Source organism: Pontibacter ummariensis (assembly GCF_900188175.1).
Taxonomy (GTDB): domain Bacteria; phylum Bacteroidota; class Bacteroidia; order Cytophagales; family Hymenobacteraceae; genus Pontibacter; species Pontibacter ummariensis.
On sequence record NZ_FZOQ01000023.1, the window covers coordinates 1 to 84759 of the forward strand.

Genomic DNA, 84759 nt, shown 5'->3' on the forward strand with positions numbered 1-84759 from the left:
GTGGAAAAAGAAAACCTCCAACGCAAACGCATTGGAGGTCTCAAATTAAAAAGTAACTTCGTCTCAAACCCGTCAACTTATTTCAGGACGAGACAACAAAACAACGAAACTAGAAGGTATAACCGATGGAAGCTTTCACCACATGGTTATAAGTATCGAAACTGCCATTGTCATCAATAGAATTCAGACCGTAGTCGTAGCCAGCGCTCAGGTTAAAGCCGTTCTGGAACCTGTAGCCCAGTCCGCCTGTCACGGCAAAGTCTACCTCGCGGAAACCGCTTTTCATATCCCACTCCTGGTTAAGTGCTTTAAAACCCAGCGCACCCGCCTCGGCCTGCACCTTGTTTGATAACAGGTAGGATACCTGTGGGCCAGCGAAGATATGGAACCCCTCTCCTACATACACCTTCGCCAGCACGGGCAGGTCCAGGTACTCTGCTTTGTTTGTGATGGTGGCAGTGGTGTTCAGGAAATCCACCTGCTCAACCGGAATCTTGCCTTGCAATACCATGCCTTTCTGCGAGTACTGCAGCCCCGGCTCGATTTCGAACCCTGGGGCTACCGGAATGCTCACATAACCACCCACATGGAAGCCCTCCCGCATCTTCTGCGTCACACTGCCATCGGTTAACTCTACCAGGTCCTGTACGCTTTGCATGGTTTCCCCATTCCAGTCAGCTAAGCTGGCCCCTGCCCTGATACCAAAACGCACCGGGCTTTCTGCTTTATAATAAGAAGACTGGCTTCCGTATCCTGGTCTTTGCTGCGCATTCACTTTAGTGGCTAAAAAGCCTAGTGCTACTGCTATAAGTAAAAATATCCTTTTCATGGTTGAAATCTTTTAAGTGTTCTCTCTGTTAAAAGCCGCGCTGCTCGAATAGGCTTAATGGAAAAACCATGCCATAACAACGTTCCTTCCGGTCAGCCTCCTCACACACTTACACAACCACCTGATTACTAATACAATAAAATTTTAAAGCGATTTGTATTAACAGCAAAAAAGTTCCATCAACACGTACTTTATCACTTAGTCCTCCTCCGGGACCTGGTATCCAAGGGTAAACACGCCTGTCATCATCTGGCTCCCGTCTGATTCATAACATATATTATTTACCTTTGCAGCCGAAATATGAAGGACCATAGAGATGAATGAGAAAACGCAAGTACGCCTGAAGCAAATGGCTGTGCACCGGGTGGGAAACAAAGCAAAAGAAGAGGGTGTGGTTGCCTCAAAGGAGCTTGTAGACCTACAGGACGAACAACTGTCTGACCTGCTACTGAACTACTTCCTGGCCCCCTTTAAGCAGGAGGAGTTTTTCCGGTTCACCCATACCTCCGACCTTGCCCTGAACGAAATGTTCGCTTATGCCGCCCTAGTCTTCAGCGATCCCGGCAACTTCCATGAGTACTCAGTGCATATTCTCAATCACCTGTATGAGCAATCGGATCACCCGAAGGTAAAAAGCGGCGAGTTGTATGTGGTGCATTTTAGCGGCTGCCTCTTGCAAGACGAGATGGTGGAAGCCGTGGGTATCTTCAAGTCAGAGAACAAAGATACGTTCCTTACTTTTCAGGACAGCGACGACGATCTGAACGTAAACTACCACTCCGGTGTGAACCTAAAGGCGGTGGACAAGGGCTGTATGATCTTTAATACAGAGGCAGAAGACGGCTTCCGCGTAAAATTGGTCGATGCCAACGGAACCGATGCCGTGTTCTGGAAAGAGAACTTTCTGAACGTGACAGAGCTGAAAGACACCAACTTTAACACGAAGACGGCCCTGAATTTGTGTAAAGACTTTTCGGAGGAAGTGTTCGCCCGTACGGAGAGCAAGAAAGCGCAGGTTGACTTTATCAGCCGCTCGGTAGATTACTTTTCGAAGAGCGAGACCTTTGACCTGGAGGAGTTTACCAGCAGCGTTATTGACGAACCGGAAACGAAGGAGCGCTTTAAGAACTATAGCCAGGCTTTTGCCGAAGAGCGGGATATCGAAGGCTTAACAGACTTTGCCATTAATAAGAACACGGTGCGCAACATGAAGCGGAAGTTCCGTAACTTTATAAAGCTGGATACCCAGATCGAGATCAAGTTCAGCGGCTATAATCCCGAGCAAAGCGAAGAGTTTGTAGAGCGGGGTTTTGATAAAGAGCGCGGCATGCACTTCTACAAAGTGTACTTTTACAACGAAAGCTAAGCCCGCGCTAGGCTCTCTGGCAATGAGATTTCCACAAAACCTGAGGCCATGCAGAAAGAGGAACGATAATTGTTTTAGCAGCCCTTGATGACAAAAATAACAGACATGAAAAGAATAGCCCTTGCCATATTTCTTGCCCTTGGCGGAACAGTTACTTACGCACAGGCTCCCTCCGCTATAAAACAATCTGCCAAGGAAGCGCAGGTAGATGAGAAAGCGCTGGAGCAACGTGCGGATGCGATCACAGCCTCTATGGTTAGCCACCTCCGGCTTTCACCGGAGCAGGCACAGGAGATAAAAGGGATCAACCGCAGCAGCATGAAGTTTATGGAGGAGGCTAAACTGAAGTATAAGGACAATCCCCGCAAAATGGTACAGCAGTTGGATGTTATCAGCGAAACGAGGCTTTCCAAGATAAAAGATGTGCTTACGCCGCAGCAGTTCCAGCAGTACCAGAACCGCCGCGAAGATAAAATGGGTGTGCCGAACGAGGCACAGACAAACCCAGAGGCCAATCAGCAAAGGCAACTGTTCCAGGAGAGCTACTAATAAAACAGAAAAAGGATGGGGTCCCATCCTTTTTCTGTTTTATTAGGCTGCGTCCTCTGCACGTAAAGTGTCCCCTGCCCTTGTCTCTTTTTTCTCTGCCCTCATCTCCTGCACCGGGCTCTGCTGCACTAAGGCTTGCCGCTGGTGCGCCGTAACGATAGCCCCCGGGGGGTTAAACAACAGGCTAACTACTTCCTTTACAGAACTGCTGTGCCGGATATCCCGCCACAGATCCACCCACTCATGAAAAACAAGGTGCACCGGGTTAAAGCCATGCACAGGTTTTGTAAGGCCGTATGTAGGCCTTTCCTCTTCCGGCACAAAGGTACCGAACAGCCTGTCCCAGATAATAAAAGTAGAGCCATAGTTCTTGTCAATATACTTGGGGTTAGAGCCATGGTGTACCCGGTGATGCGAGGGCGTCACAAAGATGTACTCTACAGGGGCCGGTAACTTTTTGATCAGCTCCGTGTGCACCCAGAACTGGTACAGCACCGCTACCTGGTGACACATGAAAAATGTAAAGGGGTCGAAGCCTAGAAAAGGGACCGGCAGGAAAAACACGAACTTCAGGTGCTGCGTCCAGCCTGTCCGGAAAGAGACAGAGAAGTTCATTCTTTCAGAAGAGTGGTGCGTTACGTGCGTGGCCCACCAGAAGCGCTGCTCATGGGAGATGCGGTGCGCCCAATACCGGCATAAGTCAATCAGCACAAAACAAATCACAAAGCCCCACCAGGTACGCGGCACGGCCCAGGGCACCTGATTGTAAATAAGCAACGACACGCCCAACAGCCAGGCTTTTAGCACCGCTCCTATCCCGGCATTTACAGCGCCTATGGTTAAGGCTGAAAAGAACTCTGTTTTATGATAGTTGTTACGTTTCCTGTAAATGCTGACCCACCACTCTACCGCCACCGACAGCACAATTATAGGCGCTGCATAGTGCATAATGGTCAGTTCATCCACTTTACTCAGATCATCTAGCGTCAGGAGTTGTTTTTCCATTTTCGTACCATTACTCTATAGGCATTCAACGCCTAAAGTGGCCGAGGGTTAAGCTAAAGGCACTTTGAAACGGCGGTAAGAGCCGGGAAGTATGGGAAAGGGCTGTTTCCGAAGGTTTAAGACCAGCTTATTACGAGGTAAATTTTTACTGTTCCCTAGCTGCCTGTTTTCGTAAATTGCAACGAAAAGCAAATCAGCATGCGCATCAGAAAGAAAGTTAAAGCAACAGTACCGGCCCGGGGATCCCGCTTCTTAGCCTTGGACACCTTTGTGAAGGCAGCCGAAAAGGAGAACTGGACTGAGCAGGAAATACAGTATGTGATAGATGAGGTAGTGGAGGCGCAGAACGACAAAGAGGGTCTGGAGATCTTACAGGACTATATGATGTAACAAAGGCAGCTACCAGCGCTGTAGCTGCCTTTGCTTTTTATGATTGGTTGCTTTCCTGTGGTTGTAGCTGCAGCTCTTCCTGGTGTTGTTGTAGTACATTAATGATAAAGCTGATGTGTTCTTTCAGGTCCACGCCAAACAGGTCGGCACCAGCCTTTACCTCCTCACGGTCTACCGATGCGGCGAAGCTTTTCTGGCCCAGTTTCTTTAGCACTGATTTTGCCTCCAGGCCTTCCAGCCGGTTAGGTCGGACCTGGGCACAGGCTACTACAAAACCTGTTATTTCGTCGCAGGCAATCAGGGCTTTGTCCAGCAAAGTATTGTACGATACGCCCCACTTGGTGTAGTGCGCCGAGATGGCATGTGCCATTTCCTCCTCGCCCTGCTCCCGTAGCAGGTTCACAATTACGTTCGGGTGTTGCTCCGGGTAGGCCTGGTAATCGGCATCGTGCAGCAAGCCGGTATTCCCCCATTTGTTCTCATCCTCCCCTAGTTTATTCGCATAGGCTCGCATCACCAGCTCTACTGTACGCGCATGGCGCAGCAGGCTTTCGCTGGTGGTCAGGCGCTGCAGTATGGCCCTCGCTTCTTTGTGTGTTATCATTTTTAGGTACGGTAAACGTTTAATGACCGAAAATAGCGATAATACACCAACGGCCAAAGCCTGCTTACCCTTCCGGGGGTTTACTATCCGGGGGAGAAGCAGGCAATTGCTGCTGGTGCAGGACGGCCTGCAACTCGGTTCGGAGCATCCCAATCTCCTGCTGCAGGGCCTTCACCTGTCTGGCCCCGGCTACCTCAGCCTCCTCGCTCCCGGCATCCCGGTCAATAAAAAACGAAGCAACAGTGGCCGTAAAGTAACCGAACACGGCGAAACCGTAGATGGCCAGCAACAGGCACAGAATCCGTCCCTCAGGCGTTACCGGAAAGTAGTCGCTGCCGATGGAGGTCAGCAGCATCACCGTCCACCACAGGGCATCGCCATAGCTTTTAATTCCCTCGTCCCCCTCCAGGGCGTATATGCCTGCGGCCCCCGCAGTCGTCACGACCACTGTCAGGGCCAGCACATAGCCAAAGGCCCGGCGCTTCATGGTCTTGCCGAGGCTGCGCATGCCCCTGTTAATCGAGCCAACGACCTTTACCAGGCGCAGGCCACGGGCGGCGCGCGCAGAGCTTATCAGCCGGAAAGCACGGGTTACCCGGAACAGACGCAGGGCCGGCACAGCCAGCGAAAGAGCCGTCAGCACATTATTGCGCAGGAAGAGCAGTTTATGCGGCGCGAGTATAAACTTGATCCCGAAGTCAAGGATAAACAATATCCAGATGATGTTGCTGATCAGCTCCAGCACCGGGTTCAGCAACCAGATTAGCTCTACCACCAGCAGCACCAGCCAGATAAAGCCCAGCACCACCATCGGCAACTCCAGCGCGTCCTGCAGCCTGTTCAGCAGCTCATAGCGCTCGTGCTCCAGTTGTTCTTTTTCCGTTTCCTTACGCAGTTTTCGCTCCCCCATTGGTCAATAGAAATGCACCCCACGTCAGACGCTGGGTTTCTGCATAGGGTACGGCTACGGCTGCTCTTCGTTTGGCTCTGCCTAATCCAGTTTGGCTATCTGCACATTTTTCCAGAAGCCCATCACCTCGTCGTGCTTGCCCACCAGGATGTCGATGCGCTTACGCATACGTCTGTTCATTACATCGCGTACCACGTACAAGCCATCTAACTGGTCTGAAATGCCGGTTACCCACAAAGAGTCGCCGTAATTGATGTTACCGCCCCAGCGGCTATGAAGGTCGCGCGAAACAGCAATCCAACGGTGCTTGCCGGGGTTTCTTTTGTTGATGCGGGAGCCGTCCGCCGTGATATAAGGCGTGTCATCTGTCTGAGCGGGCTCAGGAAAGTAAACGGAGGCGGAAACGGTGAAAGAAGGTACTTCGCTTTTGGGTTCTGTAATTGGTTGACTAGCTTCTTCTAATTCTAAGGGCGGCCAGCCAAGTGGTGTTTGTTCGATTTTCGGAGCGGGGGATTCTGCCTTTAATAGGGAAAACTCTTTGGCTGCTGCTACTATTACAGTAAACATGGCCACGAATAATTTGATCCTAAACATGAGAAATCCATTTCGTGAAACATCGATTTATTTACAATAACCCGCTTAAACGACTCTAAAATGGAATGGTTATATTTGGTTGCTTTTCTACAAAGAAAAAGCAGTTTTTCCCTTAGTTTTTCTGCACTATTATTTTTATAATAATTTATGTTATGTTACTAAAATAAAACACAATCGTATTAAACTTTGTATCTAGAATATATAAAATAAAAAAGTTAAAAATTTAAAGGTACAGTTTGTTAAATGCGCTAAAACAAAGAGCCAGCTTGTGTAGCTGGCTCTTTGTTTTATGGTAAAGTAAAGTCCTTTTATCTACTTCCTGGTCTGCTGCGTACTCATAATCTCCTGCACAGCACGCTCCAGTTGGGGATCCTTGTTCTCCAGGCGGTCTTTAAAGGTGTTCTCCACGAAAATGTCGGGCATCACTCCTTCTTTCTCAATGTTCTTACCATCCAGCGTGTAGCAGCCCCAGGCAGGGAGTCTATAAAAAGAGCCGTCCACCAACTGCTTACCGGAGGTAAAAATGATCCAGCGGTACGTATCGGTGCCGATGATCTTACCCAGCCCTAGCTCTTTAAAGCCGGTGGCTGTCATCTCTCCGTCGCTCAGGGTCTGCTCGTTCATCAGTAACACCATTTGTCCGGCAGCTGGGGTAAAGTTTGGCTGGCTGGTTAGAGCCCCTCCGCGGTACTTCCACTGCAGGTACGGCTTTTGGGACAGAAACTGTAGCACGTCATCGTGCACGTTACCCCCTGTGTTGTAGCGCAGGTCCAGGATCAGGGCATCCCGCTGGTAGCCCTCCGTGGTCATCTCGATCAGAAACTGCTCCAGGGCCTCTGCCCCCATGTTCTTCATGTGCACATAAGCGATCTTTTTACCAGAGGCCTCGTCCACGTACTGCTGGTTGGCCTCCACCCACTCGTCGTACAGGTTCTCGCGCTGACTGCCATAACTCTGGGGGTGCACCTTTACCGTAAACTCCCTGCCGCTGCGGGCAAAGGTCAGGCTGGCCTCCTCCTGCAAAGACGGCATCACGAAGTAATACTCCCGGTTCTGCCCCTGGTCTACGGCTTGCCCGTTTACCTTCACGAGCAAATCGCCCGGCTGCACGTGTTTGTCTTTCACATCCAAGGCACCCTTGTGCACCACGGCTTTTACCTGGTACGGCTTATCCTCTTCAAACAACAAGCCAGTAGCTAAGGAACGGGTTTTATAATAGGCCTTCTCTTCCTCTCCGCTGGAGCTGAAGCCCATGTGCGAGGAGTTGAGTTCGCCCAGCATATCGTTCAGCAGCACGCGCAGATCAGTGCGGTTATTTATGTAAGGCAGCAGCCTGGCATATGTTTCCTTTTTCTTTTCCCAATCTACGTTGTGGAAATCCTCGTCATAGAAATTCTCTTCCACGCCAGCCCATATCTCGTAAAACATCTGGTTAAACTCCTCCTTCAGATTTTTGCGGAAGCTGTGGTTGATCTCCACCTTCTCTGTTTTATTTCCTTCCAGGTTCAAAGTGTGGATGTTTCCTTTCAGGAGCAGGTAGTGGTCCTTGTCCGCAGAAGACAGGTGAATAGAGCCGGCTTCGGCACCAGCAATCTTCTCTGTTTTTGGCTCCTCAAAAGGGCTCGTGGTGAGTTTCCAGATGTTGTCTTTCCCATCTACGTGAGTCGAGGTAAAGAGCAGGATGGTCTTGTCGTCTTTCTGAAGCAGCACCGGGTTGCTCTGGTTGCCAAAGTTCTCAGCCACGCGTTCCCAGCGGTTCTGCAGGCCTTCCATGTCTAGGGTAACCAGAACCTGCGGCTTGGCCTCCTCTTTCTGGTCTTTTTTGTCCTTCTTCTTTTTATCGTCCTTCTCTTCCGTCTTCGGCTCTTCTTTAAACAGTTCGCTGTACTTATCGGAGCGATACGGCTTCTCGATCTTGCTCAGGGCTATACGGTACAGGTCGGGGTCCTGCATGCCATAGGGATAGCTGGGGCTGGTGCGGTCCGACACAAAGTAAATGTATTTGCCATCCGGCGACCAGGCAGGCTCTGTTTCCGTTACGCCTGTGTTGGTCAGGTTGTAGGTCTTTCCACTGGACAGGTGATGCACAAAGATGTCTTCCTCGAAGTTGCGGTAGGCCGTGAACAACACATACTGCCCATCGGGTGAGAAACTCGGGCTGGAGTTGTACATCGCCCAGATCTCATCCTCTACCAGCGTCTTAGTCTTTAGCGCCTTCAGGTCAATGTGCTTCACCCCTTTGCGGCCACTGTAGTACACCCCCTGGCTACGGTCTTTGTTCAGCACCAGGTTCCGGTTGTTGTGCCGTTCGCTGGTGAGTTGCTTTTCAGGAGAGCTGCCATCGGCCGCCTGCACAAACCAGTTGTAGTAGCCGTTCTCTGTCTGGCTGTAAATCACGCGCTTGTTATCCGCCAGCCACTTCACCTCCCGCACGCTTTCGCCGGGCCGGGTCGCTAACTCCTTTACAAACTTCCCTTTCGTGTCCGACACAAACAGCCTGCCCCGCGACACAAAAGCCATCTTCTTGTTATCGGGTGATACGTCGAAGTTCGTGATGTTTCCTGCCACGTTAAAGCCTTGTTCCTTCTCCAGCGTGTTGTTATGCAGCGTGTTCACCTGCACTTTCTGTGCTTTGCCGGAGGCTACATCGTACACATACAGCTGATAGTCTTTCTCAAACACGATCTTCTCGCCGTTGGCACTCACCGAGGGCCACTTAATGGAGGTGTCAAAGCTTGTCAGCTGTGTTTTCCTGCCGTTCTTAAAAGTGTACAGGTTGTATTCTCCGTTCGCCTCATCCGACACAAAGTACATGTTCCCTTTGCTGTCCAGCGTTACCCAAAAATCCTTGCCGTTGTAGTCGGTGTAGCGCTTGTACTCCTGTGTTTTCTGGTTATAGGACTGCACATCCGGGTTATAGGCCCCCTTATAGCCTTTGCGTTGAATGAACAGCTTGCTCTCCCAACTTTCGTCGAAAAAGACCTCCCCGCTGCTTGGGTGCTCCACCACGTTGTGCACCGTATGGAAATAGTGCGGGAACAAGCGGGCGGGTGTGCCCCCCTCCCGGCTCAGCTTGTAAGAGGAGTAGCGGTTATAGCGGTCCGAAGTAAAGTAAATGGTCTTGGAGTCCCAGCCCCAGGATTCCACCTGGTCGGCTCCCTCGTGATAGGTGAGCTGCTTTATTTCGCCGCCCCCCACGGGCATCACGTACACGTCCTCGTTGCCGTACTGTGAGGATGTAAAGGCAATCCATTTGCCGTCGGGCGAGATGCGGGGCCTGGACTCATTCCCCTCCATGCCGGTAAGGCGCGTGGCAGTGCCGCCATGGCTGCTCACTTGCCAGAGGTCGCCCTCATAACCAAAGACAATGGTTTTTGCATCCGGGGAGATGCTGGGGTTGGTAGCAAAGTAGACTTCCTGCTGCTGTGCAAAAGCAAAAGAACTACCCGCTCCTAGTAGCAAGCTTAGTAATATCTTCTTGTTCATGGGTCGGTTTATTGCGATTCAAATAATTAAATAAGGCAATATACCGATCAAACACAAATTCGCCGCTGCTATAGTTCAGTCTTTCTTCACATACTTATCATACAGCACGTAGCCGATAAACAGCACCAGGCTGATCGCGGAGATCCAGATCAGCCCCGTCTTCAGGCGCTCGTTGCTCTCCCCTAGCCAGGCAAGTAAAACAGTTAGCGGAACTATACCCGCCAGGGTGGCCCCCAAGAACTTAAAGTATCCCATCCGGGCAAGTCCTGCCACAATGCTGATGGCATCGTTTGACAGGAACGGGGAGATACGGGCAATGATCACGGCCCAGGACCCGTAACGGTCAACAAAACCTGCTACTTTTCGCTCTGCCTTCTGGCCAATGAGCTTTGAAACACCTGCCTCCCCTATCCCGTGCCCTATCCAGTACCCAACCGTAGAGGCTACGGCCACGGCGCTGATGGCAATCACAGAACCCCACACCGGGCCATAGGCAATAATAGCCACCAGCATAAGCGCCACCACGTTAATAACCAGCAGGAACATCTGCGCGACCATTGCCGCCATGATAAAGAAGGGGCCCCAGAAGCCGAACTGCCCTACCCACTGCGAGATACGCTGCTTATCGCCGCTCGAAAGCACCTGCCAGGCCTCGTGTACACCGTGCTTAAATCCGGGGAATACAAAATAAGCGGCAACCAGCCCCCCAAACAGTAAAATGGTTGCATACAAGGGCCATTTGCTCTGCTTTACCTGCCCTTTGTCTGCCTGGCGTTCTTTTTCAGTTGTATGTTCTAAGTCTTTTGCCCCTTTCGGATTGTGGCGTGTTAGATCTTTTTGCTTGTCCATGCTCAGGTGCTTCTCTTTCTAAAGAAAGACGCATGAGCCGTAGACTTTGTTTGAACTTGGGTATCTCCGGTATCGGGGTTGTAGGTATAGGAGTAACTCTTTCCCGGCTCCGGCCCCTCTTTCACCGTGTAGCGGATACGCAGGTACTGGTCGTGGCGGCTCATGGTATTGCTCATGTGCCGTTGCACAACGTCGGGCTCCAGGGGCCTTTGTGCTTCTGCCTGTTCCAGGTTTCCCTCTCCGTACCCGATGGCCGCCACTAAACCAGACAGCAGTCCTGCCAGGTGGCCTTCCCAGGACACCCCCTCTTCGTTCGGAAACAGGCCATAGAACAATCCGCTGTACAAAAAGAGCACAGCAAAGGATATGGCCATGGATCCCCTGTTTTGCCGTAAAAAACCATTGAACAGCAGAAAGCCGGCTAGGCCGTACACAACCCCACTCGCCCCAATATGGTAGGCCTGCCGCCCGATGAGCCAGGTAAGCAGGCCGCTCAGCACATACACCAGCACGTGAATGTTAAGTGCCTTTTGGCGGTGCATGAAGAGAATAAAACCCGAAAGCAGGACCAGCGGAAAGGAGTTAGACAGGAGATGAAGCAGATCGTTGTGAATCAGGGGGCCCGTTACTACCCCGATCAAGCCGAAAAAACGGCGGGGATATATCCCCAGCCAGCCGAGGTAAGCATCCGTCAGATAACTAAGCAGGCCAACGAGCCACATAAGCGCAACAAACAAAGCACTCGGTAAAAAGCTGTATCCAAAGTTTACTGCCTGGCTGTGTAGGGTAGATCCGTCTTTTCCGGAGAAAGTAGTTGGCATATTTGCAGAAGCCTGTGTGGCTTGGGATTTTAAAGATAAGGTTTATTGAACAAAAAGTTACTTGTTTGGCTTTACCTGTTACCGCCAATAACGTACTGTTCTCGCTTGCGGTGCAAAGCCGCCGCCGCAACACCCGGTTGGTAAAGGCCGGGTATCGTGCACGAAAGTATGCGTGGTGGCGTTTAACTTACAGCCATGTCCACCTCTTTGTCTTATAGCTTCCGACACTGCCCCTTCAGTTGGCTCCTGCTCCTACTGCCTGTCCTCCTGTTTTCCTGTGAGGGCACCGATGTACAGCAGCAGAGTAACCAGGTGCCGGCGGAAGTCTTCGTACCCGCAGTGCGGCCACCCTACGTACGCCCTGCCTCACTGATCACGGCGCTGGAGGATTCCTCCTCGCATTGGGTGGACTCCGTTTTTAACACCCTCAGCCCCGAAGAGCGCATTGCCCAGCTGATTGTAGTGGAGGCCTTTTCGAACCAGGGCCCCGACTACGAAGCAGACGTGATGCGGCTGATAAAGCAGTACAAGGTCGGGGGCCTTATCTTCTTTCAGGGAGGCCCGGTGCGCCAGGCAAAACTCACCAACGCCTACCAGGCAGCCTCAAAAGTGCCTTTGCTTATTTCCATGGATGCCGAAACCGGGATAGGCATGCGCCTGGACAGTACGGTACAGTACCCCTTTCAGCAGCTGTTAGGAGCCGTGGCAGACAATGGCTTGATCTATCAGATGGGAGCCGAGATTGCTGCCGAGTTTAAGCGGATGGGCATGCATGTGAATTTCGCCCCTGTGGCCGATATCAACAATAACCCGAACAACCCCATTATCAGCTACCGTTCTTTCGGGGAAGACCGGCTGGACGTAACGGCTAAGAGCCTGGCTTTTATGCGGGGCATGCAGGAAAACGGCATTATTGCCGTGGCCAAGCATTTTCCGGGTCACGGAGATACGGAAGTGGATTCACATCACGACCTGCCAGTGATCCCCTTTAACCGTGCCCGCCTCGACTCGCTGGAGCTCTACCCTTTTCAGGAGCTGATCCGCCATGGTGTGGGCGGTGTGATGGTAGCGCACATGCACATCCCGCGGCTGGACTCCACGGAGAACCTTCCGTCCACCCTCTCCAAGCCTATTGTTACTGGCCTGTTAAAACGACAACTGGAGTTCAAGGGTTTGGTGTTCACGGATGCCATGGTAATGAAGGGCGTTACCAAGTATTTCGACACAGGAGAAGCAGAGGCCAAAGCACTCATAGCCGGGAACGATGTGCTGGAACGGCTGGCGAATGTACCAAAAGCGATCAGGGCCATCAAAAAGGCCATCGCGAACGGCGACATCACACAGGAAGAGATAGACCGTCGCTGCAAGCGGGTGCTGACAGCCAAGCAATGGGTGGGCCTGGACAAGTATCAGCCCATCGACCTGGCTAACCTGCAGGAGGACCTGACCCCTGCTACCGCTGACAGTACCAATTGGGCCATTGCCGAAGCCGCCCTTACCCTGCTGAACAATAGGAAGCACATGCTGCCCGTGCGCCAGGGAAAAGGACTTTCGATTGCCACGCTCTCTGTTGGCGCAAAACGACCTACCGTGTTTCAGCGTCAGCTAAAAGAGCAGGCAAAAACCACCGACTACGTTATCTCGCGCAAAGCAGGGGCCAGGGAAACAGCTAGGTTGTGGAAGAAGCTGCGGAAGCATGACGTGGTCCTGGTTGCACTTTATGGACCAAGTATCCGGCCGAGCAATAACCTGGGCTACTCCAAAGCAGCCAGGCAGCTGGTACAAAAGCTGGCTGGCTCCAACAAAGCGGTGATCACCCTTTTTGATAATGCCTATGCCCTGAACCAGTTTCCAGGCATCGAGAAAAGCCAGGCTTTAGTCATAGCCTATCAGCCGCATTACCAGGCACAGGAGGCCGCTGTCAAATTACTTTTCGGGCAGATCCCGGCACGGGGCAAGCTCCCTGTCACCATTAACCAGCACTATGTGTATGGGGATGGCATCAGCAAGGACAAGCCTCTTATCGCAGGTCCCTGAGTATCCAGAAAACACGGCTACCGTATGTAGAGCTGGAGAAATTCTCCGATAAACGTTAGCATTATGGATAAAATTAAATCAACCACACGATACATCGCTTTACTGTTCCTGGGCCTGGTGCTCTGGAACTGCGAAGGTCGGCGGGAGCTGGAAGAAACGAGAGAAATAGTCAGAGACATAGAAGAAGCCGATACGATCAGTGTCGTTAGAACAGGCGATGCTGCAGAGCAGGAGTTGGAGGAGTTCCGGGCCTGGCTAAACCGACAGGCTGACAAAGGCGACACGGCCATACGGCGGGAATGGCCAGAGATCCGGGAAGAACTGCGCCGCAAAAACGCACAGCTCGAGGAGCAGTTCGACAGCCTCTCAGCTGAGTCAAAAGAGGAGTTCCGGGACCTGCAGGCCCGCTACAAGCGTTGGGAAGAGCGGCAGGAAAGGCGCCAGCAGCTGCCGCTTCAGCCTGCTCTGGCTGCCGAGTGGCAGGAGCGCCTTTTAGGGGAGTACGGGAACATTTCCGACATACAACCGGAGAATATACGGGAGGCTTACCTCACTTTTATGGGTACTGTGCGCACCAAGCGCCGTAACTGGACGCAGGAAGACTGGGATTACGTGGACTACGTGTACAGCGAGCTTAACCAACGGCGCCGGGAAATACAAAATCAGGTCAGGACAGCCGACAAGCTAAAAATCCGGACCCTGCAGGCCGAGTACCTCGCTCTGGAGGGGAGCGCCGACACCCAGGACATGCTACGGGAAGTAGAAGAATAGACAAAAAGAAAAAGCTGGTCAGATGCCAGCTTTTTCTTTTTGTCTAAGCAAACACCGGGACGGCCAGTTAGCCCTGCGGCTTGTGCAAGCGTACCCACTGCTGTGCTATGATGGTCTTGGCATCTGGTGTCTGCAGCTCTTTCAGCTCTTCCGGCTTGTAATGCAGCACCTCGATGTGCTCATTCTCGCCGCTGTTGCCGCCTCCTTCCGCGTGTTTATGCGATACTTCGGCATAATACAGGTACACTTTCTCGCTACTACCCCCAGGCGAGGAGTAAAAGGTAGTGATGTACTCCAGCTTATCTACCTCATAGCCAATTTCCTCTTCTATCTCGCGTTTCAGGCTCTCTTGCGGGTCCTCCCCCTCGTCAATGATGCCGGCCACAATTTCTATCAGCTCAGACTCCGAGCCAATCCGGAACTGCTTTGTAAGGATATACTCCTTTTTTTGGGTATCATAAACAAGCGCGGCAACGGCCTCTCCCCGGTCATACTGTTCGCGGGTAAAGGTATTCCCCTTCTGTTCCAAAGTCAGTTTATACATTTTAAAATAGCCGTCATACGCTATTTCACGGTTCTTTATTTTCATGGGTTAAGCTTTCAGGTGTTAGCTGATACTGTTCTTAATACGAAGCGTTTTTGCTCTTACAGCAACTCGTTGTTTTTCTGTGCCGCTTGCTGCGTGCGCTCCGTCAGGCTGGACGCTGATAAGCGAGACTCACTCTCGTATCCCTTCGCCCGGTTCTTGCCAATACCTCCCTCGCCTGGAAGTACTTTGTTAACCAGGGCAAAGATATCGGTCATCAGTTCCGGGGAAAAGCCGTGCAACAGGGCGCCTAGTTTGGCCGGAAGCGTAGTTGTTACCTGTGCATCTCCGTGGCGCAGGGCGTCTAATATCTTCCTGGCCGATTCTTCCGCAGTCATCGAGGTCAAAGGGCTGGAGTCTAAAATCTTAAAAAGGGCGTATTCTTCTTTATGGTGCCCCTTCGCAAACGCATGCCGTGGACTGCCTGTCTGCATTAAACCAGGCGTGGCCGTTGTTACAGTGATGTTGTATTTTTTGAGTTCTTCCCGTAGTCCTTCCGATAGGCCTGTTAAAGCAAACTTACTGGCGCTGTAGGGCACCAGGTGCGGCACACTGATTATTCCGCCAATGGAGGAAATATTCAGGATGCGGCCCTCCCTACGGGCTTTCATCTCGGGCAAAACAGCCAGGGTCATGTAAAGAGGTCCCCAAAAATGCGTATTGATGGCTTCTTCAAACTCTTTAATGGTCATCTCTGTCACAGGGCCGGCATGAATGACCCCGGCATTGTTAATCAGCACATCAACAAGGCCATACTCCTCTTGCACCGCTGCTACAAAGGCCTGTACCTCTTGTTCGTGCGTTATGTCGCACTTGTGCACGAATACTTCTGCCCCTTTTTCAGCGAGTTCCCGCCGTGCGTTTTCCAGTTCTGTTTCGTCTCGGGCGCAAAGCGCCAGCCGTGCTCCTTCTGCTGCCAGTTGGCGGGCCATGACCAGGGCAAGCCCTCGGGCACCTGTTATCAGCACAACTTTCCGGTTAAAATCGTAGGCATTTAGCTTTCGGCTGATGGCTCTTGCCGCCAACAGGGCACCCGCCCCGGCAGCTAACCACCAAAGTTTTTTTTGATCGTCTGCTTTCATCTCTCCGTTTTTGTATAGCGACACGGGCACAGCAAAGCCAACGCTGGCTTTTGCACCCGCTCTTAACTACGGCAGCAGATTTTAGTGGTTTAATGAAAGGCCTTTCTGGGGAATAGCAGCTGTTAGCGTTCGTACTTTCGGGAGAAGATCTTGTTCTTAACAACAGGCGTGTACATCACCTTTATTGCCGCAACCCCATAATGGTCTTTATTACCGGGGTTACCGATGCTTCCCCCAATGTTATCCAAGTAATCTGTGGTGGTGACGTGATAGATAAGCTCCCCAGCCAGACTAACCTCATCGTTTAAACGGAAACGCAGCCCTCCTGCCACAGGTACAACTGCCGCTATAGCCGGATACTTCCGCAGGGGGTCATAGGTTATTTGAGAATCGTTCAGGTCCCCATCACCCGGAAATGAAGTGGGTGTATAGTAAACAAAACCTATCCCTGCCCTGATATAAGGCACCAAAAATCGTTTGCGCGAGGAACGGTAATTTGCTGATCCGGCATAACTGTCCAGCAGGTTTAGCACAGCTGTAGCCGACACCTCTATTACCTCGGACTGAAAAGTGATGTTAAGCGAACGGGAAGGGTCCTTCTCGGTGGCCCCTAGCCGGTTGTAGTCAATGCTGCCGCCCACCCCAACGTAGGGCGTCAGCTTATAAAGGGCGCCGACACTTACGTTCGGCCCAAAATTATTGCAGCCCCAACTGCCACAGATGTCACTCTTTATGGCAGCGATACCTCCACCCGCTACAATCACCAGGCCCCGCTCCGGCACATTGCTGATCCCCTGTTGCCTTGAAAAAAGGGATTGGGCGGAAGCAGACAGCGAAAAACTGATGGCAAATATCGTTATAAGGATGAGGTTAAAACAGCTCCTGCACATTATCAGACAGGTTTAAGATTGATGAAGTGAACGGCTCATTGCCCGGTGAGTACTACCACAGTCCAACACACAAGGATAACTTTGTTTAACAGGCAGTGAATTTCTTCTTCCTGTACGTATTACTCTGCAGATGGATAGGTCTTCCAATATAATTAAAACAGATTATATTTATTGTGCAAGATAAAGTACATGGACTGAAATCAGAAATAAAAAGTGCGGCGAGATGAGTTCTCGCCGCACTTTTTATTTAAACAGAAACACTCAGCAATTACTGCCAGGTTGGCAAACCCGCATCGTCCAGATTCTCATCCGCTAATTCCAAAAAGTCGATAACCAGGGCGGTGGCATCCGGATAAAAAGCCTTGTTCACGTTTTTGAACTCATCGCTTGGCTTATGGTAATGGGGATGGTCTTCCACCCCGAAATAAACATACGGGATTCCCTGCTTATGAAACTGGTAGTGGTCTGATTGGCCGGTCCAATCGTCGTGGCCCTGCTCTGGCCGGTCGTGGCCCAACAGAAGTTTTGCCTGCGGCCGCGGCTTTACCTGCTCCAAAATGTTTTTTAGCTGCGGATAATGGTAACTGCCACTGGCATAAAGCTCCCCTTTATCGTTTATGCTGAGCATATCCATGTTCACGTTCAGCAGGATGTTTTGCTTTGGCACAGGAGGATTCTCAACAAGGGCCTTCGCTCCCTGCAAGCCTAGCTCCTCCCCATCCAAGGCGGCAAAGATGAGCGTGTGCTGCGGCTGATGCTTTTTAAAATAGGAAGCGGCGGCAAGCAAGGCCCCTACCCCAGAAGCGTTGTCATCTGCCCCATTGTAAACTTCGCCTTTACGCACGCCCACATGGTCGTAGTGCGCTGTGATCACAATGGCCTTATCCGTTTTGCCCGGTATATACCCGACCAGATTTATAGCCGAATCCACGACCTTTTGCCTTGCCTCAAAGCTAAACTGCTGCTTGTACTCCCTATTAAAAGGCTTTAGGCCAATTTCCCTGAAGCGTTGCTGTATGTAGTCCTGCGCCTTTCTACTCCCCTCGCTTCCACTTAACCTGCCTTCTAACGAATCGGCGGCCAACACTTTTACATCCTGCAACAGTTGCTGCTTATCCAGCACCTGGCGCTGGGCCATGCTGCCTAAAGGCATAGCCACTAAAAAGGAGAACGCAAGTAGTTTTTTCATAGAGGAGCTAAAACACGAATGTACGATAAGCAACTGAGAACCCAAGCCCCAGGCTTAGCGCTTGGCCCAGTTTATCCAGTTTTGGCTTCGGTAAGGCATACCGCTGGGTAGTGCCTGCCTCGCAGGATAACGGTCTGGCCTGTAAGGGTGGCTCTCTTCAGAGGGAATAGCAGTTGTAGAAGGCACCCAACCATTACGGGCATAAAATCTTATGGCACCCGCTGTTATGTTTAATCCTCTATCTCGTGAAGTATGGTCTTGTAAGTTCTGCATCTAAGTCCTTTGCTAAAAGTTAAGAATCAACAGACACGGTAGTACAAGGAGCGTGCCGGGCCACGGCATTCAAAACGAAAAGTTGCTGAAAGAATAAAAAAAAAGCCCGGAATCATCAGGGCTTTTTTTTTATTCTTTGATGTTGATATATGAAGGGAGCTCAAAAGGCCCCACAGAGGTAAGAATAGTAGGCTTGATCTGCAGCGTCACCTTCGGTCGTTTGGCTTCGTCCTGCTGTAGCAGGGTGGCCAGCCGCAGTAACTTGTTTAAGTCAGGCTTCCCGTTCTCCTCCGCAAACTTTAACGGCGAGCTTACCGTGATCGTGTTCAGGCCGTCTTTCAATTCCACTGGCTCGGCCACTACGCCACTCAGCGTTTGCTGGTCGGCCAGCAGCAGTTGCCACTTCAACTGCGACACGGTCATGGTGCGATCTTCGTTCCCCTCGCCCAGGTCCACCTGTAAATTCAGGGTAGAGGTAGCGCTTAGCTTGTTCTCAGAAAAAGCGCTGAAAAGCAAGGCCGCATCGCTGAAAGAAAAGTCTTGCGGGCTTTTCTTCTTCAACAGGTCCACTCCGTTGATCTCTACCTTATCTATACTTTTAAGGCTGTACTCCGCCTCTTTAAACACGTCAATGTCCTCTTTGGTCTTACATGCAAAGCTAAACACCAGCAGGGCCAGCAGTAAAACGCCATTTCCTAATTTTTTGATCATGTATCTATGTATTCTTTTCCTTTTTAATCACTTTGCCGGAGCCGGAAATACTCTTGTTGATGTCCGGGCTACCCCTGTAATACACGCGCCCGCTCCCACTGATGTCGGCCTCTAGCGTATTCCTGACGTCCACCTGAGCCTCCCCGGAGCCGGATATGTCCACCTCTGCCTCCTGGCTGCTCATATCAAAGGCGTGATGACTGCCAGAACCCGAAATAGATACCCGCTGCTCTCTTGTTGCTCCAGAGGCAGTAATTGTGCCAGAGCCGCTTACCTCAGAATTGAACCTGTTTACCCCGAGCAGCACTTTTACGTTACCCGAGCCTGAAACGCCCGCATTAAATTCGTCTCCTTCAAACACGTCCTTCAGTTCGATGTATCCCGCGCCACCTACTTTTGCTGATTGAAGCTCCGGCACGGTTATGTACACTTCCACGGTCTCATGCTCTTGGAGGCAACGACTAAAAGAGATATCCCACACATCCCCCGACACCGCTGTTTCCAGTTCATTCAGTACGTTGGGCTGCCCTTTTACCTTTACCCGCTGCACATCTCCCCGCTCAACGAAAACCCGGGTACTACCACCCACGCGAACTCCCACAAAGTTTTCCAACTCCAGCGTCCTTGTTTCTACTTCCCCCTCTCCCTTCAGGCACATGCCCTGCTCATCGCAGGCGCTTAGCAAAAGTACGGACAGCAGTAGCATTGGCGGCAGTTTCAAGATTTTCATGTTTGTGTTTTAGATAGATAAACCTGTTTACACAGCAAGTTATTAAAAGCAGTGCAATTTGCTACAAAAACAGGGGCCGCATCCTTTATGATGGATGTGGCCCCTGTTTTATCTTCTATTACCGAAACTCTTAAGTAGACAAATGCCCTACGCGCTGCCCCTCTTCGTTTACCAACACGCCCTCTTCAGAAATAAACACAGGCTTCAGGTACTCACTTTTAAAGTAGTAAGGAAAATCAGGATTATTTGTACGGGCAAGCTTGCCGATAACTTTATACCCATTGGCCGTCACATGCACCAAGTTCAGGTTATTCGTAACAAAAAACTGCTCCTGTGGTGCTTTAGTAAACTTAACACGGGTTAGTACATAGCGGCTATCTACGGCCGATGTCCGTAGCACAGACCCTGTCGTGTTTCGCTGCGAAGGCTTGCTCACAATAGCCCGCTCGTCTGGCTGGGGTGCTTTGGCAATCATCTTAAGCTGATCATCGGCACTATGCCACCCCTTGCTAATAGCGGCTAAACGGTAACTTCTGCCCGGGTGTGTGCGGGAAGTATGGTCCTCCGACAGCAGGTCAATGGCAGCCTGTGCCTCGGCCATGCTGGCTCCCATCTTGCGTAGCACGAAACCAGAGAACTCATCCGCCTCCAACTCATCAGCCGGGTTACTGCCGCTTCTGCTCAGCGTATGGCCATTCAGGTGGTGCCCGATCTCATGCGCCAGTATGCTTACGCCAGCCCAATCGGTATGCACGGCATTGTTGATTTCAGACAGGAAACGCTCGCTGTACAGGATGTAACGCTTACCATTGTAAATAACAGCCACCGCGTTGTCAATATCCGCTGCCCGTAGTTCGAAGCGCGGCTTTAGCCCCACTACGTTAATAATTTCCTGCACGATATCCCGTGCACCATCCGTTGCTGTTTCTTTTTGAGCTGGAGCTGTTTCAGTTGCAGCCTGGGCCACCTGACCCAGCACAGGAGCCAGTAACAGACCCAAGGCAAACAGTATTTTCTTTGCGTGTAGCATAGGTATAAGTTCTTTGAAGTGGAGTGCTGTATATTCAGAACGGAAAAAGGACAGCAACTGGTATAGGAGCAAGTATTTTGCCAGAAACAGAAGAAAGAAGAGAAACAGTAAAAAGGGTAGCTTTTAAGGGATGTCCCACCATAGTTCTTGTTTCCTTCTTTGCATCAACTCCCTTTTGCTTTCGTAAGCTTTCAAGTTGCATCCAAATAGATCGCGCAGTAGTAACAGATCTTGCTGTAAAATACCGTTGCCTTATTCCGTCTTTAAGCTTCGTGAACACAGGGCCTGTAGGCTCAGTTCCAACCTCTGTACTTCTGTTTTCCTCTCAAAGTCTTATCTTAGCCCTTAAAACCTTTCGCTATGCTGATACTCTTTGTGCTGCTTTACCTGCTCCTGAACATCGGGGTGGGCGTTTGGGCATCGAGACGGGTACATAACACAACGGACTTTCTGCTGGCAGGCCGCCAACTACCCTTTTACATTTCCACGGCAGTGGTGTTTGCGACCTGGTTTGGCTCCGAAACCTTGCTGGGCGCCTCGTCGGAGTTTGCCGCCCATGGCCTGCTTGGCGTGATAGAAGATCCCTTCGGGGCTGCGCTGTGCCTGGTACTGGTCGGCCTGTTCTTCTCCAAAAAGCTCTACCGCATGAACCTGCTGACCATGGGCGACTATTACCGCGTCCGCTACAACCGGACAACCGAACAAATAGCAGCCTTCTTTATGATCATCTCCTATTTCGGATGGATAGCCGCTCAGATGGTCGCCCTGGGCATCGTAATGAATCAGGTATTCGGCATTTCCACACCAGCAGGTATCTGCATCGGGAGCTTTATAGTGGTAGGCTATACTTTCCTGGGCGGGATGTGGTCTGTATCGGTTACAGACTTTGTACAGACAGTCATGATCATCGGCGGGCTGATTTTTATCTCCTGGGAGCTGATACAGGAAGCACCCTTGCATCGGGTGACAGCCACATTACCTGCTGATTTCTTTCGGTTTGTACCAGAGCAACGGAACAGCGTGAGCTGGCTGAACTACTTTGCTCTCTGGATCACGATCGGGCTCGGCTCTATCCCCCAGCAGGACGTTTTTCAGCGGGTGATGTCCGCAAAGTCGGAGGGGATAGCAGTGGCTGCATCTATTGGAGCTGGCTTCCTGTACCTGACCGTAGCTTTTATGCCCCTGATGCTGGCCCTGTACGCCAAACTGTTATACCCGGAGCTGATGCAGGAAGACGCCCAGTTGCTGGTGCCGGGCCTTATCCTCCGCTCCTCCTCTCTTGTGGTGCAAGTGCTCTTTTTCGGTGCCCTGATCTCGGCAATTATCAGCACGGCAAGTGGCGGTATACTGGCCCCTGCCTCCATCCTGAGCGAAAACATGCTGCGCCCACTTCTAAAGAACCTGGATGATGACAAGTTACTACTCCTGTCGCGCATCAGCGTTTTAGTAGTAGCCGCAGTCTCTTTAGGAATGGCCCTGACGCAAAGCAACATTTATGAACTGGTGAGCGAATCGTCTGCTCTGAGCCTGGTGAGCCTTTTTGTACCACTCGTAGCCGGTATGTTCTGGCGCAAAACCAACGCAGCCGGGGCCGTAGCATCTATGTTGTTAGGCATGGGCGTGTGGCTGTTGGCACTTTACCAGGAAACGGAGATAAACCCGATGCTCTACGGCCTGGCAGGCAGCATTGCGGGGCTGTTTCTGGGACAGCCCATGGGCAGAAAGGTTGAACAGGGAAAAGAACTGGAGCATCACCATATATCATAGCCTGGCTCATGCACCCGCACAGGTTTGCCTCTGTTCTTTTTATACCATACCTTGCAACAAGTACTTTTTAACAGGTTGTATGCCCTTATCAGGTTTAAGGCAGGACATTATTTATAGCACACCGGAATTACTTGTATGCGTGTATCCTTCGCTGCAACTGTTGGTAATACAGGCCAATGGCTTTGTACCTTCGGCTGTCTACCGGGAAGGACTCACCCGTGCCACCGACACAGCCATAGAACAGAGGCTATTGTACTGGCTGGTGAATAACAAAGCAGGAGGCATTATTACGCCAGCCGATCAGATATGGGCAAACGAAGAGCACGCCCCGTACTTAGGGTCCCACTCCTGCATCAGAAAGATGGCCTTTATCGAACCTGGAGATCTGCACAGCAAGCTGATCCTGGAAGACATGATGGACAAGGCACGGGATATTTACCCCTTCGCGATGCAGTTCTTCGAAGAAGTGCAGGATGCACTAGAATGGTTTACCGATACCTCCAGCATTAGCTTTCACCAGCACTTCTCGACAGGCTTCCATTGATGCGCCTGCACTTTTTAGCTCCTTACCCTGGTGCCCCTACCTTAATATAAGCCGGTACCTCCAGGTCCCCTATGGGCATTTCTACCGTCGGCTTAATCTGGAAGGTTAGGTTCTGGCGCAGGTCTTTCTTCTTGGCAAGCAGCGTCATCAGCTTCGATAAACCTTCGTAGTTGCGCAGCCCCTCCTCCTCTACCATTGTGACGGTTGTCTGCAAGGGCAGCTTGTTAAGCCCCTGGTGCAGTTCCATCGGTTCTTCCACCACACCCTGCAGGGTGGCCTTGCCATCCACCAGTAACTGCCATTTCATTTGGCTAATGGTCATCTGATGTGCTGTTTCTGGCTCTGGCATGTGTACTTGCAAGTACAGTGTGGAGCTGGCTTCAAGCGTATTATTAGAGACAGAGGCGAGCAGGCTGTCCCCCTCACTGGTCGTAAAGTCCTCAGGGCCGCGCTTCTGCATCACATCGATGCCGTTCAACTCCAGGTCATGCACCTCCTGTAGGCTGTACTTCGCCTCGGAAAAGGCTTTCAAGTCACTGACCTGCCTGCACCCCACACCCGTTAGAAATACGGCTAGCAACAAGGCCAGGCCGATCTTGCTACGCTTCATCATGCACCTTCTTCCTTCTGTCATGTTACGCTCTCCATGCAAAATACACACCAGCTGTTGTGGTTAAGCGAACAAAAGTAAAAAGGGGAGCTAGCCCTAGTTCCCCTTTTTATTAAGCTGTAAAATATCGGCGTAACCCCTTAGGGCGTAAACACGACCCGCATGCAGTTATCGGTCTTCTTCTTAAACATCTGGTAACCTTCCGGCCCCTGGTCCAGGGTCCACTTGTGTGTGAGGATATAGGAAGGGTCTACTTTCCCCTGTGCTACTATGTCGAGCAGTTCCGGAATGTAGCGCTGCCCGTGCTGTTGTCCCATCCGGAAGGTGAGTGCCTTGTTCATGGCCGGGCCCATCGGAAACTTGTCCAGCAGCCCCCCATACACGCCCACAATGGATAGCGTGCCTCCTTTGCGGCAAGCCATGATCGCCTGGCGCAGCACAGCTGGCCGGCCTGTCTCGATCCGAAGTGTTTGCTTTACTTTATCATAGTACTCTTCCACACCTGTGGTATGTGCCTCCAGCCCTACAGCGTCTATGCAACGGTCTGGGCCGCGCCCTCCGGTCATCTCTTTCAAGGCTTCCAGAACATCGACCTTTTCATAGTTCAAAACCTCTGCTTTGCCTTGCTCTTTGGCTGTTTGCAGCCTGTCTTCGAAGCGGTCTATCGCGATCACACGGCCGGCACCTAACAGGTAAGCACTGCGGATCGCCATCTGGCCCACACCACCACAACCCCAAACGGCCACCGTGTCGCCGGGCTCTATGCCACACATGTCCGCTGCCATGAACCCTGTTGGGAAGGCATCGCTCACAAATACCAGCGATTCATCCGGCAGGCCCTCTGGCACTTTAAAGGCACCCTGATCGGCAAAAGGTACCCGTATGTACTCGGCATGGCTGCCGGCATAACCGCCAAAGGCATGGGAGTAACCGAAAATACCAGCCGTAGCATAACCGAAAGCCTTATCCAGGTATTCCGGCTTTGTGTTAGAGTTATCGCAGAGCGACCAATCGTTATCGAGGCAGTGCGCACAGCCGCCGCACCCAATAATGGAGCAAACGACGACCCTGTCGCCTTTTTTAAACTTCTTCACGCCAGACCCTGTCTCTACAACCTCACCTATAAACTCATGCCCGATAATATCACCGGCTTTCATGGTAGGCACATAGCCATCCAGCAGGTGTAGGTCCGAGCCGCAGACAGAGGACATGGTTACCCGCACAATGGCGTCTTTCGGGTTCAGGATCGAGGGGTCAGGGACCCGCTCCACGCGCAAGTCATTGACCCCATTCCAGCATAATGCTTTCATAATTTGTTTTCATTTTGTGTAGGAACAAAGAAAAAGACAGCCGGCTTTAACGCCGTCCGGAGGGTTGCCCCTCTATGGTGGGTACCTCCCCGGTTTCCAAAAGTTGTTTGAAGGCGTGTAAGTCCTGCTTTACCATCTGCTCAAAGGCTGGGTTCAGCAGCTTGGCCACGCCACCTCCTACATCTCCTGCAGGCGGACGATACGAAATAGTAGCCTGCACCACGGTACCTCTTTCCCCAATGGCATCCACAAAAGCTACTTCGCCGGCGTTATCAATGTCTGAGCCGGGTAAAGACCGCCAGGCTAGCAGAGTATCTGTTTCCTCCTTCACTAAATCTGCGTCCCATTCCACAACGCCCACCCCCTTCGGCAACTTGGCTACCCAGTGCGAGCGCTTCGGCCCCAATTGCTGTACATCCTTTAGATGGCTCATAAACCTGGGCAGGTTTTCCAACTGGCGCCAGAACGCGTACACTTCCGCCCGAGGGCGGTTAATGGTGAGGCTGCTGGTGATCTCAATCGCCACGTCCTCTTTCCCCGCCGTGTTGCGACCAGTGGCATCGTTAATTGGGCAGTACCCTGTCACCCCTCTAAAGATGAGCGACCCACCGGCCAGCGCCAGGGCAACGCCAACTTTGTCGGACCGGCGCATGCCATAATATACCATCAAGGCACCTCCTATTGTGGAGGCCATGCGTTCTTTTGTCCCTACATTAATCCGGCTGGACCCGGTAGATGGGGGAGAGATGCGCGCTGTGCGCAGAATCTCGGACAGTCTAGAATCGTAAGTATCCATAGTCAAAAATTTATTCTTGGATACGGTGCTTTTAACACATGCCGTTGCTACTGTGCCTATTTATATTGGTAAGCCTACTTAATAATAACGCAAAAAGGCAGCTCCCACTAGTGCAGAAGCCATCCTCGCTTTCTCTTTTGCAGACAACGCTATAGCCGGGGAGGAGAGGTAAACCCCTCAGAACAGTTAATTTACCTGCCGCTGCAGCCGGTATATTTTGCCTCCTCTGCCATAGCGCAAAAGCAACAGCTCGTTGTGCTGGTCCTGCCCGAAGGAAGAGACAGGAAAACCGGTGGTTAGCAGCAAAGTATTGGCTGCTTTTGTACCGTCCTCGTTCAGCGTTAAGGCCCAGACCTTGCCGCTGGCATAGTCGGCATAGATATACTTGCCCTGCAGTTCTGGTATGGCCTTCCCCCGGTACACAAAGCCCCCTGTTACCGAGACACCATCCGCATGGGTGTACTCATGCACGGGTTGAATCAGGCCGGTTTGGTCACAATTAGAGGAAGGGTTATAGCAGTCAGAGCCCTCCATGATGCGCCAACCATAATTTCCCCCCTTCTCAATAATGTCGATTTCCTCCAGCTTGTTTTGCCCTACATCCGCTGCCCACAAGCGGCCTGTTTCCTTATCAAAAGAGATCTTCCAGGGGTTGCGCAGTCCATAAGCATAGATTTCCTCGCGGTACCCCTGTTGGTTATTAGCAAAAGGATTATCAGCGGGGATACCGTACGGCCGAGTACCGAAGGTGGTATTCACGTCGATGCGGAGAATCTTACCGAGCAGGCTCTTCCTGTCCTGAGCGTTGTTCTGCGGATCGCCGCCACTGCCACCATCCCCAACTGCAATATATAAATAGCCATCAGGGCCAAAAGTTATTTTACCTCCGTTGTGATTACGATACGGCTGCCGGTACGTCAGCAGCACCTCTTCGCTGTTCGGATCAACCTTCCCCCTATTGCCAGGTGTTTCCTTGAACTGGGAGATCCTGGTCTGGAGAGGATTGTCAGTCGTGTAGTTGACGTAAAAGTAGCCGTTATTTTCGTAGTCGGGGTGGAAAGCCAGGCCCAGCAATCCCATCTCCCCACCAGCCTCTACTCTGTCCGAAATATCGAGGAACAGGTTGGGCCTGGCGGTTTTATCAGCACTCTCAGAGAGCCAGAAGATTTTCCCCTGCTGATCGAGTACATACAGACGGCCTGTCCCCTCTTTCATCCAAACAGCCTCTACCGGCCGGTCGAACCCGAGGTTTGAATAGGCTTCCTTTAACTCGTATTGGGCATCAGCTGTTCCTGCACATCCCATCAATAATAACATGGCCAGAAGTTGGGGTAAGTAATGTAACCGCATAGAGATAAGAAGTTAATTTTCAGATAGTAAGTACTAGCAACTCATACGATGCGTTACAGACAAAAGCCAAAGGAAGTATCATGAATAGATGTAGCCACCGAAGCACGGAGATTCCGGCTTTAAAGCCTAAGTATTTCAGAACCAAACCCTAGTACCCGTTTCTCTCTGAGAAGCAGGAAGCCTTGCGCTACCTGCCTTAAACTGTTAATTCGAAATCTAACCTAACCTTTAATTTCCCAATAAGCACCCTTTTATGCTCTTACTGTATCCGACTTCAGGCAAGCCCTTGAAGCCTGGTAGCAAGTTAATTTGCCTCCTCTTACTTTTTATCTTCTGCCTTCCGGCATGGGCACAATCGCCCCTTTTAACCCCAGATGTTCCTGACCGGCACCAACCGATCTATGCCGATACAAGCCAGGCGCTATCCGGCTTCCCCTTCAGGACCCTTTCCCCTGAACAACCGGGCTTCGTAAGAACCGCGGCCCTGGCAGCAGCAGGGGCCGGTTTGTGGGCAGCAACGTATGCGTTTCTTGATGAGCCTTTGCAGCAGCTCTCCCAAAGCAGCCGCAGCACTACAACAAATGCCATAGCCCGTACGGTAGAGCCGCTCGGACGCCCCTCTAATGCGGTATCAATAGCTGGTGCACTAGCAGTGGGAGGGCTTTTACTGAAAAAGCAAAAGTTACAACGGGCAGGCCTCATTGGGATGGGAAGTGTGATGGCAAGCGCTGTCGCCACAAACGCCCTGAAAAACACCTTTCACAGGCACCGGCCAAGTGCAACGGCAGAAAATCATGTCTTTGATGGGATGGTGCGGGACAATGACAATACTTCGCTGCCCTCTTCACACACGGCCACCGCTTTTGCATTGGCTACTTCTGTGGCAACAGCTTATAAAGGACATAAATGGGTGCCACCGGTAGCTTATGGTGTGGCATCGCTGGTTGGGCTGTCCCGCATCCACGACAACGCCCATTGGGCAACAGATGTAGTAGCAGGTGCCGCCGTAGGCTATTTTACGGCTAAAGGAGTAACTTACCTGTACGATGTGGTCAACCAAAAACTTAACATCCGAAAGCAGCGGTTATTGCTAGCCCCGCAGGTAGGATTGAAGTCAGGAGGCCTCAACGCTACCCTCGTTTTCTAGCCAGGCCGCAGGGCATAAACAAAAAGGGGCTGCACTTACCGTGCAGCCCCTTTTTGTTTGCCTAATGCTATTTAAACATGCCTTTCAGTTTGGCGAGTTTTGCCTGGAAGTCGTCCACTGGCTCTTCCTCGCGTCCTTTGCGGCCGCCTTTGTTGCGATTACCGCCTCCGGCTGGCTTGGCTGCGGCAGGGTCCCCTTTCATGCTAAGGGAAATGCGCTTGCGGGCCTCATCCACCTCCAGCACCGTTACCTCTACCTTCTGCCCCACCTTCACGATTTCATGCGGATTGCTTACGAAGCGGTCTGAGAGGTGACTCACGTGTACCAACCCGTCCTGGTGTACGCCAATATCCACGAAGGCACCGAAGGCGGTGATGTTGGTCACGATGCCTGGCAGCTTCATGCCGGCACGCAGGTCTTTGATCTCGTTCACGCCTTCTGTAAAGCTGAACGCCTCAAAGGTCTCCCGTGGGTCGCGGCCTGGCTTTGCTAATTCGCTGATAATGTCCTGCAGGGTTGGCAGACCTACTGTGTCGGTCACGTACTTTTTCAGTTCTATCTTTTTGCGCAACTCATCGCTCTTGATCAGGTCCTGCACCGTTACGCCCAGGTCTTTGGCCATCTGCTCCACGATCGGGTAGCTTTCCGGGTGCACAGCAGAGGCATCCAACGGGTTCTTGGCATCCCGAATGCGGAGGAAGCCTGCTGCCTGCTCAAAGGCTTTATCGCCCAGGCGGGATACTTTTTTCAGCTCGGCACGCGTACGGAAAGGACCGTTCTGATTACGGTACTCCACGATGTTCTGCGCCAGCGCAGGGCCTAGACCGGAAACGTAGGTCAGCAACTGCTTGCTGGCCGTGTTTACTTCCACACCTACCGCGTTCACGCAGCTCATTACCACGTCGTCTAACGAGTGCTTCAGGGCCGACTGGTCCACATCGTGCTGGTACTGGCCTACCCCGATGGATTTTGGATCGATCTTCACCAGCTCCGCCAGCGGGTCCATTAAGCGACGGCCAATGGACACGGCACCACGCACGGTTACGTCTTGATCCGGGAACTCCTCACGGGCTACCTCGGAGGCAGAATAAATAGAGGCTCCGCTTTCATTCACCATCACCACCAGCACAGAGGCTGGTAGCTTCAGGCTTTTTACAAAGGCTTCTGTTTCGCGGCTGGCGGTACCATTGCCAATGGCAATGGCCTCCACCTCAAAGCGCGTGACCATGTAGCGCACGGCCTGCGCAGCCTCCTGCTCCTTATGCTGTCCGGTATGCGGGTAAATGGTTTCGTTGTGCAATAGCTTACCCTGCTTATCCAGCACGACAGATTTCACACCTGTTCTGAAACCAGGGTCCAGCGCCAACACAGTTTTCTGACCGAGTGGCGAAGACAGCAACAGCTGGCGCAGGTTGTCTGCAAACACCCGGATGGCTTCCTCGTCAGCACGCTTCTTAGAGTTTAGGCGCACCTCTGTTTCCATGCTCAGCTTCAGCAAGCGCTTATAGCAGTCTTTCACGGCTAGCTTCACTTGTTCCGAGGCCGCGTTGTTGCCCTGCACAAACATGTCCTCCAGCTTGGCCAGCGCCGCTTCCTCCTCTGGCTGTGCCGTCAGCATCAGTACCATTTCGGTTTCGCCGCGGCGCATAGCCAGTACGCGGTGCGAAGGCGCCTTCTCGATTGGCTCCTCCCACTCAAAGTAGTCTTTGAACTTCTGGCCTTCCTCTTCCTTGCCCATCATCACACGGCTTTTGAAAACACCTTGCTTCTCGAACAGCTGGCGCATGGTGGCGCGGGCCTCAGCGTTCTCGTTCATCCACTCGGCCATGATGTCGCGGGCCCCGGCAAGGGCCTCGTTCACGTCCTTCACCTCTTTCTCCTCCGAGACAAAGTTGGCAGCCTCGGCTTCTACGTCGAAGTTTTCCTGCGCGAACAGGCGCTCTGCCAGTGGCTCCAGCCCTTTTTCACGGGCAATGGTGGCGCGGGTACGGCGCTTCGGCTTGTAAGGCAGGTAAATATCCTCCAGCACAGCCATCGTTTCGGCCGCCATGATCTGCGCCTCCAGTTCCGGTGTCAGCTTCTCCTGGTCACGGATAGACTTCAGAATGCTCTCGCGGCGCTTGTCCAGCTCACGCAGCTGCTCCAGCCTGTCGCGGATACCGGCAATCTGTACCTCGTCCAAAGAGCCCGTGGCTTCCTTACGGTAACGTGAGATAAACGGCACCGTAGCCCCCTCATCCAGCAAGTTTGCCGTGGCCTCTACCTGTTTGATGGTGATAGAGAGCTCTGAGGCAATTTTTAAAAGGTGTTCTAAATTTGGTTCCATTATATTGATATAAGACAATAGGCTAATCTGCAGCCGCAATAGGGTGAGTACTACGCATCCCTGTTCTACATTCGCAGCTGTTGACCTCCCTTTGCCTGAACTTCTTGCAAAGGGAGGTCAAATTTAAGGCATAATGCCTAAACGCGAAAAGACTTTAACTTAAAAGCCGCCCGCTTTTATCAGTAACCTGACAAGTAGCTTCTGGAGCAGGCGCTTCCCTCCAAAATTGTTACCTTTGTCTTATTCGCATTGTAAACCAAGTCTCAGGCCCAAACAAATGCAAAACGCCCGCATCATCTCCACTGTTTCTCACTGGATTTTTGACCACCTTGTTGCCATGGGCATGCCCCGGCTAACAGCGACCTACGTGAACATGCTGCTCTTGCTTAGCCTGGTGCTCTTGCTGCTTTACGTATCGCGGTTGGTGACGCGGGCCATCCTGAGAGGGACAGCACACCGCTTTGCGAAGAAGACCGCTACCCAGTTTGATGATTACCTCATCCGGAACAGGTTCTTCAGCATAATTTCTCTGGGAGTACCTTTGGTGATTGTGGTGCAGGCTCTGCCCATTGTTTTTTATGACTTTCAGGAATGGATAAAGCCCCTGCGCACCCTGACTGACATTTACCTCATCCTCCTGGCTATCTGGACCGTGCGCGCCTTACTTCGCACCTTAAAGGACTACCTCAAAACCACCTCACTTTTCAAGGACAAACCCGTGGAAAGCTTTGTACAGGTACTCACCATCTTCCTGTACTTTGTGGGTGGCCTGCTGATCTTCTCGCTGCTCACCGGCAAGTCGGTTTGGGCCTTTATTACGGCTATGGGTGCTGCCTCCGCTATCCTGCTCCTGGTGTTTAAAGACACCATTCTGGGCTTTGTGGCCAGCATACAGGTATCTAGTAACGACATGGTGCGCATCGGCGATTGGATTACCATGGAAAAGTATGGGGCTGATGGCGACGTGATCGAGATCAACCTGACGACTGTGAAGGTGCAGAACTTCGACATGACCATCACGACTATCCCCACCTACTACCTCATCTCTGACTCCTTTAAAAACTGGCGGGGCATGCAGAATGCGGGTGGGCGCCGCATCAAACGTTCTATCCACATCAAGATCTCCAGCATCCGTTACCTGTCACCAGAGGATATACAGAAGCTGAGCAAAATTGGGCTGATCAAGGACTACCTGCTGCAGCGACAGGCAGAAATAAGTGCACATAACGAGCGGAAGGAAGTGGACAGCTCTCTGCTCATCAATGGCCGTAGCCTGACGAACATTGGTGTTTTCCGAAAGTACATTGATGCCTATATTGCCCAGCACGAGTTCACGCATAAGTCCATGACCATGATGGTGCGCCAGTTGGAACCAACCACTACCGGCATGCCGATCGAGCTGTACGTGTTCACAAACGAGGTGCGCTGGGAGAAGTACGAGCTGATCATGGCCGATATTTTCGATCACCTGCTGGCGGCTGTGCGCTACTTTGACCTGCAGGTGTTTGAAGTGCCAGCAGCCGATGATATCCGCAGCCTTGGTCTTCGGGTGCCCGACAGCTCCAGCCTAATCCCACCGGTAGAGACGATGCAGAATTAAGGCAGGATTTTTGAGAAAGTTACTTACACCTTACAGCAGCCTTAGCTTAAACCAGGCTTTCCTGCTTCCGCTATTCTTGTAGATGGATACCAAAGAAGAAAAATCGACGCGTCGCTCTCGCTACCAGTACGTGCTGCTGTTCTTACTGCTGCTCACCGCCTGTGTGGTGCGCCCGTTGGACCGTACCCCTTACCAGGAAACGGAGTATTACGAAGAGACGATCGAGGAACTGGAAGAGCATCCTGCTACGGTCAGCCAGGGCGATACGCTGCAGGTAGGATGGGCAAAGGTAAACGTAACACCGCCTACAGGCACTCCCCTGGCCGGTTACGGCAAGCGCCTTGGCATGGCCTATGAGGAAGTGCATGACTCGGCCTGGGTGCGGACCTTCGCCTTCAGCAATGGCAAAACGGAGGCTTATTATGTGGCCCTGGACCTCCTGATCGTGCCCATGGAGGTGCTGCAGAACTTAGAGGAAGCATACCCTGCACTGGGCCTGAAGCCCGAACAGGTATACCTGAGCGCCACCCATAGCCACACCAGCTTTGGCGGCTGGGGCAAGAAGCTGGGGGTTAAAGTGATGTCGGGTAAGTACGACGAGGAGTTGGTAGAGCGCCTGACGCGGCAGATTGTACAGAGCATGCAGTTGGCCCGCCAGCACATGAAACCTACCAAAGTAGGCTACGGCAGCACCAGTGCTGCCAGCCTGGTCAGAAACCGACTGCTAAAAGACCCGGAGAACCCTTTTCACCAGGACCACCTGACAAACCGCGACACGCAACTGCGGTTCCTGAAATTCGAACGCCCGGACGGCACCCTCGCTGTCCTGTCTTTTTTCGCCGCGCACCCCACCATACTTCCCTCCGCTGCCCCTGAATTGTCCAGAGACTACCCGGGCGTGTTGGTAGATGCACTGGAGGAACGGATTAGCTTTGCTGCTTTTTCGGCGGGTGCCGTAGGCAGCCACAGCCCCGTCTACTTTGATGGCGATACTTACGAAAGCACAGTAGAAGTGGGTGGTCAGTTGGCTGAGTTGCTACGAGAACAGTTGATCAATGTGTCCACAGCGTATGTGCGTACCCTTGGCTACGGCCGTGTACACCTGGAACTGCCCGACCCACACTGGCGCATCAGCCGGGGCATTCGTCTGGCGCCCTTCCTCTTTAACAGCCTGTTTGGTGAGCACCCGGCCTACGCTACCAGCCTGCAGTTAGGTAACATTGTGCTGTTAGGTGCTCCGGCCGATTACTCTGGGGAGTTTGTGCCACACCTTGAGCAACAGGCACAGGACCAGGGACAGCAGGCGATTGTCACCAGTTTTAACGGCGGCTACATCGGCTACATCACTCCGGATAAGTACTATAACCTGGATGGGTACGAGACGCGCAGCATGAACTTCTTTGGTCCCTACAGCGGCAGTTATTTAACAGAAATGCTATGCAGGTTGCTCCAACAGCATCAGGTTAGCTCTTTTAAAAACTAGCCTACGAAAGCACCTTTCGATATCTGTCTAATTCCCTTTCATTCAGCCATACAACTTTCATCCAACGCCCCCGAATAGTAGTTTATCAAAACCGAATAGAATAATACAACCAGCACTTTACAATAAAAAAGACAACACAATGCTTTTCTTTAAATAGTCATAAACACCACACCCCATATAGCAGTTTAATATAATAGAGCAGGCCTTGTACTTGCTTCAAAATGTACAACAAAACAAACTGAAATATGGAGTTAGCAATGATAAACATACCGAATATAATTTTTATGACGACCATCGCACTATACCTGATGCTATTGGCTTTTATCCTGACCTGGGTCTATTTTGATGCAGAGCAGCGGGGCGTGAACGGATGGGTCGTCATGTCACTGGCCTTTTTCTCTGGGACGCTCTTTGGCACCATCGTCTGGTTAGTACTGCGCCCCAAACTGAAGCCACAGCCTATCCCGGTGAGGCGCTAAGTACCCTTTTATTTAGGCCTTAAAGTGCCAACCCGCCGCTAAAGTGTAACAGCTATTCTTTATATTTGAAGATAACAGCACCTTAACGTGTTGCTTCTTATGCTAAAAAATACCCTGCTGTTCCTTTTTCTGCTGGTTGGCACTACTGTTTTCAGCCAGTCCCAAACCCGCTATTATAACCTGGCGCTGGAAGGCGGCGGCATACGCGGCATTGCCTACGGTGGTGCCTTAAAAGAGCTAGAGGAGCATCATATATTGCAGGGCGTTAAGCGTGTGGCCGGCACCTCAGCTGGTGCCATACAGGCGGCCCTCCTGGCAGTAGGCTATAGCCCTGATGAGATTACAGAGATCACCTTCAAAACTCCTATTCAGCAGTTTAACGACGGTCGGTTTATATTTTTTGGTGGCACGAATCGCTTGTTTAAGCAGTACGGCTGGTACCGGGGCGATAAGTTCACTGAGTGGCTGGGAGAACAGCTACAAGCTAAAACAGGAAGGGCCGACATCACCTTTGCGGAGTTGCACCAGCTCAGCGGGCAGGAAAGCTTCCGGGACCTTTACGTCACCGGTACCAACCTCACAGACCAATGCACCGTCGTTTTCTCGCACGAAACCTACCCCGACATGCAGGTAAAGCACGCCGTCCGGATCTCTATGTCAGTGCCCTTGTACTTCCGCGCCGTGTTGCTCGATCAAAAGGGCCGCGTGGTATCCAAAGCACAGAAAGGACAGGAGGTGGATGTGTTGGTAGATGGCGGCATACTGGCTAACTTCCCTTTAGACGTGTTCGACAAGGAAGCATACCTGCAGAAATCCCAGCCGCAGCCGGATAACTATGACGCCGCTGGCCGGTTCCACAACCCGCAAACGCTGGGCCTGCGGCTGGACCGCGATGAGCAAATTGCCTATGACCTAAACCAGGCAGGTCTTGCCCCCTATAGAATAGAGAAGTTCGGGGATTACATGGGAGCTTTTTATACCATCATGAAAGAGAACCTGAACCGGCAGGGGTTAACGTCACAGGATTGGGCTCGCACCATTTCGGTGAGTACAGCCGGCTATAGTCCGCGGGTGCGCAAACTCTCCGAAGAAGACAAAGTAGTTTTGCTGAAAAGTGGTCAGAGAGGCGTACAGGCCTTTCTCAATCGTGATTAAAACACCAATGGCAGCAAGTGCTACGGCTCCCCTCCTCAAAGAGTCACTATATGTACCCGTTACCGCCACAGACACCCTGCATGTGAAGCGCTTTAGCGTACAGCAGCAGGGCCCTCCGGCCTTGCTGCTGCATGGCTCCATCGAGAACGGGCGTATCTTTTACTCCAAGTCCGGCAAGGGCTTTGCCCCCTACCTGGCCAGCCAGGGGTTCGACGTGTTTGTACCCGACCTGCGTGGCCGGGGGAAAAGTATCCCCAGGATATCGGGGAGCTCTTCTTTCGGCCTCACGCATAGCTTAGAGGAAGACATACCGGCCATTATCAGCAAGATCAAGGAGCTGAAGGGAGACGTGCCGCAGTACTGGGGAGCGCACTCCTGGGGCGGTGTGCTGCTGCTGGCCTACCTGGCCCGCCCTGTCGTTGCGGTAAAGGTCCCCTCCTTGGTCTTCTTTGCCAGCAAGCGCCGCATCAGCATCTGGAGCCCTAAGAAGTTCTTTATGATAGACGTGATGTGGTACTGGGTGTCTAAAGCGGTGATAGGCGCAAAAGGATACCTGCCTGCCAAACAGTTGAAAATGGGTTCCGACAGTGAAACATTCCTGACGCATGAGCAAACCAACGAGTGGGTAGTAAAGCGCCAGTGGCGGCACTGGAAAGACGGCTTTGACTATGCCCAGGCCTTACAGCAAATGCAGCTTCCTCCTACGCTTTACCTGTGCGGTGCCAAGGATGAAGTGTTGGGGCACCCCACAGACGTGGAGAAACTCCTGCTGGAAACCGGGGCCAAAAACAGTCAGCTGCAAGTCCTTAGTAAAGCCAACGGCAACCTGCATGATTATGGGCATGTAGACATCCTGACCCACCCTGATGCTGCCCAGGATCATTTTCCGGTGGCAGTGGCGTGGTTAAAAAAATTTACTTTCTTGCAACCAACAAACGGAAACCCGGGTCATGAGGATGATTCCGGACCGTCCAGAAACTAAGACTAAAATTTCGTATAACGATACCTTCTGCATGAAGACAACCATTACATCTCTACTCTTGCTGCTCTTTGGCGCGGCCACGCTTACTTCCTGCGAGGAATGTGGTGAAATGAAAATAAATGAACCGACCGGCGAAGATGTAAAGTGGCTTGTGTATGAAAAGGACGACATAGCCCGCTTTTTAACAGAAGAGAAAGATACCATAACCTACGTACGCTCTGTAGCAACGGTGCAAAACGTGCCTGGCGAAGGCTACTCGGCAAGCGATGAATGCGTAGAGCAGCTAGACACACAGGTGATCAACATCATAGAGGATGTAGAAAAAAAACAGCCTTACCTGGGTACCTCTATATTGAGCAAGACCGACACCTTGTTAGTGAGAGTAGGCGTTGGCAAGTTGGGAGCCTGGGAAATAAATAAAGACAAGCCCACGCATCAGTCCCTAGAAGTGAATGGGAAAACCTATGCAAGCGTTTTTGAGGTAAAGCCAGGCAACAACACGGCCAGCCCGCAGCCTACCGACGTGAAGCGCATCCTGTTTAACAAAGAGCAGGGCTTTCTGAGCATAGAATTTCACAATGGCAAAAAGCTGGAGCGCATAGACCAATAGGTCATTAAAGCCCGGAAAGCAAAATGGCTGCCCGCTACATGCAGGCAGCCATTTCTATTTTGTAGGTTCTCCTATACGTTTTGTGTATTTCTTTCGTGACTGATGGTCTTCAGCACTTCCAGGGCCGTACTTACATGCTCCAGCGGCTTGTTCATGGAATCGAACACGTAGCGCACCGTTCCTGTCTGGTCAATGATGTACGTTACACGACCTGGTAACAACAGCAACTTGCGGGGCACCCCGTACAGGCTTCGTACCCGCCCTCCTTTGTCGCTGAGTAGGGTAAAAGGCAGGTGGTGCACCGCCTCAAACTTTTGGTGCGACTCCAGCGTGTCTGAACTAATGCCTACCACTTCAGCCCCCAGTCGGGCAAAGGCCTCGTACTGGTCCCGAAACTCGCAGGCTTGCTTTGTACAACCCGGCGTGTTATCCTTCGGATAGAAGTACAGTACCACATTCTTTTCCTTCAAAAGCTCATAGAGGCGAAATAGCCCTCCATCCTGACGTTCCAACTCAAAATCCGGAGCTTTATCTCCTTCTTTCACAGCATCCTCTCTCATTTTGCTCTTATCTTTCAACACGGTAATATATAACCAAACATCACGCCAAAGGTTATAGTGCAAAGTTAGCCTGTGTTAAGTCTAAACACCAAAGAAAACAGTCATTTATAGTATACAAAGTAGATTTTGGGCATCTTTGCAGCAGCTATGCCCCGAATAAACGTCATCATCCCCGCTTACAACGAAGCCCGCTCTATTTCGAAGGTCCTTCAGGCCATACCGGCAGGCCTGGCAGCGGAGGTGATCGTGGTGAATAACAACTCCATGGATGATACGGCAGCCATCGCCAGGCAGGCTGGGGCAACTGTACTGGAAGAGCCAAGGCCCGGCTATGGGAATGCCTGCCTGAAAGGCATAGCCTATGCGGCGGCCAAGCCCCTAGCTACTCGCCCGGACATCATTGTTTTCCTGGACGGGGACTTTTCGGATTATCCCGAGGAAATGTCCCTGTTGGTGCAGCCCATTCTGGATGGGAAGGTGGACATGGTAATTGGCTCCAGGGCGTTGGGGAAGCGGCAGGCAGGGGCTATGCTCCCCCAGCAGATATTCGGGAACTGGCTGGCCACCACCTTGCTCCGGCTTTTTTACGGGGCCCACTTTACAGATTTAGGTCCCTTCCGCGCCATCCGCTTCGATACGCTGCAACAGTTGCAGATGAAGGACCGCACTTATGGCTGGACGGTCGAAATGCAGGCTAAGGTTGCCCGGAAAAAGATTAAGTATACCGAGGTGCCTGTAACTTACCGAAAGCGGATCGGTTTCTCTAAGGTGTCGGGCACGGTCAAGGGCACTGTGCTGGCCGGCTACAAGATCATTCTGACTATTTTTAAATACCTATAGCAGCACGCATATGACCTGGGCAGAAGCAGCAGTAATCTTTGTGTACGGCCTTTGTCTTGCCTTTATCTTCTGCTATAGTCTGGTGCAGCTGCACCTTACGCTGCTCTACTGGCTTCGGAGAAAAAGTAGCCGGAAGACATATCGGCATGCAAGCATACCGCAACAGGAATGGCCTAGCGTAACGGTGCAATTACCTGTTTATAATGAGCGCTACGTGGTGGAGCGGCTCATCACAGCGGTCGCTGCTTTTGATTACCCCTCCGACCGCCTGCAGGTACAACTATTGGACGACTCGACGGATGAAACAACGGCCATAATTGAGGAGAAGCTGAAACAGTATCCGCAGCTGCAGATAGCACACATCCGCAGGCCCCGACGCACCGGCTACAAGGCAGGGGCCCTGCAGTACGGGCTCTCCAGTGCTACCGGAGAATTTATTGCTATTTTTGACGCTGACTTTCTTCCCGCCCCCGATTTCCTGAAGCGCACCCTCTCTGCCTTTCACTCTGATCGTGTTGGCGTAGTGCAAACCCGCTGGGGCCACTTAAACCAGGACTACTCTCTTCTAACTCGCCTGCAGGCCTTTGGCTTGAACGCGCACTTTACCGTGGAGCAGGCCGGACGTAACAGTGGCGGGCACTTCATGAACTTCAATGGCACGGCCGGTATCTGGCGCAAAGCCTGTATCGTGGATGCCGGAGGGTGGAAAGCGGACACACTGACGGAAGACCTGGACCTGAGCTACCGCGCGCAGCTGAAAGGCTGGGAATTCAAATACCTGGAGGAGGTAGAGGCCCCCGCCGAGTTACCGGCAGCCATGGGTGCCCTCAAATCGCAGCAGTTCCGCTGGACGAAAGGCGCCGCCGAAACAGCCCGGAAGCATTTGGGAGAGGTTCTGCGGGCGCACGTTCCTCTCAGCACGAAACTGCATGCCACCTTTCACCTGCTTAACAGTGGCGTGTTTATCTGCGTGCTGCTAACGGCCCTCCTCAGCGTACCGGTCTTGTTCATTAAACAAGAACACCCGGAACTGGACGGGCTTTTTAAGCTAGGGGCGGTTTTACTGCTGAGCCTGCTGGCTATCATCGCCTTTTACTGGACTGCCCTGTACCAGCAGAGCTACTCGGCCTGGCGCACGACCAAGCGCTTTGTGCCGGAGTTCTTCCTGTTCCTGTCTATCTCCATGGGGCTCTCACTGCATAACAGTTTAGCCGTGCTGGAAGGCTACCTGGGCCGAAAAACGCCTTTTGTGCGCACGCCCAAGTACAACATTGTACAGGCCAAGGACTCCTGGCGACAACAGGCTTACTTTATGGGAAGTATAAACCCTGTCACTGTACTAGAGGGGCTGCTAACACTCTACTTTGCCTGGGGCCTGGTGCTGGACTTTCAGTTAGCCGATTTTGGGCTACTCCCTTTTCATATAATGCTCGTATTAGGGTTCGGTACTGTTTTCAGTTATTCCCTTTTCCATAGCAGGCGCGCAAAAGCATGAGCACACCTAAAGCACCGGCTTCTATAGCAATAGGCTTTTCAGCTGCCGCGTACCTGGCCCTGGCCTACGCCACACCACGCACCGACTTTTCGCAGTTGTTGTGGCTCTACGCTGCTTTGTTCGGAGCTTACCTCTACCTTATCAATACACGCTTGCCCGTATGGCAGGGCCTGGCCGCAGCAGTTCTGTTCCGGCTTCTGTTTTTGCTGGCCATGCCCGCTTTGTCTGACGACTTTTACCGCTTCGTGTGGGACGGGCGACTGTTAACAGCAGGCCTGAACCCTTTTTTACACCTGCCCCAGTACTTTCTTTTGCCTGACGCACCGCAAGTGGCAGGCATCACTGAGGAGTTGTACAGCCAGTTAAACTCACCGAATTACTACAGTGTTTACCCGCCTGTGGCACAAGCTGTGTTCTGGCTTGGGGCCTGGCTGTTTCCCGGCAACCTGCTGGGAAGCGTTATCGTGATGCGGGTTGTATTGTTGTTAGCGGAGGCGGGGAGCATCCTCCTGCTCCTGCGCCTGCTCCGTAAAATGGGCCTCCCCGACAAGCAGGTACTGTTGTATGCCCTCAACCCACTGGTGATTCTGGAACTGGTCGGGAACCTGCACTTCGAAGCGCTGATGATCTTCTTCCTGTTGCTGGCCCTGTACCAGCTCTCTTACCAGCGGGTAGCCGTATCAGGTGTAGCCTTCGGGCTATCTGTGGCGAGCAAACTCTTACCCCTGATGTTTCTGCCTTTCCTGCTACGTCGGCTGGGGCTATATCAGTTTACCCTGTTTGGCCTGATCGTGCTGCTTACTTTGGTTGCGACCTTCTATCCACTGGTGTCGGCAGAGGTGTTGCTCAACATCTTTCAGAGCATCGACCTGTACTTTCAGAAATTCGAGTTTAATGCCAGCGTGTACTACCTCCTGCGCTGGCTCGGCTACCGGCTGGCAGGCTTTAACCTCATCTGGGTGTTGGGGCCCTTTTTGTCTTTTGTGGCTTTAGTGGCCATCCTGACGATGGCCACTGTGAAAAAGCTAGGCTCTATGAAAAGGCTGGCGGGCTACATGGCGGCCGCCCTTACGGTATACCTCCTCCTTTCTACCACCGTACACCCCTGGTACATTACCACGCTGGTGGCGCTCACAACCATGAGCAGGTTCCGGTACGCCATAGTATGGTCTGGCCTTGCCATCCTTACCTACGCTGCCTACCGCTCCAGCTCCTATCAGGAGAGTCTGGAGTTAGTGGCACTCGAGTACGGAATCGTTTTCCTGTGGCTCACCGCCGAACTCTACCTTTACCGCCAACGGCGCCGACTGGAAAACCTAGCAAACCGGGAAGAAGCGGTTATGCTGTAGCTTGCGTTGTTCCGTCGTACGACAGGTTACAGCACAATCACTGGCGGGGAGATGTTCATAACCAAAAGTTATTTGTAACTTGATTACCAGATGACTCCTGAAAGAAAAGTTGTTGTTTATATCGCCATGAGCCTGGATGGCTATATTGCCGGGCCTAACGATGATTTAACATTTTTGTCTACCGTTGAGAAAGAGGGAGAAGACTATGGTTATTCTGCTTTCTATAAAACAGTAGACACCATCATCTTAGGCAGAAAGACCTATGATTGGGTCATGAAGCAAGTGCCCGTGTTTCCGCACAGTGGGAAAGAAAGCTACATCTTAACTAGCACAGCAAGACCAGCCATCGGGAAAACGCGCTTTTACACAGGCGATGTAAAAGAGCTGATCGCCAAGCTCAAAAGCCAGCCAGGGAAGAACATTTTTATTGATGGGGGTGCCGAAACTGTTACTGCTTTGCTACAGGACAAACTAGTGGACGAGTTTTACATTTCGATCATCCCTATCCTACTAGGTGAAGGCATCCGGCTCTTTAAAGACGGACGGCCAGCGCAACAACTGAAGCTTGTGGAGACAAAGCCATATGACACAGGACTTGTACAGCTACATTACAAGCGCTTTGAAAGTTAAGAGCACCACGGCTTACCACATTCAACAGCCCTTCAGCATGGCCACCCGGCTAAACCTAATCCTCTCCCAGGTCCTGTAGGGGTGCCATCAGGAAGTCATTCAAAGGCTTCAGGGCCTGAAAAGCGTCCAGCACTACGGCCATAAAGTCCTTCCGCAATACCGTCTCGTCCGTTAAGGGCATTATCCCGTTCCAGCCTTTAAAGCGGAGGTACTCAATGGCAGGGTTCTCCTTGTCGTAGCCTTTTGGCGTTGTCTTCAGCTTTTCTCCGGATATGCCTCCAAAGCGCTGGTTAAAGTCCTCTGACTCCACGATTTCCTTGAACGCATCCAGGTTGTAATCGATTTCCTGCCGCACGGCTTTCAGCTGCTCTGCCGGCGGATACCACAGACCTCCTGCCACAAAAGAGCTGTTGTTTCCGGCCAGGTGCAGGTAATAACCGGGATAAACAGATTTACGCCCTCCTTCGGCAATGTAAGCCCCGAAGTGGTCTTTGTAAGGGCGCTTGTCGTTCGAGAAACGCACATCCCGGTAAATCCGAAACACCAGGTCTCTGCCCTGCTGCCCATGCACCACAGGCTCAAAGGTCTGCATCTCCAACAGGAGTTCATTCAGAAAATTAATGTATTCCTTTCGGGCTGTCTCGTAGCGCTTCTTGTTTTCGCTAAACCACTCCCTGGTATTATGTTCAGCCAGTTCGGCCAGAAACGTAAGGGAGCTTTGACTTATCGTTGTAGGCATCTTTTTCGTTCTTAATTCATAGGGTTGGGGGCAGCTTGTTTCCCCCCTCCTGCCAGTAAGCGTAGCGGCTCAGCTGCTTCAGCTTTAGCTTGCGGCCATCCCAGGTCTCCTGCTGTAATAGCTGGTTCGGATACTGTGAGGCAAACCAGTAGGTATTCTGTTTTCCCTCCTCCAGACGCACGATGACCTGCCAGGCCGCTTGCCCCTCCAGATCGGTTTTAACAGTGGAGAGTTTTGCCTGGTAAACAACAGGCGCTAAAGCCTTATTATTTTGCAAGGACTCCACCACATTCGCCTGAAGGCGCAGCCCGTCCTGGAAACGTAGTGCCCGCAAAGTAGAAGGAAGCTGGTCTTCGAACAAAGCATTCTTCGGCAAGTCCCTGTGCCCCTCTCCCTGCCCGTCGAAGTAAGAGTTATAGTACTCCTGGTAACTGTTTCCCTCGTCCGTTATGGCCTTAAAGGTATTGCCGCACCACTCCTGTGAGGAAGTCGTAAGCTTGTGCAATGCCCAAGGCTGCTCCCGGTGCAGGAACAGGGACGTGAGGTAATGATAAGGGTATTTTTCCGTCGGGATGCGGGCAAACTGGTTCACTTTTAAGACCGGAAACAGATCCGAACGCGAATAGTCGTCGGTTTTAACGTTATGCGCTCTGTTGAAGTCTTCCTTAACGGTGATCTGGGTAAACTCAAAGCTTCGCTTTTTGTCATATACCACCCGCTCTGCATCGTAAATGGCGACCTCTGCCAGGCCATCATCCCATAGCTTGTTCATGGCCCAGTCCGGTTGGAAGAACTCCTGCAGTTCGGTATAACTGTTTTTGTCTGCTCCAATTGCGGCGGCACTAATATCCTGGTTAGCGCAAGCTATAAATGTACCAGCCATGCCAATTAGAAGGAGGCAAAGCAAAGGCAGTAATCGTTTCATAAATAGATTATTTGTACGCTTTGCAAAGCAAAAAACGTGCGAGGCTAAGCGAAGGCAAAGGTCTGGAGTATCCGAAGACAACGCAAGTGTTATGAACCTGTAGCCCTATCCCTCTACCATAAACTTTCGTTCCCCTTTTATATCTGGACCTCTGAGAGAAACTGAAGTTATTTCTTGTGCTGAAAGAACTAAGATCCTTCCTCTTATAATAGATAAATCGTACTGTTTAAGTTATTGGCTTTGCTCCTGCCCCAGGTCTTCCACATAGTCTACATCAGACAGGCGGGGTAATAAAGCGTAAGACAGGTTCAGGCGTTGGACGTCCTGGAGGGTGTCGGGAAAAACATGCTCCGTGCTCCATTGCTTATTCCGGAAGAGGTCAGCGTGCAGTCTGTTCATCCCCAGTAGGTAGTAGCCTCCATCTAAAGCAGGGCCAATGACAACCTCGTGGGTCTTTAGCTCCTCAAAAGCCTGCGCCACGATCTCCTGCGTCAATTGCAGGCAGTCACTCCCGATGATCACCACCGAGGCATATTCCTCTTCAAAAGCGGCGGCAAAGGAAGCTTCCATTTTCTCGCCCAGCTCGCCTGCTGGCTGCACCCGCTTCTGGTAGTGCTCATTTGGCCACAAGTCATCCTGCTCTACCTCGTTGGAGTAATACACCAGTTTTTCTACAGGCACCTCCTGCGTTACCTTTCGGGTATGCTCCAAAAGGTGCAGGTATATCTCCAGCGCTTTTTCAGGTCCTACTGCTGCTGCCAGGCGGGTCTTTACCTTGCCTAGTTCCGGGTTGCGCACAAACAGCATGAGTAGCTTCTTATTCGTCATATACTTTCTCTCCTTTCTGTAGCCACATGCCCCAAAGCTCCGAGTAAGCATGCACCTGTTGGGTGACACCCGCCCTGTTGTAAACAGGAAAGCCCCTGTTTACCCACTCAAACAGGCCGCCGTACAGATTCAGCACATTTGTAAAACCGGCTTGCTGCAACTTTTCTCCTACCCGCTCGCTCCGATAGCCAACCGAGCAGTACACAACTACTAGCTTATCTTTTGCCTCTTTGCCCAGCTCTGTCGGCTGAAAAGTGGCCGGGTCTACCTGCCGTGCCCCTTTCATGTGGCTCACGGCGAACTCCTTCGTACTCCGGGTGTCTAACAAAAGCAGTTGGTGCTTTTGCTCCAGTAGCTGGTACAACTTCTCGGGCTTTATCTGCGGCACCGTGTTATCATACAGGCTCTTCAGCAGTAAAGCATAAGCCTTGTTTGTGGGCTGGCTACAGGCTTGTAACAGTGGAAGCCAGCACATGGCCGCAGCCAGGTATAGTTTCTTTCTCAATGGTTTTGTGTTCCTCTTATGCTTTAAAAGAAAGGAATGTAGCCGGCTATTTAACTGTTTCCCCCCCACAGCTGGATCCTGCCCCGGCCGTGCAGCCATAGCAGTGCTGGTTCAGAACGATGCTGCGCTTATCCAGGCTGGCCAGATCAAAATCCCGAATATGCTGCGGTGCACTTTGCGCTACTTTCAGGTCCAGCATCTGGTTAAAATCACAGTCGTAGAGGTAACCGTCCCAGCCCACCGATACCGTGTTGCGGCACATCACGCCCATGGCAGCGACAGGGTTGAAGGCATCCACTAATTTCTGCATATAGCTGTCGTAATTGCCACTTTTGACTAGGTAATCCAGGTAGCGGCTAACCGGCAGGTTGGTAATGCAGAAGAGGCTGTTGAAGTCGATATCATAGCCTTTCTTGAGCCTGCGCTTGAACTCTGCCTCCAGCGAAGCCTGCCCGCTCGGCAGAAAAGCACCGGAAGGGTTATACACCAGGTCCAGCTGCAGGCCTGTCCCCTCTTTGCCGTAGCCCACCTCGTTGAGCAGTTGCAGCGCCTGGATGGACTTCTCGAACACCCCATCGCCCCGCTGTGCATCTGTGCGCGATGCCTGAAAGTAAGGCAAGGAGGAGACAACATGTACCCTATGCTTCTTAAAGAACAGGGGCAGGTCGTGGTACTTTTTGTTGGCCAGAATAATAGTGAGGTTGCAGCGCACCATCACCTGCCGCCCCAGCTGGGAAAGTTCTTCCACGAACCAGCGGAAATCCGGGTTCATCTCGGGCGCGCCCCCCGTCAGGTCTACCGTCTTAATGTCCGGTGCCTGGCGCAGGGCCTCCAGGCAAAGCTCCATGGTTTCGCGCGTCATGATCTCTTTGCGGTCCGGTCCGGCATCTACGTGGCAGTGCTTGCAGGTCTGGTTGCACATCTTGCCCACGTTAATTTGCAGAATCGTGGTGCCCGTCGGCTGGAGGGGGTATAGGTCATGCTCCCGCAGCTTGGCGTCAAAGGCCGGAAAGCGCTCACCCTGCCGTGATGGTCCCTGGAGTACGTTCAGTTGAAAGGATGAATCGGCTAGCGCATGCTGCTGGCCTTTCAATGATTTTGTCGTGGATCCCATAGGCTACATCGTCAACTCTTTGATCTTGTTCATCATCTGCACACCGTGCACCAGGGCAGCTCCCCCTTTTATGGCAGCAGCCACGTGCACGGCCTCCATCATCTGGTTTTCGTCAGCCCCCTTCTGCAGGCAATCGGTACTGTAAGCATCAATGCAGTAAGGGCATTGCACCGCATGTGAAACAGCCAAAGCGATCAAGGCTTTCTCGCGTTCGGTCAGGGCGCCTTCTTTGAATACCTCACCATAGTAGTCAAAAAATTTGCGGCCCATTTCAGGCTGCAGCTCGGAGATGTTACCAAATTTGGCGAGATCGTCGGGGTTGTAATAGGTCTTTTCCATAGGAAGATTATTGTTTTAAGTGATTGTTTTGTATGCTGATAAAGGCAGACGCACTGCTGCCATTCGTGAGGCTGCAGGGACAAAAAACCTGCTTGCTGTACAGTCGTTTTCCATCACCCTGCCTTGCAACAGGCGTTCCTGCTAGTGCTTAGGGCATAGCGACGGAGAAAGAAAAAATAAATTAAAAGGGAGGTGCCCGTAGCAGAACGCTACCTATGGGTAACTCGAAAGGTGCGCCGATAGCCTGATCCTGTGCTGGTTTGAATGCCTCGCTAGCAAGCAAGGCTTGAAGCAGTTTTTTGAGGATATCGCCTTCGAGCAGCCGCTCTAGCTCCCGAATAAGCCCCTGCTCGTCATCAACATCAGACTTCTGTGCAAGCAGGAAGAACTGCTTTTCCGGAGCTTCGCTGTGCTGCCGGGCATAGGCCTGCAGCTCTCCCAGCACTTTAGCTGTCTGCCAGTTCAACTGGCAAAAGGTCTCCTGCTGAAAGCTTTCCTTTTGGATGCCAATCAGGTAGGCCCCACCGTCTGTGGCAGGGCCTATGACCAAACTGTTATGCCGCAGTGCCTCCTGTGCCGCATAAAGGTCTGAAGCCGCCAAGGTGGGGCAATCGCTCCCTACACAAATTACCCGCTGGTATCCTGCTGCAAAGGCTTCTTGAAAGGCATTGGCAAGCCGTTCTCCGAAGGTGTTCCCCTGCTGCTGCTGGGTAAAAAGCGTGATAAGCGGCAGTTTGGTGCTATTAACTACCCGTAAGGTATGATCTAAGAGTACCTGGGCTATCTCTTCGTTGGTAGGTGCACCGTGCCTGGAAGAAAAGAGCTTTGTCTTCACTTCCTGTCCTGCTGCATGTGCAAACAGAAGAATGGCGGTATCAACGTTAGCAGTGGTCAAAAAAGCTGCTTTTCTGGTAAAACCGGTAACAGTACGCTTTGTTACCTGGAAGTAGCAGGAATCCTAGTATACTCTGTGGAAAAACTAATAGTTCTATAAAAGAAGTCCATTCCTATCCTATGGCCTCTCCAATGCTTTGCTCTGCCCTTATGGTAGTCTCGCCAATTAGCGCGTTAACAGTAGCCTAAGACCTTATAGACGATAAAACCAGTCACCTCATGGATAAGCAGGTGCCAGCCACTGAAGGCGGATACACTCGGAATGATCGTTTCGTCTGGGGTAAAGCGCCGCTCAGAGGCATTAAAGTCTGTGCTAAAGGCGCTGGCTTTTACCCCGGCTTTCTGAAAACAAGCAGCTGACCGGCGCATGTGGAAGGCGGATGTTACCAACAAAAGGTTTTTCCATTCCGGGTGCTGCTCCACAAGCTTAGCGGTATTCTTCGCATTTTCGCGGGTGTTACGGCTGTTACCCTCTATCAGGATATCTTCCTTTGGCACATTCGCAAGCAGCAGCACCCGCTCGATCTGCTCTGCTTCAGCCACAGCTCCCGCCAAAACGCGCCCGCTGCCTCCTGCTATCAGGAACTTATCAATCTTTCCCATGCGATAGAGCTGCAAGGGGTGAAGGAAGCGGTCTGCCCCTTTATGCGTGTGGATCCTGTCCGGGATATCCTCCCGAAAGGCTGTGACGCCTGTCAGGATAACTGCTACATCGTAATGCTTCACATCCTCTACCGGCATAGCCTCTACCTCCCACGCCCGCCAAGCTTCATTCGCCAGAAACGGATTGGAGAATAAAAAGAGGATCCCCAGTGCTCCGACCAGGCTGAGACGCCGCCACTTGGCAGACCGAAGCAACGCAGCGAATATCAAAAGTAAGAGCACCCAGATAAAGGGCATCAACAAAAAGTGTAGCGTTTTGGAAAGGATGAAGAACATAACACTGAGCTTATGAAAACAGCCAGAGCAATAGAAAGAGTGGCGCCTTATGCTGAACTAAAACTGCCCTGAAGCAGCCTGATCTTCCTGTAGTTTACCGGTTACATACCCTTGGCAAAGGCAATATAGGAAAGTAAAGGGAAATGGTAAAAGCACTTGCCCTAAAAGAACTTGCGGAACAGCCACATGAGCAGCGAGAAGAGAATGCTGAGCAAGATCATGCTGGTGATAGGGGCGTAAAAACGCATGTTCTTTTTCTCCACGCGTATATCGCCGGGCAAATGGCCAAACCAACTGAACTTATCCCCTGCCAGCCAGATCACCAGTCCCACTACAACCAGTACTATCCCTAAAAGCACAATTGTTTTCCCGATAGGCTGCATTGTTTACCCTTTTGTCGTGAACGCCAAAGATACGCTTTTACTTAAAAACCTGCGCGCACCCCAACGGCAAAGCTGAGAATGTCCCAGGCCGTGAGCGTAGGATCCTTTACGGCCGACGTCACGATCAGGTCGTAGGTGCTTAACTCTCCATAAAGGCTAACTTCCTTCAGGGTCCCGCCATTGAGCTGCCGCGTAAGCTCAGTGCCTATGCCTCCCGTTATCCGCAGGCTGCTCGTCCACCAATAGTAGTTTTTGGGGTAAGAGCTGTCCCAGGAGGTAGAGAACTGGTCCCGGAAATAGTAGCTGAGGCCCAGGTTCATCCGCAGTGGTGTCCATTGCACTTGCCTACTCAGGTCAACCCGCCTGATGGGCCGGTACACTCCTCTGACTGTTAGCAGGTGCAACACTTCCTTGCCATCGAGTTTCGGGACAAAGCCATAGAGTAACTCAGCGCTTAATTTATCCTGCAGAAAGCTGTAACTTGGTCCGGCCGAAAACATACCGGTATTGCCGGCAAACTGTAGCGTAACGCCATCCGGGGCATACCAATTTCTGCTGTCTCTCTCTTTGTCTTGCGCTATACCTTGGAAAGGAAAACTGAGGAGGCAAAGGACACTTACGAGTAATCTTATTTTCATCTTCTGGCTGCTAAATCTTTACACGCTCAAAGCTCACCTCGTTCCCTGCCACGGTAAACACCACATACTCCAGCTTCTCGGTAGCTGCGGTCTCTAAAACAGGTAGTTCCTCCCCAAAAGGGAAGTGGTACTTGTAGTTGTGGTTATGCCCGTGCAACGAAAAGTCTACCTTGTACTGGTTCAACAACTGCCCGTACCGAACCGACTTCTCCTCACCGAACTCGGTATTGGTTGGAGGAATGTGGGACACCACGATCACATTTTCATAAGTTGCAGAGGCCTTAAGTTCCGCCTCAAGCCAATCCAGGTCGGGCACTTGCTTATCGAACTCCAGGTAATTGGTGTTCAGCAGGATAAACTTGGTGTTTCCCACAGCAAAGCTGACGTCATAGTCGCCATACATGGCGCTAAAGACTTCTTTGCCGTTGTTGATGGCGTCATGGTTGCCAACCACGGCCACGTAGGGCACCTTCAGCGTTTTAAAGTCCTCGTGCACCAGCTTAAACTCTTTCACCAGGCCAAAATCCGTCAGGTCTCCCCCAAGCAGTACAAAATCAATATCCTCCAGCTGGTTTATGTGCCGGACCAGTTGCTCATTCTCCTGGTAGAAGCCCTGAGGATCGGCTGTTAACACAAAACGGACGGTATCTGTTGGCGCAATATCCAGCGCTTCGATTGCAGCGATGTTGCGTTTGTTAAGGTCTTTTTCATCCTCATCCAGGCGCACCTCATAAGGGCTGTATTCAAATTCATCGCACGCCTGCATGCTTACGGTCAGTAACAGCATGCCCACAGACAGGAGCACATGGCCACACGTTTTTATAATTGAAAACATAATGGGTTGGTTTCATAAACTTTCTCCTCGATTTTACCACCGCAGGTATTGGAATGTTTCGGATTCGGCTTCAAGAAACAACAATTCCTGAGACTCCTGGCTTAACTTTCATTTTTTCAAGAACAGTATAGCTCCTGTAGGCTTCTACTCTCCTCCCCAATTGTCAGATTTTAACACACCAGGCTATCCCTACCCCTTTATCCTGCGAGGGGCTGTGCTTCATTTTAAGTGCAGATTAAATTCGCAGATCAGCCTTAAAAGCGTTAAATTTGAGGTACGTAGTAACGCATTAAAACCCATAACCGCTTGAAAGTCTGTATTGCTGAGAAACCTAGTGTCGCCCGTGAGATAGCCATGGTCATTGGTGCCAAAAGCAAGAAGGATGGCTATTACGAAGGCAACGGCTACCAGGTCACCTGGACCTTCGGGCACTTTTGCACCTTACGCGAGCCCGACGACTACCGCCCGGAGTGGAAGCGCTGGAGCCTCTACGACCTGCCCATGCTACCCGAAAAGTACGGCATTAAGCTAATGAAGGACAGTGGGGTACAAAAGCAGTTTAAAATCATCAAGCAGCTGCTGGACAAAGCGGAAGAGGTCATTAACTGCGGGGACGCCGGGCAAGAGGGGGAAGTGATCCAGCGCTGGGTACTGACAGAGGCGAAGTACAGAAAGCCTTTTAAACGCCTTTGGATCTCTTCGCTTACAGAGGAGGCCATACGCCAGGGTTTTGCAAAGCTGCGCGATGGTGCTGAGTTCGACTCGCTGTACCAGGCTGGTAAGAGCCGTGCCATTGGTGACTGGCTACTGGGTCTGAACGCGACCCGCCTCTTTACCCTGAAGTACGCCAACGGCAGCCGCCAGACACTGTCAATCGGACGTGTACAAACCCCCACCCTGGCGATGCTGGTAAACCGCCACCACGAGATCGCCAACTTTGTGCCGCAACCATACTGGGAACTGAAGACGGTCTACCGCGACACGACTTTCTCCAGCACCAACGGCCGTTTTCAGAAGGAAGAGGAAGCCCAGAAGATCATGGAGGCGATCAAAGAGGCGGAACTCACCATTACGGACGTAGAGACGAAAAAGGGAACAGAATCGCCGCGCCAGCTTTTCGACCTGACCTCCCTACAGATCGAGTGTAACAACAAGCTGAGCCTGTCTGCTGACGAAACGCTGAAGACAGTGCAGAGCCTGTATGAGAAAAAGGTGGTTTCCTATCCGCGTGTGGATACCACATTCCTGCCGGATGATATTTACCCAAAGATCCCCGGCATCCTGCAGGGCCTGAGCAACTACAGCCAGGAAGTAGCACCACTGCTGCAGAGCAAGATCCGAAAGACCAAGAAAGTCTTTAATAACAACAAAGTTACCGATCACCATGCCATCATCCCGACGGGTGCGGCGGCGGGTAACCTGTACGGACGCGAGGCGGATGTGTATGATATTGTTACCCGCCGTTTTATAGCTGCTTTTTACCCCGACTGTATCGTAAGTAACACCACCGTCATGGCAGAGTCGGCAGGCTATACCTTTAAAGTGCGGGGCAAGCAAATACTCGACCCGGGCTGGCGGGTGATTTACGGCGCCGAGGATGTGAAGTCGGAGCCTACCGGCAAGGACAACAAAGAGGAGGAAGAGGCGGCCGGGGTACTACCGAATTTCGAGAAGGGAGAGCATGGCCCACACGCTCCTTTGCTGGAAAAGAAGATGACCAACCCTCCCAAGGAGTATACAGAGGCTACCCTGCTGCGCGCAATGGAAACGGCGGGCAAGCAAGTGGAGGATGAGGAGCTGAAGGACGCGCTAAAGGAAAACGGCATCGGCCGCCCTTCTACCCGTGCCGCCATTATCGAAACCCTATTCAAGCGCCAGTACATCCGAAAGGAGAAAAAGAAGATCGTCCCAACCCAGATGGGCATTGACCTGATCGGCGTGATCCGGAACGAGACCCTGAAGTCGGCAGAGATGACAGGCCAGTGGGAACGCAAGCTACGTCAGATAGAGGGTGGCGAGTTTAAGGCGGAAGCCTTTTTGCAGGAGCTGCAGGAGTTTGTGATGAACCTGGTGCAGGAAGTGAAGTATGACAAGGCCACCGTTACCATAGAGCCGCAACAGGAAAACAGGTCAACGAGCAAGCCCAAGAAGAAAGCCGAGAAGGCCGAAAGTAAAAAAGCTGAGACCAGAGAGGTTCAAGGCCTTGGCGCCTGCCCCGCCTGCAAACAAGGCCACATTTTGAGGGGGGCCAAGGCCTTCGGCTGTGTTCGCTATAAAGATGGGTGCCGCTTCCTGATTCCTATTGCCCAGCAGGGCAAGGAACTAACCGATAAGCAGGTACAGGCACTCCTTACAAAAGGAAAAACCCCGACGATTAAGGGCTTTAAAGATGAACAAGGCGAGAGCTTTGATGCCGTTTTAAAGCTCGATGCAGCCAAGGGACTTGTCTTAGATAAAGCAGAAACAGCTCAGAAAGTAAATCCTTTCGAGCAATGCCCGCGCTGCAAGCAAGGAAAGCTATTGAAAGGCAGAGCGGCTTATGGCTGCAGCAGGTTCCGGGAAGGGTGCCAGTTCGTGGTTCCCTTCGAGATGGGCGGAAAGCAGCTGACGGAAAAGCAACTCGCTGCTCTTCTACTAAAGGGTAAGACGCCCAAAATAAAAGGCTTTATCTCGAACAAGACAGGAAAGCCTTTTGAAGCGGCCCTCACCCTAAATGAGCAGTGGCAGGTGGTGTTTCAATTCTGACTCTGAAGTAAAAATCCCGGCAAGGGCTACCTACTCTTGCCGGGCTAGTTCAAAAAGCCTTGCCTACTGCACGTTAAACTTCACTTCCTTTAACGACTGGTTCGTGCGCCTGTCTTGGGCACTTATCAGTAAAGTGTATTTGCCTGGCTCAAAGTTCTGTAGTGACACGAGGGTGTCGTATTCTACTACTGTTTTCCCAGGTTTGGTAACAAAATGTATCAATTCATTTTCACCACTACTGCCCGCTACTACAAAGTCCAGGTTGCTCACCTGGTCTTTATCCACCACAGTTACATCAATCGTTAGCCCCTGTCCTATGGAGGCAGTTTGGTTATTGGTAGGGGTGTTTACGGTAAGGCTAGGAACAGAACCGTCTGGCTCCAGGTTTCCACTCTCGAACAAGTCCTCACACGCCGTTAGCGTTAAAATGGCGGCCAAAGCGGCCGGTACTGTTTTTAATTTCATGGTAGTATAACTGAACGTCTTTTCCCGACTTTCAGGCAAAGTTTGTTTTGCACTATTTGCCTCTGGCACTTTAGCCACATGCTAGCATGCAGCCCGCGCAAATATAGAATTCCTCCCACTAACCCCAAAGATCCTCCGCAACTTAATTACAATTTCGCAAAACTTATCACACAGCAAGACGAGCACCCAAGACAGGCAACATAGAACTACTAATCAAATATATACATATGTAGATATTTAATTAAACGCAGACAACCACATAGACACCCAATCAAAATAGTACAAACATAATCAAGTGAAGCCGCTGTAAAAGTGGGCTCTAAGCACCGGGTTTAGTTGCACCATTATATCTCAATTGTTCTGATGCGCGCTTTATGTACAACACCTTGGATAAAGGCTATAGTATAGAGCCATAATATAACTTATGCCACACCCTATGCGTACAGAAATACGTCGCAGCAATGCTGTGTACATTTTTTTGAAGAGAATAACTTGTGAAACTATAAACTTAGAACCTATGAGAAGCTATGAAAACTCGGGTTACAACCCGTACAACAGTAACACCAGATCAGAAACCGGAGGATCAGCCAGAAACTACTACTCCGGCGATTATGACTTAACAGAAGGCCGTAACCGTAGAGGCTATGGCTCCCGCACTTATGATCAGGGCAACAGCACTCTAGGCTCCGGGCGTGATATGTTCTCCTCATCTGGTTACAGAGGATATGGAGCATCAGGAGAGACAGACTACGACCGTAATAACTACGGTTCTTCCAGCTACAGCACGTATGGCGACCGTTTCAATAACGATCGTCGCGGCGCAAACTACGATGCAGACTACCGCTCAGCCTACGGCAACAACTACGATACTGACCGTTATGACCGTGACAGCAGATGGGGTGGCAGCAATATAAACACCTGGGACCGCAACAATGATCGCGATGAGAGCAACATGTGGGAAAGGACCAAAAATCGTGTATCAAACGCTTGGGACCGCGCCACAAGTGACAACGATCGCGACAGGGACTATCGGGCCAGAGACTATGATACTTACGGTTCTACTGGCGGTTATGGCTCAGGGTCTTTATATGGATCGAACGCCTATGGGGCTGGGACTTATGGCACTGGCTACACTACTTCGAACTACGGCACGTCTTATGACCGAGACAATGACCGGGACCGCTTTAATAGAGACAATGACAGAAGCCGTTACAGCTCAAACTACGATCGGGGAAGCAACGAAGATCGTAGCTTCTGGGACCGCACTGGCGACGAGGTAAAGTCTTGGTTTGGCGATGACGACGCAGAGCGACGTAGAAGAATGGACGAAAGCGAAGACCGCAGGAGAAGAATGAGCGAGATGAGCAACCGGGACAGAAATCGTGACAACGATGACGACTATCGGTATGGGAGTTACTCCTCAGGAAACACCTATAGCGGACCTCCCTACTCTTACGGATCATCTTCAAGAAGAGACTATGAGTGGTAGAAGCAACAGAAGGCCGTTTTATAACGAGCCTAGACGATAGCACTACCTAAGAACAGTGGCTGTATCGCCACAAAAGCCCCGCTGCACGAAGCAGCGGGGCTTTTTTCTTTAAGCAGTGCAGCACGAAGCCTGCGCATGACTATAGCTCAGATACCTCTCCGACTGTGCTGTAGATGTGCTCGTAGCGCCTGAACGTAGAAGTGTCTACTTTCAGGTCACGAAGCAGACCTTCTTTTATGTCATAAACCAGCCCGTATAACTTCGGAGGGTTTTCCGTACGCATCGCATTTTGTATGATAGAGGTCTTGGAGAGGTTGTGGACCTGTTCAATCACATTAAGCTCTACCAGGCGGCGCAGGCGCTCCTCTTCATCATAAAGGCTCAAAAACTCACGCTCATGCAGGCGCATCACGTCTTTTATGTTGCGGAGCCAGTTATCGATTAAGCCATATTGCTTGTTGCTTGCCGCCGCAGCCACTCCGCCGCAGCCATAGTGACCGCAAACGATGATCACCTTCACTTTCAACACTTCCACAGCATACTGCAGTACTGACAGCAGGTTCATGTCCGTGTGCACTACCAGGTTGGCTATGTTGCGGTGCACGAACATCTCCCCTGGCCCTGTCCCGCTTATTTCGTTAGCCGGCACACGACTGTCGGAGCACCCTATAAACAGGTAGCGGGGCTCCTGTCCTAAAGACAGCTTATTGAAGTAGTCCTTGTCTTCGCTGAGCTTCTCGGCTACCCACTTTTTATTATTCTCCAGTATTCTTTGCATTGATTTATATGAGGTTGAAACTTATTGACGAAAGGTAAGGAGTGGCCCTTGAAATGGATTTACCTAGGCCAGTTAGTAAAAAGAGGCTCCTCAGGAGCCTCTCTATAACAGTTTATACTTTATTGATGTTGCTGCTTAGTGCATGTCCATCACACTTACCTCGTTCACGTTTAGCACCTCCACATGAATGTTGCGCTCATGCGCTGTCTTCTTAAACTCCATTATAGCCTCCAGCACGTCGTAGTCTATGTAAGCAGAGTTCGCACCGTCGATGATCACATGGCTGTTATGTGGCAACTGATCCAGGGTAAGGATGATGCTTGCTTTGTTCAGGAACGAAACATGCTCGCTCAGTTTGATGTGAATCGTATCCCGGTTCGCGCTTTCCTCTCTGTGGAAGAAGTAAGGGGACTTGTAATTGGCTTTCAGGATATAGAAGACCCCCACGGCCAGACCGATACAGATACCAATCAACAGGTCTGTGAAGAGGATCGCCAGGATCGTCACGATAAACGGTACAAACTGCTCGTGGCCAAGCTTCAGCTGCCCTTTGTACAGGCTTGGTTTCGTTAGCTTAAAGCCAACCATCAGGAGCACGGCAGCCAACGCAGAAAGCGGCACCATATTCAGAAACTCGGCCAGGAAAAACACGGACAAGGCCAGGAACACACCATGTACAAAAGCCGACACCCTTGTCTGGCCCCCAGAGGCTACGTTAGCGGAGCTACGCACGATCACAGCCGTCATTGGCAGGCCGCCCAGCATACCAGCCACCATGTTACCAACACCCTGAGCTTTCAATTCCCGGTTAGTGTCTGTGCGGCGCTTGTGCGGGTCCAGCTTGTCTACCGCTTCTACGCTTAGCAGTGTCTCCAGGCTGGCCACGATGGCTATCGTAAATGCGACAATATAAAGGTCAGGGTTTGTAAGGAAGCTAAAGTCAGGCAACTGCAGCACCCCTGCCAATTCCTCGCTGCTGCCAATGATTGGAATGCTAACCAAGTGTGACTCGGCAATGGCCAGAGACGTGAAAGCGCTCGAGAACAGGAGGTTCAGTACAACAGCCAAAAGTACTACTACCAGGGCACCCGGTACCAGCTTGAAGAACGTATAACGCTTCAGCCTGTCATTGTCCCAAAGCACGAGGATGACCAGCGATACAATTCCTATAATCAGCGAGCCTGGTTGTATAGAAGAGAAGGCATAGCCAATTTCAGAGAAGGTGTTTCGCCCGTCAGGCTGGAAAAACTCCATCTCACCGAAGAAGTCCTCATCTGCACCCAGGAAGTGCGGTATCTGCTTCAGGATCAGGATTAGACCGATTGCTGCCAGCATGCCCCGGATTACCGAAGATGGGAAGTAAAGGCCAATAACCCCTGCTTTCACAAAGCCCAGCACCAGCTGCAATGCTCCAGCCAACACAACTGCCAGCAAAAAGCCTTCAAAAGCTCCCAGGGTCTCGATTCCGTTCAGTACAATTACCGTTAGGCCGGCAGCAGGACCACTCACACTTAACTGAGAACCGCTAAGCCAGGCAACTACCAGACCGCCTACAATACCTGTTATCAGGCCTGAGAACAAAGGTGCACCGGACGCCAGTGCTATACCCAGACAAAGCGGAAGTGCTACCAGGAACACAACTAAGCCAGCCGGGATGTCTTTCCCCAGGTTGGCTACGTAATCGTTTGTTTTTTCTTTCATACTCCAACGTGCAACTGATCCTCCAGCGGTCCTTAACTCTAAAAATGCTGAAGACGTTTAAACCTATTTTAACGCTGCAAAGATGTAGCGATAAGATTAACGTGAAATTAAAAAGACATTAAAAGGAGATTAAAAACAGTATCAGGAGGGAATAAACAAGTAAGCCTGCGGTAACTTAATGGTAACCTCAGTACCTTCATTGATTTTAGAGTCAACGGTAATAGCTCCCCGGTGAAGCTTCAGAATTCGTTCGGCCAGGGGCAGGCCAATGCCGTGCCCTGTAATATTGCGTACATTCTCGGCCCTGAAGAAAGGCACAAACACGTGCTTGAGGTCTTCCTGCGTTATCCCCACGCCCTGGTCCCGCACCTTTAGCAGCACCTCATGGTCCTGCACTACAATCTGACCGGTGGCCCCTTTCCCCGAAGGGGAGAACTTTATCGCATTCTCCAGCACGTTCAGCACGGCGATCAACAGCAAGGCCTCGTTCCCCTTAACGATCAACCGGTCTTCATCATCCGGAAACTGGGCAAAGTCTATGTCGATGCGCGCCTCCGCATGGCGTTTCAGGGCCTGTTCCCGCGCCATCCACACCAACTCGTCGAAGCGCAGGTAGGTCTGCTTTACTTTTGATGCGTCCATGCTGGCCTGTGCTATTTGCAGCAGCCCGTTAGAGAGCTCCGCCAGCAGCCGGGCATCCTCCAGGGTAGACTGTAGCACCCGCTGGTACTCCTCCTCCCCCCTGGGCTTCATCAGGGCCACCTCCAGTTCCCCGATCATGGCGGTGAGAGGGGTGCGCAACTCGTGTGAGGCGTTCGACACGAAAGTGTTCTGCATCTCAAAGGCCAACTCCAGCCTATCGAGTAGTTTGTTAAAGGTCATGGCCAGCACAGATACTTCGTCTTTGCCATCTGCATCACTCAGCCGCCGGTGCAGGTCACTGGCATTGATCTTCTCTACCTCACTGACCACTTTGGTGATAGGGCGCATGGCCTGGCGGGCAAAGCCCCACCCCGCTATCAGCACCACCACCATAGACCCCAGAAAGCCCACGATCAAAATCGTCTTCAGGTGCTGCAACTTACGCAAGCTGTAAGCGTCAATGGAGGAGGAGAGCACCACAAAGTTTCCCTGGTTATCGGGGTAGTACACCCCCACTACCTGCCGCACCCCCTGCTCGTACTGCAGCTCCTTCTTTTGTGCTATTTGCTCCAGCCTTTGTGGGGTTACCCCCAGTTTCCCTTCCCCTTTCGAAAACAGCAGCTCCCCGTTCAGGCGGTATATCCGCACCGCCTCCAACGGCAACTCATGGTAAAAGCTGATCAGGTTTTGCTGCCGCTCCTCTTCGCTCACTTCGTCGCTTTCGAGTAAGTGACTGGCAGCAACATAGGCCCGTTGCAAAATCCGGTTATAAAAGTCGTTTTGACGATACAGGGAGGTAAAGTAGTAGATAACAAGCGAGAACAGGACAAGAATCAGCGCAAAGATGCTGGCAAACTGGAGTGTAAGCTTGGTCCTGATTTTCATAGATTGCCCTGTTCTTTCAGTACATATCCCATCCCCACCAGGGTATGGATGAGCTTCGGTTCGTGGTTCTTGTCTATCTTTTTACGCAGAAAGTTGATGTACACGTCAATCACATTGCTCCCGGTGTCAAAAGAGGTTTCCCACACCTGCTCCGTGATGTCCACCCGCGATACCACCCGCCCCTGGTTACGCAACAGGTAGTGCAGCAATGCAAACTCCCTTGCTGTTAGATTTACAGGTTTACCGCCCCGCGTCACCGTTTTCTTCAGCAGGTCCATCTCCAGGTCTGCAATGCAGAGCTTTTCCCCGGCACTGCTCTCCGCCCCGCGCCGGGACAGGGCGCGAATGCGCGCCAGCAGTTCTTTAAACTCGAAAGGCTTGGTCAGGTAATCGTCTGCTCCGGCATCCAGGCCTGTTATCTTGTCATCGGTGGTACCAAGAGCCGTCAGCATTAAAATAGAGACGGTGGTGTTGTGCTTCCTGATCTCGCGGCACACGTCCAGCCCGTTCATGTTGGGCAGGATGATGTCGAGTATCACCAGATCATACTCATGCTGCAAGGCCATTTTTACCCCAAACAGGCCATCATAGGCCTGGTCTACCTCATAAGCCTGCTCTTCCAGTCCCTTTTTTATAAAGGAGGCCACTTTGGGCTCATCCTCAACCAACAGAATTTTCATGATTCAGCGGAGTACAGTTTGTGTTGACCGGGTGTTTTTCAAAATAAAAGTAACTCTACCCCGTAGGGCAAAGATAGCGTAAAGTACCGGGCCGCCTACTTTTAGAAGGGAGGGCGAGGTATCTATTTGCACTCCCTTTCGTTTTTAAGGCTATGGCACACGCACACCACAACCACGCTGGGCATGGGCACCACCATGGCGCCAGTGATAACATAAAGGTAGCTTTTTTTCTGAATCTGGGTTTTACCTTACTCGAAATCGTGGGGGGGCTCTGGATCAACAGTGTGGCCATTCTCTCAGATGCACTGCACGACCTGGGGGACTCCCTGTCGCTGGGGCTTGCCTGGTACTTTGAGAAGGTCGCGAAGCGCGAGCGCGACGAGTACTACACGTTTGGATACAAGCGCTTTTCATTGCTGGGTGCGGTTATCAATTCGGTTATCCTGCTGGTAGGGTCTTTTTTTGTGCTCTCGGAGGCCATTCCCCGTATTCTGGACCCGCAACCTGTCAACGCCGCCGGCATGGTCGGCTTTGCCATTCTTGGCATACTGGTAAACGGGGCGGCTGCGCTGCGGTTGAAAAGCGGAGAGTCCCTGAACCAGAAGGCGGTTCGCCTGCATTTACTGGAGGATGTGTTGGGCTGGGTAGCCGTTTTGGCGGGGGGTATTGTACTGTACTTCTTCGACTTCCCCGTCATCGACCCACTGTTATCAGTAGCTATTACCCTGTACGTACTGTACAACGTGATACAGAACCTGCGCCAGAGCATGAAGATATTCCTGCAGGCTACGCCCTCAAACGTAAACCTGCAGGACGTGACATTACGCCTCGAGCAAATGCCGGATGTTAAGTCGGTACATGACCTGCATGTGTGGACACTGGACGGTACGTACAATGTTCTGACGCTGCACGCGGTGGTGGAGGACACGCTGCAGCTACCACAGGCTGAGGAATTGAAAAAGAAGATGCGTGCTGCTATGGCCGACATGGACATACAGCATATAACGGTAGAGTTGGAAGCCTCCGGGGAGGAATGCAGCCACCAGGGGCTACTTTAACTTAGTTCTGGTTTAAGAGCACTGCTTCACGCACCAGGTCCCCGAAATAATTCTCATCAATATCCTCTAAAGAGCGGATTTTCACGTGCGGGGTCTGGCCGTTCCGGCTTACCAGGCGACGCCCAGGGTCTGCCAGTTCTTTCCCCCGGAAAAAACCGAAGTGGATGCCGCTGCGCGAGGAGACAAAATAACAAACAGGTCCGTAAAAGAAATAGCAGGCACTGTCCCAGCGCACACACTCCTCCAGGTGAGCTACTGAAGCATTAATGATCCTGCGTATTTCCTGTGCCAGTAGCTGTTTTTCAGGTGCCAGTTTGTCGATGTACTCGTCTACCTGGTTTGTTGTGGTTTTACTTCTCATATAGGTTCAGATATTTAACAAGCGGTTTGCTTTAACCTTAAATATACTAATATGATAATATATACCTGTACCTACACTAATTTGTTTCACGGTGCGTGGCCACGCCCCACGATCTTTTATCCTCCAGCTTCACCAGGTATTCATTTTTAAGGAAATACGAAGAATCGGCAGCCTCAAAAAAATCAGCAATACTGACAACATGTACGAACCAACAGGGGGGTTAAGCATCTTCCAGCACGCGCAGCATCCGCTGCTCCAGCGTATCCAAGGGGCAATAGCCATTGGTCAGCAGTTCCAGCCCCTCCCCGGTTTGCAGGTACACGCTTGGGAAAATGGTGGCCCCAATACTGTCTGCGTATCCAAACTCATTCTCCAGTTGCTGCATTATCTCTTCCGACTCGTAGAGCGCCAGGAACAGGTTTTCCGAGATACCAAACAACCTGACCAAACGCACAAGCACCCCGGTGTCTTTCAGGTCCAACCCATCCGCAAAAAAGGCGGAGTGCATCGCCCGTAACACTTCCAGGGTAAGCACAGGCCGCAGCAAACGGACGCAAAGCAGTGCCCGACAGGCAGGCTCGGTGTTATATACAAAGCCCTTCTGCGTAAAAAAACGGTAATCAAAAGGCATGTAAGCGCGCTCCTGTACCTCATGCCAGCTCACAGCCAGTTGTTCTTTCTCTTTAGGTAAGAGGGGCTGTGTTTGATGCGCGTGCAGATCACCCAATAACACATGCACGTGAAGCCTTCCGTGCCACAGCGCCCGCAAGCGCCGTATGACGGGCGTAAAGCCGTAGCACCAGGCGCACATCGGGTTCGTGACATAAAGCAAAGTAGGGGAAACGGGCACATGTACCATAAAGCATTTTTTGCTCTTATTTTACCCCTGCTACCGGTTTATAGTTTTAAGTACCGAAGCGTATTGGACTGTGTTGAGCTGGATAAGCAACACAGCCATCAGGTATAGATCATCTTCACCGTCATGCCACCGTCTATAGTCAGGCTCTGCCCGGTAATAAAGCCTGCTTTATCAGAGCAAAGGAACAAAGCCGCTTCGGCGATATCCACCGGATTACCTACCCGCCCAACAGGATGCTGCTCTTTGTCCTGCTGGCTATGATGGGGCTCGTACCGCTGGCTCTCTTTTTCCCAGGGGCCTACCTCAATCCACCCCGGGGCAATGGCATTTACCCGGATGCGGGGCGACGTAAGGCTCACCGCCAGTGCGTGCGTGAGTGCCTCCAGCCCCCCTTTAGAGGCTGAGTAGGGAAAGGTATCCGGTTCTGACATAAAGGCGCGGGTACTGGAGATGTTCAAGACAGCAGGATGCCCCGCCTTGTGCAGGAGTGGCAGAGCATACTTGGTACAGAGCAGCGGTCCGCGCAGGTTCACCGCTATTACCCGGTCAAACACTTCCATGGCCATTTCCTGCAATGGCCCCACCTCCGGGTTCGCAATTCCGGCGTTATTGATGAGTACATCCAAATGCCCGTGCTTCTCCCCTATCTCTGCCATCAGGCGCTCTACCTGCTCTTCGTTGGCCACATCGCAGGAAATAAAGTCTACGGCCAGGTTCTGTTCCCGAAACCATGCCATTGCTTCGTCCCCTGCTTCTTTGTCGTTATCCGCTATGATCACATCGGCACCTGCTTTGCCAAAGGCCTGCGCCATCCCGCGGCCTATGCCCTGGGCGCCTCCGGTAATAAGAACCTTTTTGGCGGTATAGTAGTCGCTCATTGCTGTGTTCGAGGTGTTTGGTCTTTTGTTGCCTGTTTGTACGCGTCGGCCAACGGAATAGCTTACAAAAAATTGGTTATTTTAATAGCTATATAGTACTTTGTTAAGCAAACCCTGTTCTATGTTACATCCCGCACGGGAAAAGTATCTTTATGAAAGAAAACGTCTTACTATTTATTGGTGGTATCGGAGTAATAGAGTTGTTCCTTGTACTGCTCTTCCTGGTGATTCCTGTAGGGCTGTGGTTATGGGCCTTGATTGACATGCTGCAGAGTGATTTTACAGACAAGACAAATAAGTTGATCTGGGCAATTGTGATCATATTTGTGCCTGTTTTAGGCGCACTGCTGTACTTACTCATTGGCCGCTCACAAAAAGTAAAGCAACAGAAAAGCTAAGTTCGGCTTGTCGGTCCTGTTGCTTTACCTTGGACTATGGAGTCTCAGGCTAGGCCCGCGCAACGCCTTCTCACTTACATTACCTGCTGCTACTGGGGCTGTCTTACCATTTGGCGGCGATGCAGCCTGCCTGCTCGACCAGAAGCAGTTTGCGTTTGAATCGAACACACAATAGCGTAGCATACCATTAAACAAACAAAATGAATTTTAAAATTACCCTCGCTGCCCTGTTGCTGACGGCCGGCAGCTTTACCACCCAAGCACAATCCGTGAAAAAGCACGGACAGTTACAGGTAGACGGCACACAACTGAAAGACCAGCAAGGAGAAGCCCTTACGCTACGCGGCATGAGTTTTGGCTGGCATAACTACTGGCCCCGCTTTTACACGCCTGGCACCGTTAAATGGCTGCGCAAGGACTGGAAAAGTTCGGTTGTACGTGCGGCCATGGGAGTCGAACCTCGGAACGGTTACCTGGAGAAGCCGGAATGGTCAAAAGAAAAAGTAAAGGCCGTGGTAGATGCCGCTATCCAGGAGGACATGTATGTGATCATCGACTGGCACAGCCACAACATCAACCTGGAGGAAGCCAAGGAGTTCTTCGCCGAAATGGCCCGCACTTACGGCCATAGGCCCAACGTGATTTATGAGATCTTCAATGAGCCAGACGAGGAGTCCTGGGACGAAGTGAAAGCTTATTCGAAAGAAGTAATCTCTACCATCCGCGCCATCGATCCCGATAACATCATCTTGGTAGGCACTCCGCACTGGGACCAGGACATACACCTGGCAGCTGATGCCCCTATTACTGGCTTTGATAACCTGATGTACACGGTGCACTTCTATGCCGCTACCCACAAACAATCGCTCCGCGACCGGTGCGACTACGCCCTCAGCAAAGGGCTGCCTCTCTTTATCTCTGAATCTGCCGGCATGGAAGCCACAGGGGACGGCCCGCTCGATGAGAAAGAATGGCAGAACTGGATCGATTGGGCAGAGAAAAACAAGGTGAGCTGGGTCACCTGGTCTGTGTCCGACAAAGACGAAACCTGCTCTATTCTGTTACCAAACGCCAGCTCGGATGGCCGTTGGAAAAAAAAGGATCTGAAAGCCTCTGGCATAAAGAGTCGGGAATTACTAAGAAGTTACTCCAGGAAGAAGTAAAGCAAGGGCTTTTAAAAAAACAGGGGAAGCGATCCTCTTCTTCCCCTGTTTGATGAAAGGCATAACATGAACATAAGCTGCTACTTTCCTTTTTCCTGTTTTTGCCTTCGCTATATCCTGCTACCCCCTTACCCCATAAAGGGCTTTCAAATTTTACCATTGCCTAGCCGGGCCTCTTCGATCTGCTGGAAGAACATCACGTAATCTGACAGAGGTCGTATACAAAAGCTGTTGAAGCTGCATGAAAAATTTAATCGTGGCGTATGAACCTGAGGTGAATAATAACCTGTAACAACTGCGATATGAAAGGTGCCCCTCAGCCCCAAAGCGAACGTCCCAGCAACAGCCTGCTCAAACAATTATAATGAAGCAGATATATCTTTCTCCCGGGACACCTTCCAGATAAAGCCGTCGAGGATGTAGTGGGTAAGCTGTGGAAGCGCTAGCAGGGGCACGAGCACCGTGAGCAGCAGTTCATCCTCAATAATCGGCAGACCTGTAAAAAGGCTGAAAACGCTTTCGTGGTCTCGCCACACCAAAGCATCCCACAGTCCCTCCTCCACGTATGCTAGCAGAAACACCAATCCCAGGAAAAAAGCGATGCCGGCAGCACCAAATGCTAGTCTTTCAGCTAAGCCAGCGGTTGCACCTGCTTTTCTGTACTTCCGCTTGCCAAAGATCCAAACTGATGCCATGTAAGGAATACCGTGAGACACGACATTGAAGGTGGTAAAAATGAGGTCGCCATTATAATACACAATGCCCAGGTACCAGGAGAGGAGGGTGCCCAGTATGACCAGATTCCGCGGTAGGTTCAGGTACTTATTGCGCCATACACGCCGCACCTCTTTCAGTAGATAAATGGCCAGCACCAACAGGTACATTCCTGTTAAAAGGGGCAACAAACCGGGTTGCGATAGAAAGTAGAAATCATTCTCCAGGAACCAGTTAAAGCGGCGGTTCCCCTCCAGGTGCCAGTACAGCAAAGGATAGATCGTGGCCACGTAAACGGTAATAGTGTCTATCTGGCGCTCCAGTTGTGACTGCTTTTCCTGTCGTGAATACAGGCGCAGAAAGCCGTATTGCTGCCGCACAAAGTGGTAGACCGCCAGGTAAGCCAGTACCCGCCAGAACACGAGGCCACCCAGCGAGTGCAACAGCATGCCTCCAAGCCAGGCCAGCACCGGCACCCACAGTAGCAGTTGCTTTTGCTGGCGAAGCCTTTCTTTGTCGAAGTAAGTCCGGAACAGGGTGCTCCAGACGTGCCCTACATCTATAAGTAAAATCAGCAATACCCAAGCTGTAACCGACACAGCATTGTCCTTTGTCTGGAAAAAGCCGGGGAACAGCATGATTGCCAGCAGGCATAGAAAGGGCGGCGACAGAATAAAAAGGCCATCAACTAGTGGCGACTGTAACCAGGGTTGCTTCTTTTGCTCTGTCATGCCAGCTTAGAACTTAGCAACTGCCGGGCAGCGGTGACGCCTTGGTAAAAAGCCTCCTCAAAAACAGAGATGCCGCTCAAATCTGTATGGGCGAAGTACACCTTGTCAGCATAAGGCATATTCGCCATTTCCCGGTCCTGTCCCCAAATAAAGCCTGGTGTCGGGCGAATCATGCCGTGGCCCCACACCCACACATCCAGTTGCTCTACTTGTTCGCGCAAGCTCGGATGCGCCTTTTCCAATTCCTGTAGTACAAACTCTTTCCAGGTGTCGTAACTGCTACCATAGGCTTTTCCGCGTGCGGCAGCTGGGGCTTCATCGGCTAAAGCGTGGTAAAACGTAATTGTCTTTTTCTCCGGGAACAACGCTACCTGTTGATGATTGGCATACACATAGCCCAAGGATTTGCTGCCGTAGATCACATTGTCCCAGCTCAGGCCGAAGCCTTTGCTCCGCGGAACATCTTTAAGGGTGAGGTTAGCCACCAGCCAGGGGGCATAATTAAACTTACGGAGGTTACGTGAATCCAACAACGCAGGCAGAGCGCTTAACAGCCGCTGGTTTACAAATTGTGGCGTGGCCATAACACACTGTTTCGCCAACAGGCGTTTATACTGCTGCGTGCGCAGGTCCATGTAGTCTATCACCACTTTACCCTCCTGCTCCCCCACCCTATACACCATGGCATTCGTGCGTATGCTATCGGCACAGCTTTCGCGGAGGCGCTGCACCAGCCAGTTATTGCCTTCGGGCCAGGTGAGAACGCGGTGCGATTCTGAATTAGCTGCCCTTGCCTTGCGCGCAGCGAAATAATGTATACCTGCCCAAGCCGAAGTATGTGCTATAGAAGAGCCGAAGTCATCACGGCAACAATAATCCACATACCAATGCAGGTACTCAGAAGTCAACTCCTGTTGCTGCAGCCACTCCAGCATCGTCAGCTTGTCGAGGTCGCGGTACTGCACGTCGGCAGAAGAATGACCCAAGGGAATATCAAAGGCAAACTTGCCGTCCTTACCCTGTGCCTGCTTCAACTCTTCCATCAGCTGCTGAAAGCGGGCTATCTGTTGTTGGTCGGCCTCGGGAACGCCCCAATGCGGCACCAGGCCCTCCTGCCAGTAATTGTGGATGTACAGCCGCTCCTCCGGGTCAAAGCACAGGTAGTACTCATTGTAATTCGGCAAGCCCTCTCCGTCGAAACCCGTAATCACGTTGGTCTCCTGCAGGAATTCCAGCAGTTCTGTAAAGGAATTATTCGGCAATGGCAGGTAATGTGCCCCCCAGGGATAAGCCGTGTGCCCGTTTTTACCCGCAGCTGCATTGCCACCTGTCTCGCTCTCTAGCTCCAGTAGTAATATCTTTTTAGCTGAGTGCTTCTTTAGCCAGCGGGCCGCTGCCAAGCCAGAGGCACCACCTCCCACAATCACCACCTCCTGCTCTTCTACTTCTGTAGGCTCTACTGTGATGCCTTTTCGTAGTAAGTGCCCAGCCTTAAAGGACGGCCCCAGCAACTGCCCTTGCATCTGCTGTGCCTGTGCCTTGTTAGCACAAGCGGCTAGCCCTCCGCCTGATACAGCCAGGCCACCTAATGCAGCCATGCTTTTCCGTAAAAAGTCCCTTCTTCCTGATTGCTTCGGCATTTTTTACTTATTCAATATAGTGACACCTCGTGTTGCTTACCTGATTTTTAAGTTAAGAGCTTTATGTCCTCTCCTTAAACGGGAGATCTAAATGAGCCCCCATTAGCTAAGTTCTCTCCCGCTTATCACCGTAAGTTAGGGCGTTACTTCGGCTGTCTCTTTCTGTAAAGACACTTTCGCTGTACTAACTTAATTCACGAACTGCGCCCACTCCTCCTCGAAGTAGTGCACCAGCACCTGGTTATTCAGTTTGTTAACCTCTGTTTCTACACGAGGCATGTCTTTAGGAAATACCGCCATCTGGGCAAAACTCGCGGCATCCACAAACTTCAGTTCTTTCGGGTAATCTGGATTGAGCTGCCAGTTCGTTTTGCGCTGCGCCAGCACAAAGCCCCAGTCCCCGAAAGAAGGCACGTGGGCATGATAAGGCAACGTGCTGAAACCGCAACTCTGTAAGGTATTAACTACACACCAGTAAGACTTCGGAGCCACAAAAGGCGAGGTAGCCTGTATCACTACTTTGCCCTCCGGCGTAAGGGTGTTTTCCAACAAACGGTAGAAAACATTGGAATATAGCTTACCAATCGAGTAGTTGGAGGGGTCCGGGAAATCGATGACCACGAAGTCAAACTGCTTCCGGTTTTCCCGCAGCCACTGAAAAGCATCTGCATTAATCACCTCCACCTTTTCTGATAATAATGACTCTTGATTAAGCGCTACCAGTGAGGCGTGTGACTTGAAGATCTTTGTCACTTCCGGGTCCAGGTCTACCAGGGTGACTTTCTCAACACCGGGATAGCGAAGAATCTCCCGCACCGCCAGCCCGTCACCGCCGCCTAGCACCAGCACCTGCCTGGGGTTCGGCACAGCATTCAGCCCTGGGTGCACCAGCGCTTCGTGGTAACGGTACTCGTCAGCACTGCTAAACTGCAGGTTACCGTTCAGAAACAGGCGCAGCTCGTGCTCGTTTTTAGTGAGCACCACCCGCTGGTAGGGTGACTGCACCGAGTACACGATCTTATCAGCATAGGCCATGCTCTCGGCAAAGCTCATGATGCGGTCGCTGAGGATAAAGCCTGCCACCAGTAAGGCAATGGCCAGCATACAAGTCGTTTTCAGGTAGCGTGTCCAGCTGATCTCCTTGCTGAAGAAAAAGCAGAGCCATAAAGCAACGCCAGCATTCATCAAGCCAAAAAAGAAAGAGGTGCGCAACAGCCCCAGGTACGGCACCAGCAAGAGTGGAAACACCACCGAAGCTAGCAGCGCACCAATGTAGTCGAAGGTAAAGACTTTTGAGACCAGATCTTTGAACTCAAAACGGTCCTCGAGGATGCGCATGATGAGCGGGATCTCCAAACCTACCAGAATGCCCGTAAGCGACACCAGCATGTACAGCACGATGCGGAAGGAGGCCACCTGGTTAAATAGCAGGAACAAGATTGAGGAACTCAGGCCTCCCACCACCGCCACCAGCACCTCGATCTGAATAAACCAGGCAATCAGGTTGCGGTTAAAAAACTTGGAAAGATAACTCCCGATCCCCATCGAGAACAGGTACACCCCAATAATGGTGGAGAACTGCGTGACGGAGTCGCCGAGCAGGTAACTGGCCAGTGTGCCAGCCACCAATTCATATACAAGCCCACACGTAGCCACCACGAACACCGAGAACAACAAAAGGGCTTTTACATTAATACGCATAAGCAGTAAGCTATCTTTAGCCATGCACCGCCGAGGCGATGATAATGGCAATGGCAATAATAAAGGCTCCGAAGATAATGGCCAGGGCCTTGTTCTGCTTCTCCAGGATCTCCTTCCAAAGGTTGTCCGGCGTGGCTTTCTCCACGGCCCAGAACGTAACCACCAGTATCAGGATACCGATGAGCGAGTACACCAGCGAAGCGATGACGTACTTAAAGTTGATAAGTGGTTCCATATAATTTATTTATGATAATATCTGCTGCCACGGTATCCGGTGCTACCGCCTGTACTAGCTCCATTCGGCTCAAACTCCTCTTTATCGTCGCCTAAAATGCGGGTACCGGTAGCGGAGGTATAAACAAAGAAGGACAGCACCAATGCCAGGTAAGCAAGGAACAGTTTGTAGATGGACGATCTTTTCATAACTAATCGTAGGTATAGGTGGAATAGTCGCTGTTCATCCAGCGTGACTTTTCGTGCGAATGATGGCGCAACCACTGCACCAGCGGCACTACCGCCAGCAGGGCCAGTACGATCCAAAAGTTCGACCAAAGAGGAACGTCCTCCCGCACCCACAGCCGGAAGGTATCCACCCTGCTGAGCCTATCCTTATAAGGCTGCAAAATAACATTATAAGTACCATTGGGCATGGCCGAGAGATCTACATCATTCATTTTGCTGCCTTCATGCCAGCGTTCCCCGCCACTATAGCCCTCGTAGTACTCCGTGCCCAGTTCTAAGTCATAAACTTTGTTGGTCTTCGTGTTGATGAGGGTAATTCCCAAAGCAAACCAATCGTTGTAAACAGGCGCAAAGAGTTCAAGCTCCAGGTTTGAACTGCCCGTCGGGGAGTTCAGCTCAAAGCCTGGGCCCGAAATGGCAGAAAGCCTGACAGGGCCATACTCCTCCTGCGGCAGGGGCACCATATAACTCTGGTCTGACAGCAGGCCCGGGCGATTAAAGAGCAGGAACAGGACTTGTAACACCAGCAGCACCCCGCAGGCAATGCCGCCCACCTTTGCTACTTCCTGAAAGGAAAACTCTTTGCTAAAGGGCTCTATAGCGCCCACGCCACTTCGCTCCGGCATCGGCCCCGATATGCTGAAGATCTCGCGCAACACCTCCGGCTCTATATGCTCGCCCTGCATCCAGCAAACCTCATCAGCACTCACCTCCTGTACCAACATGTAGGGTGGGGCTATGTACTCTGCATACTTGCTCACACTTTCCAGTATCCGCCACGGAAACTCGCCCTCTGCATACCTTACCAAGCTGCTGTACCTATGAAAAAGCTTATACTCCTCGACGCCATAATATATGCTGCTGGCATGGGTCTCTTTAAGCGGCAGGTCGGCCAGGTAACGGAAAAAGGTCCAGTGCCCATCATACTCCGACAAGAAAGCGTAGCCGTGCAAGGGGTTAAACAACACGTACTCGCGCCAGCGGTAGGGTGCCTTCGTCTCCTCATAAAGCACAAAGCCCACCACCTGGTACAGTACCTCTTTGATGCGCCCCTTGGCTCCTATCGGAATAGTAAGGGGATATTTGTATTGCTTCAGGTTCTTTAGACCGATCCACTGCTCATTCTGCCACTGCAGCACATGACCACAGTTCGGGCAGCCTACGCTTACTGCCTGCGCATGCGTTACCAGCGGGATGGGATAAGTACAACGAGAACAGACAAAGGAGGAAGCGGAAGGCAGCTTTTCCTTCTCCACTACATCAAATCCACTCATGGTGCGCACGCAGGTTTTGAAGTTGAAGGTCTTCCAGGTACTGGTACTGCCCGACATACACCTGCACGCGGGTAGGACTGTAAATATTTGCGATCCCCATCCCAAAGGTGTCAGGCTGCAGCAACTCGAGGCTAATAAAGTGATGTTCCTGGGTGTTGCTGTCGGGTATCTCGCCCTCCAGGTAAGTAGCCTGTTCCTCGTCCAGCAGCTCTACCTGTAGAGCTGCATTTGCCAATGTTAGGATGCTCCCCGGCTCGGCTTTCTTGAAAACCTTGGGGTCTGAAGGAGGAATCTCTTTGAACAAGCTGTAGTTTCCGGCCCATTCCCCTAGCCACATCTCCTCTCCTTTGCCGGTTAAGATGTACCAATGGTTGCGATAGCCCTCCTTAAAGAAATATTGAATGCGGCCCAATACCTCAAATGAAATCCCCTGGTACTGCCCGGTGGTAGCAGGGCGAATGATACTCATGTCCTCTTTTACCGGCTCCGCCTTAGGGAGCTTACCAACATCGAGGGAGGCCCGGCGGTTAATGGACTGGCAACGGGAACAAACCAGAGCCGTCGCCATTTCAGATTTAAAGGTAAGCCTGTTGCCACAGGAGGGGCAGGAAAAGGGTAAGCCTGTTTTCGATAGCATGGATGCAAAAGCTGCGTTAGCAGTTAGTGTCTAAACTTTAGAAGCCCGAAGGTAGCGCCAAATTTGTATCACATCCAAGTACAGGTATAACATATTCCACCCCTCTTTTGCATTTTAAGCTAAGTGGCTGCAAGCGTAATATAGCACTCGAAACAGCTTTAAAAAAAACGGGCTACAAAGCGCTACTGCTTCACAAGCCCGTTCTCCTTATCTGTACGATATCACTACTTAAGCAGCACCCTCATAAAAAGTAACCTGGCCGGTCTCTACATCATACATACCGCCAACTATTTTTATCTCGCCGTTCTTTTCCATGTCGGCCAGAATCGGGCTTTCTTTTCTGATCCTATCAAGTACGTGGTTCACGTTATTCACCGTCACGTTATACACAAACTTGTCGTTGCTTCCGGTTCTCTCTCCCTCAGGCGTGTCCTTCTCACTGTCCATGGCAGGCTTTACCTTTTTCAGCAGCGTGGTCAGGTTCCCCATGTCCACGTGGTTACAGGCTCCGTAGATGGCGCCGCACTTGGTATGCCCCAGCACCACTAGTAGCTTTGACCCGGCCGCCTTGCAGCCAAACTCCATGCTACCCAAAATGTCCTCGTTGAGGATGTTGCCGGCGATGCGGATACTGAAAATATCTCCCAGGCCCTGGTCAAAGATCAGCTCGGCGGAGGTCCTGGAGTCGATGCAGCTGAGGATGGTGGCAAAGGGGAACTGCCCCTCAGACGTTTCGTTCACCTGCTGGAGCAGGTTTCTGTTGGCCTTGAGGTTGTTTACAAAACGTTCGTTGCCTTCTTTCAGGATTTCCAGGGCCTTCTCGGGCGTTAAGCTTTGCTGTGTTTCTTTTGTGTGGGTTCTCATATAGTTTATTTTGCTGTTTTTACATTAGGTAAAACGCCTCGGGGGTTAGAGGCTTCGGCACTTCCGGTTTCTGCAGTACCTGCTTTATGTTAATCTCGATGGTCCTGGCAATGGCCGTAACCGATGTATCGGTCGGTTTATTACGGAAAGGATCCTGCATGTGCCGGGCCGTTTTCTCGATCAGAAAGAACGTGGAGGCAATCAGCACCAGGATCGGAATTTCGAAAATACCCACTGTCTCTACCAGGGCCAGCGACAAGATAATCAGGAAGAGGTAGATAAAAAAATGCACAAACAAACTATAAGTAACCGGGAAGACCGTGTTGTTGATACGCTCCGCTTTCCCCATAGAGTCACAAAGCCGCACGATGGTGTTGTCTAGCTGCACTTGTTGGTAAGCGTTAATCACCTCTCTTTCATGCAGTTCCTTCAGGTCATTCATGTGTAGCATCAGCAGTCCGTACGGCTTGTTGTTCTGGGTACGCAGAAAGCCGATCTCCTCTTCCTGCAGGTGCTCCTGCTGCTTCTCGGCAATGGGCTCCAGGCCTCTTAAAGACTGGCCCAGGCAATAGCACCAGGCTATCTGCCGAAAGGACATTCTGGTCACGGCCTCCTCCCCAAACCGCTGGTAATCGTCCCGAATAAAGGTCTTTAACTGCAACACCAGCGACCGCGAATCGTTTACGATTGCGCCCCACACTTTCCGGGCCTCCCACCACCGGTCATAGGACTGGTTTACCCTAAAGGCCAGCAGCAGAGAGATGGAGGTACCCAGGATGGTCGGAAGCTGGAAAGGAATAATAGGTAAGTAATCGGCTACGAAAAGCTTTAACAGATGGAAAGCAATAGAAAAAAGCAGCACCCTGAACACATCCCATTTTATTTTTCTGAAGATGTAGCGAAAGGGAATTCTCTTTTCGATCAGCATGCTTTAAAATGTTTCTTCTGGAGTTGACGTATTAACGGTTACATTCCCTCCTTTTACTCGGTAGGCCCCACCTACGTTACCATTATGCCTTACTTTAGAAAAAGAAAACGAGTTTAGCTTAGCCCTGAGCGAAACTCGTTAACAGATTTGCGCGCCCAGCAACTGGCCAAACCATCGCGCAACAAGGACAAGGCCGCTACTGCTGTTCAGACACTGTTCTACCCACACCACGACCGCTACCCTCAGAGAATAACCTTTAAGCGGCTGTCCCGTCTTTCTCCTTACTAAGTTTTTGTTATTACACCTCCACAAAGCAAAGTATGTTAGCAAAGATACCGCTCGTTCGCCGCATCGTATACCCCTTACAGCAGTTCATACAAGCAGAGTCGTTTAGCGGCATCCTTTTGATGTTTGTAACGGTCTTAGCGCTTGCATGGGCTAACTCGCCCTGGGCCGACACCTATGCTAAAACCTGGAACACCCCCTTTACGATCGCCCTCGGTGAGTTTGGCCTGACCAAAGCGGCCATCCTGTGGATCAACGACGGGCTGATGGCGATTTTCTTTTTCGTGGTAGGCCTGGAGATCAAACGGGAGGTGCTTATGGGGGAGCTGTCCTCCTTAAAGAATGCGGCCTTCCCCGTGGTGGCAGCTATAGGGGGCATGGCCGTTCCGGCCCTTATTTATGTCCTCTTCAATTACAACACAGCGGGGATATCGGGATGGGGAATCCCCATGGCGACTGACATAGCCTTTGCCCTCGGCATACTAACCCTGCTGGGGAACAGGGTGCCGCTCTCACTCAAACTTTTCCTGGTTGCCTTTGCCATCGTGGATGATATCGGCGCTGTGCTGGTGATTGCGCTTTTCTACACCGCTGAGGTAAACTTCACATTCCTTATCGGCGCGCTTGTAGTTTTTGCCTTTTTAATGATCATGAGCGGGCTAAGAGTACACAGCATCTGGCTCTACATCCTGCTGGGCATCTTGATGTGGGTGCTTTTCCTGAAGTCCGGGGTGCATGCCACCATTGCCGGTATTCTCTTAGCCGCGACCATTCCGGCACGCTCTAAGATCACAGAGGCAGAATTCGTGTCTTCCACCAACGACCTGCTCACCGACCTGGAGGCTCTATACACGCCAGCGCCAGGCCAGGTGGCAGCAGCAGATGACATGGAAGAGGAACAATACCAGGCGGCGGTGTACACTATCGAAGACAACTGCGAAGAAGCGCTCTCTCCCCTCCACAGGCTGGAGCACTCGCTGCACCCTTGGGTAGCCTACGCCATCATGCCCATCTTTGCCCTGGCTAACGCCGGTATCTTCATCGATGCCAGCCTGACCAGTGGCTTCTCAAACTCGGTTTCCTGGGGCATCGTACTTGGCCTGGTGCTGGGCAAACCGGTGGGTATCATCTTGTTTACCTGGCTAGCATCTGTAACGGGCCTGGTTTCAAAGCCGCCGTCATTCCGTTGGATGCAGGTGGTAGGCGCAGGTCTTTTAGGAGGTATCGGCTTTACGATGTCCATTTTTATTGCCAACTTGGCTTTCGCTGGCTCTCCTTTCCTGGCACAGGCAAAGCTGGCTATTCTCTCCGCCTCTTTTGTGGCAGGGATAACAGCCTACCTGCTGTTACGCTCCACCTCCACAGAAACCGCTGAGGAATCGTGACCCTTCCTGCAACCAGCTCAAAGTGATAGGGGGCTGGTTATTAGTTACTCTTGTCCTCCTAACGCTACTGTGTAATGCAACCTACTGGTCCTAAACGTGCTGAGCATTTTACTTCTTTTAGTGGGATTTGTAGTGCTAATTTTCGGCGCGACGAAACTAGTGGATGCCGCCTCCAGCCTGGCGGCCAGGCTGGGTGTTCCAAATATCGTGATCGGACTGACTATTGTGGCCTTCGGAACGTCTGCCCCTGAGCTGGTAGTGAACGTGATTGCCGCTCTCAACAACAGTACGGAAATGGTGCTGGGCAATGTACTCGGGAGTAATATCTTTAATGTGCTGGGAACACTTGGAGTTGCTTCCCTCATCTATCCCCTTACGGTTAAGACCAACACGACCTGGCTGGAGATACCACTGAGCCTGCTGGCGGCGGCCGCCGTGCTAGTAATGGCAAGTGACATCTCCCTCGGTGACGCCCCCCTAAACGTTATCTCCAGAGGTGAAGGTATTACTCTGCTCCTGCTCTTCACGGTCTTCCTCGTTTACAATTTCACAGTGGCAATAGGCAATCCTGGCGAGGAGGAGAGAAGCACAGTGCACTACTCCTACCTGAAGGCCTTCCTGTTCATAGCCCTTGGGTTGGCAGGCCTCGTCATAGGCGGCAGGTTGATCGTAGACAGCGCCGTGCGCATTGCAACGTTCTTTGGGCTGTCAGAAAGGATCATCGGACTTACAATCGTATCCGTGGGCACCTCCCTGCCGGAGCTGGCCACGGCAATCGTGGCAGTACGGAAGCGGAACGTGGACATAGCCATCGGGAACGCCGTTGGCTCCAACATCTTCAATATCTTTCTGATCTTGGGCGTCTCGACCGTTGTCAATCCATTACAGGTAAACCCGGCCGCTTTTACAGATATCGCCGTGAACCTGGTTGCAAGCCTGCTCCTGTTTATCTTCATCTTCACGGGCAAGGGAAGGCAACTGGCCAGGTGGGAAGGGGCCATTTTGTTGACCTTATATGTTGCTTACCTGGGCATGCTGATCTCACAATAGCACTGCTGCTGCTTAGGCACGTACTTACCATCCACCAGTGTACTGCATTAAAAAATAACTTTTGGCTGACTCCCTCGTCTTTCTCCTCTAAAGTACTAGTTCCAGATCATGCTAAATGTCTTACTTCTCCTCGTCGGGTTTGTCGCCCTGATTTTCGGCGCCACAAAACTTGTTGATGCCGCCTCCAGCCTCGCCTCTAAAATGGGGGTTCCCAGCATCGTCATTGGCCTAACCATCGTGGCCTTTGGCACATCGGCCCCGGAACTGGTGGTCAATCTCTTTGCCTCCATCAACAACAACACCGAGATGGTTTTGGGCAATGTGCTAGGGAGTAATATCTTTAATGTGCTGGGAATATTGGGCATTTCCTCCCTGATTTACCCCCTGGCAGTCAAGACCAACACTACCTGGCTGGAGATTCCGCTGAGCCTGTTGGCGGCTGTCGCTGTACTGATCATAGCGAACGATAGTTACCTCGGTGACTCCTCCCTAAACATTATCTCCCGGTCTGAAGGGTTAATCCTGCTCCTGTTCTTCGCTGTGTTTCTCGTTTACAACCTGACGGTGGCACAGAGCGGCTCCGGAGAGGAAGAAATGCAGACAGAGGACTACACTTACCCAAAGGCCATTTTGTTCATCGTACTCGGACTTGTTGGTTTGGTAGTGGGCGGCAGGCTGATTGTGGACAGCGCCGTGAGCATCGCGGAGGCCTTTGGGCTATCAGAAAGAGTCATCGGCCTCACGATCGTCTCCATTGGCACCTCCCTACCGGAGCTGGCCACCTCTGTGGTAGCCGTAAGAAAGCGGAACGTGGACATTGCTATTGGTAACGTGGTGGGGTCCAATATCTTTAATATTTTCTTTATCCTTGGCCTGTCTACTCTTGTCAACCCGTTGGTCGTAAACCCCAACTCCTTTCTGGACATCGCCCTGAACCTCTTCTCCGGTCTGCTCCTGTTTATTTTCATCTTCACGGGCAAGGGAAGGCAGTTGGCCAGGTGGGAAGGGGCTGTCTTCCTCATGCTTTATATAGCCTACCTCGTCATACTCATTACACAATAAACCTGCCTGTTCGGGGATAGCAACAAGAGAAAGCCGAAACAGCATTTGCACACAATTTTAAAACCTAGTGCTCAGATTGCTGTAGATGTAGAAGAACAGGTCTCATAACAACATCACGCTGCTACGTATGCCTACGCTAAGCGATTTATCTGCCATGATCACCCCGGTAGTCCTGATTCTGGCAGCAGGACAACTCATCCTGACGACCTCTCAGCGACTTGCCCGCAGCGTGGAGCGTGCCCGTAAGCTCTCGGAGCAGTTTGAGGAGCTGGTCCTGAAAAAAGAAGAGACCAACTCAGCTGTAACTGACTCCGCCGAGAAAAGAGAGCTACTCTACAAGCTACTTACAAGGGCAGCTAACAGATCCAGGAAACTACAGCAGGTCATGAGCCTGCTGTATATCGCCTTATCCATCTTCGTGGCTACCAGTTTGTCTATCGGTTTACTCGAGGTATTCGGGCTGTTAGTGATATGGGTACCCGTGGTGCTCGGCTTATGTGGCGCAGGCTTCCTTTTTTATGCGACCATCTTACTTATATCCGAAACACGAATCGCCTTGGGTGCCATTGATATTGAAATGGATTACCTGGTGAAAAACTACAGCAAAGAGCTTCCTGACGTCTCGCCAGCTAAAAAGGCATAGTTCCAAAGAGCCCTGCTGTTGTGATAATTCCTGGTACCTTTTTTACTGCTTTCCCCGCACCCTGCTAAATTTAGCGAAGCGCTTGTTTATCCGATTTGCTTCCTGCTATATTTGATGCCATGTCCGGTCAAGAAACGATAGCGAAACAACTTAGGCTCCCCCTCATTGGCTTGGCCTTTGTCCTTCTTTTCGCCTTCCAGGTGAAAGGGGCGGTTCACTTCTTTTCTGCTCCCCTCGGTGCCGGCTACGTGTACCACCAGGAGGATGAACAGCAGCAAAACCTGTGGCAGGTAGAGGAAAACAGTAGCCGCGATGGCCTTGTGTCTGACTGGCAACTTTCCCTTGCGGCAGCCCTCGTGGTTTGCCTCCTGCTGTCTTTTTTCCCTGACGATGACGTAGCGAAGCCCCTCACTGCGTACCCTCCCCTCTTATCGCGCAACTTTTGCTGCATTGTACCGAAAGGCCCCTAACCCTGCCCAAGGTATATTCTCTCTCTTCTTACGGTTAGCAGCTGTGTCCTTCGATCTCAGATGCATGGCTCTGTAGCAGCTTTGTTTTTTAGCCCTGCAAAAGGCTACCCGTGCTTAGGTTTGAGAGCGTGCCCTTTTTGCAACTCCTGGGACACCTGTGCCCAATCTTACAGAAGAACTTACATCAAAATCAAAGTACCCCGATGCAGCCTGTTGACGACATCCTGTTCCTGCTAGTGGTCCTGAGCTTCCTGGATTTTAAAAGCAAGATTAATCAGAAGGGGCTTCAGTTGGAACCTTCGATGTTTTAGGGTCACCTCCCCCTTCCTGGTCAGGACAGTGCTAACGCTCCTTTAAAATTGTGCTGTTACCAAACAGCAAAGTAACCAACAGTAAACCCGCAGGTGCTGCATTTTAAGTGACATCATACAGTATAACCTTTAACAAAACCAAAATGGATTTAGGAACAACTATTATAGGACTCTTCTCCCTGGCACTTTTCATCGTGCCGATCTTGTACATACAAAGGGGGCAGCGGCAACAGAAAAAGAAGTTTTTAGAAGACTTTTTAAAAGTAACCGAAGGGCAACAGCTAAGCATTCGCCAGTACGACAGCTGGCCACCCTACTTCTCGATCGGGATAGATCCTGTCCAGCGCAAGCTGTCTTACCTAAAGAAACAGGATCAGAAAGAACAAACAGCCTTAATTGACTTGTCAGAGGTAGCTTCCTGCCGGGTAGTTAATGAGCACAGAGATGTAAATGGCACCAGGGTAATTGATTTTGTCGCGCTACGCTTTGCGTTCCGTAACCCACGGCTATCTGAACAGGCCCTAGAGTTCTACGACAGAGAGGAGAGCATGTCATTAAATGAGGAACTAATGCTCGCCGAAAAATGGCAGGGCATTGTAAATGCACACCTACAAGGAACACCGCAGGCGACGCAGGTAACATCGGCAGGTAGCCCTGTTATAGCATAACAGGACAATGAACGTTTAGCTGGTAAATGGCAGGATGATATTACCAGGTATTGTTTAAACAGGCCCGGGCTAAGCTCCCCGGGCTTTTTGCTATCGTACAGGAAGGACAGCTTTAAGAATGTGTCAAAGCTGTGCCTTCTTGTTTCAAACGATAGACAGACGAGACTTAGAGGGAGGTCATCAATGCCCGGCTATCCAACAAAAACACTACTGTTCCCTTTGCCTCAGCCATATCGATTATGTACTTAGCATATCAATCACTTTCCATCGGCAGGTAAGAATTTAAGTTCGATACCAAAGAGGCCCTCTGCACCTGTTTTTTTGTAGGTGCGGAGGGCCTCTTTTATCGGCATCCTTCTTAAAACTTATGTTTGCTGATCAACTCTGGAGCGTAAGCTTTTTGCTTTCTTAGCACTAGGTACCTCTCTGTACTAGTTCTACCTCCGAGTCTTATGGATACTATTAAAGAAAGTAAAGCCCTTAAAGGCAGGTCCCTGCTTTCTTACGGAATAACCTGCTTCTACAGCTCTACTACCATAGAAACGTTAAACGCTGCCCCCTTGCCCTTCGTGTACAAGGTTGGGGAGGTAAACCACTGCGAACGGGCCGGGAAGTAGTCCTCGTTAAGCAGGTTCTCCACGCCCATGTTAAAGGTCGTGTTTTTGCTAAGCCTGTAGCTGGCCGACAGGTTCACTAACTGATAAGGGTCCACAGGCCCCTGGTAGAAGTTATAGGTTCCCTTCTCGTTCATATCAAACCTGTCCCTTGACCCGATACCTGTGTACTGCAGGTTAAGCCTTAGCTTGTTGTCGAGCAGGGCGTAACGCAGGTAAGCCGTGTATTTGGGAGGGGAAATGCGCTCGCCTCCCAAATACACATCCTCTCCATCGTTAAAGCTGCCGTTCTCGTTTGCGTCCCGCTTTCCTTCCACATAAGAGAAAGTCGCTCCCAGGCTCAGGTTTTCCAGCACCGCCGCATCGGCTGTTGCTTCAAACCCGTGGATCTTCTCCGGCGTGCGCATCACCACGAACACCCCGTCCTTGTACTGCCCGCTAGCGCCAAGCTCAGAGGTGCTGATAAAGCCAACCCCTTCCAGCCTTATCTTCCCGAACTTGCTCACAAAGCCCGCCTCGTAGTTGTTGATCACGATGGCCTCTGTGCTGATCTTGCTGATGTCGTCCACCCTGGCGGAGCGCAGCATTACCCCGATGTCAGCCACCGAGAAACCCTGTGAGAAGCTGGCATAAGGGGTAAACAGATCATACTTATTATACCTAAGTCCCGCATTAAAAAGGTAGGCATTGTAACCAAGCTCACCACCCTTCACAGCAAAGCCAGGGTTATCGATCGCACCTGTAGTTGGATTAACTGTTCTAAGGGTTGTGTAGTCCTCTACTGCAATGTTCACTTTCTCGGCTCTGAAGCCCCCCTTAAAGATCAGGTCCTCCGCAATCGTAGTCTTCAGTTGCACAAAAGGCGCCACGTTAAGCATGTTCATCTCTGGCACCCAGGTTCTTCCGTCAACCAGGGGCTGGGAGGTCACGTCATTCAGCACATCCAGGCCATAGGTCACGTCTCCATCCACGCGCGTGCTTATTTTGTAAGGAGTCGTCAAGGCACCCCTTGCTCCTTTCTTTTCAGAGGAGATCATGGACTGCCCCCCATGCTCAAAGGTAGGCGACCAGAAGAACACATTGTCAACCGACTGATAGTAGGCATCCGCCTCATAGCGGCTATTCAGGAAAGCATGCTCCCCGGAGAAGCGCAGATTCAGGTTGTGGTTAGACCGTACCCCCTGCGGAACACCCAGCGTCTCGCCCAGCACGGCTCTTGTCTTCTGCCTGTCCTGGTAGTTTCCGTACGCCGGCACATAGTTCGATTTCTGTTCGCTACTGTAGTAATTATAGGTTAGCTGCAGGCGCTTGAAAGCTGTAAAGTCATAGCCCAGCTTTACAAAACCGTTATAAGCGTCGGTCTCGCCCAAGCCGTAATCCGGTGGAAGCACGTCTCCTTCCGCGTCCTTCCACTCCCCTGTCTGCTCATAGGCACCGCTCAACACATAATCGAACTTGCCGGTCTTGCCATAGAACATCTGGCTTACCCTGGCCCCTATGCTGTTGTCGGCATCCACCAGGGAGCCTGTCATACCCAGTGTGGTTCTGGATGAGAACGGCTTTTGTTGCCGCGGCGTTCTGGTGATGTAGTTGATAAGCCCCCCTGCGGCACCGTTTCCGTAGATAGCCGTTGCCCCCTTTATGACCTCCACCTGCTCGATGGCGTCCGGGTCCAGGGCGCGCATGTCCACCGCGCCGTTGCGAAGCGGCGTAGACTGCGGCACCCCGTCGATCATCACCAGCATCGGCCTTCCGCGGAGGGTCTGGCCCCAGTTGCTGCTAGTACCCGTGCTTGGCGCCAGGCCCGGCACTTTGTTGCTCAGGATATCGATGACGTTGCTGCTTACCAGCATGTCCTCCTCTATCGCTTTTCTGGAGAGCACGGTAATGGAGGAGGGAACTTGGTCGATGGTTTCGGGAGTGCGGCTGGCCGATACAACCACCTCGCTGAGCCCCTGCTGGCCTGGCGACAGTCGCACCTGCAGCTCCTTTGTCTCTCCCTCTTTTACCTGTACGGGCAAGGACTTGCGCTCAAAACCAACTGCAGATACAATTAGCCGGTACTCTCCTGCCTTTACGTTCTCCAGTATAAAGGCTCCCTGCTCGTTAGTGGTGGCACCGGAATTAGTTCCCTGCAGGAACACACTGCCGAAGGGCAGTGGGCTGTTCTCTGTATCCAGAACGGTGCCCCTTATTCTGCCTGTTTGGGCATAAACACTGACCACCAGCAACATATAGGCAACCAGAAAGAGTAAAGTTCTTTTCATGTTTTATTATTTAGAATCGTTTTAAATTATTGTTTGCTGCAAAAGTAAGACGGAAAAGCAGAAAGCAAAAGATTAATTTAGATTTATTCCAAATAGTCTTTTACCTCAAATCTATTCTCTATAGATTTGCCTTGATTCCCCGGTTATAGGGGCGCAAGTCGGAAAGGAAGACGGCAGGAAATAAACAAAAAGAGGATTTGAAAAAGCGGGTTAAGCGGGTATTCTCTATCCATCATTGGCTAGGGCTGTTAGCAGGGCTGTTCCTGCTAATCTCCAGCGTCACGGGTTCCGTGCTGGTGTTCCACCACGACATCGACCACGCACAGTTCGCCGGCCTGTCCACGCTGGCAGTGCCCGCAACGGAATTGAAGATCGATAGCTCTATCGCACGCATTCTGAAGGCTTACCCGGGAAGCGACGTCCGGGTGCCGGAACTCCCTAAAGGGCAAGACCAGGCGCTGAAGTATGAGATCCGGAGTACTGAGGGGCGTAAGTGGGTTTTTGTGCACCCGACGACAGGAGAAACGCTGGCGACCGTGGCGCGCGCAGACAAGCGGTTGGTACATACCCTGCTCGATCTCCACTACAACCTGCTCTCTGGCACCCCAGGCAAGATAGGGGTGCTTTTAGGCGGGCTTTCTCTCATTGTGCTTTCCATCACAGGCCTCCTCCTCTACCGCAAGTCCATTTGGAAAGTGCTTGCCTTTCGGCAGCGTGTGTCCTTCAAAAGCAGGCGTTCCTTCTTCTCCAGCCTACACCGGGTAATCGGCGTCTGGAGCCTTGCCTTTAACCTGTTTATTAGCATAACGGGCACCTGGATCGCCTTCACTATTGTGCAAAGCGCCCTTAGCCCTGTCAGTGTCAGTACCGTGGAGGGCAACGCCCCAACCATGGTATCGGTGGACAGCGTGCTAAAGCAGATCAGCAAGGACTACCCGGAGTTTGAAATCAACTACCTCCGCTTTGCTGGTGGGACCCTTTCGGCCCTCGGGAGGCTCAAATCAGACCCATCTTATTACGGGGTTACCTTTAGTAACCTGCAGGTGGACCTGAGCTCCGGGCAAGTGAAGGGGGTGAACTTTGTAAAGGACAAGCCCTGGCATGAGCGCCTGCTGCTAGTGTTTAAGCCATTGCACTTTGGTGACTATGCTGGCTTACCCGTAAAGCTTATTTACTGTTTCTTCGGTACGATGCCCGGTGTGCTGGCCGTCTCGGGCTTTCTGGTTTGGAGACTGCGAAACCGTAAGCCACAGGAAAGGATAGTAAGAAGAAGGCTTCCTTTAACACCAGGCGATGCCTTAAAGCCAATATCAAACTAAGCCTGCATGCATAGTGACTGTACTCTGTTCCTGGTCACCTTCTGCTATTGCACAAACAATACATTACTTTGTAAACACGCTTCCTTTAGAGGCTGCCCCATCACATAGGCATACAACAAAATACGCAGCAGCAATGGAGGGTAAAGGCTTTGTTGTACATACCCCTTTCAGAGTACCTAGAGGGACTTTTCAGTAATCTCGTTTGGACTCGACCAAATACCTACCCTTAGAAAGGGTAACAAAGGTGTTGTGCCTAGTCATAGATACTTTGATAGCACCATCAAGTTTATGCTTGTCAGCCAATTACAAACAATTAAATTTTGCTAATTATTACTATTTACCCCCTTTGTTTACCCAAAAAAAAGCACTTACAAGTAAAACCTGTGCGTGCTTCTTTTATATTAATTCCGCTAAATTTAAACCAGATTGCTAGTTCTTAGAAGGCGTTTTGGTCTATCCAGCTAAGCTACGGGAGCTTCTTTTTTGATAGAGTTTTCTCTATCCCGTAGAGGAGCCTTATCTCTTCAGGAACTTCCTCACCACCACCTTTTTTTCTACCTCTGCGATCAGAATGTAGAGACCTGGAGTCAAATTTCCTACATGAATCCTGCCTATTCTGTCGTGCTGAAAGGGAACAAGCTTTCCACTCATGTTAGCGATTCGTAAAGGTTTAAAATACTTATTCCCGCTGTTAACGTAGATGAAGTCGGAAACCGGGTTAGGATATAGCGTAAGCGCTTCTCCCTCATAGGCCTCTTCAATTCCCGTCACCTCCCTTTTCTTTGAGCTCCAGAGTTGACGTCCGGAAGAAGTAGTCTCCGCCAAGAAAAGCAACTCCCCATTACAAATCATAAAACTGGAGGGATTGGAGCTTTTCTGACCCAATTCCATATCAAATAGCAGCTTAGTTGTGGACGCTGTTCCTTCTGTTGCCCATACCTCGGCCCCGCTCTCCGCTGTATAGGCACTGAAGTAAAGCTTTTCTCCATCTGCTATAAAGTACGCAGGAAAGGAACCTACTTGACCCTCATTGATGTCGCTCATAAGCAAAGTCCCTTCACTTGTGCCATCCGTCTTCCAAAGCTCATAGCCATGGGTCCTATCATTTGCACGATAAAAGGTCTAATCCGCAACAACAACGGACGTGGAATAAAAGTCATCAAGTCCAATTTTTGATGTGCTTATGTTATGAACCAACTGGGGAGCAAGTTCCTGCCACTAATTTGCATGCCTGCTGGAGCATAAATTTTGTGGCTGACCAGCTCTTCGGCGGCCGCAAATTCCGCGGCTTAACTGTAGTCGATAATTATAGCCGCAAATGCCTGGCCATCGAGGTGGACCAGGGCATGAAAGGGGAATGACACTGCAGGAATGGATACAAAAGAATAGAATGAAACCTAACTCTCTACTTTAGAGCTGGCCTAAAAACGGGCGGACCTAAACTGCTTAAATCTGCGCAAGCTACCTATTGAAGCTCGGGGAGGTTAAACCAAAGCCGGGCACTCTCCCCTTGTATGCACACAAGTGTGGGTGAGACGGGCGGAGCCTATTCTGCAAGACGGGGCTCAGGGGCACTTTACATGCTCAAAGAAAACACGACATGAACCAGCACTGATGAGTTCTTAGACCTTTTTGGGGCCTTCCTCTAGAACAGGAAGCGTATCTCCCAACTTTTATGACTCGTGCACCTGGCAAGCTTCCAGAACATTTCCGTCTGGATCATAAAAGAAGAAGTACTTCACGACGTCATCTTCTATC

General features: G+C 51.5%; 81 protein-coding genes and 1 pseudogene. 31 read left to right on the forward strand and 51 right to left on the reverse strand.

The window, feature by feature from the left end; genetic code table 11:
* Positions 1 to 109: 109 nt before the first annotated feature.
* Positions 110 to 829, reverse strand: a complete 720-nt coding sequence (locus CHB92_RS19850) for a porin family protein (protein WP_089320985.1) — start codon at positions 827 to 829, stop codon at positions 110 to 112.
* 316 nt (positions 830 to 1145) lie between these two features.
* Here CHB92_RS19850 and CHB92_RS19855 point away from each other — a divergent pair, with 316 nt between their 5' ends.
* Positions 1146 to 2195, forward strand: coding sequence for a nucleoid-associated protein (locus CHB92_RS19855; protein WP_089320986.1), 1050 nt, complete (start codon positions 1146 to 1148; stop codon positions 2193 to 2195).
* Positions 2196 to 2282: 87 nt separating this feature from the next.
* A complete protein-coding gene (locus CHB92_RS19860) occupies positions 2283 to 2744 on the forward strand; it encodes a hypothetical protein (protein ID WP_245842740.1) in 462 nt (153 codons plus the stop codon).
* A gap of 42 nt (positions 2745 to 2786) precedes the next feature.
* On the opposite strand, the gene CHB92_RS19865 is transcribed toward CHB92_RS19860, so the two are convergent.
* On the reverse strand, positions 2787 to 3749 hold the full coding sequence (locus CHB92_RS19865) for a sterol desaturase family protein (RefSeq protein ID WP_089320987.1): 963 nt from the start codon (positions 3747 to 3749) through the stop codon (positions 2787 to 2789).
* A gap of 198 nt (positions 3750 to 3947) precedes the next feature.
* On the opposite strand from CHB92_RS19865, the gene CHB92_RS19870 reads away from it, so the two are divergent.
* Positions 3948 to 4139, forward strand: coding sequence for a hypothetical protein (locus CHB92_RS19870; RefSeq protein WP_089320988.1), 192 nt, complete (start codon positions 3948 to 3950; stop codon positions 4137 to 4139).
* Positions 4140 to 4176: 37 nt separating this feature from the next.
* Here CHB92_RS19870 and CHB92_RS19875 read toward each other — a convergent pair whose 3' ends face one another.
* The 6 genes from CHB92_RS19875 to CHB92_RS19900 all read right to left on the reverse strand — a co-directional run bounded on the left by CHB92_RS19875 (position 4177) and on the right by CHB92_RS19900 (position 11403).
* Positions 4177 to 4743 carry an HD domain-containing protein gene (locus tag CHB92_RS19875; RefSeq protein WP_245842743.1) on the reverse strand — a complete coding sequence of 189 codons (567 nt, stop codon included), beginning with the start codon at positions 4741 to 4743 and terminating at the stop codon, positions 4177 to 4179.
* A 64-nt stretch (positions 4744 to 4807) separates the two neighbouring features.
* Positions 4808 to 5653 (reverse strand): potassium channel family protein, encoded by an 846-nt coding sequence (locus CHB92_RS19880; protein WP_089320989.1) that lies wholly within the window; start codon positions 5651 to 5653, stop codon positions 4808 to 4810.
* 81 nt (positions 5654 to 5734) lie between these two features.
* A complete protein-coding gene (locus CHB92_RS19885) occupies positions 5735 to 6220 on the reverse strand; it encodes an RlpA-like double-psi beta-barrel domain-containing protein (protein ID WP_089320990.1) in 486 nt (161 codons plus the stop codon).
* Positions 6221 to 6559: 339 nt separating this feature from the next.
* The gene (locus tag CHB92_RS19890) at positions 6560 to 9733 is read right to left on the reverse strand and encodes a S41 family peptidase (RefSeq protein WP_089320991.1); all 3174 of its coding nucleotides are present in this window, start codon (positions 9731 to 9733) and stop codon (positions 6560 to 6562) included.
* A gap of 75 nt (positions 9734 to 9808) precedes the next feature.
* Complete coding sequence (locus CHB92_RS19895) at positions 9809 to 10582, reverse strand: TVP38/TMEM64 family protein (protein ID WP_089320992.1); 774 nt, start codon at positions 10580 to 10582, stop codon at positions 9809 to 9811.
* 2 nt (positions 10583 to 10584) lie between these two features.
* Positions 10585 to 11403, reverse strand: coding sequence for a rhomboid family intramembrane serine protease (locus tag CHB92_RS19900; RefSeq protein WP_089320993.1), 819 nt, complete (start codon positions 11401 to 11403; stop codon positions 10585 to 10587).
* 195 nt (positions 11404 to 11598) lie between these two features.
* Here CHB92_RS19900 and CHB92_RS19905 point away from each other — a divergent pair, with 195 nt between their 5' ends.
* Positions 11599 to 13440 carry a glycoside hydrolase family 3 protein gene (locus tag CHB92_RS19905; RefSeq protein WP_089320994.1) on the forward strand — a complete coding sequence of 614 codons (1842 nt, stop codon included), beginning with the start codon at positions 11599 to 11601 and terminating at the stop codon, positions 13438 to 13440.
* A 63-nt stretch (positions 13441 to 13503) separates the two neighbouring features.
* Positions 13504 to 14211 carry a hypothetical protein gene (locus tag CHB92_RS19910; protein ID WP_089320995.1) on the forward strand — a complete coding sequence of 236 codons (708 nt, stop codon included), beginning with the start codon at positions 13504 to 13506 and terminating at the stop codon, positions 14209 to 14211.
* A gap of 67 nt (positions 14212 to 14278) precedes the next feature.
* Here CHB92_RS19910 and CHB92_RS19915 read toward each other — a convergent pair whose 3' ends face one another.
* The 7 genes from CHB92_RS19915 to CHB92_RS19945 all read right to left on the reverse strand — a co-directional run bounded on the left by CHB92_RS19915 (position 14279) and on the right by CHB92_RS19945 (position 20702).
* On the reverse strand, positions 14279 to 14800 hold the full coding sequence (locus CHB92_RS19915) for an NUDIX domain-containing protein (protein ID WP_089320996.1): 522 nt from the start codon (positions 14798 to 14800) through the stop codon (positions 14279 to 14281).
* 56 nt (positions 14801 to 14856) lie between these two features.
* The gene (locus CHB92_RS19920) at positions 14857 to 15879 is read right to left on the reverse strand and encodes an SDR family NAD(P)-dependent oxidoreductase (protein WP_089320997.1); all 1023 of its coding nucleotides are present in this window, start codon (positions 15877 to 15879) and stop codon (positions 14857 to 14859) included.
* Positions 15880 to 16001: 122 nt separating this feature from the next.
* Positions 16002 to 16769, reverse strand: coding sequence for an outer membrane beta-barrel protein (locus CHB92_RS19925; RefSeq protein WP_089320998.1), 768 nt, complete (start codon positions 16767 to 16769; stop codon positions 16002 to 16004).
* A 268-nt stretch (positions 16770 to 17037) separates the two neighbouring features.
* Entirely contained in the window at positions 17038 to 17958 is a 921-nt protein-coding gene (locus tag CHB92_RS19930) for a M28 family peptidase (RefSeq protein ID WP_089320999.1), read from the reverse strand.
* A 402-nt stretch (positions 17959 to 18360) separates the two neighbouring features.
* Positions 18361 to 18942 (reverse strand): hypothetical protein, encoded by a 582-nt coding sequence (locus CHB92_RS19935; RefSeq protein ID WP_089321000.1) that lies wholly within the window; start codon positions 18940 to 18942, stop codon positions 18361 to 18363.
* A 4-nt stretch (positions 18943 to 18946) separates the two neighbouring features.
* Positions 18947 to 19672, reverse strand: a complete 726-nt coding sequence (locus CHB92_RS19940) for a head GIN domain-containing protein (RefSeq protein WP_089321001.1) — start codon at positions 19670 to 19672, stop codon at positions 18947 to 18949.
* A 130-nt stretch (positions 19673 to 19802) separates the two neighbouring features.
* Positions 19803 to 20702: a M48 family metalloprotease gene (locus CHB92_RS19945; RefSeq protein WP_089321002.1), complete on the reverse strand. Its 900-nt coding sequence runs from the start codon at positions 20700 to 20702 to the stop codon at positions 19803 to 19805.
* A gap of 360 nt (positions 20703 to 21062) precedes the next feature.
* On the opposite strand from CHB92_RS19945, the gene CHB92_RS19950 reads away from it, so the two are divergent.
* Together CHB92_RS19950 and CHB92_RS19955 are read left to right on the forward strand one after the other, a co-directional pair.
* Entirely contained in the window at positions 21063 to 22469 is a 1407-nt protein-coding gene (locus CHB92_RS19950; RefSeq protein ID WP_089321003.1) for a sodium:solute symporter family protein, read from the forward strand.
* Positions 22470 to 22548: 79 nt separating this feature from the next.
* Entirely contained in the window at positions 22549 to 23013 is a 465-nt protein-coding gene (locus tag CHB92_RS19955; protein ID WP_089321004.1) for a hypothetical protein, read from the forward strand.
* 22 nt (positions 23014 to 23035) lie between these two features.
* Here the strand turns inward: CHB92_RS19955 and CHB92_RS19960 are convergent, their stop codons facing one another.
* The 4 genes from CHB92_RS19960 to CHB92_RS19975 all read right to left on the reverse strand — a co-directional run bounded on the left by CHB92_RS19960 (position 23036) and on the right by CHB92_RS19975 (position 27079).
* On the reverse strand, positions 23036 to 23647 hold the full coding sequence (locus tag CHB92_RS19960; protein WP_245842745.1) for a hypothetical protein: 612 nt from the start codon (positions 23645 to 23647) through the stop codon (positions 23036 to 23038).
* A 116-nt stretch (positions 23648 to 23763) separates the two neighbouring features.
* Complete coding sequence (locus CHB92_RS19965) at positions 23764 to 24933, reverse strand: zinc-dependent alcohol dehydrogenase (RefSeq protein WP_089321005.1); 1170 nt, start codon at positions 24931 to 24933, stop codon at positions 23764 to 23766.
* 46 nt (positions 24934 to 24979) lie between these two features.
* Entirely contained in the window at positions 24980 to 25729 is a 750-nt protein-coding gene (locus tag CHB92_RS19970) for an SRPBCC family protein (RefSeq protein WP_089321006.1), read from the reverse strand.
* Positions 25730 to 25915: 186 nt separating this feature from the next.
* A complete protein-coding gene (locus tag CHB92_RS19975; protein WP_245842747.1) occupies positions 25916 to 27079 on the reverse strand; it encodes a PQQ-dependent sugar dehydrogenase in 1164 nt (387 codons plus the stop codon).
* Positions 27080 to 27332: 253 nt separating this feature from the next.
* Between CHB92_RS19975 and CHB92_RS19980 the strand changes: the two genes are divergently transcribed.
* A complete protein-coding gene (locus tag CHB92_RS19980; RefSeq protein WP_089321007.1) occupies positions 27333 to 28226 on the forward strand; it encodes a phosphatase PAP2 family protein in 894 nt (297 codons plus the stop codon).
* Positions 28227 to 28293: 67 nt separating this feature from the next.
* Here CHB92_RS19980 and CHB92_RS19985 read toward each other — a convergent pair whose 3' ends face one another.
* Positions 28294 to 30552, reverse strand: a complete 2259-nt coding sequence (locus CHB92_RS19985) for a Tex family protein (protein ID WP_089321008.1) — start codon at positions 30550 to 30552, stop codon at positions 28294 to 28296.
* Positions 30553 to 30829: 277 nt separating this feature from the next.
* Here CHB92_RS19985 and CHB92_RS19990 point away from each other — a divergent pair, with 277 nt between their 5' ends.
* The 6 genes from CHB92_RS19990 to CHB92_RS20015 all read left to right on the forward strand — a co-directional run bounded on the left by CHB92_RS19990 (position 30830) and on the right by CHB92_RS20015 (position 36861).
* A complete protein-coding gene (locus CHB92_RS19990; RefSeq protein ID WP_089321009.1) occupies positions 30830 to 32152 on the forward strand; it encodes a mechanosensitive ion channel family protein in 1323 nt (440 codons plus the stop codon).
* An 82-nt stretch (positions 32153 to 32234) separates the two neighbouring features.
* Positions 32235 to 33635 (forward strand): neutral/alkaline non-lysosomal ceramidase N-terminal domain-containing protein, encoded by a 1401-nt coding sequence (locus CHB92_RS19995; RefSeq protein ID WP_089321010.1) that lies wholly within the window; start codon positions 32235 to 32237, stop codon positions 33633 to 33635.
* Between the two features lie 245 nt (positions 33636 to 33880).
* A complete protein-coding gene (locus tag CHB92_RS20000; RefSeq protein WP_245842749.1) occupies positions 33881 to 34114 on the forward strand; it encodes a hypothetical protein in 234 nt (77 codons plus the stop codon).
* A 99-nt stretch (positions 34115 to 34213) separates the two neighbouring features.
* Positions 34214 to 35269, forward strand: a complete 1056-nt coding sequence (locus CHB92_RS20005) for a patatin-like phospholipase family protein (protein WP_089321011.1) — start codon at positions 34214 to 34216, stop codon at positions 35267 to 35269.
* Positions 35270 to 35276: 7 nt separating this feature from the next.
* On the forward strand, positions 35277 to 36251 hold the full coding sequence (locus tag CHB92_RS20010; protein WP_089321012.1) for an alpha/beta fold hydrolase: 975 nt from the start codon (positions 35277 to 35279) through the stop codon (positions 36249 to 36251).
* A 31-nt stretch (positions 36252 to 36282) separates the two neighbouring features.
* On the forward strand, positions 36283 to 36861 hold the full coding sequence (locus tag CHB92_RS20015) for a hypothetical protein (protein ID WP_106219187.1): 579 nt from the start codon (positions 36283 to 36285) through the stop codon (positions 36859 to 36861).
* A 71-nt stretch (positions 36862 to 36932) separates the two neighbouring features.
* On the opposite strand, the gene CHB92_RS20020 is transcribed toward CHB92_RS20015, so the two are convergent.
* Positions 36933 to 37421 carry a peroxiredoxin gene (locus CHB92_RS20020; RefSeq protein ID WP_089321014.1) on the reverse strand — a complete coding sequence of 163 codons (489 nt, stop codon included), beginning with the start codon at positions 37419 to 37421 and terminating at the stop codon, positions 36933 to 36935.
* 147 nt (positions 37422 to 37568) lie between these two features.
* Here CHB92_RS20020 and CHB92_RS20025 point away from each other — a divergent pair, with 147 nt between their 5' ends.
* The 4 genes from CHB92_RS20025 to CHB92_RS20040 all read left to right on the forward strand — a co-directional run bounded on the left by CHB92_RS20025 (position 37569) and on the right by CHB92_RS20040 (position 41735).
* Positions 37569 to 38261 (forward strand): glycosyltransferase family 2 protein, encoded by a 693-nt coding sequence (locus CHB92_RS20025; RefSeq protein ID WP_089321065.1) that lies wholly within the window; start codon positions 37569 to 37571, stop codon positions 38259 to 38261.
* Positions 38262 to 38271: 10 nt separating this feature from the next.
* Positions 38272 to 39756 carry a cellulose synthase family protein gene (locus CHB92_RS20030; protein ID WP_089321015.1) on the forward strand — a complete coding sequence of 495 codons (1485 nt, stop codon included), beginning with the start codon at positions 38272 to 38274 and terminating at the stop codon, positions 39754 to 39756.
* A complete protein-coding gene (locus CHB92_RS20035; protein WP_089321016.1) occupies positions 39753 to 41105 on the forward strand; it encodes a hypothetical protein in 1353 nt (450 codons plus the stop codon). The genes CHB92_RS20030 and CHB92_RS20035 overlap by 4 nt, the downstream gene beginning before the upstream one ends.
* Positions 41106 to 41195: 90 nt before the next feature.
* Entirely contained in the window at positions 41196 to 41735 is a 540-nt protein-coding gene (locus CHB92_RS20040) for a dihydrofolate reductase family protein (RefSeq protein WP_089321017.1), read from the forward strand.
* 55 nt (positions 41736 to 41790) lie between these two features.
* Here CHB92_RS20040 and CHB92_RS20045 read toward each other — a convergent pair whose 3' ends face one another.
* The 11 genes from CHB92_RS20045 to CHB92_RS20095 all read right to left on the reverse strand — a co-directional run bounded on the left by CHB92_RS20045 (position 41791) and on the right by CHB92_RS20095 (position 49874).
* The gene (locus CHB92_RS20045; protein ID WP_089321018.1) at positions 41791 to 42474 is read right to left on the reverse strand and encodes a DUF2461 domain-containing protein; all 684 of its coding nucleotides are present in this window, start codon (positions 42472 to 42474) and stop codon (positions 41791 to 41793) included.
* Between the two features lie 16 nt (positions 42475 to 42490).
* Positions 42491 to 43399 carry a hypothetical protein gene (locus CHB92_RS20050; protein ID WP_089321019.1) on the reverse strand — a complete coding sequence of 303 codons (909 nt, stop codon included), beginning with the start codon at positions 43397 to 43399 and terminating at the stop codon, positions 42491 to 42493.
* Positions 43400 to 43630: 231 nt separating this feature from the next.
* Positions 43631 to 44227, reverse strand: a complete 597-nt coding sequence (locus CHB92_RS20055) for a TIGR04282 family arsenosugar biosynthesis glycosyltransferase (protein ID WP_089321020.1) — start codon at positions 44225 to 44227, stop codon at positions 43631 to 43633.
* Positions 44217 to 44732, reverse strand: a complete 516-nt coding sequence (locus CHB92_RS20060) for a rhodanese-like domain-containing protein (RefSeq protein WP_245842751.1) — start codon at positions 44730 to 44732, stop codon at positions 44217 to 44219. The genes CHB92_RS20055 and CHB92_RS20060 overlap by 11 nt, the downstream gene beginning before the upstream one ends.
* Positions 44733 to 44778: 46 nt before the next feature.
* The gene (gene arsS, locus CHB92_RS20065; protein ID WP_089321021.1) at positions 44779 to 45846 is read right to left on the reverse strand and encodes an arsenosugar biosynthesis radical SAM (seleno)protein ArsS; all 1068 of its coding nucleotides are present in this window, start codon (positions 45844 to 45846) and stop codon (positions 44779 to 44781) included.
* 3 nt (positions 45847 to 45849) lie between these two features.
* Positions 45850 to 46185, reverse strand: a complete 336-nt coding sequence (locus tag CHB92_RS20070; RefSeq protein WP_089321022.1) for an arsenosugar biosynthesis-associated peroxidase-like protein — start codon at positions 46183 to 46185, stop codon at positions 45850 to 45852.
* 181 nt (positions 46186 to 46366) lie between these two features.
* Entirely contained in the window at positions 46367 to 47080 is a 714-nt protein-coding gene (locus CHB92_RS20075; RefSeq protein ID WP_089321023.1) for a TIGR04282 family arsenosugar biosynthesis glycosyltransferase, read from the reverse strand.
* Positions 47081 to 47253: 173 nt separating this feature from the next.
* Complete coding sequence (locus tag CHB92_RS20080) at positions 47254 to 48018, reverse strand: YdcF family protein (RefSeq protein WP_089321024.1); 765 nt, start codon at positions 48016 to 48018, stop codon at positions 47254 to 47256.
* Between the two features lie 161 nt (positions 48019 to 48179).
* A complete protein-coding gene (locus CHB92_RS20085; RefSeq protein ID WP_245842752.1) occupies positions 48180 to 48377 on the reverse strand; it encodes a DUF2905 domain-containing protein in 198 nt (65 codons plus the stop codon).
* A gap of 65 nt (positions 48378 to 48442) precedes the next feature.
* Entirely contained in the window at positions 48443 to 49039 is a 597-nt protein-coding gene (locus CHB92_RS20090; protein WP_089321026.1) for a hypothetical protein, read from the reverse strand.
* A 10-nt stretch (positions 49040 to 49049) separates the two neighbouring features.
* On the reverse strand, positions 49050 to 49874 hold the full coding sequence (locus tag CHB92_RS20095) for a metallophosphoesterase family protein (protein WP_089321027.1): 825 nt from the start codon (positions 49872 to 49874) through the stop codon (positions 49050 to 49052).
* Positions 49875 to 50180: 306 nt separating this feature from the next.
* On the opposite strand from CHB92_RS20095, the gene CHB92_RS20100 reads away from it, so the two are divergent.
* Complete coding sequence (locus CHB92_RS20100; RefSeq protein ID WP_089321028.1) at positions 50181 to 52619, forward strand: type IA DNA topoisomerase; 2439 nt, start codon at positions 50181 to 50183, stop codon at positions 52617 to 52619.
* A gap of 63 nt (positions 52620 to 52682) precedes the next feature.
* On the opposite strand, the gene CHB92_RS20105 is transcribed toward CHB92_RS20100, so the two are convergent.
* Entirely contained in the window at positions 52683 to 53084 is a 402-nt protein-coding gene (locus CHB92_RS20105) for an Ig-like domain-containing protein (protein WP_089321029.1), read from the reverse strand.
* A 517-nt stretch (positions 53085 to 53601) separates the two neighbouring features.
* On the opposite strand from CHB92_RS20105, the gene CHB92_RS20110 reads away from it, so the two are divergent.
* A complete protein-coding gene (locus CHB92_RS20110; RefSeq protein ID WP_089321030.1) occupies positions 53602 to 54573 on the forward strand; it encodes an SWFGD domain-containing protein in 972 nt (323 codons plus the stop codon).
* A 139-nt stretch (positions 54574 to 54712) separates the two neighbouring features.
* Here the strand turns inward: CHB92_RS20110 and CHB92_RS20115 are convergent, their stop codons facing one another.
* From CHB92_RS20115 to CHB92_RS20130, 4 genes are all read right to left on the reverse strand, one after another.
* Positions 54713 to 55351, reverse strand: a complete 639-nt coding sequence (locus CHB92_RS20115; RefSeq protein ID WP_089321031.1) for a carbonic anhydrase — start codon at positions 55349 to 55351, stop codon at positions 54713 to 54715.
* Between the two features lie 135 nt (positions 55352 to 55486).
* Entirely contained in the window at positions 55487 to 57052 is a 1566-nt protein-coding gene (locus CHB92_RS20120; protein ID WP_089321032.1) for a SulP family inorganic anion transporter, read from the reverse strand.
* A gap of 141 nt (positions 57053 to 57193) precedes the next feature.
* Positions 57194 to 58579 carry a sensor histidine kinase gene (locus tag CHB92_RS20125; protein WP_089321033.1) on the reverse strand — a complete coding sequence of 462 codons (1386 nt, stop codon included), beginning with the start codon at positions 58577 to 58579 and terminating at the stop codon, positions 57194 to 57196.
* Positions 58576 to 59259, reverse strand: coding sequence for a response regulator transcription factor (locus CHB92_RS20130; protein WP_089321034.1), 684 nt, complete (start codon positions 59257 to 59259; stop codon positions 58576 to 58578). Before CHB92_RS20130 ends, CHB92_RS20125 begins: the two co-directional genes overlap by 4 nt.
* A gap of 152 nt (positions 59260 to 59411) precedes the next feature.
* Here CHB92_RS20130 and CHB92_RS20135 point away from each other — a divergent pair, with 152 nt between their 5' ends.
* A complete protein-coding gene (locus CHB92_RS20135) occupies positions 59412 to 60317 on the forward strand; it encodes a cation diffusion facilitator family transporter (protein ID WP_089321035.1) in 906 nt (301 codons plus the stop codon).
* A gap of 1 nt (position 60318) precedes the next feature.
* On the opposite strand, the gene CHB92_RS20140 is transcribed toward CHB92_RS20135, so the two are convergent.
* From CHB92_RS20140 to CHB92_RS20150, 3 genes are all read right to left on the reverse strand, one after another.
* Entirely contained in the window at positions 60319 to 60678 is a 360-nt protein-coding gene (locus tag CHB92_RS20140; protein WP_089321036.1) for a DUF1801 domain-containing protein, read from the reverse strand.
* A gap of 220 nt (positions 60679 to 60898) precedes the next feature.
* Positions 60899 to 61537 carry a DsbA family protein gene (locus tag CHB92_RS20145; protein WP_089321037.1) on the reverse strand — a complete coding sequence of 213 codons (639 nt, stop codon included), beginning with the start codon at positions 61535 to 61537 and terminating at the stop codon, positions 60899 to 60901.
* Between the two features lie 98 nt (positions 61538 to 61635).
* Positions 61636 to 62415, reverse strand: coding sequence for a glucose 1-dehydrogenase (locus tag CHB92_RS20150; RefSeq protein WP_089321038.1), 780 nt, complete (start codon positions 62413 to 62415; stop codon positions 61636 to 61638).
* A gap of 152 nt (positions 62416 to 62567) precedes the next feature.
* On the opposite strand from CHB92_RS20150, the gene CHB92_RS20155 reads away from it, so the two are divergent.
* Positions 62568 to 62813: a PLD nuclease N-terminal domain-containing protein gene (locus CHB92_RS20155; protein WP_089321039.1), complete on the forward strand. Its 246-nt coding sequence runs from the start codon at positions 62568 to 62570 to the stop codon at positions 62811 to 62813.
* Positions 62814 to 63013: 200 nt separating this feature from the next.
* Positions 63014 to 63976 (forward strand): glycoside hydrolase family 5 protein, encoded by a 963-nt coding sequence (locus CHB92_RS20160; protein WP_089321040.1) that lies wholly within the window; start codon positions 63014 to 63016, stop codon positions 63974 to 63976.
* 359 nt (positions 63977 to 64335) lie between these two features.
* On the opposite strand, the gene CHB92_RS20165 is transcribed toward CHB92_RS20160, so the two are convergent.
* The 9 genes from CHB92_RS20165 to CHB92_RS20205 all read right to left on the reverse strand — a co-directional run bounded on the left by CHB92_RS20165 (position 64336) and on the right by CHB92_RS20205 (position 72927).
* The gene (locus CHB92_RS20165; RefSeq protein ID WP_089321041.1) at positions 64336 to 65421 is read right to left on the reverse strand and encodes a hypothetical protein; all 1086 of its coding nucleotides are present in this window, start codon (positions 65419 to 65421) and stop codon (positions 64336 to 64338) included.
* A complete protein-coding gene (locus CHB92_RS20170; protein ID WP_179223115.1) occupies positions 65418 to 67019 on the reverse strand; it encodes an NAD(P)-binding protein in 1602 nt (533 codons plus the stop codon). The genes CHB92_RS20165 and CHB92_RS20170 overlap by 4 nt, the downstream gene beginning before the upstream one ends.
* A gap of 231 nt (positions 67020 to 67250) precedes the next feature.
* Positions 67251 to 68762: a polyamine aminopropyltransferase gene (locus tag CHB92_RS20175; RefSeq protein ID WP_245842754.1), complete on the reverse strand. Its 1512-nt coding sequence runs from the start codon at positions 68760 to 68762 to the stop codon at positions 67251 to 67253.
* A gap of 16 nt (positions 68763 to 68778) precedes the next feature.
* Positions 68779 to 68997, reverse strand: a complete 219-nt coding sequence (locus CHB92_RS20180) for a DUF350 domain-containing protein (RefSeq protein WP_089321044.1) — start codon at positions 68995 to 68997, stop codon at positions 68779 to 68781.
* Positions 68998 to 69002: 5 nt separating this feature from the next.
* Positions 69003 to 69185: a hypothetical protein gene (locus CHB92_RS20185; RefSeq protein ID WP_089321045.1), complete on the reverse strand. Its 183-nt coding sequence runs from the start codon at positions 69183 to 69185 to the stop codon at positions 69003 to 69005.
* A gap of 2 nt (positions 69186 to 69187) precedes the next feature.
* Complete coding sequence (locus tag CHB92_RS20190; protein WP_179223116.1) at positions 69188 to 70498, reverse strand: DUF4178 domain-containing protein; 1311 nt, start codon at positions 70496 to 70498, stop codon at positions 69188 to 69190.
* Positions 70485 to 71135 carry a hypothetical protein gene (locus CHB92_RS20195; RefSeq protein WP_106219188.1) on the reverse strand — a complete coding sequence of 217 codons (651 nt, stop codon included), beginning with the start codon at positions 71133 to 71135 and terminating at the stop codon, positions 70485 to 70487. Before CHB92_RS20195 ends, CHB92_RS20190 begins: the two co-directional genes overlap by 14 nt.
* 228 nt (positions 71136 to 71363) lie before the next feature.
* A complete protein-coding gene (locus CHB92_RS20200) occupies positions 71364 to 71999 on the reverse strand; it encodes a carbonic anhydrase family protein (protein ID WP_089321048.1) in 636 nt (211 codons plus the stop codon).
* Positions 72000 to 72018: 19 nt separating this feature from the next.
* Positions 72019 to 72927, reverse strand: a complete 909-nt coding sequence (locus CHB92_RS20205) for a bestrophin family protein (protein ID WP_089321049.1) — start codon at positions 72925 to 72927, stop codon at positions 72019 to 72021.
* Positions 72928 to 73247: 320 nt separating this feature from the next.
* Between CHB92_RS20205 and nhaA the strand changes: the two genes are divergently transcribed.
* From nhaA to CHB92_RS20235, 6 genes are all read left to right on the forward strand, one after another.
* Positions 73248 to 74597 (forward strand): Na+/H+ antiporter NhaA, encoded by a 1350-nt coding sequence (gene nhaA / locus CHB92_RS20210; RefSeq protein WP_089321050.1) that lies wholly within the window; start codon positions 73248 to 73250, stop codon positions 74595 to 74597.
* Positions 74598 to 74693: 96 nt separating this feature from the next.
* Positions 74694 to 75647 (forward strand): calcium/sodium antiporter, encoded by a 954-nt coding sequence (locus CHB92_RS20215; protein WP_089321051.1) that lies wholly within the window; start codon positions 74694 to 74696, stop codon positions 75645 to 75647.
* Between the two features lie 108 nt (positions 75648 to 75755).
* The gene (locus tag CHB92_RS20220) at positions 75756 to 76709 is read left to right on the forward strand and encodes a calcium/sodium antiporter (RefSeq protein ID WP_089321052.1); all 954 of its coding nucleotides are present in this window, start codon (positions 75756 to 75758) and stop codon (positions 76707 to 76709) included.
* Between the two features lie 127 nt (positions 76710 to 76836).
* On the forward strand, positions 76837 to 77352 hold the full coding sequence (locus CHB92_RS20225; RefSeq protein ID WP_089321053.1) for a DUF2721 domain-containing protein: 516 nt from the start codon (positions 76837 to 76839) through the stop codon (positions 77350 to 77352).
* Positions 77353 to 77471: 119 nt separating this feature from the next.
* Complete coding sequence (locus CHB92_RS20230) at positions 77472 to 77822, forward strand: hypothetical protein (RefSeq protein WP_144266352.1); 351 nt, start codon at positions 77472 to 77474, stop codon at positions 77820 to 77822.
* A 454-nt stretch (positions 77823 to 78276) separates the two neighbouring features.
* Positions 78277 to 78801 carry a hypothetical protein gene (locus tag CHB92_RS20235; protein WP_089321055.1) on the forward strand — a complete coding sequence of 175 codons (525 nt, stop codon included), beginning with the start codon at positions 78277 to 78279 and terminating at the stop codon, positions 78799 to 78801.
* A 520-nt stretch (positions 78802 to 79321) separates the two neighbouring features.
* Here CHB92_RS20235 and CHB92_RS20240 read toward each other — a convergent pair.
* Entirely contained in the window at positions 79322 to 81682 is a 2361-nt protein-coding gene (locus CHB92_RS20240; protein WP_089321056.1) for a TonB-dependent receptor, read from the reverse strand.
* A 197-nt stretch (positions 81683 to 81879) separates the two neighbouring features.
* Between CHB92_RS20240 and CHB92_RS20245 the strand changes: the two genes are divergently transcribed.
* Positions 81880 to 83001 (forward strand): PepSY-associated TM helix domain-containing protein, encoded by a 1122-nt coding sequence (locus tag CHB92_RS20245; RefSeq protein WP_089321057.1) that lies wholly within the window; start codon positions 81880 to 81882, stop codon positions 82999 to 83001.
* Positions 83002 to 83517: 516 nt separating this feature from the next.
* Here CHB92_RS20245 and CHB92_RS26325 read toward each other — a convergent pair.
* Complete coding sequence (locus CHB92_RS26325; RefSeq protein WP_144266353.1) at positions 83518 to 84045, reverse strand: T9SS type A sorting domain-containing protein; 528 nt, start codon at positions 84043 to 84045, stop codon at positions 83518 to 83520.
* A gap of 173 nt (positions 84046 to 84218) precedes the next feature.
* On the opposite strand from CHB92_RS26325, the pseudogene CHB92_RS26210 reads away from it, so the two are divergent.
* Positions 84219 to 84359: pseudogene (locus CHB92_RS26210) on the forward strand (IS3 family transposase); the annotation flags it as partial.
* Positions 84360 to 84759 lie beyond the last annotated feature (400 nt).

Bases quoted from the DNA above. Each gene is read 5' to 3' on its own strand.
- CHB92_RS20050 (WP_089321019.1), bottom strand. From the start codon at position 43,399: ATGAAACGATTACTGCCTTTGCTTTGCCTCCTTCTAATTGGCATGGCT.
- CHB92_RS20035 (WP_089321016.1), top strand. From the start codon at position 39,753: ATGAGCACACCTAAAGCACCGGCTTCTATAGCAATAGGCTTTTCAGCT.
- CHB92_RS20185 (WP_089321045.1), bottom strand. From the start codon at position 69,185: ATGAAAAGATCGTCCATCTACAAACTGTTCCTTGCTTACCTGGCATTG.
- CHB92_RS20160 (WP_089321040.1), top strand. From the start codon at position 63,014: ATGAATTTTAAAATTACCCTCGCTGCCCTGTTGCTGACGGCCGGCAGC.
- CHB92_RS20030 (WP_089321015.1), top strand. From the start codon at position 38,272: ATGACCTGGGCAGAAGCAGCAGTAATCTTTGTGTACGGCCTTTGTCTT.
- CHB92_RS19965 (WP_089321005.1), bottom strand. From the start codon at position 24,933: ATGAAAGCATTATGCTGGAATGGGGTCAATGACTTGCGCGTGGAGCGG.
- CHB92_RS19870 (WP_089320988.1), top strand. From the start codon at position 3,948: ATGCGCATCAGAAAGAAAGTTAAAGCAACAGTACCGGCCCGGGGATCC.
- CHB92_RS19920 (WP_089320997.1), bottom strand. From the start codon at position 15,879: ATGAAAGCAGACGATCAAAAAAAACTTTGGTGGTTAGCTGCCGGGGCG.
- CHB92_RS20200 (WP_089321048.1), bottom strand. From the start codon at position 71,999: ATGAGAACCCACACAAAAGAAACACAGCAAAGCTTAACGCCCGAGAAG.
- CHB92_RS20070 (WP_089321022.1), bottom strand. From the start codon at position 46,185: ATGGAAAAGACCTATTACAACCCCGACGATCTCGCCAAATTTGGTAAC.
- CHB92_RS20095 (WP_089321027.1), bottom strand. From the start codon at position 49,874: ATGTTTTCAATTATAAAAACGTGTGGCCATGTGCTCCTGTCTGTGGGC.
- CHB92_RS20165 (WP_089321041.1), bottom strand. From the start codon at position 65,421: ATGACAGAGCAAAAGAAGCAACCCTGGTTACAGTCGCCACTAGTTGAT.
- CHB92_RS19925 (WP_089320998.1), bottom strand. From the start codon at position 16,769: ATGTGCAGGAGCTGTTTTAACCTCATCCTTATAACGATATTTGCCATC.
- CHB92_RS20120 (WP_089321032.1), bottom strand. From the start codon at position 57,052: ATGAAAGAAAAAACAAACGATTACGTAGCCAACCTGGGGAAAGACATC.
- CHB92_RS19910 (WP_089320995.1), top strand. From the start codon at position 13,504: ATGGATAAAATTAAATCAACCACACGATACATCGCTTTACTGTTCCTG.
- CHB92_RS19850 (WP_089320985.1), bottom strand. From the start codon at position 829: ATGAAAAGGATATTTTTACTTATAGCAGTAGCACTAGGCTTTTTAGCC.
- CHB92_RS19975 (WP_245842747.1), bottom strand. From the start codon at position 27,079: ATGCGGTTACATTACTTACCCCAACTTCTGGCCATGTTATTATTGATG.
- arsS (WP_089321021.1), bottom strand. From the start codon at position 45,846: ATGGGATCCACGACAAAATCATTGAAAGGCCAGCAGCATGCGCTAGCC.
- CHB92_RS19880 (WP_089320989.1), bottom strand. From the start codon at position 5,653: ATGGGGGAGCGAAAACTGCGTAAGGAAACGGAAAAAGAACAACTGGAG.
- CHB92_RS20220 (WP_089321052.1), top strand. From the start codon at position 75,756: ATGCTAAATGTCTTACTTCTCCTCGTCGGGTTTGTCGCCCTGATTTTC.
- CHB92_RS20140 (WP_089321036.1), bottom strand. From the start codon at position 60,678: ATGAGAAGTAAAACCACAACAAACCAGGTAGACGAGTACATCGACAAA.
- CHB92_RS19905 (WP_089320994.1), top strand. From the start codon at position 11,599: ATGTCCACCTCTTTGTCTTATAGCTTCCGACACTGCCCCTTCAGTTGG.
- CHB92_RS20125 (WP_089321033.1), bottom strand. From the start codon at position 58,579: ATGAAAATCAGGACCAAGCTTACACTCCAGTTTGCCAGCATCTTTGCG.
- CHB92_RS19970 (WP_089321006.1), bottom strand. From the start codon at position 25,729: ATGGATACTTACGATTCTAGACTGTCCGAGATTCTGCGCACAGCGCGC.
- CHB92_RS20000 (WP_245842749.1), top strand. From the start codon at position 33,881: ATGGAGTTAGCAATGATAAACATACCGAATATAATTTTTATGACGACC.
- nhaA (WP_089321050.1), top strand. From the start codon at position 73,248: ATGTTAGCAAAGATACCGCTCGTTCGCCGCATCGTATACCCCTTACAG.
- CHB92_RS19865 (WP_089320987.1), bottom strand. From the start codon at position 3,749: ATGGAAAAACAACTCCTGACGCTAGATGATCTGAGTAAAGTGGATGAA.
- CHB92_RS20150 (WP_089321038.1), bottom strand. From the start codon at position 62,415: ATGAGCGACTACTATACCGCCAAAAAGGTTCTTATTACCGGAGGCGCC.
- CHB92_RS20115 (WP_089321031.1), bottom strand. From the start codon at position 55,351: ATGCAAAGAATACTGGAGAATAATAAAAAGTGGGTAGCCGAGAAGCTC.
- CHB92_RS19860 (WP_245842740.1), top strand. From the start codon at position 2,283: ATGACAAAAATAACAGACATGAAAAGAATAGCCCTTGCCATATTTCTT.
- CHB92_RS20010 (WP_089321012.1), top strand. From the start codon at position 35,277: ATGGCAGCAAGTGCTACGGCTCCCCTCCTCAAAGAGTCACTATATGTA.
- CHB92_RS20105 (WP_089321029.1), bottom strand. From the start codon at position 53,084: ATGAAATTAAAAACAGTACCGGCCGCTTTGGCCGCCATTTTAACGCTA.
- CHB92_RS19950 (WP_089321003.1), top strand. From the start codon at position 21,063: ATGCTGATACTCTTTGTGCTGCTTTACCTGCTCCTGAACATCGGGGTG.
- CHB92_RS19875 (WP_245842743.1), bottom strand. From the start codon at position 4,743: ATGATAACACACAAAGAAGCGAGGGCCATACTGCAGCGCCTGACCACC.
- CHB92_RS20055 (WP_089321020.1), bottom strand. From the start codon at position 44,227: ATGACGAATAAGAAGCTACTCATGCTGTTTGTGCGCAACCCGGAACTA.
- CHB92_RS19930 (WP_089320999.1), bottom strand. From the start codon at position 17,958: ATGAAAAAACTACTTGCGTTCTCCTTTTTAGTGGCTATGCCTTTAGGC.
- CHB92_RS20195 (WP_106219188.1), bottom strand. From the start codon at position 71,135: ATGCTATCGAAAACAGGCTTACCCTTTTCCTGCCCCTCCTGTGGCAAC.
- CHB92_RS19915 (WP_089320996.1), bottom strand. From the start codon at position 14,800: ATGAAAATAAAGAACCGTGAAATAGCGTATGACGGCTATTTTAAAATG.
- CHB92_RS26325 (WP_144266353.1), bottom strand. From the start codon at position 84,045: ATGAGCGACATCAATGAGGGTCAAGTAGGTTCCTTTCCTGCGTACTTT.
- CHB92_RS20130 (WP_089321034.1), bottom strand. From the start codon at position 59,259: ATGAAAATTCTGTTGGTTGAGGATGAGCCCAAAGTGGCCTCCTTTATA.
- CHB92_RS20175 (WP_245842754.1), bottom strand. From the start codon at position 68,762: ATGCGTATTAATGTAAAAGCCCTTTTGTTGTTCTCGGTGTTCGTGGTG.
- CHB92_RS20190 (WP_179223116.1), bottom strand. From the start codon at position 70,498: ATGAGTGGATTTGATGTAGTGGAGAAGGAAAAGCTGCCTTCCGCTTCC.
- CHB92_RS20135 (WP_089321035.1), top strand. From the start codon at position 59,412: ATGGCACACGCACACCACAACCACGCTGGGCATGGGCACCACCATGGC.
- CHB92_RS19990 (WP_089321009.1), top strand. From the start codon at position 30,830: ATGCAAAACGCCCGCATCATCTCCACTGTTTCTCACTGGATTTTTGAC.
- CHB92_RS20240 (WP_089321056.1), bottom strand. From the start codon at position 81,682: ATGAAAAGAACTTTACTCTTTCTGGTTGCCTATATGTTGCTGGTGGTC.
- CHB92_RS20045 (WP_089321018.1), bottom strand. From the start codon at position 42,474: ATGCCTACAACGATAAGTCAAAGCTCCCTTACGTTTCTGGCCGAACTG.
- CHB92_RS20225 (WP_089321053.1), top strand. From the start codon at position 76,837: ATGCCTACGCTAAGCGATTTATCTGCCATGATCACCCCGGTAGTCCTG.
- CHB92_RS19890 (WP_089320991.1), bottom strand. From the start codon at position 9,733: ATGAACAAGAAGATATTACTAAGCTTGCTACTAGGAGCGGGTAGTTCT.
- CHB92_RS19955 (WP_089321004.1), top strand. From the start codon at position 22,549: ATGCCCTTATCAGGTTTAAGGCAGGACATTATTTATAGCACACCGGAA.
- CHB92_RS20235 (WP_089321055.1), top strand. From the start codon at position 78,277: ATGGATTTAGGAACAACTATTATAGGACTCTTCTCCCTGGCACTTTTC.
- CHB92_RS20205 (WP_089321049.1), bottom strand. From the start codon at position 72,927: ATGCTGATCGAAAAGAGAATTCCCTTTCGCTACATCTTCAGAAAAATA.
- CHB92_RS19995 (WP_089321010.1), top strand. From the start codon at position 32,235: ATGGATACCAAAGAAGAAAAATCGACGCGTCGCTCTCGCTACCAGTAC.
- CHB92_RS19980 (WP_089321007.1), top strand. From the start codon at position 27,333: ATGCTCTTACTGTATCCGACTTCAGGCAAGCCCTTGAAGCCTGGTAGC.
- CHB92_RS19960 (WP_245842745.1), bottom strand. From the start codon at position 23,647: ATGACAGAAGGAAGAAGGTGCATGATGAAGCGTAGCAAGATCGGCCTG.
- CHB92_RS19985 (WP_089321008.1), bottom strand. From the start codon at position 30,552: ATGGAACCAAATTTAGAACACCTTTTAAAAATTGCCTCAGAGCTCTCT.
- CHB92_RS19940 (WP_089321001.1), bottom strand. From the start codon at position 19,672: ATGAAAATCTTGAAACTGCCGCCAATGCTACTGCTGTCCGTACTTTTG.
- CHB92_RS19900 (WP_089320993.1), bottom strand. From the start codon at position 11,403: ATGCCAACTACTTTCTCCGGAAAAGACGGATCTACCCTACACAGCCAG.
- CHB92_RS20080 (WP_089321024.1), bottom strand. From the start codon at position 48,018: ATGTTCTTCATCCTTTCCAAAACGCTACACTTTTTGTTGATGCCCTTT.
- CHB92_RS20230 (WP_144266352.1), top strand. From the start codon at position 77,472: ATGTCCGGTCAAGAAACGATAGCGAAACAACTTAGGCTCCCCCTCATT.
- CHB92_RS19945 (WP_089321002.1), bottom strand. From the start codon at position 20,702: ATGCTACACGCAAAGAAAATACTGTTTGCCTTGGGTCTGTTACTGGCT.
- CHB92_RS20180 (WP_089321044.1), bottom strand. From the start codon at position 68,997: ATGGAACCACTTATCAACTTTAAGTACGTCATCGCTTCGCTGGTGTAC.
- CHB92_RS20145 (WP_089321037.1), bottom strand. From the start codon at position 61,537: ATGGTACATGTGCCCGTTTCCCCTACTTTGCTTTATGTCACGAACCCG.
- CHB92_RS20020 (WP_089321014.1), bottom strand. From the start codon at position 37,421: ATGAGAGAGGATGCTGTGAAAGAAGGAGATAAAGCTCCGGATTTTGAG.
- CHB92_RS19885 (WP_089320990.1), bottom strand. From the start codon at position 6,220: ATGTTTACTGTAATAGTAGCAGCAGCCAAAGAGTTTTCCCTATTAAAG.
- CHB92_RS20005 (WP_089321011.1), top strand. From the start codon at position 34,214: ATGCTAAAAAATACCCTGCTGTTCCTTTTTCTGCTGGTTGGCACTACT.
- CHB92_RS20170 (WP_179223115.1), bottom strand. From the start codon at position 67,019: ATGGCTGCATTAGGTGGCCTGGCTGTATCAGGCGGAGGGCTAGCCGCT.
- CHB92_RS19855 (WP_089320986.1), top strand. From the start codon at position 1,146: ATGAATGAGAAAACGCAAGTACGCCTGAAGCAAATGGCTGTGCACCGG.
- CHB92_RS20155 (WP_089321039.1), top strand. From the start codon at position 62,568: ATGAAAGAAAACGTCTTACTATTTATTGGTGGTATCGGAGTAATAGAG.
- CHB92_RS20110 (WP_089321030.1), top strand. From the start codon at position 53,602: ATGAGAAGCTATGAAAACTCGGGTTACAACCCGTACAACAGTAACACC.
- CHB92_RS20090 (WP_089321026.1), bottom strand. From the start codon at position 49,039: ATGAAAATAAGATTACTCGTAAGTGTCCTTTGCCTCCTCAGTTTTCCT.
- CHB92_RS20040 (WP_089321017.1), top strand. From the start codon at position 41,196: ATGACTCCTGAAAGAAAAGTTGTTGTTTATATCGCCATGAGCCTGGAT.
- CHB92_RS20015 (WP_106219187.1), top strand. From the start codon at position 36,283: ATGAAGACAACCATTACATCTCTACTCTTGCTGCTCTTTGGCGCGGCC.
- CHB92_RS19895 (WP_089320992.1), bottom strand. From the start codon at position 10,582: ATGGACAAGCAAAAAGATCTAACACGCCACAATCCGAAAGGGGCAAAA.
- CHB92_RS19935 (WP_089321000.1), bottom strand. From the start codon at position 18,942: ATGATCAAAAAATTAGGAAATGGCGTTTTACTGCTGGCCCTGCTGGTG.
- CHB92_RS20025 (WP_089321065.1), top strand. From the start codon at position 37,569: ATGCCCCGAATAAACGTCATCATCCCCGCTTACAACGAAGCCCGCTCT.